General features: G+C 39.9%; 128 protein-coding genes, 2 tRNA genes and 1 pseudogene (2 of these 131 running past the window's edge). 44 read left to right on the forward strand and 87 right to left on the reverse strand.

Going from position 1 to position 115,343, the window contains the following annotated elements; translation table 11 throughout:
* From thiE to H8R91_RS02315, 11 genes are all read left to right on the forward strand, one after another.
* A protein-coding gene (thiE, locus tag H8R91_RS02265; RefSeq protein WP_186934699.1) for a thiamine phosphate synthase crosses the window boundary here: on the forward strand, positions 1-255 show its final stretch. It extends 390 nt beyond the left edge of the window; 255 of the gene's 645 nt are visible here — the last part of the coding sequence; its start codon lies off the left edge, out of view; the stop codon is at positions 253-255.
* 1 nt (position 256) lies between these two features.
* Positions 257-1,048, forward strand: coding sequence for a bifunctional hydroxymethylpyrimidine kinase/phosphomethylpyrimidine kinase (gene thiD / locus H8R91_RS02270; RefSeq protein ID WP_186934700.1), 792 nt, complete (start codon positions 257-259; stop codon positions 1,046-1,048).
* Positions 1,049-1,063: 15 nt separating this feature from the next.
* Positions 1,064-2,368 carry a phosphomethylpyrimidine synthase ThiC gene (thiC, locus tag H8R91_RS02275; protein WP_186934701.1) on the forward strand — a complete coding sequence of 435 codons (1,305 nt, stop codon included), beginning with the start codon at positions 1,064-1,066 and terminating at the stop codon, positions 2,366-2,368.
* A 203-nt stretch (positions 2,369-2,571) separates the two neighbouring features.
* Positions 2,572-3,087, forward strand: coding sequence for a DUF6036 family nucleotidyltransferase (locus H8R91_RS02280; protein ID WP_186934702.1), 516 nt, complete (start codon positions 2,572-2,574; stop codon positions 3,085-3,087).
* The gene (locus H8R91_RS02285; RefSeq protein WP_186934703.1) at positions 3,084-3,602 is read left to right on the forward strand and encodes a hypothetical protein; all 519 of its coding nucleotides are present in this window, start codon (positions 3,084-3,086) and stop codon (positions 3,600-3,602) included. Before H8R91_RS02280 ends, H8R91_RS02285 begins: the two co-directional genes overlap by 4 nt.
* A 173-nt stretch (positions 3,603-3,775) precedes the next feature.
* Positions 3,776-4,060 carry a hypothetical protein gene (locus tag H8R91_RS02290; protein WP_022234161.1) on the forward strand — a complete coding sequence of 95 codons (285 nt, stop codon included), beginning with the start codon at positions 3,776-3,778 and terminating at the stop codon, positions 4,058-4,060.
* A gap of 72 nt (positions 4,061-4,132) precedes the next feature.
* On the forward strand, positions 4,133-4,339 hold the full coding sequence (locus H8R91_RS02295) for a holin (protein WP_022234162.1): 207 nt from the start codon (positions 4,133-4,135) through the stop codon (positions 4,337-4,339).
* Positions 4,340-4,372: 33 nt separating this feature from the next.
* Entirely contained in the window at positions 4,373-4,633 is a 261-nt protein-coding gene (locus tag H8R91_RS02300; RefSeq protein WP_186934704.1) for a hypothetical protein, read from the forward strand.
* Positions 4,634-4,741: 108 nt separating this feature from the next.
* The gene (locus H8R91_RS02305) at positions 4,742-5,677 is read left to right on the forward strand and encodes an AEC family transporter (protein ID WP_186934705.1); all 936 of its coding nucleotides are present in this window, start codon (positions 4,742-4,744) and stop codon (positions 5,675-5,677) included.
* Position 5,678: 1 nt separating this feature from the next.
* Complete coding sequence (locus H8R91_RS02310; RefSeq protein WP_186934706.1) at positions 5,679-6,107, forward strand: nucleoside 2-deoxyribosyltransferase; 429 nt, start codon at positions 5,679-5,681, stop codon at positions 6,105-6,107.
* A gap of 396 nt (positions 6,108-6,503) precedes the next feature.
* A complete protein-coding gene (locus H8R91_RS02315; RefSeq protein WP_022234166.1) occupies positions 6,504-6,674 on the forward strand; it encodes a hypothetical protein in 171 nt (56 codons plus the stop codon).
* A 222-nt stretch (positions 6,675-6,896) separates the two neighbouring features.
* On the opposite strand, the gene H8R91_RS02320 is transcribed toward H8R91_RS02315, so the two are convergent.
* From H8R91_RS02320 to H8R91_RS02380, 14 genes are all read right to left on the reverse strand, one after another.
* Positions 6,897-7,034, reverse strand: coding sequence for a hypothetical protein (locus H8R91_RS02320; RefSeq protein WP_186934707.1), 138 nt, complete (start codon positions 7,032-7,034; stop codon positions 6,897-6,899).
* 254 nt (positions 7,035-7,288) lie between these two features.
* On the reverse strand, positions 7,289-7,858 hold the full coding sequence (locus H8R91_RS02325) for a DUF6935 domain-containing protein (RefSeq protein ID WP_186934708.1): 570 nt from the start codon (positions 7,856-7,858) through the stop codon (positions 7,289-7,291).
* 61 nt (positions 7,859-7,919) lie between these two features.
* Positions 7,920-9,215: a zinc ribbon domain-containing protein gene (locus H8R91_RS02330; protein WP_186934709.1), complete on the reverse strand. Its 1,296-nt coding sequence runs from the start codon at positions 9,213-9,215 to the stop codon at positions 7,920-7,922.
* 15 nt (positions 9,216-9,230) lie between these two features.
* A complete protein-coding gene (locus H8R91_RS02335) occupies positions 9,231-9,761 on the reverse strand; it encodes a DUF3592 domain-containing protein (protein ID WP_186934710.1) in 531 nt (176 codons plus the stop codon).
* A 63-nt stretch (positions 9,762-9,824) separates the two neighbouring features.
* Positions 9,825-10,481: a hypothetical protein gene (locus H8R91_RS02340; protein WP_186934711.1), complete on the reverse strand. Its 657-nt coding sequence runs from the start codon at positions 10,479-10,481 to the stop codon at positions 9,825-9,827.
* Positions 10,482-10,508: 27 nt separating this feature from the next.
* Entirely contained in the window at positions 10,509-11,156 is a 648-nt protein-coding gene (locus H8R91_RS02345; RefSeq protein WP_186934712.1) for a TM2 domain-containing protein, read from the reverse strand.
* A 47-nt stretch (positions 11,157-11,203) separates the two neighbouring features.
* On the reverse strand, positions 11,204-11,641 hold the full coding sequence (locus tag H8R91_RS02350; protein ID WP_186934713.1) for a hypothetical protein: 438 nt from the start codon (positions 11,639-11,641) through the stop codon (positions 11,204-11,206).
* A gap of 46 nt (positions 11,642-11,687) precedes the next feature.
* On the reverse strand, positions 11,688-12,776 hold the full coding sequence (locus H8R91_RS02355) for a DUF4428 domain-containing protein (protein WP_186934714.1): 1,089 nt from the start codon (positions 12,774-12,776) through the stop codon (positions 11,688-11,690).
* A gap of 292 nt (positions 12,777-13,068) precedes the next feature.
* Positions 13,069-13,968: a hypothetical protein gene (locus tag H8R91_RS02360; RefSeq protein WP_186934715.1), complete on the reverse strand. Its 900-nt coding sequence runs from the start codon at positions 13,966-13,968 to the stop codon at positions 13,069-13,071.
* Positions 13,969-14,079: 111 nt separating this feature from the next.
* Positions 14,080-14,535, reverse strand: coding sequence for a hypothetical protein (locus H8R91_RS02365; RefSeq protein WP_186934716.1), 456 nt, complete (start codon positions 14,533-14,535; stop codon positions 14,080-14,082).
* Positions 14,536-14,608: 73 nt separating this feature from the next.
* Positions 14,609-14,791 carry an ABC-three component system middle component 7 gene (locus H8R91_RS12385; protein ID WP_366477006.1) on the reverse strand — a complete coding sequence of 61 codons (183 nt, stop codon included), beginning with the start codon at positions 14,789-14,791 and terminating at the stop codon, positions 14,609-14,611.
* 80 nt (positions 14,792-14,871) lie between these two features.
* Complete coding sequence (locus tag H8R91_RS02370; protein ID WP_186934717.1) at positions 14,872-15,315, reverse strand: DUF5640 domain-containing protein; 444 nt, start codon at positions 15,313-15,315, stop codon at positions 14,872-14,874.
* A gap of 56 nt (positions 15,316-15,371) precedes the next feature.
* On the reverse strand, positions 15,372-15,623 hold the full coding sequence (locus tag H8R91_RS02375) for a hypothetical protein (RefSeq protein ID WP_186934718.1): 252 nt from the start codon (positions 15,621-15,623) through the stop codon (positions 15,372-15,374).
* 129 nt (positions 15,624-15,752) lie between these two features.
* Positions 15,753-18,110 (reverse strand): bacterial Ig-like domain-containing protein, encoded by a 2,358-nt coding sequence (locus H8R91_RS02380; protein ID WP_186934719.1) that lies wholly within the window; start codon positions 18,108-18,110, stop codon positions 15,753-15,755.
* A 192-nt stretch (positions 18,111-18,302) separates the two neighbouring features.
* On the opposite strand from H8R91_RS02380, the gene H8R91_RS02385 reads away from it, so the two are divergent.
* Positions 18,303-18,545, forward strand: coding sequence for a hypothetical protein (locus tag H8R91_RS02385; protein WP_186934720.1), 243 nt, complete (start codon positions 18,303-18,305; stop codon positions 18,543-18,545).
* A 1-nt stretch (position 18,546) separates the two neighbouring features.
* Here the strand turns inward: H8R91_RS02385 and H8R91_RS02390 are convergent, their stop codons facing one another.
* From H8R91_RS02390 to H8R91_RS02415, 6 genes are all read right to left on the reverse strand, one after another.
* On the reverse strand, positions 18,547-18,933 hold the full coding sequence (locus H8R91_RS02390) for a response regulator transcription factor (protein ID WP_186934721.1): 387 nt from the start codon (positions 18,931-18,933) through the stop codon (positions 18,547-18,549).
* Between the two features lie 179 nt (positions 18,934-19,112).
* A complete protein-coding gene (locus H8R91_RS02395; protein ID WP_186934722.1) occupies positions 19,113-19,742 on the reverse strand; it encodes a response regulator transcription factor in 630 nt (209 codons plus the stop codon).
* Entirely contained in the window at positions 19,739-20,989 is a 1,251-nt protein-coding gene (locus tag H8R91_RS02400) for a sensor histidine kinase (RefSeq protein ID WP_186934723.1), read from the reverse strand. The genes H8R91_RS02395 and H8R91_RS02400 overlap by 4 nt, the downstream gene beginning before the upstream one ends.
* The gene (locus H8R91_RS02405) at positions 20,986-22,647 is read right to left on the reverse strand and encodes a hypothetical protein (RefSeq protein ID WP_186934724.1); all 1,662 of its coding nucleotides are present in this window, start codon (positions 22,645-22,647) and stop codon (positions 20,986-20,988) included. The genes H8R91_RS02400 and H8R91_RS02405 overlap by 4 nt, the downstream gene beginning before the upstream one ends.
* 59 nt (positions 22,648-22,706) lie before the next feature.
* Positions 22,707-23,309, reverse strand: coding sequence for a hypothetical protein (locus H8R91_RS02410; RefSeq protein ID WP_186934725.1), 603 nt, complete (start codon positions 23,307-23,309; stop codon positions 22,707-22,709).
* Positions 23,310-23,534: 225 nt separating this feature from the next.
* A tRNA-Ser gene (locus tag H8R91_RS02415) sits at positions 23,535-23,626 on the reverse strand.
* Positions 23,627-23,760: 134 nt separating this feature from the next.
* Here H8R91_RS02415 and H8R91_RS02420 point away from each other — a divergent pair.
* Positions 23,761-24,204 (forward strand): cell wall hydrolase, encoded by a 444-nt coding sequence (locus H8R91_RS02420; RefSeq protein WP_186934726.1) that lies wholly within the window; start codon positions 23,761-23,763, stop codon positions 24,202-24,204.
* 12 nt (positions 24,205-24,216) lie between these two features.
* On the forward strand, positions 24,217-24,921 hold the full coding sequence (locus H8R91_RS02425; protein ID WP_186934727.1) for a hypothetical protein: 705 nt from the start codon (positions 24,217-24,219) through the stop codon (positions 24,919-24,921).
* Between the two features lie 537 nt (positions 24,922-25,458).
* On the opposite strand, the gene H8R91_RS02430 is transcribed toward H8R91_RS02425, so the two are convergent.
* The gene (locus tag H8R91_RS02430; RefSeq protein WP_022234222.1) at positions 25,459-25,953 is read right to left on the reverse strand and encodes a hypothetical protein; all 495 of its coding nucleotides are present in this window, start codon (positions 25,951-25,953) and stop codon (positions 25,459-25,461) included.
* 60 nt (positions 25,954-26,013) lie between these two features.
* Positions 26,014-26,625, reverse strand: a complete 612-nt coding sequence (locus H8R91_RS02435; protein WP_186934728.1) for a phosphoribosylanthranilate isomerase — start codon at positions 26,623-26,625, stop codon at positions 26,014-26,016.
* A gap of 207 nt (positions 26,626-26,832) precedes the next feature.
* Between H8R91_RS02435 and rpsF the strand changes: the two genes are divergently transcribed.
* The 3 genes from rpsF to rpsR are packed head-to-tail and all read left to right on the forward strand — an operon-like array spanning position 26,833 to position 27,980.
* On the forward strand, positions 26,833-27,129 hold the full coding sequence (gene rpsF / locus H8R91_RS02440) for a 30S ribosomal protein S6 (protein WP_022234224.1): 297 nt from the start codon (positions 26,833-26,835) through the stop codon (positions 27,127-27,129).
* A gap of 54 nt (positions 27,130-27,183) precedes the next feature.
* The gene (locus H8R91_RS02445) at positions 27,184-27,696 is read left to right on the forward strand and encodes a single-stranded DNA-binding protein (protein WP_186934729.1); all 513 of its coding nucleotides are present in this window, start codon (positions 27,184-27,186) and stop codon (positions 27,694-27,696) included.
* Positions 27,697-27,740: 44 nt separating this feature from the next.
* Complete coding sequence (gene rpsR, locus H8R91_RS02450) at positions 27,741-27,980, forward strand: 30S ribosomal protein S18 (protein WP_117704872.1); 240 nt, start codon at positions 27,741-27,743, stop codon at positions 27,978-27,980.
* A gap of 456 nt (positions 27,981-28,436) precedes the next feature.
* On the opposite strand, the gene H8R91_RS02455 is transcribed toward rpsR, so the two are convergent.
* Entirely contained in the window at positions 28,437-31,808 is a 3,372-nt protein-coding gene (locus H8R91_RS02455) for a C1 family peptidase (RefSeq protein ID WP_186934730.1), read from the reverse strand.
* A gap of 135 nt (positions 31,809-31,943) precedes the next feature.
* On the opposite strand from H8R91_RS02455, the gene H8R91_RS02460 reads away from it, so the two are divergent.
* Positions 31,944-32,189, forward strand: a complete 246-nt coding sequence (locus H8R91_RS02460; RefSeq protein WP_186934731.1) for a hypothetical protein — start codon at positions 31,944-31,946, stop codon at positions 32,187-32,189.
* 208 nt (positions 32,190-32,397) lie between these two features.
* On the opposite strand, the gene H8R91_RS02465 is transcribed toward H8R91_RS02460, so the two are convergent.
* A tRNA-Leu gene (locus H8R91_RS02465) sits at positions 32,398-32,482 on the reverse strand.
* A 296-nt stretch (positions 32,483-32,778) separates the two neighbouring features.
* Here H8R91_RS02465 and H8R91_RS02470 point away from each other — a divergent pair.
* The 11 genes from H8R91_RS02470 to aguB all read left to right on the forward strand — a co-directional run bounded on the left by H8R91_RS02470 (position 32,779) and on the right by aguB (position 47,362).
* On the forward strand, positions 32,779-33,081 hold the full coding sequence (locus H8R91_RS02470; protein ID WP_186934732.1) for a metal-sensing transcriptional repressor: 303 nt from the start codon (positions 32,779-32,781) through the stop codon (positions 33,079-33,081).
* 9 nt (positions 33,082-33,090) lie between these two features.
* Positions 33,091-35,592, forward strand: coding sequence for a heavy metal translocating P-type ATPase (locus tag H8R91_RS02475; protein WP_186934733.1), 2,502 nt, complete (start codon positions 33,091-33,093; stop codon positions 35,590-35,592).
* A 128-nt stretch (positions 35,593-35,720) separates the two neighbouring features.
* The gene (locus H8R91_RS02480) at positions 35,721-37,475 is read left to right on the forward strand and encodes a 1-deoxy-D-xylulose-5-phosphate synthase (protein WP_186934734.1); all 1,755 of its coding nucleotides are present in this window, start codon (positions 35,721-35,723) and stop codon (positions 37,473-37,475) included.
* A gap of 82 nt (positions 37,476-37,557) precedes the next feature.
* Positions 37,558-38,316: a HesA/MoeB/ThiF family protein gene (locus H8R91_RS02485; protein ID WP_186934735.1), complete on the forward strand. Its 759-nt coding sequence runs from the start codon at positions 37,558-37,560 to the stop codon at positions 38,314-38,316.
* Between the two features lie 19 nt (positions 38,317-38,335).
* Positions 38,336-40,117, forward strand: a complete 1,782-nt coding sequence (locus tag H8R91_RS02490) for a bifunctional homocysteine S-methyltransferase/methylenetetrahydrofolate reductase (RefSeq protein ID WP_186934736.1) — start codon at positions 38,336-38,338, stop codon at positions 40,115-40,117.
* A 452-nt stretch (positions 40,118-40,569) separates the two neighbouring features.
* Entirely contained in the window at positions 40,570-42,018 is a 1,449-nt protein-coding gene (locus tag H8R91_RS02495; RefSeq protein ID WP_022234284.1) for an aminotransferase class I/II-fold pyridoxal phosphate-dependent enzyme, read from the forward strand.
* Positions 42,019-42,076: 58 nt separating this feature from the next.
* The gene (gene speE, locus H8R91_RS02500; protein ID WP_186934737.1) at positions 42,077-42,931 is read left to right on the forward strand and encodes a polyamine aminopropyltransferase; all 855 of its coding nucleotides are present in this window, start codon (positions 42,077-42,079) and stop codon (positions 42,929-42,931) included.
* Positions 42,932-42,955: 24 nt separating this feature from the next.
* The gene (locus H8R91_RS02505; protein ID WP_022234282.1) at positions 42,956-44,215 is read left to right on the forward strand and encodes a saccharopine dehydrogenase family protein; all 1,260 of its coding nucleotides are present in this window, start codon (positions 42,956-42,958) and stop codon (positions 44,213-44,215) included.
* A gap of 4 nt (positions 44,216-44,219) precedes the next feature.
* Entirely contained in the window at positions 44,220-45,347 is a 1,128-nt protein-coding gene (nspC, locus tag H8R91_RS02510) for a carboxynorspermidine decarboxylase (RefSeq protein ID WP_186934738.1), read from the forward strand.
* Positions 45,348-46,487 (forward strand): agmatine deiminase, encoded by a 1,140-nt coding sequence (aguA, locus tag H8R91_RS02515; RefSeq protein ID WP_186934739.1) that lies wholly within the window; start codon positions 45,348-45,350, stop codon positions 46,485-46,487. It abuts the gene before it with no gap.
* The gene (gene aguB, locus H8R91_RS02520) at positions 46,484-47,362 is read left to right on the forward strand and encodes an N-carbamoylputrescine amidase (RefSeq protein WP_186934740.1); all 879 of its coding nucleotides are present in this window, start codon (positions 46,484-46,486) and stop codon (positions 47,360-47,362) included. Before aguA ends, aguB begins: the two co-directional genes overlap by 4 nt.
* 144 nt (positions 47,363-47,506) lie before the next feature.
* On the opposite strand, the gene H8R91_RS02525 is transcribed toward aguB, so the two are convergent.
* From H8R91_RS02525 to H8R91_RS02590, 14 genes and pseudogenes are all read right to left on the reverse strand, one after another.
* Positions 47,507-48,580, reverse strand: a complete 1,074-nt coding sequence (locus H8R91_RS02525) for an ABC transporter substrate-binding protein (protein ID WP_186934741.1) — start codon at positions 48,578-48,580, stop codon at positions 47,507-47,509.
* A gap of 21 nt (positions 48,581-48,601) precedes the next feature.
* The gene (locus tag H8R91_RS02530) at positions 48,602-49,396 is read right to left on the reverse strand and encodes an ABC transporter permease (protein WP_022234277.1); all 795 of its coding nucleotides are present in this window, start codon (positions 49,394-49,396) and stop codon (positions 48,602-48,604) included.
* Entirely contained in the window at positions 49,396-50,187 is a 792-nt protein-coding gene (locus H8R91_RS02535; RefSeq protein ID WP_186934742.1) for an ABC transporter permease, read from the reverse strand. The genes H8R91_RS02530 and H8R91_RS02535 overlap by 1 nt, the downstream gene beginning before the upstream one ends.
* 374 nt (positions 50,188-50,561) lie before the next feature.
* Positions 50,562-51,605 (reverse strand): annotated as a pseudogene (locus H8R91_RS02540) (ABC transporter ATP-binding protein); the annotation flags it as partial.
* A 594-nt stretch (positions 51,606-52,199) separates the two neighbouring features.
* A complete protein-coding gene (locus tag H8R91_RS02545) occupies positions 52,200-52,430 on the reverse strand; it encodes a hypothetical protein (RefSeq protein WP_186934744.1) in 231 nt (76 codons plus the stop codon).
* On the reverse strand, positions 52,427-53,386 hold the full coding sequence (locus tag H8R91_RS02550) for a replication initiation factor domain-containing protein (protein ID WP_186934745.1): 960 nt from the start codon (positions 53,384-53,386) through the stop codon (positions 52,427-52,429). Before H8R91_RS02550 ends, H8R91_RS02545 begins: the two co-directional genes overlap by 4 nt.
* Positions 53,387-53,443: 57 nt before the next feature.
* Positions 53,444-54,148 (reverse strand): ATPase, encoded by a 705-nt coding sequence (locus tag H8R91_RS02555; protein ID WP_186934746.1) that lies wholly within the window; start codon positions 54,146-54,148, stop codon positions 53,444-53,446.
* Positions 54,149-54,213: 65 nt separating this feature from the next.
* Positions 54,214-54,459 carry a hypothetical protein gene (locus H8R91_RS02560; RefSeq protein WP_186934747.1) on the reverse strand — a complete coding sequence of 82 codons (246 nt, stop codon included), beginning with the start codon at positions 54,457-54,459 and terminating at the stop codon, positions 54,214-54,216.
* A gap of 5 nt (positions 54,460-54,464) precedes the next feature.
* Positions 54,465-54,920 carry a hypothetical protein gene (locus H8R91_RS02565; protein ID WP_186934748.1) on the reverse strand — a complete coding sequence of 152 codons (456 nt, stop codon included), beginning with the start codon at positions 54,918-54,920 and terminating at the stop codon, positions 54,465-54,467.
* 62 nt (positions 54,921-54,982) lie between these two features.
* Positions 54,983-55,627: a hypothetical protein gene (locus H8R91_RS02570; RefSeq protein ID WP_186934749.1), complete on the reverse strand. Its 645-nt coding sequence runs from the start codon at positions 55,625-55,627 to the stop codon at positions 54,983-54,985.
* Positions 55,628-55,683: 56 nt separating this feature from the next.
* Positions 55,684-55,833: a hypothetical protein gene (locus H8R91_RS02575; protein ID WP_186934750.1), complete on the reverse strand. Its 150-nt coding sequence runs from the start codon at positions 55,831-55,833 to the stop codon at positions 55,684-55,686.
* Between the two features lie 136 nt (positions 55,834-55,969).
* The gene (locus H8R91_RS02580) at positions 55,970-56,143 is read right to left on the reverse strand and encodes a hypothetical protein (RefSeq protein ID WP_186934751.1); all 174 of its coding nucleotides are present in this window, start codon (positions 56,141-56,143) and stop codon (positions 55,970-55,972) included.
* 14 nt (positions 56,144-56,157) lie between these two features.
* Entirely contained in the window at positions 56,158-56,400 is a 243-nt protein-coding gene (locus H8R91_RS02585) for a hypothetical protein (RefSeq protein WP_186934752.1), read from the reverse strand.
* 160 nt (positions 56,401-56,560) lie between these two features.
* Positions 56,561-56,842, reverse strand: coding sequence for a hypothetical protein (locus tag H8R91_RS02590; RefSeq protein WP_186934753.1), 282 nt, complete (start codon positions 56,840-56,842; stop codon positions 56,561-56,563).
* A 140-nt stretch (positions 56,843-56,982) separates the two neighbouring features.
* Here H8R91_RS02590 and H8R91_RS02595 point away from each other — a divergent pair, with 140 nt between their 5' ends.
* Both H8R91_RS02595 and H8R91_RS02600 read left to right on the forward strand, forming a co-directional pair.
* A complete protein-coding gene (locus H8R91_RS02595; RefSeq protein ID WP_186934754.1) occupies positions 56,983-57,249 on the forward strand; it encodes a helix-turn-helix domain-containing protein in 267 nt (88 codons plus the stop codon).
* A gap of 9 nt (positions 57,250-57,258) precedes the next feature.
* On the forward strand, positions 57,259-57,738 hold the full coding sequence (locus H8R91_RS02600) for a DUF2726 domain-containing protein (protein ID WP_186934755.1): 480 nt from the start codon (positions 57,259-57,261) through the stop codon (positions 57,736-57,738).
* Positions 57,739-58,302: 564 nt separating this feature from the next.
* Here the strand turns inward: H8R91_RS02600 and H8R91_RS02605 are convergent.
* From H8R91_RS02605 to H8R91_RS02650, 10 genes are all read right to left on the reverse strand, one after another.
* Positions 58,303-58,533: a hypothetical protein gene (locus tag H8R91_RS02605; protein ID WP_186934744.1), complete on the reverse strand. Its 231-nt coding sequence runs from the start codon at positions 58,531-58,533 to the stop codon at positions 58,303-58,305.
* Positions 58,530-59,489 carry a replication initiation factor domain-containing protein gene (locus tag H8R91_RS02610; protein WP_186934745.1) on the reverse strand — a complete coding sequence of 320 codons (960 nt, stop codon included), beginning with the start codon at positions 59,487-59,489 and terminating at the stop codon, positions 58,530-58,532. Before H8R91_RS02610 ends, H8R91_RS02605 begins: the two co-directional genes overlap by 4 nt.
* 57 nt (positions 59,490-59,546) lie before the next feature.
* Positions 59,547-60,251: an ATPase gene (locus H8R91_RS02615; protein WP_186934746.1), complete on the reverse strand. Its 705-nt coding sequence runs from the start codon at positions 60,249-60,251 to the stop codon at positions 59,547-59,549.
* A 65-nt stretch (positions 60,252-60,316) separates the two neighbouring features.
* Positions 60,317-60,562 (reverse strand): hypothetical protein, encoded by a 246-nt coding sequence (locus tag H8R91_RS02620; protein WP_186934747.1) that lies wholly within the window; start codon positions 60,560-60,562, stop codon positions 60,317-60,319.
* Positions 60,563-60,567: 5 nt separating this feature from the next.
* Positions 60,568-61,023, reverse strand: a complete 456-nt coding sequence (locus H8R91_RS02625; protein ID WP_186934748.1) for a hypothetical protein — start codon at positions 61,021-61,023, stop codon at positions 60,568-60,570.
* Positions 61,024-61,085: 62 nt separating this feature from the next.
* Positions 61,086-61,730: a hypothetical protein gene (locus H8R91_RS02630; RefSeq protein WP_186934749.1), complete on the reverse strand. Its 645-nt coding sequence runs from the start codon at positions 61,728-61,730 to the stop codon at positions 61,086-61,088.
* A gap of 56 nt (positions 61,731-61,786) precedes the next feature.
* Positions 61,787-61,936 carry a hypothetical protein gene (locus H8R91_RS02635; RefSeq protein ID WP_186934750.1) on the reverse strand — a complete coding sequence of 50 codons (150 nt, stop codon included), beginning with the start codon at positions 61,934-61,936 and terminating at the stop codon, positions 61,787-61,789.
* 136 nt (positions 61,937-62,072) lie between these two features.
* Positions 62,073-62,246 carry a hypothetical protein gene (locus tag H8R91_RS02640; RefSeq protein ID WP_186934751.1) on the reverse strand — a complete coding sequence of 58 codons (174 nt, stop codon included), beginning with the start codon at positions 62,244-62,246 and terminating at the stop codon, positions 62,073-62,075.
* Between the two features lie 14 nt (positions 62,247-62,260).
* Positions 62,261-62,503: a hypothetical protein gene (locus H8R91_RS02645; RefSeq protein ID WP_186934752.1), complete on the reverse strand. Its 243-nt coding sequence runs from the start codon at positions 62,501-62,503 to the stop codon at positions 62,261-62,263.
* Positions 62,504-62,663: 160 nt separating this feature from the next.
* Positions 62,664-62,945, reverse strand: coding sequence for a hypothetical protein (locus H8R91_RS02650; RefSeq protein WP_186934753.1), 282 nt, complete (start codon positions 62,943-62,945; stop codon positions 62,664-62,666).
* Between the two features lie 140 nt (positions 62,946-63,085).
* On the opposite strand from H8R91_RS02650, the gene H8R91_RS02655 reads away from it, so the two are divergent.
* The 3 genes from H8R91_RS02655 to H8R91_RS02665 all read left to right on the forward strand — a co-directional run bounded on the left by H8R91_RS02655 (position 63,086) and on the right by H8R91_RS02665 (position 65,370).
* Entirely contained in the window at positions 63,086-63,352 is a 267-nt protein-coding gene (locus tag H8R91_RS02655) for a helix-turn-helix domain-containing protein (RefSeq protein ID WP_186934754.1), read from the forward strand.
* Positions 63,353-63,361: 9 nt separating this feature from the next.
* The gene (locus tag H8R91_RS02660; protein WP_186934755.1) at positions 63,362-63,841 is read left to right on the forward strand and encodes a DUF2726 domain-containing protein; all 480 of its coding nucleotides are present in this window, start codon (positions 63,362-63,364) and stop codon (positions 63,839-63,841) included.
* A 530-nt stretch (positions 63,842-64,371) separates the two neighbouring features.
* The gene (locus H8R91_RS02665) at positions 64,372-65,370 is read left to right on the forward strand and encodes a tyrosine recombinase XerC (protein ID WP_186934756.1); all 999 of its coding nucleotides are present in this window, start codon (positions 64,372-64,374) and stop codon (positions 65,368-65,370) included.
* A gap of 136 nt (positions 65,371-65,506) precedes the next feature.
* On the opposite strand, the gene H8R91_RS02670 is transcribed toward H8R91_RS02665, so the two are convergent.
* From H8R91_RS02670 to H8R91_RS02680, 3 genes are read right to left on the reverse strand one after another with little or no spacing between them, the layout of a single operon-like run.
* Positions 65,507-66,205, reverse strand: coding sequence for a DUF6873 family GME fold protein (locus H8R91_RS02670; RefSeq protein WP_186934757.1), 699 nt, complete (start codon positions 66,203-66,205; stop codon positions 65,507-65,509).
* A complete protein-coding gene (radA, locus tag H8R91_RS02675) occupies positions 66,202-67,566 on the reverse strand; it encodes a DNA repair protein RadA (protein ID WP_186934758.1) in 1,365 nt (454 codons plus the stop codon). Before radA ends, H8R91_RS02670 begins: the two co-directional genes overlap by 4 nt.
* A 12-nt stretch (positions 67,567-67,578) precedes the next feature.
* Positions 67,579-68,283 carry an N-acetylmuramoyl-L-alanine amidase gene (locus tag H8R91_RS02680; RefSeq protein ID WP_186934759.1) on the reverse strand — a complete coding sequence of 235 codons (705 nt, stop codon included), beginning with the start codon at positions 68,281-68,283 and terminating at the stop codon, positions 67,579-67,581.
* Between the two features lie 192 nt (positions 68,284-68,475).
* On the opposite strand from H8R91_RS02680, the gene H8R91_RS02685 reads away from it, so the two are divergent.
* Positions 68,476-68,721, forward strand: coding sequence for a FeoA family protein (locus tag H8R91_RS02685; RefSeq protein WP_186934760.1), 246 nt, complete (start codon positions 68,476-68,478; stop codon positions 68,719-68,721).
* A gap of 27 nt (positions 68,722-68,748) precedes the next feature.
* Positions 68,749-70,659: a ferrous iron transporter B gene (feoB, locus tag H8R91_RS02690; protein ID WP_186934761.1), complete on the forward strand. Its 1,911-nt coding sequence runs from the start codon at positions 68,749-68,751 to the stop codon at positions 70,657-70,659.
* Positions 70,660-70,827: 168 nt separating this feature from the next.
* Here the strand turns inward: feoB and H8R91_RS02695 are convergent, their stop codons facing one another.
* Positions 70,828-72,039, reverse strand: coding sequence for an iron-containing alcohol dehydrogenase (locus H8R91_RS02695; RefSeq protein WP_186934762.1), 1,212 nt, complete (start codon positions 72,037-72,039; stop codon positions 70,828-70,830).
* A 168-nt stretch (positions 72,040-72,207) separates the two neighbouring features.
* Positions 72,208-73,116: a LysR family transcriptional regulator gene (locus H8R91_RS02700; RefSeq protein WP_186934763.1), complete on the reverse strand. Its 909-nt coding sequence runs from the start codon at positions 73,114-73,116 to the stop codon at positions 72,208-72,210.
* A 546-nt stretch (positions 73,117-73,662) separates the two neighbouring features.
* Between H8R91_RS02700 and fabF the strand changes: the two genes are divergently transcribed.
* From fabF to H8R91_RS02715, 3 genes are read left to right on the forward strand one after another with little or no spacing between them, the layout of a single operon-like run.
* The gene (fabF, locus tag H8R91_RS02705) at positions 73,663-74,889 is read left to right on the forward strand and encodes a beta-ketoacyl-ACP synthase II (protein WP_186934764.1); all 1,227 of its coding nucleotides are present in this window, start codon (positions 73,663-73,665) and stop codon (positions 74,887-74,889) included.
* 26 nt (positions 74,890-74,915) lie between these two features.
* Complete coding sequence (locus tag H8R91_RS02710; protein WP_186934765.1) at positions 74,916-76,577, forward strand: class I adenylate-forming enzyme family protein; 1,662 nt, start codon at positions 74,916-74,918, stop codon at positions 76,575-76,577.
* 11 nt (positions 76,578-76,588) lie between these two features.
* Entirely contained in the window at positions 76,589-77,002 is a 414-nt protein-coding gene (locus H8R91_RS02715; protein WP_186934766.1) for an acyl-CoA thioesterase, read from the forward strand.
* A 188-nt stretch (positions 77,003-77,190) separates the two neighbouring features.
* Here H8R91_RS02715 and H8R91_RS02720 read toward each other — a convergent pair whose 3' ends face one another.
* Entirely contained in the window at positions 77,191-77,595 is a 405-nt protein-coding gene (locus H8R91_RS02720) for a CBS domain-containing protein (RefSeq protein ID WP_186934767.1), read from the reverse strand.
* 14 nt (positions 77,596-77,609) lie between these two features.
* Positions 77,610-78,047, reverse strand: a complete 438-nt coding sequence (locus H8R91_RS02725) for a hypothetical protein (protein WP_186934768.1) — start codon at positions 78,045-78,047, stop codon at positions 77,610-77,612.
* 211 nt (positions 78,048-78,258) lie between these two features.
* On the opposite strand from H8R91_RS02725, the gene H8R91_RS02730 reads away from it, so the two are divergent.
* The 3 genes from H8R91_RS02730 (at position 78,259) to H8R91_RS02740 (ending at position 81,174) form a co-directional block, all read left to right on the forward strand.
* The gene (locus H8R91_RS02730) at positions 78,259-79,404 is read left to right on the forward strand and encodes a lysylphosphatidylglycerol synthase transmembrane domain-containing protein (protein WP_186934769.1); all 1,146 of its coding nucleotides are present in this window, start codon (positions 78,259-78,261) and stop codon (positions 79,402-79,404) included.
* Positions 79,405-79,590: 186 nt separating this feature from the next.
* The gene (gene ilvA / locus H8R91_RS02735; protein ID WP_186934770.1) at positions 79,591-80,784 is read left to right on the forward strand and encodes a threonine ammonia-lyase; all 1,194 of its coding nucleotides are present in this window, start codon (positions 79,591-79,593) and stop codon (positions 80,782-80,784) included.
* Positions 80,785-80,802: 18 nt separating this feature from the next.
* Positions 80,803-81,174, forward strand: a complete 372-nt coding sequence (locus tag H8R91_RS02740) for a RidA family protein (protein WP_207722717.1) — start codon at positions 80,803-80,805, stop codon at positions 81,172-81,174.
* Positions 81,175-81,245: 71 nt separating this feature from the next.
* Here H8R91_RS02740 and H8R91_RS02745 read toward each other — a convergent pair whose 3' ends face one another.
* Genes H8R91_RS02745 through H8R91_RS02755 form a run of 3 tightly spaced genes read right to left on the reverse strand, consistent with a single transcriptional unit; the run spans position 81,246 to position 82,718 of the window.
* Positions 81,246-81,602 carry an NUDIX domain-containing protein gene (locus H8R91_RS02745; RefSeq protein ID WP_366477122.1) on the reverse strand — a complete coding sequence of 119 codons (357 nt, stop codon included), beginning with the start codon at positions 81,600-81,602 and terminating at the stop codon, positions 81,246-81,248.
* Positions 81,603-82,358, reverse strand: a complete 756-nt coding sequence (locus tag H8R91_RS02750; protein ID WP_022234257.1) for an exodeoxyribonuclease III — start codon at positions 82,356-82,358, stop codon at positions 81,603-81,605.
* 9 nt (positions 82,359-82,367) lie between these two features.
* Positions 82,368-82,718: an arsenate reductase family protein gene (locus H8R91_RS02755; RefSeq protein ID WP_022234256.1), complete on the reverse strand. Its 351-nt coding sequence runs from the start codon at positions 82,716-82,718 to the stop codon at positions 82,368-82,370.
* Between the two features lie 112 nt (positions 82,719-82,830).
* On the opposite strand from H8R91_RS02755, the gene recQ reads away from it, so the two are divergent.
* The gene (recQ, locus tag H8R91_RS02760; RefSeq protein WP_186934771.1) at positions 82,831-84,642 is read left to right on the forward strand and encodes a DNA helicase RecQ; all 1,812 of its coding nucleotides are present in this window, start codon (positions 82,831-82,833) and stop codon (positions 84,640-84,642) included.
* A 53-nt stretch (positions 84,643-84,695) separates the two neighbouring features.
* On the opposite strand, the gene H8R91_RS02765 is transcribed toward recQ, so the two are convergent.
* Together H8R91_RS02765 and gdhA are read right to left on the reverse strand one after the other, a co-directional pair.
* Positions 84,696-84,968 (reverse strand): hypothetical protein, encoded by a 273-nt coding sequence (locus H8R91_RS02765; protein WP_186934772.1) that lies wholly within the window; start codon positions 84,966-84,968, stop codon positions 84,696-84,698.
* A 145-nt stretch (positions 84,969-85,113) separates the two neighbouring features.
* A complete protein-coding gene (gene gdhA, locus H8R91_RS02770; protein WP_186934773.1) occupies positions 85,114-86,445 on the reverse strand; it encodes an NADP-specific glutamate dehydrogenase in 1,332 nt (443 codons plus the stop codon).
* Between the two features lie 344 nt (positions 86,446-86,789).
* Between gdhA and H8R91_RS02775 the strand changes: the two genes are divergently transcribed.
* Positions 86,790-86,999, forward strand: a complete 210-nt coding sequence (locus H8R91_RS02775; protein ID WP_022234942.1) for a helix-turn-helix domain-containing protein — start codon at positions 86,790-86,792, stop codon at positions 86,997-86,999.
* Positions 87,000-87,604: 605 nt separating this feature from the next.
* Here H8R91_RS02775 and H8R91_RS02780 read toward each other — a convergent pair.
* The 27 genes from H8R91_RS02780 to mutS form a co-directional block, all read right to left on the reverse strand.
* On the reverse strand, positions 87,605-88,195 hold the full coding sequence (locus H8R91_RS02780) for a hypothetical protein (protein ID WP_186934774.1): 591 nt from the start codon (positions 88,193-88,195) through the stop codon (positions 87,605-87,607).
* Positions 88,196-88,277: 82 nt separating this feature from the next.
* Entirely contained in the window at positions 88,278-89,576 is a 1,299-nt protein-coding gene (lysA, locus tag H8R91_RS02785) for a diaminopimelate decarboxylase (protein ID WP_186934775.1), read from the reverse strand.
* A gap of 36 nt (positions 89,577-89,612) precedes the next feature.
* Entirely contained in the window at positions 89,613-90,203 is a 591-nt protein-coding gene (gene yihA / locus H8R91_RS02790) for a ribosome biogenesis GTP-binding protein YihA/YsxC (RefSeq protein ID WP_186934776.1), read from the reverse strand.
* An 11-nt stretch (positions 90,204-90,214) separates the two neighbouring features.
* The gene (gene lon / locus H8R91_RS02795; RefSeq protein WP_186934777.1) at positions 90,215-92,617 is read right to left on the reverse strand and encodes an endopeptidase La; all 2,403 of its coding nucleotides are present in this window, start codon (positions 92,615-92,617) and stop codon (positions 90,215-90,217) included.
* A gap of 97 nt (positions 92,618-92,714) precedes the next feature.
* Positions 92,715-94,043 carry an ATP-dependent Clp protease ATP-binding subunit ClpX gene (clpX, locus tag H8R91_RS02800; protein ID WP_186934778.1) on the reverse strand — a complete coding sequence of 443 codons (1,329 nt, stop codon included), beginning with the start codon at positions 94,041-94,043 and terminating at the stop codon, positions 92,715-92,717.
* Positions 94,044-94,058: 15 nt separating this feature from the next.
* Positions 94,059-94,640, reverse strand: a complete 582-nt coding sequence (gene clpP, locus H8R91_RS02805; RefSeq protein ID WP_022234936.1) for an ATP-dependent Clp endopeptidase proteolytic subunit ClpP — start codon at positions 94,638-94,640, stop codon at positions 94,059-94,061.
* A gap of 60 nt (positions 94,641-94,700) precedes the next feature.
* Positions 94,701-95,978, reverse strand: a complete 1,278-nt coding sequence (tig, locus tag H8R91_RS02810; protein WP_186934779.1) for a trigger factor — start codon at positions 95,976-95,978, stop codon at positions 94,701-94,703.
* A gap of 107 nt (positions 95,979-96,085) precedes the next feature.
* The gene (locus tag H8R91_RS02815) at positions 96,086-96,775 is read right to left on the reverse strand and encodes a metallophosphoesterase (RefSeq protein ID WP_186934780.1); all 690 of its coding nucleotides are present in this window, start codon (positions 96,773-96,775) and stop codon (positions 96,086-96,088) included.
* The gene (gene thrC / locus H8R91_RS02820) at positions 96,775-98,283 is read right to left on the reverse strand and encodes a threonine synthase (protein WP_186934781.1); all 1,509 of its coding nucleotides are present in this window, start codon (positions 98,281-98,283) and stop codon (positions 96,775-96,777) included. Before thrC ends, H8R91_RS02815 begins: the two co-directional genes overlap by 1 nt.
* A 55-nt stretch (positions 98,284-98,338) precedes the next feature.
* A complete protein-coding gene (locus H8R91_RS02825) occupies positions 98,339-99,256 on the reverse strand; it encodes a dipeptidase (protein ID WP_186934782.1) in 918 nt (305 codons plus the stop codon).
* Positions 99,243-99,632 (reverse strand): YraN family protein, encoded by a 390-nt coding sequence (locus tag H8R91_RS02830; protein ID WP_022234931.1) that lies wholly within the window; start codon positions 99,630-99,632, stop codon positions 99,243-99,245. Before H8R91_RS02830 ends, H8R91_RS02825 begins: the two co-directional genes overlap by 14 nt.
* 2 nt (positions 99,633-99,634) lie before the next feature.
* Positions 99,635-100,234 (reverse strand): ribonuclease HII, encoded by a 600-nt coding sequence (gene rnhB / locus H8R91_RS02835; protein ID WP_186934783.1) that lies wholly within the window; start codon positions 100,232-100,234, stop codon positions 99,635-99,637.
* An 11-nt stretch (positions 100,235-100,245) separates the two neighbouring features.
* Positions 100,246-101,115, reverse strand: coding sequence for a ribosome biogenesis GTPase YlqF (ylqF, locus tag H8R91_RS02840; RefSeq protein ID WP_186934784.1), 870 nt, complete (start codon positions 101,113-101,115; stop codon positions 100,246-100,248).
* Between the two features lie 33 nt (positions 101,116-101,148).
* Positions 101,149-101,724 (reverse strand): signal peptidase I, encoded by a 576-nt coding sequence (lepB, locus tag H8R91_RS02845; RefSeq protein ID WP_186934785.1) that lies wholly within the window; start codon positions 101,722-101,724, stop codon positions 101,149-101,151.
* Positions 101,725-101,801: 77 nt separating this feature from the next.
* The gene (gene lepB, locus H8R91_RS02850; protein WP_186934786.1) at positions 101,802-102,503 is read right to left on the reverse strand and encodes a signal peptidase I; all 702 of its coding nucleotides are present in this window, start codon (positions 102,501-102,503) and stop codon (positions 101,802-101,804) included.
* A 69-nt stretch (positions 102,504-102,572) separates the two neighbouring features.
* A complete protein-coding gene (rplS, locus tag H8R91_RS02855; protein WP_022234926.1) occupies positions 102,573-102,920 on the reverse strand; it encodes a 50S ribosomal protein L19 in 348 nt (115 codons plus the stop codon).
* Between the two features lie 176 nt (positions 102,921-103,096).
* Entirely contained in the window at positions 103,097-104,014 is a 918-nt protein-coding gene (locus H8R91_RS02860) for an RluA family pseudouridine synthase (protein ID WP_186934787.1), read from the reverse strand.
* A complete protein-coding gene (lspA, locus tag H8R91_RS02865; RefSeq protein WP_186934788.1) occupies positions 104,001-104,477 on the reverse strand; it encodes a signal peptidase II in 477 nt (158 codons plus the stop codon). Before lspA ends, H8R91_RS02860 begins: the two co-directional genes overlap by 14 nt.
* 69 nt (positions 104,478-104,546) lie before the next feature.
* Positions 104,547-107,312 carry an isoleucine--tRNA ligase gene (gene ileS / locus H8R91_RS02870; protein WP_186934789.1) on the reverse strand — a complete coding sequence of 922 codons (2,766 nt, stop codon included), beginning with the start codon at positions 107,310-107,312 and terminating at the stop codon, positions 104,547-104,549.
* A 56-nt stretch (positions 107,313-107,368) separates the two neighbouring features.
* On the reverse strand, positions 107,369-108,088 hold the full coding sequence (locus tag H8R91_RS02875; RefSeq protein WP_186934790.1) for a DivIVA domain-containing protein: 720 nt from the start codon (positions 108,086-108,088) through the stop codon (positions 107,369-107,371).
* 11 nt (positions 108,089-108,099) lie between these two features.
* Positions 108,100-108,849, reverse strand: coding sequence for a YlmH family RNA-binding protein (locus tag H8R91_RS02880; RefSeq protein WP_186934791.1), 750 nt, complete (start codon positions 108,847-108,849; stop codon positions 108,100-108,102).
* Positions 108,836-109,303, reverse strand: a complete 468-nt coding sequence (locus H8R91_RS02885; protein WP_022234920.1) for a cell division protein SepF — start codon at positions 109,301-109,303, stop codon at positions 108,836-108,838. Before H8R91_RS02885 ends, H8R91_RS02880 begins: the two co-directional genes overlap by 14 nt.
* A 20-nt stretch (positions 109,304-109,323) precedes the next feature.
* Positions 109,324-110,040 (reverse strand): YggS family pyridoxal phosphate-dependent enzyme, encoded by a 717-nt coding sequence (locus tag H8R91_RS02890; protein WP_186934792.1) that lies wholly within the window; start codon positions 110,038-110,040, stop codon positions 109,324-109,326.
* Positions 110,018-111,301: a biotin/lipoyl attachment domain-containing protein gene (locus H8R91_RS02895; RefSeq protein WP_186934793.1), complete on the reverse strand. Its 1,284-nt coding sequence runs from the start codon at positions 111,299-111,301 to the stop codon at positions 110,018-110,020. The genes H8R91_RS02890 and H8R91_RS02895 overlap by 23 nt, the downstream gene beginning before the upstream one ends.
* Positions 111,302-111,304: 3 nt before the next feature.
* Positions 111,305-112,246: a tRNA (adenosine(37)-N6)-dimethylallyltransferase MiaA gene (gene miaA, locus H8R91_RS02900; protein ID WP_186934794.1), complete on the reverse strand. Its 942-nt coding sequence runs from the start codon at positions 112,244-112,246 to the stop codon at positions 111,305-111,307.
* Between the two features lie 4 nt (positions 112,247-112,250).
* Positions 112,251-114,362: a DNA mismatch repair endonuclease MutL gene (gene mutL, locus H8R91_RS02905; protein WP_186934795.1), complete on the reverse strand. Its 2,112-nt coding sequence runs from the start codon at positions 114,360-114,362 to the stop codon at positions 112,251-112,253.
* A 31-nt stretch (positions 114,363-114,393) separates the two neighbouring features.
* On the reverse strand, positions 114,394-115,343 hold the 3' portion of the coding sequence (gene mutS / locus H8R91_RS02910; RefSeq protein WP_186934796.1) for a DNA mismatch repair protein MutS. It continues 1,633 nt past the right edge of the window; 950 of the gene's 2,583 nt are visible here — the last part of the coding sequence; the start codon falls outside the window, past its right edge — the gene reads right to left on this strand; its stop codon occupies positions 114,394-114,396.

A 115,343-nucleotide genomic window follows, 5' to 3' on the forward strand; every position in this document is an offset into this window, starting at 1 on the left:
AGCGGTGCGGTGTTCGGCACACTTACAAAGGCAGACGCAAAATACCTCGGTACAGAAAATCTTAAGAAAATATGCGGCGCTGTCGGTATTCCTGTTGTGGCAATCGGCGGTGTAAGCGCAGATAATATACCGCAGCTTGAAAATTGTGGTATAAGCGGCGTTGCCGTGGTGAGTGCGATTTTTGGCGCTGACAATATCTGTTCCGCCGCACAAAAATTAAGAAAACTTGCAGACAGCGTAATTTACGGAGGTTAGTTTGAAAACTGTATTGACAATAGCCGGCAGCGACTGCTCGGGAGGAGCGGGAATACAGGCTGATATAAAAACAATAACAATGCACTATTGCTATGCAATGAGCGTCATTACCGCCCTTACGGCGCAAAACACAACGGGAGTGTACGGTATTGAGCAGACGAGCGATGAGTTTATAGCAAATCAGCTTGACTGTGTGTTTACCGATATTTTTCCCGACGCAGTAAAAATAGGTATGGTTTACGGCAACAATTCCGCAAAAGTAATTGCCGACAAGCTCAGTTTTTACAAAGCAAAAAATATTGTGACCGACCCTGTAATGGTATCTACCAGCGGCAGCAGGCTCATAAGCGAGCAGGGACTTGAAAATCTGAAAAAATACCTTTTGCCGATTTCCGCACTTGCCACTCCGAATGTACCCGAGGCTGAAATATTGAGCGGAATTAATATCAAAAATTTACAGGATATGCAAAATGCCGCTAAAATAATTTCCGATAAATACGGCTGTGCCGTACTCTGTAAGGGCGGTCATTTAGAGGATTGCAGTGATGATTTGCTTTACTTTGACGGCGAGTTTTATACTTACCCCTCGGTAAGAATTGACAATCCCAATACTCACGGCACCGGATGTACGCTTTCAAGCGCAATAGCGAGCAATCTTGCGAAAGGCTTTGAAATTCCTCAAGCCGTTGAGAACGCAAAGGCGTATGTAACAAGAGCAATCGGCGTAAAACTTGACCTCGGCAAAGGCAGAGGACCGCTGATGCATAACTATATTTTACAAAATTTTAAATGAAAAGGCAGATGAAATATGAGAGAATATTCAACACAGATGGAGGCTGCAAGAAAGGGAATTGTAACAAAGGAACTTGAAATCGTAGCTAAAAAAGAAAGAATGACAGTAGAAGAACTTATGCCGCTCGTAGCAGAGGGCAAGGTGGCAATTTGCGCAAATAAAAACCATAAGTGCATTGACCCCGAGGGCGTAGGCTCAATGCTAAAAACAAAAATAAATGTAAACCTCGGTATTTCAAGAGATTGCAAAGATTATGATATTGAAATGGAAAAGGTTATGCAGGCTGTAAATATGGGTGCTCACGCAATTATGGACCTTTCGTCGCACGGCAACACAATTCCTTTCCGCAGAAAGCTCACAAGCGAATGTCCGGCAATGATTGGTACTGTACCTGTTTACGATTCCGTTATTCATTATCAGCGTGACCTCGATACACTTACAGCACAAGATTTTATTGATGTTGTAAGACTTCACGCACAGGACGGTGTGGACTTTGTAACACTCCACTGCGGTATTACGAGAAAGACTATTGAGCAGATTAAAAAGCATAAGAGAAAGATGAACATAGTTTCCCGTGGCGGTTCACTTGTGTTTGCCTGGATGTGTATGACAGGCAACGAAAACCCGTTTTATGAGTATTACGATGAAATCCTCGACATTTGTCGTGAGTACGATGTAACAATTTCTCTCGGTGACGCTTGCCGTCCGGGCTGCCTTGCAGACGCTTCTGATGTTTGTCAGATTGAGGAGCTTGTGCGCCTTGGCGAGCTTACAAAAAGAGCATGGTCAAAAGATGTTCAGGTAATGGTAGAGGGTCCGGGTCATATGCCGATGGACCAGATAGAGGCTAATATGAAGATTCAGCAGACAATCTGCTGCGGCGCTCCGTTCTATGTATTAGGTCCGTTGGTGACAGATATTGCCCCGGGTTATGACCATATTACTTCCGCAATCGGCGGTGCTATTGCCGCTGCTTCGGGTGCCGCATTCCTTTGTTATGTAACTCCTGCCGAGCATTTGGCTTTACCGAATGTTGACGATGTAAAGCAGGGAATTATTGCCTCTAAAATTGCGGCTCACGCAGCCGATATTGCAAAAGGTGTGCGTGGTGCAAGAGAAATTGACGACAAAATGGCAGACGCAAGAAGAAAGCTTGATTGGGAGGCTCAATGGGATTGTGCCATTGACCCCGAAACCGCAAGAAAAATCCGTGATGACCGCAAACCCGAGCACGAAGATACTTGCTCAATGTGCGGTAAATTCTGCGCAGTAAGAAGTATGAACAAGGCTCTCAACGGCGAGCATATCGACATTCTTTAATTAACAAGTTACATTTTTATACCTGTATTTCAAAATTGCACCTTGCTTTGAACCGCCCCCAAATCGTTAGATTTTTAGTCTAACTTTTTGGGGCGACTCACGGCAGGGTGCTTTTTTGTTGACAAATATGATAAAATAATCTATAATATAAATTAAATAATACTATTATTCAAAATACAATATATACGGTATGCAGTGATAATATGGAAATGAATAAAGCTGAAATTATAAAAAGGCTGATGAGTGTTGATAATGATATGTCTTTGCTTGATACTACGGCAGATACTTATTCTTGTATAATCGTAGGTGGAAGTGCACTTGTTTTGCTTGAAAAAATATATCGTTCAACTCATGATATAGATTCAATAAATGCAAGTGATGAAATAAAACAACTTTTAGAAATTTATAATATAAATATGAATGTAAGCGCATACAGAATAAATTTTCCTGATGATTATTTAAACCGAATTATACCGATAGATATTCCGACTAAAAAAGTTAAATTTTATACTGTATCGCTTGAAGATTTGGTGGTTTCAAAATTATGTTCAATGCGTGATAAGGATGTTGAAGATATAGAAAACGAATTGGTTTATAAATCTTTGGATTGGAATTTATTGGATAAGTTAATTGATGATGTCTGTTACGGTATGCTGTCTGATTTTGACAGAAATGCATTGGTTATAAATTATAATCATTATAAGGAGAGATTTAAGTGAGAGAGTTGACTTTTAAGGGTTACTTGCTTTTTCAGCTTAAAGAATTGTCGGGATGTAATACAACCTCACTCTATATATTTTCAAATCTTGCTTCTTCTAATGCAAGATTGCAAGATGCGCTTACTATGTACCTTGTTCTTTATACAAAAGAAGATTTAAAAAAAAGACTTATAAAAAAATATTCTTATTTAAAAACAGCTTGCAATCAACTTTCCGGTCTTGAAGAAAATAATATAAATGATTTTTTAAATTCGGAAAGATTAAGCCATTATCGTACGATATACCAAAATTATATTTACGAAAAAGATAAAAAAGTTTTGGAAAATAAATTAAAACAAATGATGTATCAGAAAATATGTTTTACAAGAAAATCTAAAAATATGAGCAACTACCGTATTTATAAGGAATTAAACCTTAATCCGGGTAATGCAAATGCTTTTCTGAAGTACGGTGATGTTTCAAAAGTAAGTCTTGATACAGCAAGAAAAATTCTTGCTTTTGTTAATAAATATTAGATTATGCACCTTGCTCGGTGAACCGACCTCCAAATCGTTAGATTTTTAGTCTAACTTTTTGGGGCGACTCACGGCAGGGTGCTTTTTTGTGCCTTTTTAATTCTTTTTTAATAAAATTAGCCTAATTACTGCAATTTTTAAAAGTATTTTACGCATAGTTAAGGGGGTGTGATATGAGTACAGAAATTGTGACTGCACTGATTGTTGCGGGCGGAAGTATTATTTGTCAATTGCTGATAAATGCGTCAAACCGTAAGCGACAGGAAAGCGAAAACGAAAAGACCAAATCATTGATTGTGTATCGGTTAGATCAGCTTGAACATAAGCAGGATAAATATAATCATCTGCAAGAGCGTGTTTTCAAACTTGAGCGAATGTCAGCCGTTACGGACGAAGAAATAAGAGTTGTAAATCATAGAATTGCTGACCTTGAGCATATAAATAGTGAAAAGAAATAAGCTAATATCGCTTTTATGGGCAGAAATTTATATTGAACTTTTAAATTAAAATGTATTACAGGGGGTGAAATTATGAAAAACGGTTTTAAAATATGGGCAAAAGCTGCGGGTATCCGTGCGGCAAAAACCGTGGCTCAAACAGCGATTTCGGTTATCGGCGTGTCTGCGGTGCTAAGTGATGTGAATTGGGTAGCGGTTGCTTCCGCAAGCGTGCTTTCGGGTATTCTTTCGTTGCTTACAAGTATTGCGGGATTGCCCGAAATATCCGATAATAAATAAGTACATTTTTAAGGCATCGGAATATTATGTAATATGAAGATGTGTTTTACTAAAAACTGCCTTAAAAGAGCATTGCGTACATTCCTACAGACGGCACTCGGATATATTCTCGCTAATCTTGCGTTGTTTCTGACGGGAACGGATTTTGCAAATGCAGAAATGTGGAAAAGCGCAGTCTGCGGACTTTTGGTTTCTTCGGTTTCGGCAGGACTTTCAGCGGTTATGAACCTTGAAAAAAAGGAAGAACGGGCAGAGTGTGACGATAAATGCTCAAAAGATGAAGAAAACAAATGAATACAATTTTACAAAAAATTAATAATAATATTGTCAGCCGCAGGTCAGCTCGACCTGCGGTTATTGTTTTATGCTGAAATTTGTATTATAATATAAAGGAAATATCGTATGGAAATACTTTCATCTACGCTTAATCACATAGCCGTGCTTTTTTCTTTTATTCTTATCGGCTTTGTTCTTAAAAAGAAAAATATTTTATCTGACGGCAGCGGCAGGACTTTGTCACGCCTTGAAAACGGAATATTTATGCCTGCGGTCGTAATCAATACATTTTGGAATAATTGTACGGTGGAAAATATAAGCCGAAAATGGATTTTCCTTGTTTACAGCACTGCGCTTTTGATTGCTGCGGTTGTGCTTGCTTTTATTATCTCAAAATTTCTTACCAAAGACGAGTATTTGCGTAAAGTGTACAGATATTCGCTTTCGGTGTCAAATTTCGGATTTGTCGGAACTGCGCTTGTTCAGGGCATATACGGCGCTGACAGCATTGAACTTTTCGATTATTTAATATTTACTCTGCCGCTGAATATGTTTACTTACTCAATCGGAATTGCGTGGCTTGTGCCGTCTGACAAGGGCGGGTTTTCTTTGAAGTCATTGCTGAATCCGATATTTGTGTCGCTGTTTATCGGCGCAATTCTCGGACTTTTGCAAATACCGAGGGTGCGGCTTGTAAGTACAATTCTTACAGATTGTGCCGCCTGTATGGCACCTGTTGCAATGATTTTGACTGGGTTTGTAATAGCTGGATATGAAATAAAAAGCCTGCTCAAGGTAAAGCAGACTTATATTGTGGCGGTGCTTAGGCTTATAGTTTTTCCGACAATTTTTGTGACTGTGTTAAGGCTTTTTAATACGGAAAATGAAATAGTTTTTGCCGCACTCTGTGCAAATGCAATGCCGTTAGGACTTAACACCGTTATAATTTCATCGGCATACGGAGAAAGTCCGCAAACAGGCGCAAGCCTTGCTCTTGTGTCGCAGGCAATGGCGGCGATTACCATACCGATAATGTTTTTAATATTTTTTAGGAGATTTTAATATGAAGATTTACCTTGCATCGCCGTTTTTTAACGATAACGAAATTGCAAATATTCACCGTGCGGCTGAAATTCTTAAAGCAAAAGGTCACGAAGTTTTTGTACCTATGGAGCACGATGTTGAGAACAGAGAAAGCCTTACCAATGCAGAATGGGCAGAGGAAATTTTTAAAATTGACAAAGGCGGAATTGACGATTGCGATGCGGTTGTGTTGCTTTACGGCGGAATGTACTCCGACAGCGGAACTGCGTGGGAGTGCGGATATGCCTATGCGTCAGGCAAAAAAGTAATAGTGTGTTGCTATAATATTGAGCAGACCAATCTTATGATAGTAAACGGCTGTCACGCATTTTTAAACGGAATAGACGAACTCTCATACTATGATTTTGATAAAATGCCCGTTGTCCGCGATGCAGGCGAACAGAAGTAAATACATTTGTTTAGTACGGATACTTAAATTATAGTCCGGCATATTTTTTAAGCTAAGTAATTATAAAGTTTATTACTATAAAATTAACAGACAAATGATAGAAACCAAAATCTAAAAAATGGGATATTAAAAAAATATAAACAGTTACGGCTTAAATATAAAATCTGTAAGTGATGATTTTGACGGTTTAACAGTTATTCTTGAAAATAATGAACTGGAATTTTTTTCAATCAGATGGGCGGATGTGGAAAGTTATTGCCGTTCAACGGAAGAAATGCGTTTTAAATTTATTGCAGGTGAATGGCAACAAGTCTGAAAAGAATTTCCAAATCATTCTTTTTTTAAGTTATTGATTCACCATATATAAAATGGATTAAAGAACAAGCAGGTGGTTTTATGGACGATGATAAATTAATTCATTTTATGATTGTTTCTGCTGATTATGTTCTTGATACAGTTTCAAAATATGAACCGGATGAGTATTATTTAAGTAAACTGACTTGTTCGGATAGTACAAAAATCTCTCTATGGCATAATTTACTGTGTAACTTTATTGATTTTAGCTGATATTGTTTGATACCGAAATTCACTCAAAAAGCAAAGGCTGAGTGATTGAAAAACATAGCAAATAAGCTGATTTTTCAGTGTTTATCACAAAAAATAAGCACCCGATTGCTCGAGTGCTTTTGTGAAGACAGGACAATAGAGATGTTTTTGCGTTTTCACTGTCTTGATTTGAACACTCGTCACAATCATTCTACATCACTCCGTTTCTGTTTTCAAGGCTGCTTACAGAACCATTTCAATTTCCGTGCTGCCGATAAAGACCACCTTGATTTTCTCTTTTGATTCCACCACTACGCATTCAATAATCTGTCGGACGAGCGTATCGTCATATTCCATCGGGTGATTGTTGCATACCCGCAAGACCCGGATGCGCTCGTCCGATTTATTATCTGGATTATTATAACAACCGCGGGATCAGGCATAAATTGAATGGCCTGATACCTGCCCAACACAGATCTCAAGCCATTCTTGCTGCTCAATATTCAATTTGCACAAGGTTTTCAAAAAGCTCTGTCAGGCTTTTTGGTGCCGCTTCGGTTCCCGTGGGCGAGTAAAAGCACTCGCTCTGCTGCAAAAACAGAGTCCTTAAAGCCGCGGAGCCAATTTTTAATATTTTATGCCCAAGGATCTGCCGTTTTTGGGGTACGTACGCCGGTCAGCAGGTACTGCTCCCATAAGAACCATTTTCCGTCGCTTCCGCGTTGACGAAGTTTTATCGGACGCGGGTCATCTGCACCGCCGCACGGTATAAAGAGCTTCATATATCCTTGCTCCTCCGCCGAAACATGATTGCTTTCGACGACTATTGTATATGGCTCGGAAGGAGTGTAGTTATTCTCGGGTGTCGAACCCGCAAAATAAGTAAACGGAAGATAGGTTTTTCCGTCACGGAAACGGTCGTTCAAAAAGGAAATTTCCATTCTGTTCAGCGGACGCGGACCTCTGAGCCAATTAAGCATTTCTGTTCCGATGTTTTTGTCGGCAGCGTATGCACACAGTGCCAGCACGGTGAGAGCGGCGGCTTGGAACGGAGTATCAAGGCTTGCCTCGGGGAGCGCCTGCATTTCGGCAAGGCTTTCGGGCAATGCGGAAAATGTAAATGTTTCCCTTTTGTTACCCGCAGATTGTACGGCAGAAACAACTGCCTGTTGTGCTGTGTTTTTTAATTTATCAAAAATTCCCATTGTATCCTCCAATCTGTTTTCCTTCATTACCTTAATTGGCATTGAAGGATTTTAACAAGATTCAGTTTTTTATTTTCCACTTTATGCTATCTTCGTGAAGGGTATAACCGCAATAAGAACAGCATCCGTTTTCATCGGGCAGGAAGTTTGCTCCGCAGCTCGGACATTCTTTTTCAGTAAAGAAATCACCGTCAGTCTTTCTTTTTTTCGGATTTCTTGCTCTTTGCAGGGTCAATTTCTTTTTAATTTTTTTTGTAAACGGCTTTTGATTTTCGGGAAGGAATGTTTTGGTTCCGTAAATTTCAGCCGTAACCTTTGTTATCTCGTCTGTATTTGCAACCTTTAAAAGCTTGATTGTATCAACGCTGAAATCAAGCATATCCTTGTCGCTTTCATTTTTCAAGGAGTATTCGTTTAAGCAGGCTCTGAGGTAATTCTCTGAGTATCCTACGATTTTCTTCGCAAGGTTGTCTTGCTTAACTTTTCCGTAGATAATAGGCGAAACAATCACTCCCAAAGCAAGAATCGCTGCACCGACGCCGGCCGCAAGGGAAATCTCGGTGTCCTCGATTAAATATAAGCACAGAAAGACACACAAGAAAAGTATGGAGCCGGACACGATAAGCTGTAAAAATCTTTTCAGGTTTGTACTGATAGATTCATAAATCTCGAACGACTCGGTCTGCCAATCGTAAAACTCGTTTTTAATAACGGCGCCGCAGTATTCGCAGGTCACCTGCTGACTGTCAAGCTTGACACTTGCACCGCAGGACGGGCAGGTTATTCTTAACATATCGTTATAATAGCTTTTCTTTTTTTCTTTTTGATCGGCAAGGCGAACATGTCTTGACTGGAGTATTCTGAGATATGAATTTTTACGGTATATCTCATGCTGAACCGTGTCGTCTTTGGTTGACTCGAAACGCTCCAGTGTGCTGCACTTTAAAACCGATTCACGCCATTCTCTGCCGTCATCGCTCCATGTTTCAAAGTCATTTTTAGGGATGGGAACAACATCCGTAACGTAAATTTTTCGGCAAAGCTTATTTTTGTTAAGTCTGTTGATTTGGCTGACGATTTTTTTTCGGAATGCCATATCCATTCTTGCCGGAAGAAGGTCTTTATCCGCTTTTCCTAGCGGTATCAGAATTCTTTCAAAGGCATTTCTTATATCTTTTCGGATTTTTGAATTCCGAAGGGGAGCGTCCTTTTTTGCAAGCAATCTTTCAAGCTTGGCCTTTTTTAAATTCTGCGGACGGTATGCCGAAAAATCTATAACAAGAATTTTTTCGCCGATATAGTATGTACATAATATGGCAAAGGAAGCCGCAATTAACAGTGATATTGATAAATCCATAAAAATACCTCTGATTTATTGCTTGCTGGTTATTTCGTTTTCACTTTTCTTTCTCCGTTTGTCTTTTGCAACGTCGCATATCATTATAACAACCAAAAATATACCGCCGGGAATTGCCGCACAATAGAGAAGAAAATCGACGGGACTTCCCTCGGGAGAAATCTTGTACTCGCCTTTTGAGGTTTTATAAATCTCGACATCTATTGTGTCGCCTTTTCTCAATTTATCATAGGCATATTTTTTTGAGTAGTCGCTTGACCAGACACGCTCTTCACATTTTCCCTTATAGGTTTTTCCGTCAATAACATATGAAACCTTAAATTTATATGTTGTATACTTTACATCACCGGAATCGTCCTTACTGTTGCTGGTTGAGAAGTCGATAATAACGGCAGGAATTTTCTGTATATCGGTTGAGTTTTTATAATCTCTGCTTTCAATTTTGCTCGAAACAACTCCGTAAATGCCCGCAACTATCAAGCTGACGCCGACGACTATAATAAATATAGTCATTTTAATATCTTTTTTTTCTTTTAATTTACTCATAACAAGATCTCCTTTTGCAAGCAGGACTGTACCTGAAAATGCTCAGGTACAGTCCCCGAATTTTTAAGCCATAACTATCTTAAGGCTGTCAAGAAGCTCTTTGATAAACGGGTCGTCAGCTTTGATATTCTTATTATTGATTTCAAGCTTGACAAGAAGTCCCTTTGTATCCGATGCACCTCTGTTTGCATATGTAACAAAGAAGTCCTTCTCATAGTATTCTGTTGTGACATGAACAGTCGAATAGGTGTTTTCACCGTATTGAGCATCTTTGCCGATTTCAGATTCTCCGTTTTTATAGGTCTGAAGGTTGCAAAGCTTTATCGTGTTTTCAACAGCCTCTTCCTGACTGCGAACCATGTTTCGGGCTGTAGCGGTAAGAGTCGCAATAGATGAGTATGAGCCATCCTTATAGATATACAGAGTAACATCGCCATAGAGCGGATCATTTGAATCTTTACTAAAAGAATCAACCTCATAGTTGTAGCCGGACGGAAGCTTGAGAGTGATAAACTCTGCGTTGATATCTGCAGGTCCGTTGCCTTTGTCGCCCTTCTTCATTTCTGCCGCCGTTGTTACTTCGGCTGATGTGTCTTCCGTCTTATCAACTGCGGCAGTATTTCCTGTTGTGTTTTCCTTACCGTCGCCGTCAGCCTTTCCGCAAGCAAAAAGACTGAGTGAAACAGCAAAAATCATGAGTAATGCCAGAATTTTTTTCATGTTAATCGACCCTCTCTTTTTTTATTTTTATTTTTTTTGAATGGGATTGCCGTCTTTATCGGTGAATTTGCCGAGAATGATCTTTATCAGGTCAACAAGAACACCGATGCCGAAAATGCCGAAGGTGAGAATATAAAGAATACCCGATCCTACTTTACCCACATAGAAACGGTGTGCACCGATTCCGCCGAGGAAAAAGCAGAGAAGAAGGGCTACAAGCCAATTTTTTTCGGTCTGTCCGCTGACGTTGGCACCAACGGGCGCTACATAATCTTCAACCTGCTCGCCGTTGAGTATCTTTTTAACCTTTTCGGTCACTTCGTCAAGATACTCGCCTCTTTCAATAGGAAGATTAGCTACACCTTTTACGCCTTTTTGCATTACGCTGTTTTTGTCAACGCGCATACCGTTGACGGTCGTTTTGTTCTCCTGAATGTTTGCCATGACCTTGATTTTATTGTCGTCCTTAACAAAAACCCAAATCGTAACATCGAGGTTCGGTTCTTTCTCAAAAGAAATGCGCTTTCCGGGGATTCCCTCTTTGATTTTGAAGGGCATTTTAAAAGCCGAAGCGCGTGCGCTGAGCTTTTCGTATACCTCTTCAACGGTGGTTGAATAAGAGAGTTCAAACTCTCTCGGGGCTGTTGCCGTTGCAATTGATTTAATGTCTGCCATGGTTTTTCCTCCAATATATTATTCCGTGCTTTAGTTAACACGGTATGTTATGATTTTCGGCACTTTTCTGTCAAAGTGCGTAATTCATTTACCAAATCCTCGTTATATATTTCCGCATTGATTTCTGTGCCGTCGTTCATCTTAAAATAAAGAAAGTATCCGCCGCCGTCGAGAACAAAGACTTTAATTCGCGGAGGTTTATACTTCTGAGCCTGTAAAATAAGGCCCTGCTCTTTCACAACGTCAAGTATTGCCGCGGCATCCTGTGCGCTTACTTTTTTATTCTCAAATTCTACCCTTGGATTTTCATAGTCGTAGGAATAGTTTGCATCAAAAAGCCATTCCTCATTTTCTTTTTTGAGAGAATAAGCATAAGAATCCGTGTAGCTCATTGACGAACAGGAAAAACTGATTACACTCACATCTGCCACAGTGTATTTTTTCTTTGCTCCGCAGCCGAAAAGACCTATAGGTAATAACAACATAAGCAAAAATAAGCTCACTTTTTTAATGCAGTCTGCTCGCTTCAAATTACAAGCGTGCTCCGCATTCTGGGCAGAATTTCGGCATAGGCTGACCGTTTGCCGGAGTCCATCCGCAGCTCGGGCAGCGTGAAGGCATTGCTGCAGGCTTTGCACAGCCGCAGCCTTGACAGAATTTGCCTTCGTTACGTGTGCCGCAGGATGAGCAAATCCAGGAAGCGTCAACTGTTTGCGGTGTAACGGGTGCAGCATTATTATAGGCGTTGTTTTGAACCTGAGCGGATGCTGCTGCGGTGTAGGCGGCATTTTGGACCGTGTTGCCTGCAAATCCGCCCATATTCTGCTGCGGCTGACCGTAGCTCTGATTCATTTGGCTGTAGCCTTGGTTTACGGAAGCTCCGCCCTGCTTTATCTGCCGGCAAAGCTGCATAACCTGAACGGCTGTTTCATAAGCGTTCATAAGCTCCATCTGATTGCCCGATGAAATGCCCGATGTTACATCAAAACCTATCGGGTTCGTTATATATAGGTCGGTAACACGGAAGCAAACTCTTATGTTGGATACCTCACGGATTTCGTTAGGCGAGGAACATGAGCTTGAATTACGCACAAACGGCTGAGCGGCAAGCGGAATATTGAGCATGGATGTATTCATCATATTGTTCATTCGGTTCATGTTTCCGCCGAAGCCGCCCTGATTGTTAAGCTGTCTGTTGTCGAAATCATCCCGGTTGTCAGGGATACCGTCGTTATCCGAATCGTCAAGTGTTCTGTATTCCGGCTCGATCCAGAAATCCTGAAGCTGAGAAAACTCAAACACCTGAGGGTTGCCGCTCCTGAAATCTCTGTTATCAATAGCAAAGATAAACCAGCGGTGATTAAAATCCGCTTGAAGCGTACTGTTTCTTCCGCCCGCCGCTGCGGTGCAGTTAAACTGCTGATACTTCTGCTTGTTCTGCTCTCTCTGTTCAAGGTGCGCTTTAACATCCTGAACGGTTCTCTGCTTCCAGCCGCTTGTGAATGAGCCTAGCTTTTGCTTGCACTCTGAGCAAAGCTGTCCGTCCGAAAGCTTTTTCTGAGTGAGCAGATTGACTTTATCACCGCATATGTCACAGAACTTTTTGTCAAATAATCCCATAAAAGATTCCTCCTTTTTAATGCACTTTAATTATTCTTTTTCGCCTTAATGCCCTTTAAGAAAGCCTATTTAATGCCCTTCATATCGGAAATATCATTGTCATATAATTTCTCCAGTCTGAAGTCAACAATATAAGCTTCATCTGAGCAAGGAACAACAAGGTAATATAAATGCTGTGTTTTTGAATTGCCGTAGTATGTGCTGACCTTAAAAACGCCCTTGAAGCGGGCAATCTCACACGCTTTGGTAAGTCACATTATAAAAATTCCTTCAAGTAATTAATTTTTGCCATTTATCCGTTCCCGAGAACTTCCCATGTGTCATTCAACGCATCGTAAAAATAAATAAGGTTGTCACACACTCCGTAATAGCGCTCTCTGACGAATTGGTCGTCTCTGTTTGTGCCAAGCGCAAAAATCCAGCACGGGCGACCGTAAATTTCCTGGATTTGCCCTGTATATTGCACACTCATACCGATATTTATGTAGTACTGCACCTCTTGAGACTCCAAAAGAATTTCTCTGGCTATTGTAACATTTCTATCCTCGGCTTCACTGTCGTCGCCGTAATCACTGTATATGGAAAAATCATAAAAATTCTCAGCGACAAGATGTCCGTCCATCCCGGAGAGCATCGGAAACACCGAAAAAGAGCTGTTTCCCTTTTCAAAAAGCAGCGATACGTTTGAGTGTATTTCGCTTTCATTGCAGCGCAGTAAAAAATAATCAATTCCGTAGCCGCTGTATTTATAAATTGCATCGTCAGTCTTTACGGAGTATTCGCCGTTATCGGTTATTTCCGCCTGATAAACAGAAGCAATGTATTCAGTATCGGCAATAACTACCGCATACAGCTCCGCACCGCCAACGTTTACAAGGGGAGAGCCGCAGAGGAAATCATATTTATCCGCATACTGACTGTTATCTAAAAAACTGTAAACCTCCTGCTCATTCGCCTCATAGCCGACATAACCGATATAGGCAATACCAACCGATTCGTTGTTATCGAGAATGGTTTTTTGAAGCCTCGAAAGATCGGTGTCATTTTGCACGGTCGTCAAGTGGGAGACATCGGTTGTTTTGTTTTCGGTCAAATCAGGATCATCGGAGGGTTTCGCCTCACAGCCCGAAAACGCGGCAATCACAGCCAGAACTATAAGTAAGGTTAAAATATATTTATTTAGCTTCATCATATCATCCGCCTCATATTTATCTTTGCCGCCGACAAGGCTTGACACAAAGTGGTATTTTAGAGTTTCTTTAAAGACATCGAGTTTCTTCTTTTCCTCGGCAAGGTTCTTACGTTATACTTGGATGTCTTTATTTCTGTCAAACAGAGCAACCAACAGGGCAATGGATTTTTCCATATCCTGTCTCGGGATACCTCTCAGTGGTCGGCGTTCATCTGTATTATCCTTGCCATAGATTCTGAAGAAACTGCTCAATGCTATTCTGAAAGATAAGCCATCGAAGTCCATATGATACTGCACTTTCAACCAATTTACAAACTCATCTTTCATCCGGTATGGACCCATCAAATCATGGTTTTCTTTGCAAAGAAACGCATTATCGGCATCCTCTGTAGCACGGGCAAAACAGTACTTTTGACCACAGAACTGAAATGCGAAGAATATAGTATGGTGTCTAATGTGTTTTACGCCGTCACTTTTCAGATAGGTGTCGCCTCCAAAGACAAAATCTATTGCCAGCATGGCAGAGGATTTTCCGATAGAATTTGCGCCATCCTCTTTGCCAAGCACGACATTCAACCCCTTTTTGAATCGAATCGGAGGACAAATTCACCCTGCTTCATAAACACTGGGGAGAACATCTCTAAAAGCATATAAACGCCTCACCTTTATTATTAATATCTGCTGCCCGCAGAGCATATAGGCAATCCATGACGGATAAAAAATCTGTCGCATCATTGAGTTCCGGTTTCAGTCTATCATATAACTCAAACAAATGAATAGGACCATCCTTGATTTCACTCAGCACTTTGGGTATTAACGCCACGGTGCTGTTTTATATGAGTATAGTTTATTTGGTAATTGCATCGAACACCTCGCAACTCTGAATAAAATAGGAAACAACGATCATTTTTCTGTTCTGTTCAGCGTGAATTTCTCACCCTGTGTCGCCGTACCCTTGCCTGCGGTCAGCTCAAGCCCCGTATCGGTATACGCCACCTCGTACTCGCAGTCGGTCAGTGCCTCGGCTTCGAAGTCGATAGAGAGCGTCCTGCCGGACAGCGCGAAGCGGAATCTATACGGTGCGCCGGAGAGCCGTAGCTCCCCGCTGCCGTCCTCACGGAAGGTATAGACGCAGCTCCTGTCGGATATTGCAAAGCTGCCGTAGATGCTCTCGTTATGAGTGCTGCCCTCGGTATGGCCGCAGCCCCGGCACAGCAGCACGATGCCCACTATGAGCAGCACCGCCGCAAGGCCGCAGGCGGTAAGAAAGAGTGTCCTTCTCCTCTTTTGCTTTTTGATCGCCGCACGGCGCAGCTTACGCCTGCGGAGTATTTCCGCCTCGGTCATTGGTCTTGTCTGCGGCGGTATTCTGTTATCCTGCATTGCTTAACCTAACTTTACTTTTACTTCGATATTCTGACTTCATCCAGGAAGTCAAACAGCATCGGCAGACCGGTGCCGATGGGCGTTTCGTCCTCCCACAGACACATCTCGCCGGTCAGCGTGACGCCGGGCTTGGTCATACGGAAAAGGAAAAATCTGTCCGTGGCGGCACGCTTCCAATGGAGCAGGGATACCTCTCCGTCGCCGTTCGGCCGGGGATACAAGGTCAAAGTGTGAGTGTCGCTTGCCGCCTTCCGGTCAAACTCCTGCATATTCGACTCGAAGTAATATCTTGAACGCCCGTCCTCATGGAAAATGAACAGCAGCTCACTGCCGGCGGTGGCGGAATGATCCGTCACCGCCTATTGTATTTAGGTTATTTCGATTTCGGAAGCGTTGGCTTATTCAGCCTCGGATTCCTTTCTTTTTTTGCTGCTTACGCCCAGCACGGTCAGAACGCCGCCGCTGACGAACAGAGCAGCCAGCCAACCGATGAGGTTGCTGCTGTCACCGGTCTGAGGAGACTTGGTGGAGTCGTCCTTTCCGGGCTTATCGGTGTTATTATCACCGCTGCCTGTATTGCCGGTGTTACCGCTGTCGGGGAGCTTGTCGATAACCGTGTTCTCGCTGCGCTTGGCGCCGCAAACGGTGCATTCCTCGTGCTTGATGCCGGTGGCTTCCTTGGTAGCGGCCTTGTCGATCATCCACTGGAAGCTGTGTGCTGCTGTGTCGGCCTTGTCGCCGCACTCGCACTCATGCCAGTGATTGGTGTCGTCATACTTCCAATCCGTGCCGTAGCTGTGGGTATGACTGCTGCCTGTTGCGGGGATCGTTGCGGTTTCAAGCACCTTCTTGCAGACGGTGCATTCCTTATGCTTAGCGCCTTCTGCGGTTTCGGTAGCTGCCGTGTCAACGATCCACTCGCTGGCGCTGTGAGCCGCTACATCGGCCTTGTCGCCGCACTCGCACTCATGCCAGTGATTGGTGTCGTCATACTTCCAATCTGTGCCATAGCTGTGGGTATGTGTTGCGGGGATCGTTGCGGTTTCAAGCACCTTCTTGCAGACGGTGCATTCCTTATGCTCAGTGCCTTCTGCGGTTTCGGTAGCTGCCGTGTCAATGATCCACTCGCTGGCGCTGTGAGCCGCTACATCGACCTTGTCGCCGCACTCGCACTCATGCCAGTGATTGGTGTCGTCATACTTCCAATCTGTGCCATAGCTGTGGGTATGGCTAGGAGGCGCATCCTTATAGGTGGCCTCAAGTTTCACAGCACTTGCGGGCATGGTGAAGGTGGTGGTAGCCTTGGTGTCGTCTGCCAGGGTGACACTGCCCTCCAGCACGACCCACTTGTTAAAGATCTTGTCGGTCTCCGGTGCGTCCGCCGTAACGGTGACCTCAACGCCCTCCATGGCGCGGGTGATAGGTGTGCCTGCGGCAACGGTTGCCGTGCCGCAGGTGACGGTAACGGCGTAATCCTGCAGGGCGGGGATCTCGGTGTTCTCGCTGCGTTTATAGCTGCAGACGGTACACTCCTCATGCTTCAGGCCGGTCTGGGTCGTGGTGGCCGCCTGGTCTACCTTCCACACGAAGGTGTGGGACGCCAGATCCTTTGTGCTGCCGCTCGGATCCGGGCAGGCGCTGTCGGTGCACTGATGCCAATGGCTCTTTGCGTCCGCATACCACGGACCGCCGTAGGTATGGGTATGGGGACCTACATACGGCTTCACGGTGATGGCCTGGTAGGTCTTGATATTACTGCCGCCGCTGCCATCGTTATACTGGATCGTTACAGATGCCCGTCCCAGAGCAAGCTTGTCACCATAGAAGATCACGTACTTGTCTCTGGAGAGGTCAGCCGTGGTGCCGTCGGTATAATGCGCGGTGACCACCATGCCCGTCGGGTCAAAATCCTCGCCGACCATGTACTCGGTCTTGGCAGGCGGTGTTGTGATCTCGATGCTCTCCACCGTCTTGACGACCTCCAGCACCTCAAGCTCGTAGAATACCCGCATATCGCCGCCAGATTGAGTTGATGGATTCTCAAAGACGCTTGCCTCTTTCCCGTTTACGGTCACATTATCCTTTGTAAGCCCGGTGCAGGTATACTCCGGTTTTGCGTTAACAAAGATTTCTACCGCATACTGCGTATTTGCCTGAATCGTGGCGTCAGATGCCAGATCATCCCAGCCGCCGCTTGCATTGCGCTGCTTAATGGTAACCTTATGGATATCAACGCGCATCTGATCTGTTGAAGCCTCGATGTCGCCCGCCTTTGCATTCAGCGCATATCCGTCGATCTCGATCGGCAGCTCCGTGATCTCCTTTGTTACCGCTATTTTGTAAAAGTTATGTACGGTAACTGACTTCGTCTTGCCTGCAAACACTTCCTGCTCCGTGCTTTCAGCTATGGTGCCGGGTTGATGGGACGCATTCTCCCAATCATATCCGTCTATCGTAGCATGACTGATTTGCTTTACGACATACTTTCCTTCCTCGACTGGCACATCCACTGTGCCCGCTGTTTCGCCCGACTTAATGGTAATGTCCGCATTTTTATAGTGGCCATAATTAGCGTATTTGCGGAGAATCTCAAAGCTAAATGTCTTGCCTCCTGCATCGACCCCATCATACAGTCCGCTTAGATCCACGGTAATCTTCAGCGTACCCGTTTCACCCTCCGCTGCAAGCGCCGTTGCGGGCGCCATGCACAGCACCATACAGAGCACCAGTACAATGCTGAGCCATTGCTTTTTCATGATTCCTTCCTCCTTAAAAAGTATATAGACTCTCGGAATCTCCAGCCCATTGAAAACACTGGTTTTGGAGGTTCCTTTTTTATCGAAATCACCCACTTTTTTTGCAAAAAGAGCTTTACAAACGGCTCGAAAAACGAGGCGCTTCGCGCCCTTGTTTACAGAAATGACTTTTGCGAACAGGGGGCGACTTCGATGTTACCGATTTATCCTGGCGGCCATGTGGCCTACCAGAATTTTGTGGTTGAGCAGTTGCGCAACCACTATGCCAACCCGGCAGAATTGCCGGATAGGCTATTGGACATTGCCGAGCGCTTTTGGGAGAAGAACCTGACGGGCATTGACACGCTCATGCAGGAGTGCTACTCCCGGTTTGGAACAAAACCAAGACCTCCGTCTTGTATACTGCGCTCAGTGCTGTTGTCCATCACCTTGTGATTTAAACGCTGTCGATTACCGAAGCAAAGTAGTTTTCGGACACCGAGCCAAAGAGAAAAGCGTCTATCAGACCCTCACGCTTTGCCTGCCGTACCTTTTCGGTCAACTCTCCGTCTGTATCGTCATCCACAAAGAGAATGACACGGCAGTTTTCCGTGTTCCGTTTTACCTTGTCACGGATTGCCATTCGTTCTTTGAACATCCATGGCGAATACGCCTTGACCTCCATTAAAAGCACATCCGGTCGATGCGTTTTGCACCACTCGGCGGTTGCGTCCGGCGACTCGGAAATCACAACTTGGCAATCGTCCAATTTTTGCATTAGCATTCGCTCCATGGTGTGCGCATGGATACCGCTCTGAATATCCAGAACGATTTTTTTCATCATTCATCACCACCTTCTAAAAGCACAACCCTAATCTTACAGTATCTATTGTACTGATTTTTTGGCGCTTGTCACTGGCACTTGTGCCAGTAACAGAAGAAAAATCTCGATTTTTTCAAAAAATTTTTGCCTTTTGGGCACGAAAAACCCCTTGACCATACAGCCAAGGGGTTCACTTTCTCTTATTCGTCTTTTAAGGTGGTTACCATGAGCTTGTTTTCAATGGCGGTTGCGACCAGCGCTTCTCTGCTTTCAAAGCCGCCCTTTTCCACCATATCGTCCAGGTTCCAGCGAACGCCGTTTTTGGAAATGCCCAGCTTATCGGCAATCTCCTGATAGGTAAAGCCCTTTATATAAAGGCGTAGGATGTCTAACTGCCGGGGCGAGAAGGCATCGGACATCGTCCCCTCCATTTCAATGGCCGGAGCGATATCGGGAAATACCTTTTCCCCTGCCAGGGTGCGCTTTACCACGCTCATCAGTTCCTCTGTGCCGTGGTCCTTATACCACAGGCTGTCGGCTGCACCCATTTTGGCTCTTTGCAAAACTTCGGGATCGACAAGCGAGGTAGCCACAACGATTTTGATTTGCGGAAAAGCCTTTTTGATGCGCTCTGCGGCGGCAAGACCGGAGTGCTTATGCTGCGTCTGCACATCCATAAGGACGAGCTTTACGGTGGCTTCGCAGTGCTTTTCCGCTTCAAAGGCGTCACGGAAAACGCCGACAAGATGAAACTCGCCGTCTGCCGCAAGACGATCGACAAAGTGCTTTTGGATGTATAAATCATCCTCTACAAGTATGGTGTTTATCATAGGCTGATCTCCTTTGTGGGAATCGTAATCAGAAGAGCAAAGCGTGGATTGTGCGAAATATGCATTTCACCGCCGGAGCTTTCAATACTGTGGCGAAGCGTTGACAGGCCGCTGCCTTCCTTTATCGGCTCTGTGGGTATTTTGCCGTTGTTGGTTATGGTAACATCATAGCGTTCGCCGCGCTGGGCAATGCGGATATATACCTCATTCCCGTCTGCGTGCTTGATGCAGTTGGTCACGCACTCCTTGGCGGCAGCAACGGTCAGCTCCTCGGCTGCGGTATCACGGGGCAGGTAGCCGTCGATTTTTACAGCCACGCCAAGCTGCCGTGCGGTTCTGTTTACCTCGTCCATTGTGCTGACAGAGGTGACACGGTTGCTTGCCAGCATACCGATGGCATTTTGCAGCGCCTCAAGCTTTCGCTCGGTATTCTCACCGCTGTCTATGATGTCACGGATGGTCAGGAGGCTTCGGCCGATGGTATCGTGAATATAGACCTTCAGGTCAAGGCTTTCCTTTTCCTTGACATCGTCCTCCATGCGGGCGTACATTTTCCTGAGTTCTCGGTTGACTTCCGCCAGTTCTTTATTTATTTCCTCTTGCTTTTGATAGCCGTTATACAGCTCGGTTACATTATGCGCCGTTATCTGCTGCCAGTGGTCATCGCCGTCCACGGTGATATTCTGTGTGCGGAATTGCCAGACTGTCTTGTCGGGCAGGATGTAGCAATCATCCTTGACGGTTACGGATCTGTCCGGCACGCTCAAGGCATTTTCCATATCGCTTTTGATTTGCAGCTCGTGGCCGCAAAGGGCAAAGGAGAGCCGGCGCATACGGTTGTTGCACAGGATGATCCTGCCGTTCGGGTCGGCAAAGCAGATGCCCATAGGCAGCTTATCCGTTGCTTCCTTAATTGAGAACGGCGAGAGCTCGTTCTTTTTACGACGGTATTCCCGCGGCAGAGCAATGGCAAAGTGAACTGCCGCAAGGAAAATGGCAGCGGCAAATATCAGCCACGGTGCGCCCAGCAGAAATGCGTCCCCGATATTATCGGAATCTGCCTGGGAAACGGAGAACAGCAGCGGGATCATCACCGCCATAACCGCCAGGCTCAGCAGGCTGCGCACCGGCTTGTTGCTGCGGAGAAGCTGATACAGAAACAGCCCGATTTCAAGGACAATTTCCACAAGCATAACAAACGGCAACATGGTCTGCCAGAATTCAGAAAGGGAAGAAAATGCACTCATTTCCTGTCACCTTCTTTCGCTTCAAATACAAGGTGCTGGTATTCCTCGTCATCCTCTTTTTCACAGCGGATACCCTCTCCGCTTACCAAAGCGGAAAGATCGGCTTTGCAGCACACATTCAGTGACAAGCGCAAGCCGTCTGCCTTTATGAGGCTTACCTGTATGCCTGTTAAATTCAAAATGTCGGCTTCAATAACCGATTCATAAAAATCAAATACAGCGGTCGCCGTTTTGCCGGAGAGCATGGAAAGAGACTCGTCCACATAGAGCGAGCTGCGGACGCCCAACAGCTTCAGCGTTTGTAGGGACTCATTGAAGGCACGGTGGAGTTCCGTTGCCGCTATTTTAATATCTCGGTCGGTAAGGAGCGTCAGATGCTTGCGGCGTTTAATATAGCTGCACAGCACGGCAATCTCGGCAAGGAGCGTTTTGGCCCTGTCGGGATCGGTGCTTGAGATTCGGCGATATTCCTTAGTGAGCTCCGCAATGCGGTCGATCTGCGTCTGCGTAGCGGAACGCAGGAGATCATACAGGCGGTTTTGCTCCTCCACCTTGCGGCGCTTGGTCTCACGCTTGTATTCATAACGGAGTATTTCGTTCCTGTCGGCCAGCTCGTCTGCAAGAAGCTCGGAGTTCTCCTTGATGTCACGCAGAGCCGACACATCCTCTGTCCATACGGCATAGCCGCCGTCAATGGGCATGGCGTGAACGGTCAAGCCGCCCATCGTGACCGGGCTTTGCTGGGCTTTTTTCATCGTTTCCTTTGAGATAGGTGCAGTGTTTACAGCTGCATACCGAACGGTAAAGTCCTTGTCGGTGATCTCTGCCGATGTGCCAACAGAGGAGGCAAACAAGTCCACATAACGGCTGTTTGAATGGATATATCCGCAGGCGATGCAAAACTCAAAGGTCAGAATATACATCACACTTTGGAATGCGGCAATATCGCCGAACAAGTGGAGCAGCCAATCCGCACCCGCATAGTAAAGTGCGCTGTAAACAATCGCCAGCAGCATAGGAACAATGGGCAGGAAGTGGAGCCTTCCTTTTTGCACACGGCATTTGAAAAACATAATTACGAGTGCGGCAAAGGCACACAGCACCTGCCAGCCCACACTAATGAAGTAGCCTACCGAGTAGCCGTTGTTTTTGTCTGTCCACACGGCGGCGTCCTTCGGAAAGGTAAATACGAATTGGTGCAGGTCATTTGTGAGCACGAGCAGAAGCAATGTGCCGGAGATGATCCACAGAACCGACATTCCCTTGGGGAATTTGTATTCGTCCGGCTTTCCCAATGACATGGCAATCAGCAGTGCCAGCATAGGCACAAACAGCATGGGCAGATAGAACAGATACCACAGGTAACGGACGGCGTCCGGCTGCCAGAATATAAAATACTTTGCCGAACGGACTACCATCCAGATGATGAGCAGCACTGCGGTGACCGTCATAAACCTGCACACCTGCTTTTGCACGATCCGCTGACGGACGGAGAGCCCCCAGGCAGCGAACAGACCGATATAGATAAAGCTGCGCAGATAGGAAAACAGCATCGGGTAGAAGCTGCCTCTGCCTACAATTCGGAAGCAATATGCCAGTATCACGGCAAGTACAGCGATGCCGCTTATTATGATAGTGTTCTTTTTCTGTTCGGTCATAAACAGACCCCATTTCGCCTTCATTCGTTTTTGTTTTACCTTTGGTATACCTTTTTAAATTAGATTATAGCATAAACCTGTCTATTTCTCAACTGCTTCTTACGAGGCTTTGCACAAAAGCCACACTTTTTGCCCCACAGCAGAGAAAAAAGGGCGGTCTTTGACCTGCACAAGTCGAACCGATTCCATCTTATACTCCGCCTTGATAGAGTTATTTGTCTTTCCTTTCTGTTGTAGTTATTCTGCAGTTCCTTGACATATTCATAGTTCGGCGAGTAATCTCCCCGGAACACCGAGTCGCCGTCTGCGTTCTGTTTCCAGGTACAGAACATAAAGCCGTTCTTTTCGCTGTAGGTTGCCGCCAACACAGTATCTCCGAAAGCGGCAAGCTGTCTGTAATCGGAGACATCGGCAGCTTGCATCTGCGGTGCGTGTTCGCAGAGTCCGACATATTTCCGCACCGTAGAGATCTCATCCTGAATATCTGCAATTTTACTGCGGTATTCATCCGAGATGTTTTGGTCGGCGTTGCTTAGAAATTGACCGTTGTATTTTATCCGGCAGAGGGGGATGCCGCCCGAGGACACTTTCATCCATTCGTTGCCGTCCATCTTGGTGTCGTACCGAGCTTTGAGGCGTTTGACTAATTTTTTCTGTAGCATATTTGATTTCTCCTTTTCAGGGTAATAAAAAAGGCAGATAGATTTTTGCTTTCTATCTGTCTGTGTATCTGATATTTACTTTTCGGGAGTTCAAGTCTATCCGCAAAGGGAAAACGGCGATTTTACATCTGCGTTTCGGTACAGAGAAAAATCGCCGTTTGGGTAGCAAAAAAGCCCGATATAATCGGGCTTTTCGCAAGAGACATCTTTTTGGTCTCAATATTATGGCGGAGATGGAGAGATTTGAACTCTCGCGTCGGAGTTACCGACCTACTGGTGTTCGAAGCCAGACCCTTCAGCCACTTGGGTACATCTCCATATTAAATTATCGTACTCAACTATTATAACGGCTCAATTAAAAATTGTCAATACCTGTAACTAAATTATTATTTTATCATAAAATGAAATGAATAAGCAATACCGAATTATTTTTCGTAAGGCGGGTGATTTTATGGCTCTTGACACAAGAGAATTGTTTGCTCGGTTGTTAAAATGCGAAAGCGGAGGAGAGGGGATTGAAGGTATGCGTGCGGTTGCCTCTGTGATTATCAACAGGTCAACTGTTCCTTACGGGGAATTTGCACGGATAAGCAACGGTGGAGATGTGCGGGCAATCATTACACAGCCAAATCAGTTTACCTGCTTAAAGACTTCCGTAGGGGGTCAGTACAATGCGCAAAATGTGTATAATATTGTACCTGAAGATATACACTACGAAATTGCAGATTGGGCACTTGCAGGCAATACCGACAGCTCGGTCGGCAATTCTTTATTCTATTTTAATCCTTATTCCTCAACCTGTCCAAACTATTTTCCTACCAATATCGGCGTGATTTACAATCGTATCGGTAAACATTGTTTTTATTCTCCGACACAGGCTTACAAAAACACATAGGAGTGATTTGTTTTGGTAAATTACATCAACAATAAAAAGGCGCAGCAGCTCAACCCAAATACTCTGTATAATCTCGACACCAATCCCTCAGCCTGCAATAATTATAATTGTATAAACAACCAGATTCCAAATACCATACAGCAATACGGTTACGAAATTCCATCCATACTTGACCTGGCTACATTGGTTAGCCCCACAAGTCCGAATTATCAAAGTTTCAGTCCTGAGCAACAGGCACTGAATAGAAGAAATCCTGCGTCGGGGCAGTCGATAAATCAACTTACACAGACAATCCCTGCCGAAAGTCAAAATAACGAAGTTGCAAATGATTTGGCGGTTCGTGAAATTCAGAACATAGATTCAACCCAGCCGTACAATCCCGAAACATTGCCGACCCCCGCAATGATAAACGAACAGAATATGCAAAATATGCAAAACAATCAGACTGCAATGTCGACGGCAAGCCTTTTGACCGACATAAAAAATCCGTATGAGGTAACAGCCGAAAGTGTGCAATATCTAAACGGTTTTATACGCACTCAAATCGGAAGAAGAGTATCCATTGATTTTCTTGTGGGTTCAAATACAATTGTTACAAAATCAGGATATTTGCTCGGCGTTGCGGCAAACTATATTCTTATAAACGAGCTTGACACAAACGACCTTACAACCTGCGATTTCTATAATATAAAATTTATCAGATTTTATTTTAATTAAAATAAGATGCTTTTTCAAAAGTTGGGGTGAATATGGTTTAGCCGACTTTCGGTCGGACAACAAAGTTAAGAGAAAGAAAAATTTTCTGCCCGAAGTTAAAAGTTTGGTCAACCTTTTCAAAGGTTGTGGGTGTGGGCAACGCCCGCAAATAGTTTTCTTTTATACAATGTCTGACAGCCAAATGGCTTGCCGTTTGCGGCTTGAATACAATGGCGAGAGCTTTTTAATTGCGTAAGTAGGAATAAGTCAGAAAGATTATTTTATAAGTTTGTTGCCTGTAAACTACTTATACATTATAATAAAATGCCTACCATTCCGCTTTTCTTTTGCGTGAAAAGAAAAGCTCCAAAAGAAAGCACGCTTAAGGGGAAAGGGATTTCGAGTCCCTTTCCCCTTAAGTATCCTCTTTCCTTAGACGACCAAGGTCAGTGACCTTGGAACCTCTAACTTATATTTTTCTAATAAAATTTGTACTTGGCAAAATAAGTTATTTAATTATTTCCTTTTTAAACTTACACTTGCCTTAGAACCTACTTTTTATTGCACTATGTAGTCCTTGAAAATCTTTTCAAAGCGTTTAAAGAAAACATTTTTGTTGCTTTTTATCATAAAACCGAATAACAGTGAAACAGCAATTATATCGAATACGGGCAAAAACCATATAAACGGCAGTTCTGTATAGATTTCGGGATAGCTTAGGAAAAGGACAAGGCAGGTTGAAACCGTAACCAATACAAGAAAACCGATCCAAAATATTATATCTTTTTTGTTTGTGTAAGATTTAACGCATACATCAAGCTGAGTTCCACGCTCTTCGGCTGTAATTTCATTTATCGGATTAAAAGGCTTGTATTTGTCGGCAGGGTGAGGACAGAGTTTTGCGGATTTACCGTTTACAGAGCCGTAAAGTGTTGTATCGCTTGCGGTGTTTCTGTTTAGGTTTGAAAGCGGCATATCTTTTAGGGTGTGATTGCCGAGAATATTAAAAAATTCTGCCTGCGATATGTTCATTTTATAATTGTGTTCTTTCATTTCAGTCACCTGTTTGTAATTATATTTAAGTGGATTTGAATAATGTTTGATTATTTGTGATTATTTAGAATTTCTCGCATTTTCAATAAATGCTCTGACAAGCTCAAAATCCTTGCCCGATTTGTCGGCAAGCTCAACGCCTGAGCTGACATCTACCGCAAAGGGGCGCACCTGAGCAACGGCTTTAGCTACATTGTCGGCAGTAAGTCCGCCTGCAAGGAAAAGCATTTTTTTGTTTTTCGGGAGTTTTTCAAGCATAGACCAGTCAAAACTCTTGCCGCTGCCGGGTACTGCCGAATCAAATAAAATTCCTTTTACATTGTCAAGATTTTCAATATCGCCAATGCTTTCAATTCCGCTCACATTAATTGCCCGAATAACGGGGGTTTTGCACTCGCTCAAAAGCTTTTCGCTGATTTTGCCATGAATTTGCACATAGTCAAAGCCGAGGGTGTGTATCTGTTCAAGCTGTTCTTCGGTTGGTGATACTGTAACGGCAACGCTCTTTATATTTTTGTCAAGCAAGGCGAGCAATTCCTGTGCCGTTTGGACAGAAATATTCCTGTGACTTTTCTCAAAGAACATTACAAACCCTGCAAAATCGGGGGAGAGTGTATTAATACATTTTATATCGGTCGGATTTTTAAGTCCGCAAATTTTTACTTTTGTCATACTTGCCTCCTGTACTTTAATAATATGTTACCATAAGGAGGTAAAATGTCAATAGTCAAAGAAAAATTGCGGATATTTTCCGAATTTTTTGATTTCAAATATTGACAAAAGCAAAAATAATGGTATAATAATTTTGTTATGCAATATAAAGAGTATAACATCCTTGCGGCGAAAGCCGCCATAATGTCCAGAAGGAGGTGCAATATAATGGCAGTAACAGCTAATTACGAGACAGTAATGGTAGTTTCTCTTAAGAACGGCGAAGAGAACGTTCAGAAAGTAGTAGAGAAATTCAAGGCTCTCATCGAAAACAATGCCACTTTAAAGAATGTTGACGAATGGGGCAAGAGAAAGCTTGCTTACCTTATCAACAAGGAGAGCGAAGGCTACTATGTTCTCTTTGATTTTGAAAGCACAGCAGAGTTCCCTGCAGAGCTCGACCGTATCTACAAGATTACAGACGGTGTAATGCGTTCAATCATCATCAAAAAAGAAGAAGAATAATTTACGAATGAACCTTTGTAGGGGTTATTCCTCGAACACGAAAGGAACTTAAAAATGCTTAACAGAGTGGTTTTAATGGGCAGATTAACTGCCGATCCGGAACTTAAGACAACCCCTAACGGTGTCAGCGTAACATCTTTCAGTATTGCGGTTGACCGTTCATATGTAAAGAGCGGCGAAGAACGCAAGGCGGATTTTTTCAATATTGTTTGCTGGCGTCAGACTGCTGAATTTGTTTGCAGATATTTCAGCAAGGGTTCTATGATTGCTGTTGACGGACAGCTCCAGAGTCGTTCGTTCCAGGCAAAAGACGGTTCTAACCGTTATGTAGTAGAGATTGTTGCAGACAATGTTAGCTTCACAGGCGAACGCCGTGACAGTAATGCTAACGGATACAATAATCAGTCTTACGGCAACAATCAATCATATGGCGCACAGTCTTATGGCTCTAACCAGTCTTACGGCTCGGCTCCATACCAGCAGGCACAGGCTCCTGCTGAGTCATATCAGAGCGGTTCAAATTCAGATTTTCAGGATATGCCGCTTGATGATGATTTACCATTTTAAATTTAACTGAATTATAATATAATTCATTGAAAGGAGTTCTCACAATGGCTGACAGACCAATTAACCGTGGTAGAAAAGCTCGCAAGAAGGTTTGCGGTTTCTGCGTTGATAAGGTTGAACACATTGATTATAAGGACATCGCTCGTCTTCGTCGTTATATGTCAGAGAGAGGTAAGATCCTTCCTCGCCGTGTAACAGGTACTTGTGCAAGACATCAGCGTGAAATTACAGTTGCAATTAAGCGTGCAAGACACCTTGCTTTGCTCCCATACACAGCTGACTAATCTATAATCAGTATTTTAAGCACCGTTTTTATACGGTGCTTTTTATTTTGCTTTTGTAAGTACAGTTTTTAAAAATCTAAAAACTCATACATAAATCAAAGAATATTTGTTTGTTTTGGTCAAACTTTAAAAAAACCTCGAAAATTAATAAACAAACTTTACTCGCAAATTATGTGCAATTTGCCTTTTTGGCTTACGATTCCTACAAATACAGCAAATAACACTTGATTTTATGGCGATTTTCGGTATAATATTAAAGTAGTAACTATATATAGTTACTGTAACATTGTTGAAATGTGCCTGTTACGAACGGGCTTCATTTTCATAAAACACACAATACAGAACAGACCGTTTGCCAGCGGTCTGTTTTGTGTTTTACGGAAATTTATTGTATTACTTAATTGTAAAAAAATGCACCTGTAAATCATGCGGCTTACAGGTGCATATATTTTTTAATTAACCTACGCTGTAAATTTCAAGAGTATCAATATATCCTGAAAGGTAACGCTGAATTTCGGTTACATTATTAATTGTAATTGATGTGATGTAGTGGGTAACAGCTGAATTTTTGTACTGAAAATCGTTAAATTCAGCATTGCCTGCTGAATAGTTTTGCAAAAGAGTAACATCGTTTACATCAATCTTATTGTCAAGATTGATGTCCCCTGCAACAAGGTCGTTTATATATGTATAAGTCTGTTCTGTATCAGCGGGTTGATTATTAAGGTCTATAAACTTAATTCCGTTTTCTTTTGCGTATTTTTCGGCTATGGTAGAGGAATAACCGTTGATTACATAATATGGGTTCAATATATTTGAATTTCCTTTGTTTGATAAAATATAATCGAAATATCCAAACGCTTCATCACCTATGTATTCAACATTTTTTCCGATTAATACTTTATTGAAAGAACAACCGATGAATGCATAATCGTCTATGTATTTTACACTGTCGGGAACTTTTATCTCTGTCAGTCTTGCGCATCCACAGAATGCATCTTTGCCGATTTTGGTTACATTGTTACCGAGCTTTACATTTTCAAGATTATTCATATAGTTAGCAAAACTGTCGGGGATTTCTGTAATTCCGTTTCCGATCACAAGATTTTCAAGAGTGTAAATCGGTTTTATATTTGTATTATCGAGAGTTGTAAGGCTATCGGGTAAAATAAGGGTTTTAACATTGCTTGTATCTGTTGTTACAAATATAGATGAGGATAAATTTTTCACCTGTCGTCCAAGATAGGTGGAAGGGATTTCAAGAGTTTCTGACACTGTATAATTAATTGAAATAAGAATCAATGACTTGTCACTTAGGTCAACCGTATAATTGTAATCATTGTTACTGTCTTTATAATCGATGTTCACAAGTACAAAATCGTCATCGTTGAGAGTGCTTTTATCAATGTAATAATAATCACCTGATTTTTCTACGCTGACCGTATCTGAACTGCAGCTTGTTACGCTATGCAGTAATGACGAAACTCGTACATAATTGTCCCGCATTTCGATAAAAATATCACTGTTTGCCGGAGCAGGAATAAAGTAGAGGTTACTCATCTTTGAGTTTGCCTCATCAAATACAGACAATGATTTTGTTGCATAAACTTTGTTGCTTTTTTGAGTGCAGTAACCGTAAATTGATTGTACGGAAAAAGCAAATTCACTTGCGTATTTGCCGTATATTGTATTGCCCTCAACATTGCAGTATGAAACGCTTGAGTACCACGCTTCACCGCATATTGCTCCCGATGATTGAGTATCGGAAAAGTAGTTGTAATTTACAGTGCTGTTTTTTACAGTGCAGTTTAAAATAGCGGCATATTTAGCGTAAGCACTGAGCACACCGCTAACATTTGCAGGTGCGACATTTGCGTTTTCTATTGTTAAATCATATATTTTTGCCCCTTGCAAAGAACCGAAGAATCCGCTGATATTGTTCAATTCATTTTTTGTTGAACCGATTTTAATGTTTTTGATTGTATGGTTATTTCCGTAAAATACAGAACTGAAATAACCGTCGCTGTTGCATAGCGGTGGTACTTCTTTATCATAATCGGCGAAATCAAGGTCGGTATTTAGATTTATTTTTTCCGGAATATAGCCGTAATTATTGCAAATTTCAATAAGCGTAAAGTAATCGTCAATACTGCTTATTTCATAAGGAGCGTCAACGGCTTTTTCTTCATAGTATTTTAAAAGGATAACAGAATTGTTCATATCTTGAACAGAGCAAGATGAATTGCTTAAAAGGGATTTTGACGCTTCAATCTGATTATTCAGAAGATTTGCGTATTTCTCGGAGGAGATTTTGCTTTTATCTATGTTTTCGGCATCTGAAACGGCCTTTTTTAGATTTTCTGTAACTTCACTGTTATCTAAATCGGAAGTAAAAGCTTTTATAGAGGCATATGCCCTTGAAATATCAGGCTGATTATATGCATCACTCCATTGGTTATGGCTAAGTATATAGGAATTATTTTCTTTGCAATTCTGATTTGTAATTAAAGAACTCGAAAAAGACATATAGCTTGAATCGTTGTTTGACTCAATTACAACCGAAAATTTTTCACCCGATGTAAGGTAAACTTCATCTTTTACATCTATGTAATGTACGCCGTTATTCTCAATTTTCCCGCTGAAAGCAGTGAGAAGTCTGCCGTCTTTTGGGTTATCAAAATCAGCATTAAGTGCATAAACAGAGGCGGTATAATCATAAGCACCCAAGGTTTTGAAACTGATTTGTTTTAACTGTTCGTCGGATTGGGCGGTAAATACATTTGCTGCACCTTCATAATTGTAACCGTACCCTTGAGTGACAAAGCAGTTCTGATATTCGTTGTCATAAGCATTGTTGTCTTGCATTATATATTGAGAAAAAGCAAGATTGGTTGTATCGTAAGAAATCCAAATATAACCATCATTGCCGTAATGCTCGCCCCAACTGTTTTTGCACAGCCATGCACCGTCATTTGAAGGCTTGACTTTACCGGTAAAATTATCTTTGCTGTAATTATCGTCCCAGCCGACAACGACTATTAAATGCGAATCTCCGATTCCGATGCAGGTATTATCGCTGTAATAGTTAGCGTAGTCGGAAGAATAGCAGTCGGTAATGCTTGGATAGTAAACGGTAACGGCACCGTTTGACACAATCTTTGATTTTAAAGTATCTTTGTTATTGCTTATTTCACTGTAGTCTTTGAGTCTGTAGTCTGAATAATATCTAAGGGTTTCTGAAAAGCCTTTCTTCACTTCATTGTAAGGGCAAAGACTTTGCGGATATGTACCAAACCCCGAGTTAAGCGAGATGGCAAGAGTATCGGAAGTGCCTCCGTTACTGCCTTTTGACGAATCGTTTATGTAATCGCCGTAAAAAGGAGATGACTTGTCAACTATGCCTGAATGTATGTACCAGGTTTGTCCTGCCTCTGATAAGTCAATAGTGTCTTGCGGATTTTCTCCGAGCTTGCTTTTTAGGTCATTTTGCGAGAGAATACTCGATTCCATTGATGCTACAGATGCAAATGCCCAGCAATATCCCTCGGAACCCTGATTTTTAACCTTAGATACTCTGCCGTAATCTCGCAAGTCATATTTTTGCGGATGTTTTTTGCTTATATTTTCAGTATCGTTATTAAGTTTTTCAACAGGAATTTCGTTGTTGTTTTCGTCATATAAAACGGTTCTGCCTTCCTCAATCTTTTCGTAAATAGCTTTAACGGATTCGTTATCTTCAACAGTGGCGGCAGAAAACGCAGTAGAACCGCAGCCGAGAATGAGCAATGAAGAAAGCATTAATGATATACATTTGAATGATTTTTTCATATTCTCCTCCTTTATGATTACTTTTGATATTATAGCATTTAATTTATATTATTGCAATATTTACATATAAAATATATTATGCCGTTTAAATTTATGGTATATTTATAAAATATAAGCTCTGTAAATTCAAAAGCGTTGTTTAATAAAAACGACAATATCAGCGACAGTTTTGCTAAAGGGCTCGGAAAGTATTTTGACGCAAAAAATATAAATGCTGATTTTTACGATAATGTTGACTTTAACGAACTGTTTTTAGATTATTCGTTTGACAATGATATTGATGCCGAATGTTTGGTAAGTTTTAATACAAATTGTTCCGAAATCAGCATTGTTTTTAAATTTGGAAATTACCGAGATGAATCAGAAGAAATAGCGGAGTAAAATATACAAATACGGTATTTATTTTATCATATTTTGTATTTTATCTTTTTAAGTGTTTTTTACACTAACAGTCAGTTAAAGTTTTTGCTTTGACTGACTGTTTTGTTATTAATTGCAAAACTATACATAATTAAAGACAAGATGTTCATTTGCTGAATATAAGAACAAAGGGTATCAATACTGTTTTGTATTGATACCCTTTGTTGTTTGGTGCGGGTGACAGGACTTGAACCTGCACACCGGTAAGCACAAGAACCTAAATCTTGCGTGTCTGCCAATTCCACCACACCCGCATAGGTGCTCTTAATTTTTACACGGCATAGCAAACCGAGGCGGAGCTAATCGCTTAATCCGCAATGAGATTATTATAACAGATTTATTTTTAAAAATCAAGAGAATTTTAAATTTCATTTTGTACGAATTTCGTACGAAAAAGTATGTGACAGGTTTTAAGGTGAATATAATGCTTTTGGTTATAAGTATATCTATAAAATTTTTGGAATTAATATCTTAGTATTGACAATATACTATACGGGGGTATATAATAAATATACCCTTATGGGGTATGAAAGTATAAAGGACTGATTTTATGGCATGTGAAAATTGTCACAGTAATAAAACAAAGCAAAGAAGCGAGAAAGAGTACAAGGCTCTCATCAATCGTCTTAACCGCATAGAGGGGCAGATAAGGGGTATTAAAGGTATGCTTGAGAAAAATGCCTATTGCACCGATATTATGGTTCAGGTTTCTGCCGTTAATGCGGCGCTCAATTCATTTAATAAAGAGCTGCTTGCAAATCATATCAAAACCTGTGTGGCGGAGGATATTCGCAACGGTAAAGACGAAACAATTGACGACCTTGTCGCAACCTTGCAAAAGCTTATGAGGTAGGTGCTTTTGATGAAAAAATTTAATGTTACGGGAATGAGTTGTGCTGCTTGCAGTTCCCGTGTTGAAAAAGCGGTTTTAAAGGTTGAGGGCGTACAGTCCTGCTCGGTAAGCCTGCTTACAAATTCTATGGGAGTAGAGGGCAGTGCAAGTGACGAGAGCATAATCGCAGCCGTTGAAAAGGCGGGTTACGGTGCGAGTGTGGCAGGCGCAGAGAAAAAACAGTCTGCCGAAACCGATCAATTGAAAGATAAAGACACGCCTATACTTATGCACAGACTGATTGCCTCTGTCGGCTTTCTTGTCGTGCTGATGTATATTTCAATGGGGCATATGATGTGGGGTTGGCCGTTGCCTGCGTTTTTTGCGGACAATCATATCGCAATGGGACTTGCGCAGCTTTTGCTCTGCGTTATAATAATGGTTATAAACCAGAAATTTTTTATAAGCGGATTTAAAGGTCTGATTCACCGTTCACCGAATATGGACACGCTTGTTGCCCTCGGCTCGGGTGCATCGTTTGTGTACAGTGTATATGCTCTTTTTGCTATGACCGATGCACAGGTAAAAGGCAATGCTGAACTTGTTATGAGTTATATGCACGAGTTCTATTTTGAATCGGCGGCAATGATTCTTACGCTGATTACGGTGGGCAAAATGCTTGAGGCTCACTCAAAAGGTAAGACGACAAATGCGCTCAAGGCGCTTTTAAATCTTGCACCTAAGAAGGCTACATTGCTTATTGACGGCAAAGAAACCGAAGTAACTGTTGATAAAGTGAAAAAAGGCGATGTATTCGTTGTTCGTCCGGGTGAGAGTATTCCCGTTGACGCTGAAATCACAGACGGCAGTACAGCTGTTGACGAGTCGGCTCTTACAGGCGAGAGTATTCCTGTTGATAAAGTTGTCGGTGACACTGTTTCGGCAGGTACTATCAATAAAGCAGGCTTTATTAAATGCAGTGCAACGGCTGTAGGAGAAGACACTGCGCTTTCTCAAATTATTAAAATGGTAAGCGACGCTGCGGCTACAAAAGCTCCCGTAGCTAAAATTGCCGATAAGGTTTCGGGTGTATTCGTTCCTGCAGTAATCGTGATAGCCCTTATTACCATTGCGGTTTGGCTTTTGTGCGGTCAGACTGTAGGTTATGCGCTTGCAAGAGGTATATCGGTTCTTGTAATCAGTTGCCCGTGCGCACTCGGACTTGCCACACCTGTTGCTATTATGGTCGGCAACGGAATGGGCGCAAGAAAAGGTATTCTCTTTAAAACCGCAGCATCTCTTGAAGAGGCAGGAAAAATTCAGATTGCGGTTTTTGACAAAACAGGAACTATTACAAAAGGCGAGCCAAAGGTTACAGATGTTATTCCGTTTGGAATTTCTGAAAATGAACTTTTGCAGTATGCTTATTCCATTGAAACAAAGAGTGAACATCCGCTTGCAAAAGCGATAATCGTAAAAGCGGAGGAACTTTCTTTAAATCCGTATGAAGTTACAGATTTTAAGGCTGAATCGGGTAACGGATTGTCTGCCGAATACAACGGTAAAAGGATTATCGGCGGCAGTAAGAAATATATTTCTTCAATTATCGGTATTTCAAACGATATATTAAGCAAAGCCGACAAACTTTCCGAAGAGGGCAAAACACCGCTGTTCTTTATGCTCGATAACAAGCTTTTGGGAATAATAGCCGTTGCCGATGTAATAAAAGAGGAAAGTCCGAAAGCTATTAAACAATTACAAAATATGGGCATTAAGGTTGTAATGCTCACTGGCGACAATGAGAGAACAGCTAAGGCTGTAGGAAAACTTGCAGGTGTTGACGAAGTTATTGCAGGCGTTATGCCTGACGGTAAAGAAAAAGTTGTTGCCGAACTCAAAAAGCAGGGCAAGGTTCTTATGGTCGGCGACGGTATAAATGACGCACCTGCGCTTACAAGAGCGGATATAGGTATGGCAATTGGTTCGGGTACGGACATTGCAATTGATGCCGCCGATGTTGTTCTAATGAAAAGCAAGCTGACAGATGTGCCTGTCGCTGTAAGACTTAGCCGCAAAACATTAAGAAATATCCACGAAAATCTTTTCTGGGCATTTATCTATAATGTTATCGGTATTCCGCTTGCGGCAGGCGTTTGGATTCCGCTGCTCGGCTGGCAGCTTAATCCGATGTTCGGTGCAGCGGCAATGAGCCTGTCGAGTTTTTGTGTTGTAACCAATGCTTTAAGGCTGAATTTCTTTGACATTACAAATCCAAAGAAAGACAGAAAAATAAAATATAAATCAAAAAAGGATGATAATGCTATGACAAAGACAATGAAAATTGACGGTATGATGTGTTCACACTGCGAGGGCAGAGTAAAACAAAGTCTTGAGGGACTTGCACAGGTAAGTCAGGCAGAAGTAAGCCACGAAAAAGGCACAGCTGTTGTAACACTTACCGCAGAAGTTTCAAACGATGTACTCAAGAAAACTGTCGAAGACCAGGGATACAATGTAATTTCAATTTCATAATTTTATTTGCAGATGTCGATTTAAACGGCATCTGCAAATTTTTTGCAAAAAATTTTTAAAAAAACTATTGACTTAAAGTCAGCTTTAACAGTTATAATATCTTTATAAAATTTGCAGGAGATGTTATTATGTATATTGAAAAAATTAATTCACCTCAAGATGTAAAAGCACTCAATACGGAAGAAATGAAACAGCTTGCACAGGAAATGCGTACAGTCCTCATAAAAAAGTTAAGTATCCACGGCGGACACTTCGGGCCTAACCTCGGTATGGCAGAGGCTATTATAGCATTGCATTATGTGTTTAATTCACCTGTTGACAAGTTTGTCTTTGATGTATCGCATCAGAGTTACTGCCACAAAATTCTTACAGGCAGAAAAGACGCATTCATTTTTGAAGATAAGTATGACGATGTTTCAGGCTATGCAAATCCTGACGAAAGCGAGCACGATTTTTTTAATATCGGTCACACCTCAACATCTGTCAGCCTTGCGTCTGGTCTTGCAAAGGCAAGAGATTTAAACGGCGGCAAGGAAAATGTAATTGCCGTAATCGGCGACGGTTCGTTAAGCGGCGGTGAGGCTCTTGAGGGTCTTGACTATGCAGGCGAGTTTGACGGCAACTTTATTATTGTTGTAAATGATAACGATATGTCTATCGCCGAAAATCACGGCGGACTTTATAAAAATCTCAAACTTTTAAGAGATACGGACGGTAAAGCCGAATGTAACCTCTTTAAGGCAATGGGACTTGACTATGTATTTGTCAAGAACGGCAACGATATTGAACAGCTTATTTCAGCTTTTGAAAGCGTAAAAGATATTGACCACCCTGTAGTCGTTCATATTTGCACACAAAAGGGTAAGGGTTATGCTCCTGCCGAAAAGGACAAAGAGAATTGGCACTGGTGTATGCCGTTTGACATTGAAACAGGCAGATCTAAATTTGAATTTGACGGCGAAAGCTATGATGATATTACGGTAAATTATCTTCTTGATAAGATGAAGAACGATAAGAGTGTTGCCGTTATTACTTCGGGCACACCTACCGTTGCAGGCTTTACAAAGGATAAGCGTGATATTGCCGGCAAGCAGTTTATAGATGTAGGCATTGCCGAGGAGCACGCAGTAGCCCTTGCTTCGGGTATGGCAAAGAACGGTGCTAAGCCTGTTTACGGTGTTTACAGCTCATTTATTCAGAGAACATACGACCAGATTTCTCAGGATTTATGTATCAATTCAAACCCTGTTACAATCATTGTATTTGCCGCATCGGTATTCGGTATGAACGATGTAACACACCTCGGCATTTACGATATTGCAATGCTTTCAAATATTCCTAACCTTGTATATCTTGCACCTACTTGCAAGGAAGAATATCTTGCTATGGTTGAATGGAGTATGTCACAGAGAAAGTACCCTGTTGCAATCAGAGTACCGGGCAACGGAGTTGTTTCAAATCTGAATTACAAACCGATTGACTTTGACAACCTTAACAAATACAGCGTCACAAAAGAAGGCGGCAAGGTTGCAATTCTCGGACTCGGCACATTCTATCAGCTCGGTGAAAGTGTTGCCGATGAAATTAAAAAGCAGTACGGTATTGACGCTACCGTTGTAAATCCTGTTTACATTACAGGTACGGACGAAGACTTGCTTGCAGAACTTGCAAAAACTCACGATGTTGTAATTACACTTGAGGACGGTATTCTTAACGGCGGTTTCGGAGAAAAAATTGCAAGATTTTACGGTAAATCGGATGTCAAAGTATTTAACTACGGCTTAAAGAAAGAGTTTCTCGACAGATATGACTATAATGAAGTTCTTGCCGAAAATCATCTCACCAAAGAGCAGATTTGCGAGGATATTAAAGATTTTATCTGATTTAAGTTGACAATTACAATCAAATAGTATTAAAATATTAGGGCAGAGTTTTTCTGCCCTGATTTTTATTTTAGGAGTTTTTATGAATTTAACCTACGAACAAAACAAACGCTATTCAAGACAGCTTGTAATGAAAGAGATAGGAGAGAGCGGACAGAAAAAGTTGCTTTCTTCAAGCGTACTTGTAATCGGTGCGGGCGGTCTTGGCTCACCTGCGCTTATGTATCTTGCAAGCGCAGGAGTAGGCACAATTGGCATTGCAGACGCCGACGAAGTTGATGTGTCTAATCTGCAAAGACAGGTTATACATAACTGTGCCGATATAGGCAAAGCAAAAGTTGAATCGGCTAAGGAAAAAATAAATAAGTTGAATCCCGATGTTAATGTCAAAACCTACAAAACATATGTGAACAGTGAAAATATAGCCGAGCTTATCTCTGATTATGATTTTGTGCTTGATTGCACCGATAATTTCGGCAGTAAGTTTTTGATTAACGATTACTGTGTAAAGGCGGAAAAGCCGTTTTGTCATGCAGGCGTTGTCGGTTTTGAAGGTCAGCTTATGACATATATTCCGCACAAATCCCCGTGCTACCGATGTGTTTTTGAAGATGAACCGAAAGCGGGCGATGTACCTCTTCCAAAGGAGGTAGGAGTTATAAGTGCGGCTTGCGGAGTAACAGGCAGTTTGCAGGCAATGGAGGCAATAAAGTTTTTACTCTCAAAGGGTGAACTTTTATGCGGTTATATGCTTATTTACAATGCTTTAAATGCGTCTTTTCGCAAAATAAAACTCCCGAAACAAAACCCGAATTGCAAGGCTTGCGCAAAGCAGGCATAATAAAAATATAGGAGAAATTATGAATATCAGAGAATACCTTAAAAAGAGCAAGCTGATTGCAGACGGCTCTTTCGGCACATACTATTCCCAAAAATATAAAACGGTCGATATTCCCGAATATGCAAATATTACCGCTTCGCAGAGAATATCGGAAATTCATACCGAGTATATAAACAGCGGTGCAAAACTTATCAGAACCAACACTTTTGCGAGCAATACATACTCTCTTGACTGCTCAATCGAACAGGTTAAGGAAAATATAAAAGCGGCTTACAAAATTGCAAAAGAAGCGGTTGAGCAGAGCGGAAAAGAAATATTTATCGCAGGCAATATCGGTCCTGTTCCCGCAGTTTTTCAGCCTGATTTTGAGGCTGTGGAAGAAGAATACTATCAGATTGCGAAAACTTTTATAGATGAGGGCGCAGATATTTTATGTTTTGAAACCTTTACACAGTCCGAACATATTATGCCTGCAATAAAGAGAATTAAAGAGGAATGTAATCCGTTTATAATTGTGCAGTTCTGCGTGAATCAGTACGGTTACAGTGAGGCGGGCGAAAGTGCGGAAAGGCTTGTTAGTGAAACTGCATTTTCAAAATGCGTTGACGCCGTAGGTCTTAACTGCGGTGTAGGCCCTGCCCATATGCAGCAGATATTGTCAAGAATTAATCTTAACAACAATTGTTTTGCCACGGCTATGCCAAATGCCGGTTATCCTTTACTTGTGCGCAACCGTGTAAAATATGCTGATAATCCGATATATTTTGCGTCTAAGGTAAATGATATGGCTTTGCTCGGAGTGGATATTATAGGCGGTTGCTGTGGTACAACACCTGATTACATAAGAGAAGTTGCAAAAACCGTTGACCTTACACCTACCGTAAAATCGGATGAAACTTCCGCAAACAACGAAAACGAAAAGCCTGTTATAAAAAAGAGCTTTTTCAGAAATGCCGACGGTACAATTAAAGATAAAAAACTTATTGCGGTAGAACTTGCTCCGCCTTTCGGCGCAGATGACAAAAAACTGCTTGAGGCAGCACATATGCTCAAAGGTCTTGGAGTAGATGTACTTACATTTCCCGATTCTCCTTCGGGCAGAACAAGAATCGACTCTGTGCTTATGGCGCAGAAAGTCAAGAATGTAACGGGTTTTGAGGTTATGCCACACATCTGTTGCCGTGACAAAAACGCCATTGCCGTGCGCTCAACTTTTCTTGGCGCAAGTATAAACGGCATTAATAATTTTCTTATCGTAACAGGTGACCCTATCCCCGTTATGGCTAGACAAGTAGTAAAGTCTGTGTTTAATTTCGACTCCGTGGGTCTTATGCGCATTGCCGATGAAATGAACAGCGAGGCATTAAAAGACAGTCCGCTCACTTATGGCGGCGCTATAAATCAGAGCAGACGAAGAATAGAATCGGAAATTAAGCGTGTGCAAAAGAAAATGGAGGCAGGCGCAGAATTTTTCCTTACTCAACCTGTATTTACAGCAGAAGATGCCGAGCGTTTGCGCAGAATAAAAGAAGAAACGGGTGCAAGAATTTTGTGCGGAATTATGCCGTTGGTCAGCCGAAAAAATGCTCTGTTTATGAAAAACGAAATTTCGGGAGTTAATGTTACGGATGAAGTTATTGAGCGTTATCCCGAAAACGCCGGCCGTGAAGACGGCGAAAATGTAGGTGTTGAACTTGCAAAAGAAATGATTGCGGCTACAAGAGATTTTGCGGACGGTTATTATTTTTCTTTCCCGTTTAACAGAACATATTTGCTTAAGAGAATTATACAGGAAGTCTAAGATAAAATTTATGTAAAACCCTATAAATTTCTTGACAAAATATTAGTTTTGGTTTATTATAAATTTGTTGTAAGAGTATATCTTACTTAATTTAGCGTGAAAAAGATTTCTGTTTTCATGCAAATATATGACCACTTGCATATGTAAGTTAAGCCCATACGGACAGGCGGGTCAGCTGCCGAGCGTGGTGCAAGCCACATTATTGATTGAGTTAAAAGCTCAAATTTTATAAGTCGATTACTTATCATCAGTGCAACAGCACATCACTTGTGAAACGGTCAATAAGAGCAGAACGGTATATTTGCTACATTAGCTCTGAAAACGGAATTCTTCTATTAACTGTCGGCATAAGCTACAGAAAATAAATCATATATCCGTTAATCAAACAGGTGGTGCATTGTGCCGCCTGTTTTTTGTTGCATTATTTTTGATAAGCCGAAAGGGTAATGTAAATGGATATAAACACACAAAAGAAAGCCCCCTTGTATGAGGCTCTGCAAAAATTTCGCAAACAAAGGGTAGTGCCCTTTGATGTGCCGGGACATAAAAGAGGAAGAGGAAATCACGAACTCGTTGAACTTCTCGGCGAAAAATGCGTAGGTCTTGATGTAAATTCAATGAAGCCGCTTGATAATCTCTGTCACCCTGTATCGGTAATTTTGGAGGCGGAACAGCTTGCGGCGGATGCATTCGGCGCAGGTCATGCATTTTTTATGGTCGGAGGTACAACTTCCGCAGTGCAGAGTATGATTTGGTCTGTATGCAAAGCAGGCGATAAAATTATTTTGCCGAGAAATGTGCACAAAAGTGTTATTAATGCTCTTGTGCTCTGCGGTGCGGTGCCTGCATATGTAAATCCCGATGTTGACAAAAAAATCGGAATAGCGCTCGGTATGGAACTTTCTCAAGTTGAAAACGCAATCAAAGAAAATCCCGATGCCGTTGCTATTCTTGTAAATAATCCGACCTACTACGGTATTGCGTCCGATTTAAAAGCAATCGTAAAACTTGCGCATGCTCACGGTATGAAAGTGCTTGCAGACGAGGCTCACGGCACACATTTCTATTTCGGTGAGGATTTGCCTGTATCGGCCATGGCGGCAGGTGCAGATATTGCGGCGGTGTCTATGCATAAATCCGGCGGAAGTCTTACGCAAAGCTCATTGCTGCTTACAAACAAAAATGTACGCTGGGAGTATGTGGCTCAAATTATAAATCTTACTCAAACCACAAGTGCAAGCTATCTGCTTATGTCAAGTCTTGATATTTCAAGAAGAAACCTTGCCTTGAGAGGAAAAGAGTCGTTCGGTAAAGTTATGAAAATGGCTGAATATGCCCGAAATGAGATAAACGAAATCGGCGGTTACTACGCTTACGGCAGAGAGCTTAACAATGGCAGCAGCGTGTTTGATTACGATGTAACCAAACTTTCAGTTTACACAAGAGATATAGGGCTTGCCGGAATTGAAGTTTACGACTTACTGCGTGACGAATACGATATTCAGATAGAATTCGGCGATATAGGCAACATACTTGCCTATATTTCGATCGGCGACAGAATACAGGACATTGAAAGACTTGTAGGTGCGCTTGCCGATATTAAAAGGCTTTATTCAAAGGACAATGCAAAAATGCTTAGTATGGAGTACATTCCGCCTATTGTATCGGCAACACCGAGAGATGCGTTTTATGCAGACAAAGAAATGCTGCCGATTGAACAGACGGCAGGAAGAATTTGCAGTGAATTTGTTATGTGCTATCCGCCCGGAATACCGATTCTTTCCCCGGGCGAAATGATTACAGATGAAATTATAGAGTATATTAATTATGCAAAAGCAAAAGGCTGCTCAATGCAGGGTACGGAAGACCCGTATATTGAAAAACTTAATGTATTGAAATAAAGTTTTTTAAGGTTACTAATAATGCGTTTTGTAAAAAACAAACCAAAGGAGTGTTTATATGGAATTTTGGTTTTCTGAAAGACATACCGATAATGTTGAGCTTTCTATAAGAGTTGAAAAACAGCTATTCAGCGGTCAGAGTGATTTTCAGCGAATTGATGTTTTTGATTCTGTGGAGTTTGGCAGATTTCTTACTTCAGACGGTAATGTGATTTTCAGTGAGAAAGACGAGTTCACCTACGACGAGATGATTGTTCATGTGCCTATGGCGGTTCATCCGAATGTAAAAAAGGTGCTTGTAATCGGCGGCGGCGACGGCGGTGTTGCCAGAGAGCTTTCACATTATGAAGAGATTGAAGTTATAGATGTTGTTGAGCCTGACGAGATGTTTGTTGAGGTGTGCAAGGAATATTTTCCCGACAACTCAAAGGGCCTTGACGATAAAAGAGTAAATATATATTATCAGGACGGTTTAAGGTTTTTAAGAACAAGTCATAACGAATATGATTTAATTATAAATGACGCTACAGACCCGTTCGGACACACCGAGGGACTTTTTACTAAAGAGTTTTACGGCAGCTGCTACAAGGCACTTAAGGATGACGGAATTATGGTATATCAGCACGGCAGTCCGTTCTATGATGAGGACGAGGGTGCTTGTAAGGCTATGCACAAGAGAGTGTACAACTCATTTCCGATAAGCCGTGTGTATCAGGCGCATATTCCTACCTGTGCCGCAGGTTATTGGCTGTTTGGCTTTGCATCTAAAAAGTATCATCCGCTCAAAGACCTTGACGCTAAAAGATGGAACAAGCGTGGCATAAAAACTTGGTATTATACGACTAATCTTCATCGAGGTGCATTTATGCTGCCGAAATATGTTGAAGATTTACTTGCAGAAGAAGAAAAATAATTTTATATATTGGAGGAAAACAGAATGAGCAGACTTTTAATTATCGGTTGTGGCGGTGTTGCAGGTGTTGCAATTCACAAGTGTTGTCAGAACAGCGATGTTTTTACAGAAATTTGCATTGCAAGCAGGACAAAATCAAAGTGTGACGCTATAAAAGCAAAACTTGAAAACACAACAAAAACGGTTATTACAACCGCACAGGTAAATGCCGACAGTAAGGATGAACTTGTGGCTCTTATTAATTCATACAAGCCCGATGCGGTATTAAACCTCGCACTTCCGTATCAGGATTTAACAATTATGGACGCCTGCCTTGAAACCAAAACAGACTACATTGATACGGCAAACTATGAACCGGAGGACACAACAGACCCCGAATGGAAAGCCGTTTATGAAAAACGCTGCAAAGACCTTGGCTTTACCGCTTACTTTGATTATTCGTGGCAGTGGGCATATAAAGAAAAGTTTGAAAAAGCAGGTATCACAGCACTTTTGGGTACAGGCTTTGACCCGGGTGTTACAAGCGTATTTACAGCATATGCGCTCAAGCATTATTTTGATGAAATCCATTATATAGATATTCTCGATTGCAACGGCGGCGATCACGGCTATCCGTTTGCAACAAACTTTAACCCTGAAATCAATCTTCGTGAGGTATCCGCAAACGGCTCGTATTGGGAAGACGGCAAGTGGATTGAAACCAAACCTATGGAGATTAAGAGAGTGTATAACTTTGACGGTGTGGGCGAAAAGGATATGTACCTGCTTCACCACGAGGAAATCGAGTCACTCGCAAAGAATATCCCGAATGTAAAGCGTATTCGCTTCTTTATGACATTCGGACAGAGCTACCTTACACATATGCAGTGCCTTGAGAATGTCGGTATGCTTTCTACTGAGCCTGTTATGTATGAGGGCAGAGAAATTGTACCGATTCAGTTCTTAAAGGCTCTTTTGCCTGACCCTGCATCTCTCGGTCCACGCACTAAGGGCAAGACAAATATCGGCTGTATCTTTACAGGCGTTAAGGACGGCAAAGAAAAGACAATTTACATCTACAATATGTGCGACCATCAGGAGTGCTATAAAGAGGTCGGCTCGCAAGCTGTATCGTACACAACAGGTGTGCCGGCTATGATCGGTGCGTCACTTGTTCTTAGCGGTCAGTGGAAAAAGCCTGGTGTTTATAATGTTGAGGAGTTTGACCCCGATCCGTATATGGAGGCACTTAATAAATTCGGTCTTCCTTGGGTTGTTGACGAAAATCCCGTAACAGTTGAGTAAGCCGATGAAATTTACAGAATTAAAAACACCTTGCTATGTTATAGATGAGCAAAAGCTGATAAAAAACCTTGAAATATTAAAAAGCGTTCAAGACAGAACAGGCTGTAAAATCCTGCTTGCTCAAAAGGCTTTTTCGGCATTTTGCGTGTATCCGCTTATGAGCAAATACCTGTCGGGAACAACCGCAAGCGGGCTTTATGAGGCTAAACTCGGTCACGAATGTTTCGGAAAAGAAACGCACATTTTCGCACCTGCTTTTAAGGAGAATGATTTTGAAGAGATTTTAAAAATCTGCGGTCATATTGTTTTTAACTCATTTTCTCAACTTGAAAAATACAGGAATAAATGGCAAAATGCAGATGTAAGCGTAGGCATACGACTTAACCCCGAATTTTCCACACAAGAGGGACACGAAATCTATGACCCGTGCGCTTACGGTTCAAGACTTGGGGTTACAAAGGCAAATTTCAGAGAAGATTTGCTTGACGGAGTTGAGGGCTTTCACTTTCACACATTGTGCGAGCAAAATTCAGATGATTTGGTGTCTACTTTTAAGGCAGTTGAAGAAAAGTTCGGCAAGTATTTTTATAACGCAAAATGGCTTAACTTTGGCGGCGGACATCATATTACACGAGATGATTACGATACAAAGGCGCTTGTTGACCTTATAAAGTATGTTCAAAATAAATACGATGTTGAAGTTTATCTTGAACCCGGTGAGGCAGCGGCACTGAATGCAGGCTATCTTATTACAGAGGTTATGGACATTGTTCACAACGGACTTGATATTCTGATTCTTGATGCATCTGCCGCCTGTCATATGCCTGATGTTCTTGAAATGCCGTACAGGCCACCGCTCAAAAACAGCGGTAAGCCTAATGAAAAAGCGTTTACTTATCGTTTGTCATCTTGTACCTGCCTTGCAGGCGATGTAATCGGCGATTACAGCTTTGACAGTGAAGTTAAAATCGGTGACAGACTGATTTTTGAGGATATGGCGATTTACTCAATGGTAAAGAACAATACCTTTAACGGTATGCCGCTGCCGTCAATTGTGCTTATGCATAATGAAGATAACTGCGAGGTTATAAAAGAATTTTCGTACAACGATTTTAAAGAGAGGCTTTCATAAATGAGCTTTGAGTATATAAAAAACAAATTTCCGACTGACGATGGCTTTTGTATGCCTGCTGAATTTTCAAAACATTCCGCCACCGTTATGATTTGGCCCGAAAGACCCGGAAGTTGGTGCTATGAGGCAAAATTTGCCGAAAAGGTTTTTGCGGAAATTATAGGAAAAATTGCGGAGTTTGAAAAGGTATTTGTGCTTGCAAGCGACAAAAAATTTGCTCATGCAAAGGCTTGCCTTGTATGTGTTAAAAATGCGGAAGTTTTGAATATAAATTCCGATGATGCATGGGCAAGGGATACCGCCCCGACTTTTGTTGTAAACAATAACGGCGAAATTCGTGCCATCGACTGGCAATTCAACGCATGGGGCGGCGAATATGACGGTCTGTATGCAAATTGGGAGAATGACGATAAAATTCCATATGAACTTTGCAAAACGCTTGGCGTTCCGTTGTATGACGCACATCCGTTTGTGCTTGAGGGCGGCTCAATTCATACTGACGGAGAGGGCACGCTCATTACAACAGAAGAATGTCTGTTAAGCAAAGGCAGAAATCCGCAGCTGACAAAAGCCGAGATTGAAGAAAAGCTAAATAAATACCTCGGTATAAATAAAACAATCTGGCTGCCAAAGGGTATTTATAATGACGAAACCAACGGTCATATAGATAACATATGCGCATTCGTCGCTCCCGCAGAGGTTGTACTTGCGTGGTGTGATGATGAAAACGACCCGCAATATGCAATATCAAAAGCGTGCCTTGATATTCTTGAAAATTCAACCGACAATAAAGGAAGGAAGATTAAGGTTCATAAACTTCCTGTTCCGAAAATTCCCGTGACAGTTACCGAAAATGATATAAAAGGATATATATTCGAGGATGGAGAGGACACAAGAGAAGTAGGAGAAAGGCTTGCGGCATCGTATGTTAATTTTTATTTTTGCAACGGCGCTGTGATTTTGCCTCAATTCGGCGGTGAAAATGCCGAAAGCGACAGAGTTGCCGCAGAAATTCTTGAAAGAGTTTGCAAGGACAGAAAAATTATTCCAATTTATGCAAGAGATATTATTGTCGGCGGAGGCAATATTCACTGCATTACACAACAAATTCCGTTTGCCGATAAGGGAGGTAAAATATGAGAAAAGTTAAGGTATCGGCGGTTCAGATGAAATGTACAACCGATGTTTGGGAGAATATAGCAAATGCCGAAAAATTTGTGCGAAAGGCAAAAGAAGACGGCGCAAATATTGTTTTACTCCCCGAACTGTTTGAAAGACAGTATTTTTGTCAGGAAAGACGATATGACTACTACAATTTTGCTAAGCCTACCCTTGAAAACGACGCTGTAAAACATTTTGTAAAACTTGCGAAAGAACTTGAGATTGTTATTCCTGTCAGCTTTTACGAGCGTGACGGAAACCGCCTTTTTAACAGTGCTGCGGTAATTGATGCGGACGGCGAAATTCTGGGTTTATACCGTAAGACTCACATTCCCGACGACCATTATTATCAGGAAAAATTTTACTTTATTCCGGGTGATACGGGGTTCAAAACTTTTAAAACTAAGTTCGGTACAATCGGTGTAGGCATTTGCTGGGATCAATGGTTCCCTGAAACCGCAAGAGCCCTCGCATTAAATGGCGCCGAATTGATTTTCTATCCGACTGCTATCGGTTCAGAACCTATACTTGAGTGCGACAGTATGCCGCATTGGAGAAGATGTATGCAGGGACATTCTGCGGCAAATGTAATTCCCATAATTGCGGCAAACCGCATAGGTAGGGAAGATGTAACCCCTTGTGACGAAAACGGCAATCAGACCTCCTCACTCGTTTTTTACGGCTCATCTTTCATTACAAACGAAACGGGAGAGATTATTAAATCTGCGTCAAGAGATGAAGAAACCGTGCTTATAGCAGAGTTTGACCTTGATGAGATTTTTCAAAACAGACTCGGCTGGGGAATATTCCGTGACAGACGCCCGGATTGCTATAAGGTAATAACCGAAAAGTGATTAGGAGAAAAATATGTGCTTGATATGCGACAGAATATTAAAAAGTAAAATGCTGATTTAATTTCTGATACATAACAAAATCATAAAAACATAAAAACAGAGCAGACTGTAATTTTAAGTCTGCTCTGTTTGCTTTGATTTTGATTATTTATCCGCCTGAATTTTTACGAACTGTTCCTGCATATAGCTGTAAACATCGTCGGGTACATTTGTAAATACATAACATTTGTCGAGATATTCGTCACTCGGAAAGATAAGTTCGTTATTCTTTATATCCTCGTCAAGATACTCGTCATATGCTTTCTGATTAGGTGTTGCGTAGTAGAGATATTCAAAGTTAGCTGCCGCAATTTCAGGTGACTGCATAAAGTTAATGAATTTTTCGGCATTCTTTTTGTTTTTACTGCAAGTAGGAATACACATTGCGTCATAGAAAAGGTTAGAGCCGTTTTCGGGCATTGCATAGTCCAAATCTTCGTTATTTTCCATCATCATAACGATATCGCCTGCGTAGTACGGTGCAATTGTCGACTGACTGTTTTCCATTTCTGTGAAAACCTGATCCATTACATATTTCTTAAGCAAAGGCTTTTGTTCGGAAAGCTTTGCCGCCGCCTTGTCAACATCTTCTTTTGTGCATTCGGCAGGATTAATACCGCAAAGCTGCATTGCAATGGCCATTGCGTCACGGCTGTTGTTAAACATAAGAATGTCGCCGCTTAACGATTTATCCCAAAGTGCTTCCCATGAAGTTGGCTTTGTTGCCACTTTTGTTTTGTCATAAACCATTGAAGTAACGCCCCAGGTGTAGCAAACAGTGTATTTACCCTCAGGGTCGCAGGAAAGATTTTTAAAGCGTTCCATAAGGTTATCTTTGTTAGGAATGTTGCTGTAATCAAGTTCCTGCAGCATATTTTCGCTTATGAGCTTGCTTATCATATAATCTGACGGAATAATAACATCATAACTTACATTGCTGTTTTTAAGCATATTGTAAAGCTCTTCGTTGGTTTCGTAAGTGGTGTAGTTTACCTTGATGTTGTACTCTTTTTCAAATTCGTCAATTACATCAAGCGTACCGTCCTCGCCGTTTGCAATGTAGTCACCCCAGTTATATACATTAACTTCACCGTCATAGCTTTTGCCGCAGCCTGCCATTGCACTGCAAGCCGCTGTACCGATGAGTAAAGAAAGAACAACACAGCCAAATTTTTTCATTTTCAATCTCCCTTATTCAGTTTATTTTTTCACCTTTTCCTCGTGTTTGTCACGAATATTTATAAGTATCATAACGATAAGTACCGCTAAAAACAAAAGTGCGGAAAGCGCATTGATTTTTGGTGATATTCTTCTATGTGTCATTGAGTAAATTTCAATAGAAAGATTTTGGAACTTTGCTCCTCTTGTAAAGTAAGTGATTATAAAATCGTCAAGAGAGTAAGTAAAGCTCATTAAAAGTCCGGAGAAAATACCCGGCATCAGCTCGTGAATTACCACCTTGTAAAAAGCCTGCCATTGATTACAGCCGAGGTCGAGCGCCGCATCATAAATACTTTGGTCCATCTTGTGTATTCTCGGCATAACATTAAGCACTACAAAAGGAACGCAAAAACATATATGAGCAATAAGCACGGTAACAAAACCCATTTCAAAGTTAAATAAAACACCTAAAAATGTAAATAAAAGCATAAGCGATACACCCATTACAATGTCAGGGCTGATAATCGGAATGTTAGACGCACTCTGTATAAGCAGTCTTTTTTTACCTTTGAAATTGCTTATTCCTATAGCTGCGGCAGTGCCGAGTACGGTTGCGAAAATTGATGCGAGTACGGCAATTATAAGCGAATTGCCGAGAGCGTTTATAATTTTATCATCTCTGAAAAGTTCTTCATACCATTTGAACGAAAAGCCTTTCCATACAGTAGTTTTACCCTCGTTGAACGAAAATATAATGAGTACAAAAATCGGAAGATATAAAAACAACATCACAAGCGTTGTATATATCTTTGAGGCAATATGCTTGTTTTTCATTATGCAATCGCCTCCTCATCTCCAAAGAAATTCATAAGCACAAGGAACACAAGGATAAATACCATCAGTATCAGCGAAATCGCCGAACCCGTACTTTGGTCTGTCCAGAACACCTTGTCTATTATGTCACCGATCATAATGTCATTTGTGCCGCCCAGGTATTGAGCTACAAGGAAAGTGCTTGCCGAAGGAACAAACACAAGAGTAATGCCCGAAATTACACCCGGAATACTCAGTGGCAATACTACCTTGCTGAATACATGAAATCCGTTTGAACCGAGGTCTTGAGCCGCCTCAATAAGACCATTGTCAATTTTACTCATAACAGTGTAAATCGGAAGAATCATAAACGGAAGATACTCATAAACCATACCGAGCACAACCGCACCCGAATTTCCGAGGTATGTACCGTGTATTCCGAAGAATGATAAAATTGTATCGAGCGGACCGTTTGACTGTAAAATCGTAACCCATGCGTATATTCTAAGCAAAAAGTTCATCCACATTGGAATCATCAAAAGCATATTTACAAAATTCTGCGTTGACGGTTTCATTTTTGTAAGCATATAAGCAAGCGGATAAGCAATAAGCAAACAGATTGCGGTTGATATTAATGCAATCCAAAGCGACCTTAAAAATACTTCTTTATAAAAGAAAGCCTTTTCAAAAGCCTCCAACGAAAATCCGCCGTTCTTGCCTGTAAAAGCTGTAATACCGACCATTATCATCGGTATCATTGTAAATACCGCCATCCAAATTATATAGGGAATAGAGGGCTTGCGTGATTTCATCTTTAGCCCTCCTTATCGGATAAAACTTCAAATTTCGCTTTATCAAAATCAAACGAGAGCGGTACATAAGTGGCAACCTGTTCGTCAGTGTCGCTTAGCATAAGCCATTTTCGTGTGTCCGACTCAAGGATAATCTCATTATGTTCACCCTTATAAATAACAGATTCAATATATAAATCCGTAAGGTCACCGTTGCCGTCACCCGCAAGTGAAAGTGCGTCCGGCGGAAGAATGATTTTTAACTTTGTGCCTTCCTTAAAATAATGATTTGGCACTTCAATGGTTTCGTCTTCAAACTCAAAGCTGAATGTATTTTCGTCTTCGTTTGCGGAAGAAACCGTTACTTCGATTTCATTATTATAGAACGGCAGGAGTTTATTCATAATCTGAATATTAAACGGAATTACCTGCATACCAATCTGACTGCCGATTTCTGCGGAAGAAGTGGAATGTATAAGGATTTCGCACTTGCCGCACATTACGCTCATTTCGTAGTGAACGCCCTTAAATGTCGATTTTACTACAGTGCCTGCAAGCTGACCTTTTTCGGGAGTTGTAATTTCAATATCCTCGGGACGGATTACAACATCGACAGGTGTGTTTTCGCCAAAGCCCTTATCTACGCACTCAAACTGCTTGCCGAGAATTTCTACACGGCAGTCGCCGAGCATTATGCCGTTAAGAATATTTGCCTCGCCGATAAAATCCGCAACAAATGCATTTACGGGTTCGTTGTAAATATCTTCAGGTGAGCCAACCTGCTCAACAACACCGTTGTTCATTACAATAACGGTATCGCTCATTGTAAGAGCCTCTTCTTGATCGTGTGTTACATATATAAAAGTTTTTTGAGAGTTTTGCTGAATTTCTTTTAATTCAATCTGCATACTCTTTCTTAGCTTAAGGTCAAGCGCACCGAGCGGTTCGTCAAGCAAAATAACTTCCGGGTCACACACCAAAGCCCTTGCAATGGCAACACGCTGCTGCTGACCGCCCGAAAGTTTTGTGATAGCTCGCTTTTCATATCCTTTAAGGTCAACAACCGCAAGCATTTTTGAAACACGCTCTTTAATTTCGTTTTTCGGTAGTTTTTTCAGTTTTAAACCGAAAGCGACATTGTCAAACACATTAAGATGTGGGAAAAGCGAATATTTTTGAAAGACCGTATTAACATTTCTTTTGTTTGGCGGTGTGCCGTTGATTCTTTTACCGTCAAAGAGAACATCTCCGCTTTCAGGTTCGACAAAACCGCCGATAATTCTTAGGGTAGTGGTTTTTCCGCAGCCGCTCGGCCCGAGAATAGTAATAAATTCCTTGTCTTTAAAGTCAAGATTTATATGGTTTAATATTACCTCTCCGTCAAATCGGACGAATATATCCCTTAAAGATATAATGGTATTTTTTTCTGACTGCTCCATTAACGCACCCCTGTTCATAAAAAAATCTAATATGCTGTATTTATTGCATAACTAAAGGACGGAGAGTGACAATTGGCAAAAGCTTTGACCAAGCGAACACTGTCCGCCCCTACAATTTACTGTAGCAATATTGTAAAGACAAAAGCATACCAGTAAATTATAGTCTTTTTTGCAGTAAAAGTCAATTATTATATTTTCGCAAATACCGCTTTTATTGTGTGTGTTAAAATGATGTGAACCAATAAAAAAAGAGAAGCAGAAAATACGGATATAGTTTGTCAAGTGTAAGAAGAAGGCAATTCGCAAATATTCGGAACTGACGGTACCGGGAGAAAAAGTACAGATGGTCACATCTATTTACAACGCAGAAGATATGTAAAATGCAATTGAGAAAACGCTTTGCTTTTTATATGTCATATGATATAATAATGTGTAAGTAAAGTGGGTAGAAGACCTGCAATCTGTAATCAAATTACAGGTTTTCTACCCTTGTATAAAAATATAGTTAATTATACAAAAGGCATATTTTGTATAATTCGAGGAATACTGCACAAAGAAACTTAAACGCTGCGTTAATAGATTTCAGCATAATAACTACTTCAAACCGCTTTGGTCGTGATTAGAAAGAATTTTTGATAAGTCATCCATTATCTTATTAGTCACATCGAGGCGGTTTTTTGCTAATATAAATTCAAGTAAATCTATAGTATCGTATTCATATATACGAAAGAAATCTTTGTACTGCAAGTAATCATTTTCTGCACGCTGTTGCTCATAAAATATGTATTCCCACATCGCAATAATTTTATATTCCTGTTCAGTCATAGAACCACCAGCGAATCAAAATTACCAATTACATCAAGCTTAGCTTTATCAAGCAAACTCTGATGTCTTACATTAAGTTTAACACGGCTGCGGCGGTTAAGAAGTTCAAGAAATTCATCAAAACCAAAAAGCGCTATATAAGCAACAAGAGCACTTGGTAATTGTCTTTCTACAAAGCGCTGTAAATTAGATGTAGTATAATCATCAGCTTGCTTAGTTAATTTAACAGCTGATACATCATCAAGAAACTTGAGCCAATAAGGCTTAATAACAGCACGACTAATATTACTGTCAGATTCATTATTCTCTACAATAGTAAGATAATTGACTATAACACCACGAAAAAGCGAATTAATAGAATTTTCAATGCACAAACCTGCAAAAACTTCCGCCCGCTCTCGTCTAAGCTGAATTTCAAATCTAACCCAATGTGCGCAATCTGCTTTTTGTTCTGCTTTCTTATCATAAATACGGAACATTATTTCAGATTGTTTAGAACCGCAATAAATAGTAAATGTACGCTTATCTATAGATTTAGAATGTATACGCTCAATAGGAAAAGCACGAAAACGAGAACGGTAATTACCTGCTACTATGTCAGATTCAATCTGATACAAATCTAAACAGCCTGTAAAATCATCATAACTAACATCTATACGAGTAATATTAATTTCATCCTTATTATCTAAACAATAACGAATTAAATCAATAAAATTACCGCCGTTATCCTCAAACATTCTACAGCCAGAGCCCGACATCTCAAGACATACACCCATATTATCTTGACCGTCAAAATGAATATGAATACCTCCGCAATAAAGTTGTTGACGGTAACCGTGAAATCCTTTACTATTAAGCCAATTTTCTTCATTTAAATTCAAAAGTTGTATTAAAGAATAAGGACTATCAATCTTGCTTGAAAAAGCAAAATAATCGAAAAAAACATTATTAGTCATAATAACACCCCATAAAAAGAATTAAACAAAATATCAGTGTCACCGCAGGGAAAACGCTCAGCGTTTTCCCTTTGCGTTTGACACAACGATATTTGTTGTATTAATTACTTGTTGCTTAGGAGCAAAGCCAACACGACTTAAACGCTCAATAAGCAAGTAACTGTTGTATAAATCTCTTAAACTATCAGTTTGTACAAAAGACTGATAGTCTTTTTTGCGGAGTTTTCTCCGCTTGTCCCTGCTGGGATTGTCTGCATACTCTATGTAAGCATCTGCATCATAATATTTTAGCCTTGTATATCGGCTAAAGAGAGTTTGACAAACCACGACAATGAAACATTGTTCCCTAAGTGGTTTAGCAACACGAGTAAAAACTTGAGAAGTTGCTAAAATACAAACACGCTGCTTACGCTGCTGCGTAACTTGGCTTAAAAGCGTTTCAGGAAAATCTTTACTATTCGCACAACTAAACTCATTTTGAATTTCATCGATTGCAAAAATAACACCGTCAGTACCGTTTTTCAAAGACGAATCCAAAAGGTCATTAAGACTATTAAGCGGTGCGGTTTCGTACTTATAGCCAAAATTTGTATATATCTTAGCTTTTGGATAACGCTTACGGTATCGTTCAAGGTCATATACAAGACCTATCGTCTTCCCTGCTCCCTGTCTACCTGTATAAACTCGCAAGCCGTAGAGCTTGAAATAGTCCTTATTAAAGTTCTTTAAGTCTTTAAGTTTATACCGGAGCAGCTGAGGCAATGAAAAAATAAACCGCCTGAAAATGCAAACAAAAATTCCAATTATTAAATATATCCACATTAAAATCACCCACACAAAGGAATAAGACGATAAACAAAAAGAACAATACCGGCACTAATCTTAATACCAAACCAACAAGATACACAACCGGCAAAAAGAAGAAGAACATCCGCACCAACAAGCCAATTACCATATACGCACACAGTAGCAAGAGTATTAACAAAATCCAAAGGAATAGAAAAAAAAGACAAACCGCCAATAAGACCAGATATAAGACTAACAGCAAAATCAATTAAAACTTGAAAAATCATTTAATCTAATCATCCTTTCGAGAACTTGCAAACAAAGAACCTAATGATAAACCTTCTTGACCAATAAACCTTAAAAATTGATTAATATTATATAAAACAAGAAGAAAAATAATAAACCCCCTAATAGCAGGGCGAAAAGTATTGACAGCTTTCAAAAGAAAACTACTGTCAAAAACAGTACCAGTAAAAGTAATAGAACCTACTTGAATAGTACCTTGTTGATTACCTATTTCAGCTTCAGTACCAAAAACTTCAGAAATATCAAAAGAATTAACACCAAAAGCATTTTTAAAATTGTTTACAAGATTATCAATGCTATTATTAATGTGTTCAGTATCAGGAATGAAAATAAATTTAATGCCATTTAAAATATTTTCAGGCAAAGAAACAACAGTACTAAAAATGTTCTGAATGATAGATAAAACAGTATTAAAGGAATTTTCAAAAAAATTCCATACCATTTGAGGAATATCTTTAATGAAATTCCAAATAAGTTGAGGTAAACTACTTACATTTTGCCAAATTAAACTCGGAATTTGTGTAATACTTTCGGCACAAGACTGCAACCAACTAACAATGCTATTAAGGATATTCCACAGATTGTCAAAATAAGTGAATCCGCCACCACTTTCTCCCCCACTTGCTCCTGTACTGGGTTGAGTAGCCGTTCCAGAAGAGTTAGGGGTCTTTGAAAAAAAACAGAACCGTCAGCAGAATTGATTATGTCAACAGTAGAATAAATTACATCAGAAAAAGAAGTAGAAAAATTATTTAAAACACGATTAGAGCCTTCGACAACATCAGTATTTACAAAAGAATTAAGAGATTTATCATATTCATAATTAAGAATATCATTACAATGCATACCAAGACCAGAAGTATCATTCCAAAATTTGTTATCATCAAAAAACTTAACATTAAGGAAATAACGAGGAATGTCATCAGAGCCACCGATTGAACAAGATACAAAATAATATTTACTTTTTACTGAATATTTTTTAAAAGTAGAGTCACTTTCAAGACAACTCTTAACATAATCAGCTTGAAAAACATCAACAGATGAATATTTATCATCAAGTGCAAACGCAGATACGCAAGAAGAAACAACAACACATAAAACCGCAAGAGCAACTACAATATATTTTTTAAACTTAATAAAAATCACCACCTTAAAAAAATAGCCCCCCGTGGTAGTGCCACGAGGGGAACGGCTCACACAGAGAATTAAAGGAACTTATAAATAATTCTCGGAATAAGAGAGATACCCACAAACACAGCCATAATACCGATACCCACAGGTACAAGAGTACTAAGACCGGAGTCGATAGCAGTCTGAATAGGTTTAATTAATTCAGCTGTAATAGCAAAATCCAATACGCTACACCTCCTTTAAAAAATATCATAGAATGTCAGAGCTTTGTACAATAGATAACATACAAACACACCAACGGCAACAGCAAGCACAAAAAGTAAAATACTGTTCGTCAGTTGCGATTGACTAAGTAATTCATCAAGTGTCGCTATTTTCTGAATCGCCTGCGTTGTCGGTTGCGTCGATAATTCCATATTTTTTGCACCTCAATTTTTCGATGTACTCTTTAAAATAGTTAACACAACTTTTAACAAAGTCAATAAATCCGAAAATAGCAAACGCAACAATCAGCAAAGAAAAAACATACTGCATTTTTTTACACCTCATTAAAGTAAGTTAATGCCGATAAGTGAACCATATTGATTGAAGTCAAGTTCAGCTTCGGACGGAACAGGAACATTAACAAGCACATCAGGACGAACAGAAACTTCAAGAGCTTGTTCACCCTCGGAATCTTTCTGATCAAGAGGAAAAGGAATTATACAAGACATCTTACCAAAGCTGACTAACTCACCTGTTTTCTTGTCGGTGAAACTTCCTGATCGCTTACCTATAATTTTTACTTTCATTTTTACCTCCTTGATTGAATTTTTTTGAATAGATTTATTAGGGGCACTCGGAAAGACTTGACATTAAGTAACTTAAAAATCGTAGTGTTACATACTCCGTTATGCATACCGGGAGAATTGCTCTAATTTGTGTCTTTTTTATGTTGCCTAAACCGAGTGATTAACATATTTCTTTGACTAAATCGAATTTGAATAAATCGTCATAATCAACGATATAAGAAACATCAGAATTGCGTTCAGATAATCTTACTTTACCAATACAAACAGATAAGTAAAACTCATAACTACCGCACTCAAGTTTAAAAAAACTACCGCTTTTAAAAAAATAGAAATCGTTAAATTTTTTATTTTTAAGTAAATGAAAATAAGACCGACAAAGTTTTACCATCTTTGATTTATTTACATTAAGTCTAAATAGTTTAAGTTCTTTCTGTTCAAGCATTTTTAATGTCCCCTATTATTTAGTGTAGTCAATATATGAACTATCTAATATTATTATAGTTCACATATCAACTAAATACAATAGTTAATATGTGAACTATGGTAAAATCTACTAAAGTAACAAAAAAGAGGTTTTAAAATATGAATTATGCACAAAACATTAAAAGTCTTAGAGAAGATAACGATTTATACCAAAAAGATATAGCAAAGATATTAGGAACTACACAAAGTTATTACGCTCAATACGAAAATGGCAAAAGACCATTGCCAATAGAACATCTAATAACATTATGTAAATTCTATAATGTTTCAGCTGATTACATACTCGGACTTACAAAAAATCCAAAACCAAACTGGTCAATAAAAAACAACATAAATATAAATTATGGAAATGTACAAATGAAATAAGGTGAAATAATGAACAACACATATAACCCATTACCACAATATAAACAAATGCAATACATAAATACAAACGGTTTCTATCCGTACAAGGAACGAAAATTATTAACTAATAACGAATACAGATTTTACTATAATTTAGTTCAGTTAGCAGATAAGTATAATTTATCTGTTCAAGTAAAAATGCGATTAGCTGATATAATTGAAGTAGATAAAGGCAAAATAACAAATCAAGAGTATATGAGTTACTTCGGTAAAATTAAATCAAAGCATATAGATTTTGTATTAACACATAAATACACTATGCAAATGATAGCAGCTATAGAGCTTGACGATAAGAGCCACCAAAAACAAAACCGTATAGAAAGAGATGCTTTTGTAAATAACGCACTTACAGCCGCAGGGATTGACTTTATAAGAAGTTATAATTTTAATATTAATTCATTAGAGCCGATAATAGTATATATTTTGAGGAAGAAAAACATCATAAGATAATTAATTGTAAGTTGTACCCCCCTGTTAGCGGAGGGGGGTTAAGTCGGACTAAAAATCCGACTTTTTCTTTTTGGAAAGTTTCTGCATTTTTAAATTAATGTAAAAAATAAGAACGATAGCGCATTATAACATAGTGCAGAAAAAGAATGAGAACCGCAAGGCGAATGTTGACAAGGGCGAGCTCTTGCTTTTGTGCAGCGCTCAGACTTATTATATAAACAAAATGCGTACCACGCTTAAACTCTTACAGCTCGCATAAAAGGTTGACAAAGGGCTTTGCCCTTTACCCAGCAGGAGGCAAGCCCCCTGCACCCACGGTCGCAAGCTCCCTTATCCGAGCAGAAAGTTTCAGAAAATTCTAAATTTAAATTCCCGAATAAAAATTTGCAATTTATAAAAATCTGTATTATTATAAGTAAAGAATAAATTATACAAATTCTTAGCAATCAATGTTTTGTATAATTGAGGGAAGATTAACTATACTCGCAAGGCATATTTTGTATAATTCGAGGAATACTGCACAAAGAAACTTAAACGCTGCGTTAATAGATTTCAGCATAATAACTACTTCAAACCGCTTTGGTCGTGATTAGAAAGAATTTTTGATAAGTCATCCATTATCTTATTAGTCACATCGAGGCGGTTTTTTGCTAATATAAATTCAAGTAAATCTATAGTATCGTATTCATATATACGAAAGAAATCTTTGTACTGCAAGTAATCATTTTCTGCACGCTGTTGCTCATAAAATATGTATTCCCACATCGCAATAATTTTATATTCCTGTTCAGTCATAGAACCACCAGCGAATCAAAATTACCAATTACATCAAGCTTAGCTTTATCAAGCAAACTCTGATGTCTTACATTAAGTTTAACACGGCTGCGGCGGTTAAGAAGTTCAAGAAATTCATCAAAACCAAAAAGCGCTATATAAGCAACAAGAGCACTTGGTAATTGTCTTTCTACAAAGCGCTGTAAATTAGATGTAGTATAATCATCAGCTTGCTTAGTTAATTTAACAGCTGATACATCATCAAGAAACTTGAGCCAATAAGGCTTAATAACAGCACGACTAATATTACTGTCAGATTCATTATTCTCTACAATAGTAAGATAATTGACTATAACACCACGAAAAAGCGAATTAATAGAATTTTCAATGCACAAACCTGCAAAAACTTCCGCCCGCTCTCGTCTAAGCTGAATTTCAAATCTAACCCAATGTGCGCAATCTGCTTTTTGTTCTGCTTTCTTATCATAAATACGGAACATTATTTCAGATTGTTTAGAACCGCAATAAATAGTAAATGTACGCTTATCTATAGATTTAGAATGTATACGCTCAATAGGAAAAGCACGAAAACGAGAACGGTAATTACCTGCTACTATGTCAGATTCAATCTGATACAAATCTAAACAGCCTGTAAAATCATCATAACTAACATCTATACGAGTAATATTAATTTCATCCTTATTATCTAAACAATAACGAATTAAATCAATAAAATTACCGCCGTTATCCTCAAACATTCTACAGCCAGAGCCCGACATCTCAAGACATACACCCATATTATCTTGACCGTCAAAATGAATATGAATACCTCCGCAATAAAGTTGTTGACGGTAACCGTGAAATCCTTTACTATTAAGCCAATTTTCTTCATTTAAATTCAAAAGTTGTATTAAAGAATAAGGACTATCAATCTTGCTTGAAAAAGCAAAATAATCGAAAAAAACATTATTAGTCATAATAACACCCCATAAAAAGAATTAAACAAAATATCAGTGTCACCGCAGGGAAAACGCTCAGCGTTTTCCCTTTGCGTTTGACACAACGATATTTGTTGTATTAATTACTTGTTGCTTAGGAGCAAAGCCAACACGACTTAAACGCTCAATAAGCAAGTAACTGTTGTATAAATCTCTTAAACTATCAGTTTGTACAAAAGACTGATAGTCTTTTTTGCGGAGTTTTCTCCGCTTGTCCCTGCTGGGATTGTCTGCATACTCTATGTAAGCATCTGCATCATAATATTTTAGCCTTGTATATCGGCTAAAGAGAGTTTGACAAACCACGACAATGAAACATTGTTCCCTAAGTGGTTTAGCAACACGAGTAAAAACTTGAGAAGTTGCTAAAATACAAACACGCTGCTTACGCTGCTGCGTAACTTGGCTTAAAAGCGTTTCAGGAAAATCTTTACTATTCGCACAACTAAACTCATTTTGAATTTCATCGATTGCAAAAATAACACCGTCAGTACCGTTTTTCAAAGACGAATCCAAAAGGTCATTAAGACTATTAAGCGGTGCGGTTTCGTACTTATAGCCAAAATTTGTATATATCTTAGCTTTTGGATAACGCTTACGGTATCGTTCAAGGTCATATACAAGACCTATCGTCTTCCCTGCTCCCTGTCTACCTGTATAAACTCGCAAGCCGTAGAGCTTGAAATAGTCCTTATTAAAGTTCTTTAAGTCTTTAAGTTTATACCGGAGCAGCTGAGGCAATGAAAAAATAAACCGCCTGAAAATGCAAACAAAAATTCCAATTATTAAATATATCCACATTAAAATCACCCACACAAAGGAATAAGACGATAAACAAAAAGAACAATACCGGCACTAATCTTAATACCAAACCAACAAGATACACAACCGGCAAAAAGAAGAAGAACATCCGCACCAACAAGCCAATTACCATATACGCACACAGTAGCAAGAGTATTAACAAAATCCAAAGGAATAGAAAAAAAAGACAAACCGCCAATAAGACCAGATATAAGACTAACAGCAAAATCAATTAAAACTTGAAAAATCATTTAATCTAATCATCCTTTCGAGAACTTGCAAACAAAGAACCTAATGATAAACCTTCTTGACCAATAAACCTTAAAAATTGATTAATATTATATAAAACAAGAAGAAAAATAATAAACCCCCTAATAGCAGGGCGAAAAGTATTGACAGCTTTCAAAAGAAAACTACTGTCAAAAACAGTACCAGTAAAAGTAATAGAACCTACTTGAATAGTACCTTGTTGATTACCTATTTCAGCTTCAGTACCAAAAACTTCAGAAATATCAAAAGAATTAACACCAAAAGCATTTTTAAAATTGTTTACAAGATTATCAATGCTATTATTAATGTGTTCAGTATCAGGAATGAAAATAAATTTAATGCCATTTAAAATATTTTCAGGCAAAGAAACAACAGTACTAAAAATGTTCTGAATGATAGATAAAACAGTATTAAAGGAATTTTCAAAAAAATTCCATACCATTTGAGGAATATCTTTAATGAAATTCCAAATAAGTTGAGGTAAACTACTTACATTTTGCCAAATTAAACTCGGAATTTGTGTAATACTTTCGGCACAAGACTGCAACCAACTAACAATGCTATTAAGGATATTCCACAGATTGTCAAAATAAGTGAATCCGCCACCACTTTCTCCCCCACTTGCTCCTGTACTGGGTTGAGTAGCCGTTCCAGAAGAGTTAGGGGTCTTTGAAAAAAAACAGAACCGTCAGCAGAATTGATTATGTCAACAGTAGAATAAATTACATCAGAAAAAGAAGTAGAAAAATTATTTAAAACACGATTAGAGCCTTCGACAACATCAGTATTTACAAAAGAATTAAGAGATTTATCATATTCATAATTAAGAATATCATTACAATGCATACCAAGACCAGAAGTATCATTCCAAAATTTGTTATCATCAAAAAACTTAACATTAAGGAAATAACGAGGAATGTCATCAGAGCCACCGATTGAACAAGATACAAAATAATATTTACTTTTTACTGAATATTTTTTAAAAGTAGAGTCACTTTCAAGACAACTCTTAACATAATCAGCTTGAAAAACATCAACAGATGAATATTTATCATCAAGTGCAAACGCAGATACGCAAGAAGAAACAACAACACATAAAACCGCAAGAGCAACTACAATATATTTTTTAAACTTAATAAAAATCACCACCTTAAAAAAATAGCCCCCCGTGGTAGTGCCACGAGGGGAACGGCTCACACAGAGAATTAAAGGAACTTATAAATAATTCTCGGAATAAGAGAGATACCCACAAACACAGCCATAATACCGATACCCACAGGTACAAGAGTACTAAGACCGGAGTCGATAGCAGTCTGAATAGGTTTAATTAATTCAGCTGTAATAGCAAAATCCAATACGCTACACCTCCTTTAAAAAATATCATAGAATGTCAGAGCTTTGTACAATAGATAACATACAAACACACCAACGGCAACAGCAAGCACAAAAAGTAAAATACTGTTCGTCAGTTGCGATTGACTAAGTAATTCATCAAGTGTCGCTATTTTCTGAATCGCCTGCGTTGTCGGTTGCGTCGATAATTCCATATTTTTTGCACCTCAATTTTTCGATGTACTCTTTAAAATAGTTAACACAACTTTTAACAAAGTCAATAAATCCGAAAATAGCAAACGCAACAATCAGCAAAGAAAAAACATACTGCATTTTTTTACACCTCATTAAAGTAAGTTAATGCCGATAAGTGAACCATATTGATTGAAGTCAAGTTCAGCTTCGGACGGAACAGGAACATTAACAAGCACATCAGGACGAACAGAAACTTCAAGAGCTTGTTCACCCTCGGAATCTTTCTGATCAAGAGGAAAAGGAATTATACAAGACATCTTACCAAAGCTGACTAACTCACCTGTTTTCTTGTCGGTGAAACTTCCTGATCGCTTACCTATAATTTTTACTTTCATTTTTACCTCCTTGATTGAATTTTTTTGAATAGATTTATTAGGGGCACTCGGAAAGACTTGACATTAAGTAACTTAAAAATCGTAGTGTTACATACTCCGTTATGCATACCGGGAGAATTGCTCTAATTTGTGTCTTTTTTATGTTGCCTAAACCGAGTGATTAACATATTTCTTTGACTAAATCGAATTTGAATAAATCGTCATAATCAACGATATAAGAAACATCAGAATTGCGTTCAGATAATCTTACTTTACCAATACAAACAGATAAGTAAAACTCATAACTACCGCACTCAAGTTTAAAAAAACTACCGCTTTTAAAAAAATAGAAATCGTTAAATTTTTTATTTTTAAGTAAATGAAAATAAGACCGACAAAGTTTTACCATCTTTGATTTATTTACATTAAGTCTAAATAGTTTAAGTTCTTTCTGTTCAAGCATTTTTAATGTCCCCTATTATTTAGTGTAGTCAATATATGAACTATCTAATATTATTATAGTTCACATATCAACTAAATACAATAGTTAATATGTGAACTATGGTAAAATCTACTAAAGTAACAAAAAAGAGGTTTTAAAATATGAATTATGCACAAAACATTAAAAGTCTTAGAGAAGATAACGATTTATACCAAAAAGATATAGCAAAGATATTAGGAACTACACAAAGTTATTACGCTCAATACGAAAATGGCAAAAGACCATTGCCAATAGAACATCTAATAACATTATGTAAATTCTATAATGTTTCAGCTGATTACATACTCGGACTTACAAAAAATCCAAAACCAAACTGGTCAATAAAAAACAACATAAATATAAATTATGGAAATGTACAAATGAAATAAGGTGAAATAATGAACAACACATATAACCCATTACCACAATATAAACAAATGCAATACATAAATACAAACGGTTTCTATCCGTACAAGGAACGAAAATTATTAACTAATAACGAATACAGATTTTACTATAATTTAGTTCAGTTAGCAGATAAGTATAATTTATCTGTTCAAGTAAAAATGCGATTAGCTGATATAATTGAAGTAGATAAAGGCAAAATAACAAATCAAGAGTATATGAGTTACTTCGGTAAAATTAAATCAAAGCATATAGATTTTGTATTAACACATAAATACACTATGCAAATGATAGCAGCTATAGAGCTTGACGATAAGAGCCACCAAAAACAAAACCGTATAGAAAGAGATGCTTTTGTAAATAACGCACTTACAGCCGCAGGGATTGACTTTATAAGAAGTTATAATTTTAATATTAATTCATTAGAGCCGATAATAGTATATATTTTGAGGAAGAAAAACATCATAAGATAATTAATTGTAAGTTGTACCCCCCTGTTAGCGGAGGGGCGTTAAGTCGGACTAAAAATCCGACTTTTTCTTTTTGGAAAGTTTCTGCATTTTTAAATTAATGTAAAAAATAAGAACGATAGCGCATTATAACATAGTGCAGAAAAAGAATGAGAACCGCAAGGCGAATGTTGACAAGGGCGAGCTCTTGCTTTTGTGCAGCGCTCAGACTTATTATATAAACAAAATGCGTACCACGCTTAAACTCTTACAGCTCGCATAAAAGGTTGACAAAGGGCTTTGCCCTTTACCCAGCAGGAGGCAAGCCCCCTGCACCCACGGTCGCAAGCTCCCTTATCCGAGCAGAAAGTTTCAGAAAATTCTAAATTTAAATTCCCGAATAAAAATTTGCAATTTATAAAAATCTGTATTATTATAAGTAAAGAATAAATTATACAAATTCTTAGCAATCAATGTTTTGTATAATTGAGGGAAGATTAACTATACTCGCAAGGCATATTTTGTATAATTGAGGGGAAAGGTGAAGCATTTAAATGAGTATTTCTTTCATAGATGAAGCGCCGCAGATAATCAAGGATTACTTGTTTTATATGCAGACGGTCAAAGGAAAATCACAGAAAACCGTTGATGAGTACTACATAGATTTGCGTACATTTTTCAGATTTATAAAATTACAGCGTGGACTTGTTCCGAATGATTCTGAATTTGAGAACATTTCGATTTCTAATGTTGACCTTGAACTTGTGAAAACCGTCACATTGAACGACGCATATGAATTTATGAATTATATTCAGCGTGAGCGCAAAAATCAAAATGTTACCCGTGCCCGTAAATGTTCAAGCCTTAAGGGGTATTTTAACTATCTCGCAACAAAAAAATGTGTGCTCGACAGCAATCCTGTTGAGCAGCTTGAAGTTCCCAAAAAGAAAAAATCTTTGCCAAAGTATCTTACGCTTGAGCAAAGTCTTGAATTGCTGAATGCAGTCGACGGTGATTATAAGGAGCGTGATTACTGTATTCTCACGCTGTTTTTAAATTGCGGCTTGCGTGTGTCTGAAATGGCGTCTTTGAATTACACGGACATTCATCAGGATGACACTATGCGTGTTGTCGGCAAGGGCAACAAAGAACGAATTATTTACCTTAATTCCGCCTGCGTTTCCGCAATCGAAAATTATATGCGGGTGCGGCCCGTTGACGGCGTTAAGGACAAATATGCGCTGTTTATCAGCCGAAATCACCGCAGAATGAGCGTAAAAACCATACAGGCTATGGTGTATAAATATCTTGAAAAAATCGGTCTGAATGCACAGGGCTACTCCTGTCATAAGCTAAGGCACACTGCGGCAACGCTGATGTATCAGTACGGCGGAGTTGACATACGAGTGCTAAAAGATGTGCTCGGTCACGAAAACCTCGGCACAACCGAGATTTACACCCACTTAAGTTCCGAGCAGATGAAAAATGCCGCCGAGAAAAATCCTTTGTCTAAGGTAAAGCAAAAATCCAATAAAAAATCCGATGAAAAATAATAAAAATTTATTACGAGTTATAATGTTGACCTAAATTTTAAAATTATTTAATCTAAACCATAATTTACCCCAACTTTTGATAAAGGCACTAATAAAAAAACAGCCCCGACTTTGATTTTTTCAAAGCCGGGGCTTGTCATATCTTTACTGCGCCGCCTACATCTGTAAGCGGTTTATTTTCTGCTAAATTAATTATTTTCACATTATGAATTATACAAAATCTTTCGATTTTTCGGAAGTTCGGGTGAGTTTTTATATCACCAAAAAACGCTACAGTACCGTCATCAATCATTGTACACGCACCGCCGATAAATCCGTAATCGTATCCGTCAAGTCTTATGCTTCCGCTGTCGATTTTCAGAACATCAATTCCGTTTTTGGTAAGCGCATTATAGATTGTGCTGTCGGCGGTTATGGCGCTGTTTTTACCGATAACCGCAGTTGAACAGCGTGTGTAACCTTGTTTTACATCGACTATCTCAATGCCGTTTTCCTTGCAGTAATTTTTGACTGAAACATCTATAGCCTCTTCCCTGCCGTATAATTTTCCGCTGATATACAGGCAATTAAGTGCCACGCAATGCGGATATTTACCGTCAATATTGTTCTTGCAAAGAATTATATTATAATCTTTGTTTTCACGAAGTCTTTTTAAATTATTACATTCTTTAAGCAGAAAAATATCGTTGTTGATTTTTAGCATTTGCATATCAATGTGCCGCTGTTCAGGTGTATTAAATTGTAAAATTTTATCCGACGGTATAATATCGTACCCAAAATTTTCAATTGCTTTGCAAAGTTTCGGGTACTTGTCGGACATTACAAAGGCGCTCATATGCTGACTGCCTCAAAGGCCTGTCTTATATTTTTAACTCCGATAAGCTCTGCACCGTCACATTTTACGGCTTTCAGATTGTGATACGGAAGAATGATTTTTGTAAATCCAAGCCTTACAGCCTCGTTTACTCTTAATTGAGCTTGAGAAACCGCCCTGATTTCGCCGGCAAGACCGATTTCGCCGAACACTACAACATTCTCGTCAATCGGAACATCTTTCAGACTGCTGATAAGCGCCATTGCGACCGCAAGGTCAATGGCAGGTTCGTCAATTCTAAGACCGCCGACAATGTTTATATAAGCGTCATTGTTTGAAAAATAATATCCCGCTCTTTTTTCAAGCACGGCAAGCAAAAGCGAAAGTCGGTTGTAGTCAAAGCCCGTTGCCATTCTTCGAGCGTTGCCGTAGCCGCTTTGCGTTGCAAGTCCCTGAACTTCCGCAAGAATAGGACGAGAACCCTCAATTGTACAGGTTACGCAAGTACCCGATACGCCTTTCGGTCTGCCCGACAGCAACATTACAGACGGATTGGGCACTTCCACAAGTCCCGTGTCGGTCATTTCAAACACGCCGATTTCGTTTGTAGAACCGTATCTGTTTTTGACTGCTCTTAAAATTCTGCATGACATCTGCTTGTCACCTTCAAAGTGCAGTACGGTATCAACGATGTGCTCAAGCACTTTCGGACCCGCAATTGAACCCTCTTTGTTTACATGACCTACCACAAACATTGGAATATCAAGCGACTTTGCCGTGCGCATAAGGCAGTTTGTCGATTCTCGGACCTGCGTTACACTGCCCGGTGAGGAGCTTAATTCTGTAAGATTCATTGTCTGAATTGAGTCGATCATTACTATATCGGGCTTTTCAGCACGGATTTGTTCGCACACTACTTCTACATCGGTTTCGGTCATTACAAAAAGATTCGGAGAATTTACACCGAGTCGGTTTGCCCTTAACTTAAGCTGTCTTTGCGATTCTTCGCCCGATACATAAAGCACTTTCATTGAGTTGCCGAGATATTGACATATTTGCAGTAACACGGTTGATTTGCCGATACCCGGGTCACCTCCGAGCAAAATAAGACTGCCCTTTACAATGCCGCCGCCAAGCACACGGTTAAGTTCGCTGCAGCCCGTATCGTAGCGGTGCTCGTTTTCAGTGGTGATTTCCGTAATTGAATAAGGATAAGAAAGCGCAGAAGCTACCTTTCTTTTTACGGCAGGCGCAGCTTTCACGCTTTCTTTGATTTCTTCTTCCATTGTGTTCCATTCGCCGCAGGTCGGACATTTTCCGTACCATTTCGGTGATTCGTAGCCGCACTGCGAGCATATATATACACTTTTAATTTTTGCCATATTAAACTTCCTTTAATAAACATTCATCAGTCCGACAGCTATCGCATAAGCCATTTTTTGTTGATAGGTATCGTCCTGCAATTTTGCACATTCGCTTTCGTTAGAGATAAATCCGCATTCACAAATTACGGCGGGCACAGTCGCATTTTTTAAAAGATAAATGCTTTTATCCGCTTTCTTACATTCCCTTTCATTGTCGGGCTGGAGCATAGTTTTTACAGATTGTCTGATACTCTCTGCAAGATCGGCGCTCTGCGGATTGTTAGGTGAATAAAAAACTTGCGTTCCGCTGTATTTGCTTTCGGTAAACTTATTCTGATGAATACTGATTACCACATTTTCGGGATTTGAATTAAATACAGAAAGACGGTTTTTCATATCGGAAACTTTGCGCTGTCGCACATTTTCGCCTTGCGTATATACGGATTTGTCCTCTGTTCTGATTTGCTCTGTTTTATAGCCGAACAGAGTAAGCATATCCGCAAGTTTTACGGATATTTGCAGATTAAGGTCTTTTTCCACCACATTGTTATCATTTACAGCGCCGCCGTCCTCACCGCCGTGACCTGCGTCGATTATTACAGTATGCGTGTTTTCGCTGACATTACTTTCACTCGTCAGTACATTAAGGCGAAAATAAGCCATTGTAATCAGGAAAACAAAAGCAATTATAAGAATAAAACATATTGTAAAATACAAGATTTTCTTAAATTTCATAAAGCCGAACACCCCGTTTTATTTTTATGTGCGGAGTGCATTGCTTATAACAATTATAACATAGGCAATGTAAATTTTAAAGGCTAAACTAAAATTGTAACTATATAGTTTTGTCTGAATACTCTGTTAGTAATCAAAATGTAAGTACGGCGCACACCTATATGCGATGTACAGAAAATTCAGGTGAAGTTAATGGAAAAAACAACTCTTGACAAAATTCCGCTGAATTGCGAGGTTTATATAGACAGTGTCGAGTGCGGCAACGGCATAAAAAACAGAATTTTTGATATGGGCATAACAGAGGGTGAGAAAATTGTGCCGATAATGAAAAGTCCGTTTGGCGACCCGACAGCGTATTTGTCAAAAGGAACGGTAATTGCGCTTAGAGAAAGCGATTGCAGTAAAATTACGGTACGCCTAAATCGGGATTACGCATAAATAATTAAAAAGTTGGGAGGTTTTTATTTGCTGACAAGAAACAGCCGTAAAACAGAGGCAAACGGAAAAATGTGCAACAATACAGACTACAATGTGGTACTTGCCGGCAATCCTAATGTCGGAAAAAGCACGATTTTCAATGCGCTTACAGGTATGAAACAGCACACGGGCAATTGGACGGGCAAAACCGTTGAGTATGCCAAAGGGTGCACAAAAATCAAAGACAAAAGTTTTTCCGTCGTCGATTTACCCGGCACATATTCTATGATTTCTTTTTCACCCGAAGAAGAAGTTTCACGGCAGTTTCTTGTCAGAGATGACATTGACTGCACGGTTATTGTAATTGATTCAAGCGTGCTTGAACGGAATCTTTCGTTTACCCTACAGGTTCTTTCGGTAACGAAAAAAGCGGTGCTGTGCCTCAATCTTAGCGACGAATGTTGTAAAAACGGTTTTGTTATTGACGAAGATGAGCTGTCGCTGAATCTCGGCATACCTGTTATAAGCACCAATGCTACAAAGAAAAGCGATATTGAAAAAATCCGAGAGAAAATTTACGATGTCTGCACCGAAAAAACAAAATGCTTTCGTGTTACAAGGCTGTATGACGGAATAGATATTTTTAATAAGGAAAAGCACAAAGAAAACACTGAATTTCTTGCCGCTCGGTCAAAGGAAATATGCAGTCGCTGTATAAAAAAATGCGGTGAAAACATAAGCGAAAAAACCAAAAAGCTTGATAAAATACTTACTTCTAAAATTACGGGAATACCTATTATGATACTTTTGCTCGGTTTGCTTTTCTGGATAACTGCGGTCGGCGCAAATTATCCGAGCCGCCTTTTGAGCGAACTGTTTGAATATATAAAAGTAGGTTTGGTATATGTATTTGATTTTTTTAATGCACCGGATTTTATAAAAGGCTTTTTTATAAACGGAATATACACGACACTCAGTTGGGTGGTTGCGGTAATGCTGCCGCCAATGGCGATATTTTTCCCACTGTTTGCGCTGATAGAGGACTTTGGCTATTTACCGAGGATAGCATTTAATCTTGACAAATTCTTTTCAAAATGCGGTGCGCACGGCAAGCAAGGTCTGACTATGGCAATGGGAATCGGCTGTAATGCCTGCGGAGTTACGGGCTGTCGCATAATAGAATCACCTAAAGAAAGACTGATTGCGACAGTTACAAATAATTTTATGCCCTGCAACGGAAGATTTCCGATGCTTATTGCGCTGATTACAATATTCTTTTCGGGCAGTGCCTGCGTATTTGCAAGTTCAATAAGCATAGCGTTAATCCTTGTTTTACTGATACTTTTTGCGGTTATGATGACAATGTTTGTGTCTAAAATATTGTCTGTAACGCTGTTAAGCGGCGAGCGTTCGGCTTTTGCGCTTGAACTTCCGCCGTACCGCAAGCCGAGAATTCTAAAAACTATAGTCAGTTCGTTTTTAGACCGTACCTTATTTGTACTTGGCAGAGCGGTTATAGTAGCAATTCCGGCAGGAGCGCTGATATGGCTGCTTGCAAATATCTATATTGTAGACAGCTCACTGCTTTCGTATTGTACGGATTTTTTTGACCCGTTCGGCAGAGCCATAGGTCTTGACGGTGTAATTATAATGGCTTTTGTACTCGGCTTTCCCGCTAATGAAACCGTCATACCGATAATAATTATGTCGTACCTTTCCACGGGTACGCTGACTGATTTTGCAAGTTATGAGGAACTTTTTGCATTGCTTACGCAAAACGGCTGGACGCTTACAACGGCAATCTGTACAATAGTAATGTGCATCTTCCACTTCCCATGCTCCACAACCTGCCTTACAATCAAAAAAGAAACTGGTAGTATGGGCTGGACGATGTTTTCGATAGTTATGCCGACAATGATTGGCATAGCGCTTTGCTATCTGATTTCTCATATTATGTAAATCAACTTAATTTAAAAAATCCAAACAGAAAGCCTGCCCTTACATTATGCAAGGGCAGGCTTTGAGGTTATCAAATGAAAACAATATTATAATTAGAATTCATAGATTAAGTATAAAGAAAAGGAGATTATAATGAAAAAACTTATTGTTTAATTATTCGGAAATTAATCAGAAATCAATTTCGAGGTCATAGTAGCAAGCCTTAAGGAGTTTTTCCATTTCTTCCTGACTTGGCTGACGAGGGTTAGAGCCTGTGCAAGCGTCTGCGATAGCATTCTTAGCTGTTTCGGGGAGCTTATCCATAAACTCTTTTTCGTCGATAATGCTTACATCAGCCTTAACGCCGCCCGGACCGTAGTTTTTAATAGCCTGCGGAATGTCGAGCTGATCGTTCATTGAGCGAAGTTCTGCGATAAGTGCGTCAACGAGTTCTTCTGTTGTTTCGCCCTTAAGGTCGATGAATTTAGCAATCTGTGCATAACGCTCGGCTGCTGTAGCATCTTTGGAATTATATTTAATTACCTTTGGAAGGTACATAGCATTTGCACAGCCGTGAATAATGTGACCGCCCGAGAATGCAGCACCTGTCTTATGAGCCATTGAGTGAACAATACCGAGAAGAGCGTTTGAGAATGCCATACCTGCAAGGCACTGTGCATTGTGCATAGCATCACGAGCGTCCATATCGCCTTCATATGACTTTTTAAGGTCGTTGTGAATCATCTTAATTGCGTGAAGTGCAAGAGCATCTGTATAATCACAGTTAAGAGTAGATACATATGCCTCAATTGCGTGTGTCATAGCATCCATACCTGTATGAGCTGTAAGTTTTTTAGGCATTGTTTCAGCAAGTGACGGGTCAACAATAGCTACATCAGGAGTAATGTTGAAGTCGGCAAGCGGATACTTGATACCCTTGTCGTAGTCGGTAATTACAGAGAAAGCCGTAACCTCTGTAGCTGTACCGGAAGTTGACGGAATAGCACAGAATTTTGCTTTCTGTCTTAATTTAGGGAAGCTGAACGGTGTGATAAGATCCTCAAAAGTGATTTCAGGATACTCATAGAATGCCCACATAGCCTTTGCCGCATCAATCGGTGAGCCGCCGCCCATTGCTACAATCCAGTCAGGCTCAAACTCTCTCATAACGGCTGCGCCCTTCATAACTGTGTCAACAGATGGGTCAGGCTCAACACCCTCAAAGAGTTTAACTTCCATTCCTGCTTCTTTTAAATAATCAACAGCCTTGTCAAGGAAACCGTTACGCTTCATTGAGCCGCCGCCTACTACTAAAATTGCTTTTTTGCCTTCGAGTGTTTTTAAACTTGAAAGAGCATCTTTTCCGTGATAAAGATCTCTTGGTAATGTAAATCTGTACATTATTATGACCCCCTAATAGGAAATATTAGTCACTTTTTTATTGACTAAGGATATTATAACACCTTTTATTTCCAAAGTAAAGGGTTTTTAAGTAAAATTTATGTGAAAATATAGAAAAGTTTTTATTACATCACAAATATTATTATATATAATCACAAAACAGTCACATTATAACCCGTAAATGTTATCAACATCGTTTGCATACTCTTTTACGAGCTCAAGAAAATGCTTTGCAACGGGATTGGTAGCGGATTTACTCCACGCCATAACATAAGAAATGCTTGTGTCAGCATCGCTTAGCGGTATGCTTGAACAGCTTTTGTCCGATGAAAAATTAAGCAGTGAACTCGGAACAATAGAAATTCCCATACCAGCCGCCACTGCCATATACATACTTTTTACATCGTCAAATGTATTTGTGATTTTGGGTGAAATATGAAAAGTGCGGTATAAATCCATAACCTCCATATACAGTATGGGAGAAACATTTTCAGAAAGAAGTACAAGTTTTTCGTTTGCAAGGTCAGCCATAGAAATATTTTTCTGCTTTGCCGCAGTATTTGTTTTGTCCGCAATTACATAAAGCTGTTCGCTGTGGGTTACTATAGACTCGACAGATGAGCTTTCGGGGAGCATATCCCTCGGCATAAAGCAAAAGTCATAATCGCCGCCGAGTACATTGCCGTTTTCCGAACCGTCAAGTTCTTTTACATCAACCGTAATATCGGGATAACGCTTGCGAAATTCTTTTATGCATTTTGTCGGAAACGAAAAAGAAGTTTGGTCGCACGCAACCGTAATTCTTCCCTTTCCTCCGTCATGCATCTGCTTTATTATAGATGTGGCTTTGTTCAAGGTTTCTACAATTTCTATTGCGTACGGCAACAAAGTCTTGCCCTCGTTTGTAAGGAGAACATCACGGTGCGAGCGTATAAAAAGCTGTACCCCAAATTCTTTTTCAAGGTCTATTATATATCGGCTTACTGTTGACTGCGAAACATAATTACGCCTTGCCGCCTCCGAAAAATTCAGAGTGCGTGCCACAGAGATAAAGCACTTTAACTGATTTATGTCCATAAATAAAGTTTCCTTTCTATGATATAAGATAAATAGCAATTGAATTATAAAAAGTCAATAATGTTTTTTAAAAAACAAAATATTAATAAAAACTAACTATAAATAAAAAGTCAGAAGATTCCAAAGGTCGCTGACCTTTGGTCGTGTGGGAAAAAAGGATACTTAAGGGAAAAGGGCCTCGAAAGCCCTGTTCTCTTAAGCGTGCTTTCTTTTGGAGCTTTTCTTTTCACGCAAAAGAAAAGCGGAATCCGCAGAAATTATATATTACAGTAATAATTGTTTTAGACAATAATGCAGGAATAAATCCGGAAGTGAAAAGCATTTTAACCGGTTTATCCCACATAAATTAACTTTCCTTTCGCTAATTGTATCTTGTTATGCAGGAAGTGAATAAATAAGTCAAAATTGATAAATAATTACATTAAAACTTTAGTTGACCAATTCTTTCCTTTCTGCTATAATTTGAGTATAGCATAATAGTATGCAAAAATCAAATAATAATCAAATACTATAAAACTATAAATAATTATGCGGCAAGGAGCAGTTATGAAAAAAATAGTTATTACAGGTATGGGCGCAGTTACACCTATCGGCATTGGTGTAGATACTTACTGGAAAAATATCACAGCAGGCGTGTCCGGTATAGACACAATCAAAAGTTTTGACGCATCTGAACTTGCGGTTCAGATTGCGGGCGAAGTAAAGAATTTTAACCCGTCGGATTATATGCCGAAAGACTTAATCAGAAAAACGGATCCGTTTATGCAGTATGCATATATTGCTGCAGAGGAGGCTTTAAAGCAGAGCAACCTTGAAATTGAACCTGAACGCACAGGTATTGTAATGGGTACAGCTATGAACGGCATTGCTACAATTGCGTTCACTCAAGACGCACTTTCGGGCGCTGCACATAAAAAGGTAGGCCCGAGATTTATTCCTAAAATTCTCGGCAACATTGCCGCTGCAAATATCGCAATCGACCACAATATTCAAGGTCCGAGCCTTACCGTAAGCACAGCTTGTTCATCGGGCGGCGATGCAATCAACACAGCTTGTATGTGTATGCAGACAGGCAAAGCCGATGTAATGCTCGCTGTCGGTGCGGAGTCAGTTCTCTGCCCGCTCGTAATTTATTCGCTTGCAAACGCAAAGGCACTTTCACGCAGAAACGACTCCCCCGCTACCGCAAGCAGACCTTTTGATGTTACCCGTGATGGTTTTGTAATCGGAGAGGGCGGCGGTGCGCTTGTTCTCGAAACCGAGGAGCACGCACTTGCAAGAGGCGCAAAGATTTACGGCGAAGTTCTTGGCTGCGGCAACACAGATGATGCTTACCATGTAACAGCTCCGCATCCGGAAGGAAGAGGCGCTATTGCTTGTATGAAACAGGCTATTGCACAGGCAAATATCGACGCATCACAGATAGGTTATGTAAACGCTCACGGCACAGCTACAAATAAGGGCGATACTGTAGAAACCGCATCAATCAAAAGTGTGTTCGGTGACAAACTTCCGTATGTAAGTTCAACTAAGGGCGCTACAGGTCATATGATGGGCGCAGGCGGCATTACAGAAGTTATTACCTGTGTAAAGGCTATTGAAACAGGAGTAATTCCGCCGACAATCAACTTAAATGAAGTTGACCCCGAGTGCAGCGGAATAGACTTTGTCGCTAACACAGCAAAGAAAGCCGAAATAGATTATGCTATGTCGAACGCATTTGGCTTCGGCGGACAGAATTCAAGCATTATTGTAGGCAGATACAAGGGATAATCCCTAACGATATAAAGGAGAAATTTATGCAGTTTACTTATGATACAGATATGTTTGTAAAAACATTTGAAAGCGAATTTACATGGCTTAACGGCTTTATGAGAAATGTTCGCCGTTTTGGCAATAGAACAGCTGTTATTGACCCTGCCCATAACATAAAGTGGACATATACAGAATTAAACACAGCTGCAAATAAGTTTGCAAATGCCATGAAAGCAGACGGTGTTAAAAAGGGCGATGTTGTATTTATGCAGCTTTTTAACTCTACACAATTTTTGCTTGGATATATAGCACCGCAAAAACTCGGCGCTATCGGTAATCCCGCAAACTTTAATCTTTCTCCGGGCGAAACGGCGGAAATCATCGGTCACAACAAACCTACTGTATATATGTATGACACAGAAATCCTTGATACCGTTGTAAAGGCTCTTGAAATCACTTCTCATACTCCAAAGATAATTATCGCCGTAAACAACTCCGGTAAAGAAATCGAGCTTCCGCAGGGACATATTCTTTTTGAGGACTATATAAAAAATGCCTCCGAAGAAAATCCGCCTGTTGATTTTGAGCCGCATATATATGATGAGGTTGTTCGTTTGCAGACTTCGGGCACAACAGGCACACCAAAGGGTGTTCCGCTCAACAATGTAAACGAAGTGCTTTCGGCACACGATGTAATTATGCATTTCCCGCTCAACCCTACCGACATTACAATGAATATGACGCCGTGGTTCCACCGTGGCGGTTTACATTCGGGCGGTCCTACCCCTACTTTGTATGTAGGCGGATGTATTGTAATTATGCGTAATTTTAACCCTAAGACCTGCCTTGAATATGTAGAGAGCAATAAGATTACTTTTATAACAGGTGTACCGTCAATTCTCACTCTGCTTGCAAGCCGACAGGAAAAGCACCCTAAGAATATTTCTTCTTTAAAGGGTATAATAACTATGGGCAGTCCGCTTGAAAAAGAGGCTTGTATTCGTTTTCAGAATGTGCTTACACCTAATATTTTTAACGGCTACGGCACAACAGAAACATTTTGGAATACATTTTTACGCCCGTACGATTTACCTGAAATGTCAGGTTCTGCAGGTCGTTCATGTACCGATGATGAGGTAAGAATCGTAAATGTTTACGATGAGGGAAAAGCAAATCCCGATGATACTGTTCCTTGTGACGGCAAGACAGAGGGCGAAATAATTATTAAGTGCCCCGGTAAGACAACCTATTGCTATGTAGGCAACGAAAAAGCCTCAAAGGATAAATTTGCCGACGGCTGGATGTACACAGGCGATGTAGGCACTTGGGACGAAAATCAATTTATCACAATTTCGGGCAGAAAAGATGATATGATTATCAGCAAGGGCGAAAATATCTACCCTGCAAGAATCGAAGAGGCTATCAATAAGCACCCTAAAGTTTCGGAATGTATAGTAACGGGTGTGCCTGACAGTGTTCGTGGCGAAAGCGTTGCAGCCTATGTTATTCCCGAGGACGAAAGCCTTACTGCCAAGGAGCTTTTTGAATTTTGCGCAAATTCCCCTGATATTTCAAAGTATCAGGCTCCGAGATATTACCGCTTTGTGACAGAATTGCCACATACGGCGACAGGTAAAAAGCAACACTTCAAAATAAGACAGCAGGCTAAAGAAGATTTGAAAAACGGTTTGCTTATTAAAAAATAAAGGGTGATTTTTTGCAGATAAAACCATATTCAAGAAGAATCAATTACTATGAAACCGATATGATGAGCATAGTCCATCATTCAAATTATATCAGGTTCTTTGAGGAAGCACGATGTGACTTTATGGAGCAAATCGGCTGCGATGTAAGAGCACTTGAGGATAAAGGTGTTTCTATTGCCGTTGTTGACGCATACGCAAAGTACATTATTCCTCTGAAATTTGACGATAAGGTTTACATCATAACAAAACTTACTAAGATGTCGGCAGCAAAAATGGAATTTGAATACGAAATCAGATTTGCCGATTCTGATATTCTCGCAACAACAGGCAGAACCACGCATTGCTGTGTAAACCGCTCAAACAAACCTATGCCTATTAAAAAAGCTGACGCAAACTTGTATGAAACATTGCAAAATTTAATATAAGTTCTTTATTAAAGGTTTGTTGAATTGTTGCTTAGCGTAATACTTTGTCAAGTAATTATAAAAATTTGCCAAAACACAATTCATTAAAGTACCAACATAAAACAGAACCGATAAAATAAGCAACCCTCTGTAAGCAAAAACTTACAGAGGGTTTGTTGTTCAGTATGGATTTTAAGTTGGATTTGACTTTATAATTTACTTTTGTCAACAAAGTGGCTGATTAAATCTTTACGGGTTACAATGCCTATGAATACTCCCAAATCATCTGTGACAGGGATAAAGTTCTGATTCAAGGCTCTCTCGTAAAGCTCTTTCATATCAACGCTTATTTTTACAGACGGGTTGAAGTCGGTGCGGATAAGGTCACGCACAAAATACTTTTCCTGCGATTTCATACCCTGCGTTTGCTTTTCGACTATGTACCATAAAAAGTCGCCCTCACTGACTGTGCCGACATACTTGCCGTATTCGTCAATAACAGGTACTGCGGTGTAGCTGTGCGCTTTCATTTTTTCAAGTGCCTGTCTTATGGTGCTGTCTTCATAAATATAAGCCACTGTTTCTTTTGGTTTTAATAGCATTACAATGTTCATTTTATTTCACCGAATTAACTTTCAGATTTGGCGGTCATATATATTTTGCCTATTGCAAATATAATTGCAAACAACAAAAGCGGCGGGTCTTGCTCAAGCAAGCCTGTAAGAATAAAAATTATACTCGGAAAAATTGCCGTCATCATATGCAGTGTGTGGTTTCTGCTGCGATAAAACATTATACAACTTACAATGTGCAGTAAAATTAAAAATACCGTTGAAACAATCCAAAAGTTGCGCATTGTTTCCGACAAAAATCCTTTACCCTGTATTCCAAATCCGCATACCATACAGAAGATTACCGCAAAACCGCCGATTTGTTCAAATGCTTTTAATCCTCTGTTTACCGTGTCTTTCGGCGGCTTGTACTTTTTGTCAATACATCTGAAAATCATCCGGATTATAAATAAAGCCGCAATAACGGGTATTCCGTAAAAATTAAAAAATTGCATTAAATCATCCTAAATATATTGTTTGTTTTTATTAATTCTATCACAGTTTTTGATAATTCTCAAGTGCTTTATTCTACAAATTATCGCAAAATATATATTTTTTACAACAAAAGTGCATAAGTGACAGAATTGTAAATTGATTTTTCAGAAAAAAGATTGTATTATATTAAAGTACACATTTTTGTGAATAGAAAATTTTGGAGGAGATTTCTTGAACACCGAGAAAAAGCGAAAACGCTTTAGAATAAGCGGAAAGCTTATTTTTAATATAATAGTTCTTGGCATTACCTTTTATCTTATAGTCTTTTTCTGCGTTTCCGAAAACGGAATGATTGACTTGCTTTCTTCACCCGACGGTTTTATATGGGGATGGATAATTGCAGGCATAGTCGCATTTGATATGAATATAGTTATAGACAGTATTGTAACGCAGATACTTATTAGAATACAATATCCCGATTTCAGATTTATTGACGCTCTCAAAGTTGCGCTGGTCGGTGTTTTTTTCGGTGCTGTCACTCCGTCCAACACAGGCGGACAACCTATGCAGTTGTATCTTCTTTCAAAAATGAAAGTCGGAGTCGGGTTTGGCTCGGCGTGTATGACGCAAAAATTTGTTTATTATCAGATTGTTACGGGAGTATTCAGCGTACTCGCCATTATAATAAAGTTTGATTATTTTAAAGCGGCTTTTACCAATATATGGTCTACCCTGTTTATCGTACTCGGCTTTTTGACCCAAACAGTTGTTACCGTTTTGTTTTTGGTTGTATCGTTCAGTCCGAAAATTACAGGTAAAATTATTAAGTTTATAGATAAAATTTTACATAAATTCAAATTTATCAAAAATCCGGATAAAAAAGTGAAATCGCTTAAAGAGCAGGTTGAGCTTTTCCATACAGGCAACAAACTGCTTTATGAAAATAAAAAGCGTATGATGTTGCTTTATACTCTCGTTGCACTGCAAGTAATTGCTATCCTCTCTGTTCCGTATTTTGTATATCTTTCTTTTGATATGCACAGCATTGCCGTTGAGCACGGTCAGGTTCCGCTTAATTTTCTTGATACAATTTGTATTCAGTCGTTTGTACTCTTTACTTCAAACCTTGTGCCTCTGCCGGGCGCATCCGGTGGCGCAGAGCTTGCGTTTACAATGTACTTTGGCCCGTTCTTTGTTGTGGGACTTGCAAACAAAATTAAGCCTGCAATCCTGTTGTGGAGATTTATTACATATTACGGCGCAATATTAATTTCCGCTCCGTTCTCTTACCTTACAAAGGGCAAAAGAATTGATGACGCCATTAAGGAAAATGAACTTTCCGACGAAAACGAACTTGAAGAAATAAAAACAGAATAAGCATAATTTTACTGTTCGGCACATTAAAAAGCAATGATAATGTGCCGAACTTTCTTTTATGTAAATCAAATAAATAATTACGGCAGAAATATGCAATATTTTTTGAAGAATATTGCAAAAAAACTTGTTTTTGGTTCAATTCTGATTTATAATTATAAAGTAATAAGAGTGAAAGAGGAGATTTATATGGTTACACTTGATAAAATCTATCACGCATCTTATGTACTTAAAGATGTAGTTATCCCTACCCCGCTTGTTAAGGCAACCGCTATCAGCGATGATTGCGAAGTTTACCTTAAGCCTGAAAATTTGCAGATTACAGGTTCGTTTAAGGTAAGAGGCTCGGGATATAAGATTTCTCAGCTCACAGAAGAAGAAAAGAAGCGTGGTGTTATTGCTTGCTCGGCAGGTAATCACGCTCAAGGTGTTGCGCTTGCCGCAACAAAATACGGTATTAAATCACTTATCTGCTTGCCTGACGGCGCTCCGATCTCTAAGGTTGAGGCTACAAAGGGTTACGGCGCAGAGGTTTGTATGGTACCGGGTGTGTATGATGATGCCTACAATAAGGCTTGTGAGCTTCGTGACGAACATAACTATACTTTTATTCATCCGTTTGACGATGAAAATGTAATTGCAGGTCAGGGTACAATCGGTATTGAAATTCTTGAAGAATTGCCTGACGCAGACGCTGTTGTTTGTGCTATCGGCGGCGGTGGACTTATCTCGGGTGTTGCTTGCGCAATCAAGAGCCTTAACCCTAACATCAAGGTTTACGGTGTTCAGGCAGAGGGTGCTCCGTCAATGTACGAGTCAATCAAACAAGGTAAGCCTGTTCATCTTGACAAGGTATCAACTGTTGCTGACGGTATTCAGGTTAAAGAACCGGGTGAGCACACATTTAAGTATGTTCAGAAGTATGTCGATGACATTGTAACCGTAACCGATGATGAAATTTCATCTGCTATTTTAAAACTTATTGAATCACAGAAGATGATTGCCGAGGGCGCAGGCGCTGCACCTCTCGCAGCTGTAATGTTCAACAAACTTCCTGTAAAGGGCAAAAAAGTTGTTTGCGTAATTTCGGGCGGCAACATTGATGTTACTATCCTTTCAAGAGTAATTAAGCGTGGTCTTTTAAGATCGGGCAGATCACAGACACTTTGCATTGAACTTCAGGATAAACCGGGTCAGCTCAAGCAGGTAGCCGATATTATCGCTGACAAGGGCGGAAATGTTATTTCTATCCACCACGAGCGTGCAAGCGAGGGTACTGATATTAACGGCTGTTACCTAAGAATTGTACTTGAAACAAGAAACTTTGACCATGTAAAAGAAATTACAGACGCACTTATTAACGCAGGCTTTAAGCTTGTATAATATATGGAGGAATTTATTATGAAAAAAATCTATACAAAAAATGCTCCCGATGCTATCGGCCCATATTCACAGGCAGTTGTAGTAAACGGTCTTGTATTTACATCAGGTCAGATTGCAATTAACCCTGCAAGCGGAAATGTTGAGGCTGCAACAATTGAGGCACAGACAGAACAGGTTTGCACAAACCTTAAGAATGTTCTCGAGGCTACCGGCAGTTCACTTGAAAAGGCTGTAAAGACAGTTTGTTTCTTAAAGGATATGAACGATTTTGCCGCATTCAACGCCGTATATGGCAAGTATTTCACAGAAAAGCCTGCCCGTTCCTGCGTAGCTGTAAAACAGCTCCCTAAGGATGTACTCGTTGAAGTTGAAGTAATCGCCGAAGTTTAATTCTGTATAAAATCTGTTGATTTTTTCAAAACAAAAACCTGCACTTTAATTATAGAGTGCAGGTTTTTTGCTTAGCAAACTGCTTTAGATAAATGATCATAGGCCGCAGACAGTATTCTTTTTGAGCTTTCATATTCAAAAGTATTGTAAGCCTCATCAAACGCTAACAGCTTAACGGCTGATAATTCAGACTTTTGAAATTTTACATTCTGATTTTTATATTCAGCAAGAAAATAAACTATTACACCGACTTCTTCAAATATTTCTCGTAAGGCGGTTTGTTCTTCTGTTTCATCTGCTTCCATATGCCCTTTTGGAAATCCATGAAAGGCTTGAAGCTGCTGCACAATTAAAAATTTATATTCGTTGTTTTCTTTTGTAAATACAACAGCTCCGCAAGATTTTTCGCATTTAATAGGCTGATTAATTTATTCAATCACAAGTTCAACAGGGCAATGGTCGCTGCCGAAAACTTCTGTGTGAATATCGGCGCTGACAAGTCTTGAATCAAGGGCTTTTGATGTGAGAAAATAGTCAATACGCCAGCCTGCATTCTTTTCTCTCGCTTTAAATCTGTATGACCACCATGAGTATATTCCCTCTCTGTCGGGATAAAAATAGCGGAAAGTATCGGTAAATCCGCTGTCTAAAAGCGCAGTCATTTTACCTCTTTCCTCATCTGTAAAGCCTGCATTTTTGCGATTTGTCTTAGGATTTTTAAGGTCAATTTCATTATGCGCAACATTGAGGTCGCCGCATACGATTACGGGTTTTGTTTTTTCAAGATTTTTCAGATATTCTCTGAAAGCGTCCTCCCAAACCATTCTGTAATCAAGTCTTAATAACTCGTTTTTGGAATTTGGCGTATAGCAGGTCACAAAGTAATAGTCCTCAAATTCGGCGGTTATCACTCTGCCCTCTTTATCGTGTTCTTCAATTCCAAGTCCGTAGGTTACGCTTATCGGCTCTTCTTTTGTGAAAAGCGCAGTGCCCGAGTATCCCTTTTTTTCGGCGTAGTTCCAATACATATGATAGCCGTCAAGCTGCAAGTCGATCTGTCCTGCCTGCAATTTTGTTTCCTGCAAGCAAAATACATCTGCATTTACTTCATTAAAAAAGTCAAGAAAGCCCTTTGTTACGCAGGCTCTTAAACCGTTTACATTCCAAGATATAAATTTCTTCATAATTGCTCCTTATCCTATTATTTCTTCCCATTCTGCCTCTTTAAATCCTGTAAGTACCTTATCACCGTTAATGAGAATGGGGCGTTTTACTAACATTCCGTCGGTTGCAAGCAGTTGATATTTTTCTTCAAGCGACATTTGCGGCAGCTTGTCCTTTAAATTCATTGACTTATAAAGCATACCGCTTGTGTTGAAAAACTTTTTAATGTCAAGTCCGCTCATTTCGTGCCATTGCTTTAATTCCTCGGCTGTCGGATTATTTTCAACAATGTGTCTGTCCTCGTAATCGGCACCTTTGCTGTCTAAGAAATTCTTAGCCTTTTTGCAGGTCGAACATTTCGGATATTCTAAAAATAACATAATATCACTCCAAATAAAAAATACAACTATAGTATAAAATATTTTCGGCTAATAATCAACATTTTCGGCTCTTTGCTTGAAAATAATTTTGATTTTATATATAATATTTATTATGGATAAGTTTGAACTTCTAAAACAATACTTCGGCCACGATTCGTTTCGTGACGGTCAGGAAAATATAATAGATAATATTTCAAGCGGCAGAGATGCGCTTTGTATTATGCCTACGGGCGGCGGAAAGTCGATTTGCTATCAGATTCCGGCACTTATGTCGGACGGAATTGCAATTGTGATTTCTCCGCTTATTTCGTTGATGAAAGACCAGGTTACTTCGCTTAATCAAAACGGAATCAGAGCGGCATACATTAACAGCACGCTTACTTCCACCCAACAGTCGAAAGCAATTTATAACGCTATGCGAGGCGAATACAAACTGATTTATGTTGCGCCCGAAAGGCTTGAAGCGCCCGCTTTTCTTAATCTTTGCAACAGTATAAAAATTTCTCTGATTGCGGTTGATGAAGCGCACTGCGTGTCACAATGGGGTCACGACTTTCGCACAAGCTATTTGAAAATATCCGATTTTATTTCTAAACTTGATGACAGACCGGTCGTTTCTGCATTTACGGCAACGGCTACCGACGCTGTAAAAAGGGATATTCTAAATCTGCTCGGCCTTAAAAATCCTTTTGAAATAACAACGGGTTTTGACAGAAAAAATTTGTTCTTCGCCGTAAAGCGTCCGCAAAACAAGCAAAAAGAATTACTTGCCATTGTGAGCGAACACAAAAATCAGAGCGGAATAATTTACTGTGCTACCCGTAAAAATGTAGAAAAAGTCAGCGATTTTCTCAATGAAAACGGCTATGATGCGCTTATTTATCACGCAGGATTGAGCAATAAAATACGAAGCAAAAATCAGGACGATTTCATTAATGACAGATGCAATCTGATTGTTGCAACCAATGCTTTCGGAATGGGAATTGATAAGCCCGATGTGCGCTTTGTGGTGCATTATAATATGCCGAAAAATCTTGAAAACTACTATCAGGAGGCAGGCAGAGCAGGTCGTGACGGCGAAAACTCCGATTGTGTTTTGTTGTACAGCCCCGGTGATGTTCATACACAAAAATTTTTTATTGAAAATAATGACGAGAATGCCGAACTTACCGAAGAACAGCGTGAAAAAATCAAGAAAAATGATTACTATAAACTTAATGAAATGGTAGGTTACTGTACATCTACCACCTGCCTTAGAAATTATATTCTAAACTACTTCGGTGAGTATCACACAAACGAGTGCAAAAACTGCTCGGCTTGCCTTAAAGAATACAAGCTTGCTGATGTAACGGTAGATTCGCAGAAGATTCTTTCTTGCATTATACGAACAGGGCAGCGGTTCGGCACTTCTACAATATCCGCCGTGCTTGCAGGCTCAAAAAGCGAGAATATTTACAAATACAGGTTAAATAATCAGTCTACATATGGCATAATGAGTGACAAGCGCAGTACGGTTATAAACGAGCTTATAACAAGGCTTATTGACGAAGAGTATATAACTCAAACCGAGGACAAATACCCTGTTTTAAAGGTAACGCAAAAATCATATCCGATTTTGAAAGGGCAAAAAAGCCTTACAATGCGCCTCGCCGTTAAAGAGGAGCTGCACAGAGAAATTCAGCATACAGAGGTCGATAAGGTGTTGTTTGACAAACTTAAGGAGCGCAGAAAATATCTTGCGGATAAAGCCAGCGTTCCTCCGTATGTTATATTCACCGAAGCATCTTTGCGTGATATGTGCGTAAAACTTCCGACAAACGAAAATGATTTCTTAAGAATATCCGGTGTCGTTATTAAAAAGCATGAAAAATACGCAAAAGAATTTATCCAGATTATTAAGGAATATAAGGAAGAAAAGTTTTAAAATACGGCATACCATTTCTATAATTTAACATTGAAATGGTATGCCGTTTCTGATTACAAATCCTGCAAATCTGCGCTTGGAATATCGCTTTCAAGATTATCTCTTGCTAAGTCGTTGTCTATATAAGAATAAAAATTTGAAATAGGTCTTTCGCTGTGCGGTTTACTGTGATACACTTTTTGTGACGGCGGCTGTGTGCCTGCAATTATCGGATTGGCTTTTTCGTTGCTAAGTTTAGCTCCGCCCTGCAATTCGGGTACAATCTCTGCTCTGTTTTTATTTTTATCGTAAATGTTATCTGCCCTGTGCATTCCTTTTTTAGCCATAAAAATCACCTCAAAAGTATTTTGCACAGTAAAAACAGAATTATTAGCATATGAAATAAAGAGCCTTACAATAAAAGCAAAATAAACATATAAAAAATCCTGCCTGAAAAATCAGACAGGATTTTGAATTTATTAAAGGATTTAATTAGCAAACACCCTGAGCAATCATTGAATCTGCAACCTTCTCAAAGCCTGCGATGTTAGCACCTACTACATAGTTGCCCTCATAGCCGTACTTCTTAGCAGCATTGTCAATGTTGTGGAAAATATTAACCATAATGTTCTTGAGCTTAGCGTCAACTTCCTCAAATGTCCATGAAAGGCGCTGTGAGTTCTGTGACATCTCAAGAGCAGAAGTAGCAACACCGCCTGCGTTAGCTGCCTTACCCGGAGCGAAGAGTAAACCTGCCTCCTGGATGAGCTTTGTAGCCTCAAGAGTTGTAGGCATATTAGCGCCCTCTGCTACTGCATAGCAACCGTTAGCGATAAGTCTCTTAGCATCGTCAGCGTTAAGCTCGTTCTGTGTAGCACATGGAAGAGCAACATCACACTTAACTGACCAATCGAATTTACCCTCATGGTACTCTGCATTTGGACGGTAGTTCTTGTACTCTGAAAGTCTGCCTCTCTTAACTTCCTTGATTTCCTTAACAGCGTCAAGGTCGATACCCTCTGCATCGTAAACCCAACCTGTTGAATCAGAAAGTGTAACTACCTTAGCACCAAGCTCTGTAGCCTTCTGTGTAGCGTAAATAGCAACATTACCTGCACCTGAAATACAAACTGTAGCACCGTTGATGTCTTTACCGTTGCACTTGAGCATTTCCTCTGTGAGGTAAAGAAGACCATAACCTGTAGCCTCTGTTCTTGCTAAAGAACCGCCCCAGTTGAGGCCCTTACCTGTAAGAACACCCTCATATACATTTCTGATTCTCTTATACTGACCGAACATATAGCCAATCTCACGAGCGCCTGTACCGATGTCGCCTGCAGGAACGTCTGTGTCAGCACCGATGTGCTTGCAAAGCTCTGTCATAAAGCTCTGGCAGAAAGCCATAACTTCGTTGTCGCTCTTGCCCTTAGGGTCAAAGTCAGAGCCACCCTTACCGCCGCCGATAGGAAGACCTGTTAATGAGTTCTTGAAAATCTGCTCAAAACCGAGGAACTTAATTACGCCAAGGTTTACAGACGGATGTAATCTTAAACCGCCCTTGTAAGGTCCGATAGCGCTGTTGAACTGTACACGGAAACCACGGTTTACCTGTACCTTGCCGTTATCGTCAACCCAAGGAACTCTAAACATAATAACACGCTCAGGCTCTGTGATTCTTTCGAGAATTGCGTTCTCCTGATACTTAGGATTAGCCTCAAATACAGGCTCAAGTGATGTTAAAACTTCTGTAGCTGCCTGAATAAACTCAGGTTCATTTGGATTTTTTGCTTTAAGCTTTTCGAGCTGTTCACTTACATACGACATTGTATGTTCCTCCTTATTAATTCAAAACAATTTATCATTACCACAATTAAATATTGTTTGTGGCTTTCGACATACTTATAATACTACTTTTTTAACCGTTTTGCAAGTTTTTTAAATAAAGTTTATAAACTTGTTAATATTTAGCTATTATTTTATCGAAAATAAAAATATTTTACCTAAGTTATGAAAGTTGCTTGTGCTCGAGTTGCTTTGAAATAAGTTTTTAACACCGACTTACCGTTTTGTATAGTTCATCGGTTGAATTTTTAACATTTGCTTTAGTTGCAAACGCACATAAACAATGATATAATACAAATAGTAATATTTTGAAATGCGGTGATTTTATGGACTACACTAAACGATTAAGGGAATTAAGAATCGCAAACGGATATACTCAAGCGGAGATTGCTTTTCTGCTACATACAAGGCAGGAACAGTACAGCAAATATGAAAGCGGAAAGCGTGAGTTGCCTATAAAGCATTTGATTTCACTTTGTATGATTTACAGAGTGTCAAGTGATTACATTCTCGGTCTTGATAAATTCAATAAATAACGGTTATGTAAATTTTATAGATTAAGAATTAACTCATTGTTCGGATTTTAAAATGATAATTTTATTTTAAAATTTCAAGGAATAACCTATCCCCTTTTAAGGCAAAAAATTACCGCCGACTATTTTCGACGGTGTAAACTTTGGTTTTTAAATTGTATGTCTTGCAAAAAACAGAATTCATTTTCTGTTTATAATGGCTATTTCACGTTATGCCAAACTATGAAAAAGCTTGTCCTAAATTTTTAAATTATTTAACTTAAGTTGTGTGCTAAACCATAAATTTGCCTCATTGCGGTCTGCGGCTTTTAAGTCAGCAGTTGCTTTCATTACTGCAATATTTTTTTCTGTATATTTTGATTTTCCACTTTGACGGCAAAACCATTTCATAGGCTTTGTTATCATTGATTTTGTGTAGTATATAGTCAGTTTATTCTAACTGCGGTTTATTAAAAATCCGCTGTACAGCAACTTTTCTATTTGTTTTCTACCAAACAATCAATATATTTGCGTTTATGTATGGTTTATTTGGTAATATTGTGGGGCGCACAGAAGTTTGTCTTTCAATAGAGAATATGAAATTTCAACTGTGACAAATTAATTTATTTTTAAAATTCAGAAGTATGATTAACGATATATGAGAGAGTTTGACCGTCGATGCCACTTTTATATTGCCTCCAATAAACTGCTCTTGTTTGGTATGCAATTTTGGCTTCAGCATATTGATTTTTACATATTTCAATTATTCTCTCGCTGTCGGTAGTGTTTTGACCTTCACTTTTTATTAATCCTAAATATTTATCCACATCTAAAAAGCATATTTTAAAATTACTGTATTCTCTGCCTATTTTACTGTATAGTGTTTTGCGGTAATTACCGTTACATACAGGGCATACATTCTCATAAAAAGCGCTGTTTTTATATCTTGTTACGCTTTCGTTATCATTATCAGAACTTTTCGTAATACAACCAATTATTTCTTTTATTTCATCAAAGGCATTTTCCTTACTTTGTCCTACCTGCAGACACTTCCATTTATTATTTTTTTCAGCAAATAAAATCCAAACTCTACTTATTTCTTCTGGTTGCTTTGTACTTATATTTTCTTTTTTAGAAAAGTTAATTTCACTCAAAAAATAATCTTTTATAGCATCATAACTTTTTATATTGTCTTGGTTATATATTTCTTTTAAACACATATTATTTACTCTTTCTTTTTATCAAAAATATTTACAGTAAAAGGTCACTTCCGATTTCTCAAAAGTGACCTTTAATTTTTTATCAAATATCGTTTCTTACGATATCTTCGTAGCTTTCTCTCTTAACAATAACTCTTGACTTGCCGTTGTTTACCATAACAATAGCAGGACGAGGGATTCTGTTGTAGTTAGATGCCATTGAGTAGTTATATGCACCTGTTGAAAGAACAGCAAGTGTATCGCCTACTGTAACAGGAGCTACCTGTGTGTGTTCCTGTACAAGGTCCCCGCTTTCGCAGCACTTACCTGCAACGGTAACGGTCTGTGTAGCCTCTTTGTCTGCGTGGCTTGCGTTTACTACTGTGTAATCAGACTGATAAAGCGCATATCTGATGTTGTCGGTCATACCGCCGTCGACAGATACATAGGTTCTTATGTTAGGAATCTCCTTGATACCGCCAACTGTGTAAAGTGTGATTCCTGCCTCACCAACAATAGAACGACCCGGCTCAATGAAAATATAAGGAACAGGCACATTGTGCTCGGCAGCCTTTGCCTTTACAGCAACAGAAACCTTTTCCATATAATTCTCATAAGGAACAGGCTCGTCACTGTTTACATACATAATACCAAAACCACCGCCAAGGTTTAAGTTGCTGATTGTAACACCAAGCTCGTCTTTGATTTTACCGATGAAGTCCATCATAATTTCTGCAGCTGTAACGAATGGGTCAATATCAAAAATCTGTGAACCGATGTGGCAGTGAAGTTCTGCAAGGTTTACATTTTCATATTCAAGTGCCTTTTTAACAGCCTCAAAAGCCTCGCCTGTTTCAAGTGCAAAGCCGAACTTTGAGTCAATCTGACCTGTTCTGATAAAGTTATGTGTGTGAGCGTCAACGCCCGGCTTGATTCTGAATGAAATCTTTGCCTTTTTAACGAGTTTGCCTGCAATTTCATTTAAAAGCTCAAGCTCGTAAAGGTTGTCGACTACAAATGTGCCGACGCCTGCGTTAAGTGCAAATTCAATTTCAGCGGCAGTTTTATTGTTGCCGTGAAAATGGGTTTTCTCCATAGGAAAACCTGCCTGCTGTGCTGTATAAATCTCGCCGCCCGATACTACATCAAGTCCGAGATGCTCTTCATTTGCAATTCTGCAAAGCTCCTTACAGCTAAGCGCCTTGCTGGCATAAAGCGGCATACCGTTGCCGTTGTAGAACTTTTTGAAAGACTCAACATATGAACGGCAGGTTGTTCTGATTGTGTTTTCGTCAAGTACATAAAGCGGAGTGCCGTACTCCTTTGCAAGCTCAACTGTGTCGCAACCGCCGATTGTAAGATGTCCTTTTTCGTTAATGTTTAAGCAATCATTTACAAACATTCTCTCATACCTCCTGATATTTACTTGCGCAGCCTTTTATTCGGTCTGCAAAATATGTGACTCTATAAGAGCCTTTATTTCCTCTTTGCCATATCCGTCCTGTGCCGAAAACTCTATCATAGGTAAATCTTCGATTGTGCTGAAAATATCCTGATAGTATTCAAGCTGTAGTTTCTGGTTTGTTTTGTTCAGCTTGTCACGCTTTGTAAGCACTACAGCAAATGGGTAATTACTTTTGTAAAGAAAGTCCACCATCTCAAGGTCGTCATCTGTAGGAGGATGGCGCATATCGAGAATTTGGATAATCAATTTTATATTTCTTTCCTGTGCAAAATATCCCTCTACAAGTTCAGCCCAGCGTTTCTTTTCGTTTTTTGAAACCTTTGCGTAGCCGTAACCGGGCAGGTCAACCATACGAAATTCTCTTAATTTATAGAAGTTTATGGTCGCTGTTTTACCCGGTTGAGCACTGACTCTTGCGAGTGCTTTTCTCTGCACAAGTTTATTTATAAGAGATGACTTTCCGACATTTGAATGTCCTGAAAAAACAATTTCGGGCATATCAGATTTTGGCAGCTGTTCTTTTGTGCCGGCGGCAAATTCAAATTGTACTTCGTTAAAATTCATTTACCTCACCCCTACTGTCTGATGTTTTCCGATTTGGTAGTTACCGTATTATCGGCAACTGCGTTCCATTGCTTTTCTGAAATTACAGGTACATCGACTATTGCAATCGGGACTACCTGCGAGAAACTTGTAACAGGAATAAAACTTACTTTTTCCTTTACAACAGGGTCTATTTCCTCAAGGTCTGCTTCATTTTCCTTTGGAATGATAACGGTTTTAATGCCCGATTTATATGCAGCCATACTCTTTTCTTTTAAGCCGCCTATCGGCATTACATTGCCTCGTAGGGTAATTTCACCTGTCATTGCAACATCACGCTTTACGGGCTTTCCTGTTAAAGCTGAATAAATGGCGGTTGCCATTGTAATACCAGCCGAAGGACCGTCCTTTGGTACAGCACCCTCGGGAGCGTGAATGTGAATATCTTTATTTTTATAGAACTGCGGATTAATTCCGAGTGAATTTGCGTGACTTCTTATGCAAGTAACGGCAGCCTTTGCCGACTCCTGCATAACATCGCCGAGAGAACCCGTAAGCTCAAGTTTGCCCGTGCCCTCCATAACCGCAACTTCAATCGGTAAAAGTTCACCGCCGACGCTTGTCCAAGCAAGTCCGTTTACAGTGCCGATTTCGTCCTTTGACGGCAATTTATCTGTTGTAAATTTTTTATGTCCGAGCATTTCAAGAATTTCTTTGTCTGTAATTTTAAAAGTTTCCTGTTCGTCTTCAAGTTTTTTAACTGCGCATTTACGGAGCACATTTCCGATTAATCTTTCAAGAGTACGAACACCCGCCTCTCTTGTATAAAAATCAATTAGGAAATACAGCGCCGATTGAGTAAATTTAACCTCTTTAGCGGTAAATCCGCACTTTTCAAGCTGCTTTGGAACAAGGTGCTTTTTAGCGATATTAAATTTTTCTTCTCTTGTATAGCTGTCAAGCTCAATGATTTCCATTCTGTCACGCAACGGTGCGGGAATTTGTGATACATCATTGGCTGTTGTAATGAACATTACATTAGACAAATCAAAAGGAATATCAATATAATGGTCAACAAACTTGTTGTTCTGTTCCGAATCGAGGACTTCAAGCAAAGCGGATGTAGGGTCACCTTTGTAATCGCTGGCAAGTTTGTCGATTTCGTCAAGAATAAGAACAGGATTGTTTGAACCTGCATTCTGAATGGCAGTCATAATTCTGCCCGGAATAGAGCCGATGTAAGTTCTTCTGTGACCTCTGATTTCTGCCTCGTCACGCACGCCGCCGAGGGCAATTCTTTGGCTCTTTCTGCCGATAGCCTTTGCAATTGACTGTGCAATCGAGGTTTTGCCGACACCCGGAGGGCCTGCAAAACAGATAATCTGACCATCCTGCGAACCTCTCAATTTTGTAACGGCAAGCTGCTCAATGATTCTTTCCTTGATTTTAGCAAGTCCGAAGTGAGATTTATCAAGTTCTTTTCTTAACTTGGTAACGGAAATTTTATCCTTGGTAGCTGTGTTCCACGGAAGGTCAAGCACTGTGTCAAGATAAGTCCTGATTACAGAAGCCTCCTGACTTCCGTAAGGCATACGCATAAGTTTTTTGCACTCTTTGATGAGGATATTTTCAGTTTCTTCGGAAAGTTCCAAAGCATAAATTCTTTCGGCGTAAGCCTCTGCCTCTGCGGACGGATTATCGTCCTCGCCGAGTTCTTCTTCAATAATCTTTTTCTGCTCTCTTAGAAAATAATCACGCTGATTTTCTTCAATTCTGTCTCTTGCTTTTTGAACAATATCTTTTTCGATTGAAAGAATATAAGTTTCATTTATAAGAATGTCAAGCAACATATCCAGTCGCTCGGTTTGGTCAAGTTCTTCAAGAATGGTCTGCTTTGCCTGATAATCAAGCACAATGTTGTCAGCTATGTAGTCTGCAAGCTCACCGCAAGACTTACAAGAGGCAACTTTAAATATAATATCATTCGGAACTCGAGGAGCTACCTTGACATAGTTTTCAAATTCCAATCTGACAGCACGCATCAAACCGAGTTGTTCGGAGGTGTGCTTAAACTTTTTATCCGGATACGGCTCAACTTCGGCCATAAGACAATTTTTATCGAATACAGGAGTTACAATTCCGGCTCTGAATTTGCCTTCAATAACAACTCTTGTTGAGTTGTCGGGCTGTTTGATTACCTGAACTATTTTTGCAACTACGCCTGTTGAGTAGCATTTTGTAATATCAGGGTCGTTTTCGGCAGCGTCTTTCTGTGTAACAAGAAAAATAAGCTGATCGTTTTTCATAGCGGCATTTATAGCACTGATGCTCTTCTTTCTTCCCACATCAAAATGAATGAGCGCTTTCGGAAAAACAACAAGTCCTCTGAGCGGCAGAACGGGCAAAAGTATTAAATTATCGTTTCTATCGTCCATTTTCTATCCTCCCATCACAATTTATTTCACAATTAAATCTAATCAAAAAAAGCTGTATTGTTTTTTCGGCAATACAGCTTTAATTATTTACAATACTTTAAGAAGCTGTGCTTCGTTTTTGACGCTTCTTTGCATCTTGTTTTAAGTTGATTGAAACAGCCGCCTTGTCTTCATTTCTGAGAAGTTCGGGTTCGCTGCCCTCGGTTACAACCTTTTCTGTGATTGTTACCCTTTCAATAGTCGGATCGGACGGAATTTCAAACATAAGGTTTGTGAGTATTCCCTCCATAATTCCTCTTAGTCCTCTTGCACCTGTTCTCTGTTCCTGCGCTTTTTTGGCAACTGCCTTTAAAGCCTCATCTTCAAATACAAGTTCAACATTGTCAAGCTCAAAGAGTTTTTTATACTGCTGAACAATTGAATTTTTAGGAACTGTAAGGATTTGCACAAGAGCGTCGGTATCAAGACCGCTTAGAGCCGTAATAACGGGAAGTCTGCCGATAAGCTCCGGAATTATGCCGTACTTAACAAGATCGTGTGCAGTAACATCTTTCATCCAATAGGTTTCGTCAAGCTCTTTTTTATCCTGAATAAATGACTCGAAGCCGATTACAGAAGAGCCTTTGCGCTTTGTAACAATCTTTTCAAGACCGTCAAAAGCACCGCCGCAGATAAACAGAATATTCTTTGTGTTTATCTGTAAAAATTCCTGCTGCGGATGTTTTCTGCCGCCCTGCGGAGGCACATTGGAAACAGTACCCTCAATAATTTTGAGCAATGCCTGCTGAACACCCTCACCGCTTACATCACGGGTGATAGACGGATTTTCCGATTTACGGGCAATTTTGTCTATTTCATCAATGTAAATAATGCCTCGCTCTGCTTTTTCAATGTCGAAATCAGCAGCCTGAATAAGCTTTAATAAGATGTTCTCTACATCTTCGCCGACATAGCCAGCCTCCGTAAGTGTGGTGGCATCTGCAATGGCAAACGGAACATCAAGTGCTTTTGCAAGAGTTTGAGCAAGCAAAGTTTTACCTACGCCTGTCGGGCCGAGCAAAAGAACATTACTTTTTGAAAAATCAACATCGGTTTCGTTTGAAAACACTCTCTTGTAGTGGTTATAAACAGCAACACTGAGCGTAACTTTTGCGGCATCCTGACCGATTACATATTCATCAAGAATTTCCTTGATTTCCTTAGGCTTAAGGAGCTTTGGAATAGAAACGGTATCATCTTTTTTAGCAAGCTCTGCGTCAACCGCTGTGTTCTCGAGTTCTTCTGTCTGCTCAAGAATATTCATACATAAATCAACGCACTGGTCGCAAATATACACGCCGTTGCCTGCAATCAGACGGCCAACCAATTCCTGTGGCTTTCCGCAAAAAGAGCAGTATATTTCTTTTTCGTTGTTTTTGTTTGCCATTAAGATTTCCTCACCTTATCTTTTTTCAATAACCTTATCGATAAGACCGTATTCAAGAGCCTGCTGAGCAGTCATAAAGTTATCTCTGTTAGTATCTCTTGCGATTACATCAATCGGCTGTCCTGTATTATCAGCAAGAATCTGATTAAGACGCTGTTTCATATCAAGAATGTGTCTTGTATGAATTTCCATATCTGTAGCCTGACCTTGTGCACCGCCTGACGGTTGGTGAATCATAATGTCACTGTTTGGAAGAGCAAGACGCTTGCCCTTTGCGCCGGCTGCAAGGAGGAATGCACCCATACTTGCTGCCATACCCATACAAATAGTGGAAACATCACATTTGATGTAATTCATTGTATCAAATATTGCAAATCCATCTGTAACACTGCCGCCGGGGCTATTGATATAAAGGCAAATATCCTTTGTAGGATCCTGGCTCTCAAGGTAGAGTAGCTGTGCTACTACTACACTTGCACTTGCACTGTTCACTTCTTCTGTGAGCATAACGATTCTGTCATTAAGAAGTCTTGAATAGATGTCGTATGAGCGTTCGCCACGGCTTGTCTGTTCAAGGACATATGGTACTAATGCCATTTGATCAAAACCTTTCATTATAGTAAATAGTAATTAACAAAAACAGGTTAATTATTCAAATTATTTAATAACTACACTGTCCTTTACCATATTAAGAGCCTTTTCAGCCTTAACATCAAGTGTAAGTGTTTCGGCAGGAACTGCACCCTTAACTGTTTCAACATCTACCTTGTAAGCTTCTGCCATCTTGTTGTAAGCCTCGTCAAGGTCAGCGTCTGTTACTTCAATATTCTCTTTCTTAGCGATTGTTTCAAGAGCAAGTCTTAACTGAACTCTCTTCTTAGCCTCGTCGGCATACATCTTCTTTAAGCCGTCAAGGTCAATACCCATATACTGGAGGTATGTGTTCATATCAATACCCTGTGAACGAATTCTCATCTCGAAATCTCTAACCATTTCGTTTACCTGGTTGTCATACATAGCCTGTGGGATTTCGCCCTCAAGAAGTTCGATAAGTTTTTCGGCAATCTGATTGTCCTTATCCTTTTCAGCTTCATCCTCAAGACGGGCAGCGATTGTTTCTTTAAGCTCATCTCTGTATTCTGCTACAGTTTCTTTCTCTGAAACATCCTTTACAAACTCATCGTCAACTTCAGGGAGTTCCTTAGCCTTAATCTCGTGAAGCTTAATCTTGAACTCTGCGTCCTTACCTGCGAGCTCTTCAGCCTGATACTCTTCAGGGAACTTAACATTGATAGAGAACTCTTCATCAGTGCTGTGACCGATAATCTGCTCCTCAAAGCCCGGGATAAAGTTACCTGAACCGATTGTAAGGTTGTAGTTTTCAGCTTTACCGCCATCAAATGCAACGCCGTCAACAAAGCCTTCAAAATCGATAACTGCGATGTCGCCGTTAGCAACAGGTCTGTCCTCAACTGTTACCATTCTTGAGTTACGGTCACGAACCTTCTCGATTTCTTCGTCAATAAGCTCATCTGTAACTTCTGTTGACTTCTTTGTTACTTCAAAGCCAAGGTAGTTGTTGATTTCCATATCAGGCTCAACAACGATGTTTGCCTTGAAAGTAAAGCCGTTCTCAACCTCTGTAACTTCGATAGATTCAACAGCAACAATCTTTACGCCTGCCTCTTCTGCTGCGTTGTAAAGAGCCTCAGGATAGCAATCCTGCATAGCGTCATCATAGAATACTTCTTTGCCGTACATTTTCTCAATAATGTGGCGTGGAGCTTTGCCCTTTCTAAAACCGGGAATGTTAATTTTCTTAACTTCCTTCTTGTAAACTGTGTTAAGTGCTTTTTCAAAAGTTTCTCCGTCAACTGTAACAACTAACTCGTATGAATTAGCCTGCTCAAGTTTTTTGCTTTCTTTTAATGCCATTTTTTGAAATCCTCCAAATTTGATTTTTTATACAAATATAATCAGTATCAGTTCATTATAACACAAAAATTCAGTTTTGCCAATACTCAAAAGCAAATTTATGCTTATTATCGTACCAAAATCGGCATAAATGCGAGTCGGTCGCAAGAGATCAGCTTAAAATTTATACCTTTATAATCACCCTCAACGGCATAACGCATATTTGATTTGCCGTGAATGTGTCCGTAATAGCATCTTTTTATATTGTGTTTTAATAATACATTCATAATCTCGCTGCATTCGGTGCTGCAGTAGACAGGCGGATAGTGCAGAAAAACCACAGGCTCAAGCCCTGTTTTTTCCGCCTCTGAAATTGACATTTCAAGTCTGCCTACTTCACGGTTAAGTACCTTTACATCAGCGTCAGATTCATTTTCGAGAAACCATCCTCTTGTACCGCAAATTGCTTTATTGTCGCAAACATAAGTGTTGTTAAAAAGGATATTTATCGAATTAAGTTTGTTATTGTCGAGGAACTTTTCAATTTTACTTTTGGTTCCCCACCAATAATCGTGATTGCCCTTGAGAAAAATTTTCTTGCCGGGCAAATCATCAATATATTTAAAATCGGTATATGTTTGTTCAAGCTTCATTGCCCAGGAAATATCACCCGCAATCATAACCGTATCATCGTCGGTAACAAGTGTATTCCAATTTTTTGTAAGCCTTTCGACATAGTTGTCCCAGCCCGCAAAAATATCCATCGGCTTATCTTCGCCGAGTGACAAATGAAGGTCAGCTATCGCAAATAAACTCATTATTTGATGTTAAGTGCATCAAGAACATACTGAGGCATTGAATTTACCTCTGTAACATCTGAAAAACGAGCCTTTTTGTCCTTAAGTGCTGCAAGAGGTGCAGGCACAGGAGCATTTGAAACCTCGAATAGCTTTTCAACCATATCAAATTCATTCTCAGGGAGGTTTGTGCCATCAGAAACAGCCTCAAGAACAGCCTTAGAGAACTTGTATGGGCTTGCTGTCGATGCGATAACAGACGGAGTTGTGTCGCCTGTCTGCTCAACATACTGCTCATATACATTAACGGCAACCGCTGTGTGAGTATCGCAGAGGTAGTTATCTGTGTCGAACAGAGCCTTGATTGTAGCTTTTGTCTGCTCATCGTTGCAGAAACCGCCGAAGAATTTAGATGTGATTTCAGCCTTGATTTCGTCGGAAACCTCGTACTTGCCTACAGTCTTGAGAGCAGTCATAAGCTCTTTTGTAGTATCGGCATTGTTGCCCGAAAGCTTGTAAAGAAGTCTTTCAAGGTTGCTTGATACGAGAATGTCCATTGAAGGTGAAATTGTTGTATAGAAATGTCTGTTTTTGTCATAAACACCTGTCTTAATGAAGTCAGAAAGAACATTGTTTGAGTTTGACGCACAGATGAACTTGTTGATTGGAAGTCCCATAATGCTTGCGTAGTATGATGCAAGAATATTGCCGAAGTTACCTGTCGGAACTACAACATTAATCTTGTCGCCCATAGCGATTTTGCCTGCATTTACGAGGTCGCAGTAAGCAGAAATATAGTAAACAATCTGTGGAAGAAGTCTGCCCCAGTTAATTGAGTTTGCAGAGCTGAAAAGCATATTGTTAGCCTCGAGCTTTGCGGAAATTTCAGGAGTAGTAAAGATTTTCTTAACGCCTGTCTGTGCGTCGTCAAAGTTACCTTTAATAGCGCAAACTGTAACATTGTTGCCTTCCTGAGTGTTCATCTGGTGCTTCTGCATTGGACTTACACCGTCAACAGGATAGAAAACGATAATTTTTGTATGGTCAACATCTTTAAAGCCTTCAAGAGCAGCCTTACCTGTGTCGCCCGATGTGGCAACAAGAATTACTGCATCTTTGCCGTCGTATGTCTTTTTAAGTGATTTTGTAAGAAAATGAGGAAGAATCTGGAGTGCCATATCCTTAAAAGCACAAGTCGGACCGTGCCAAAGTTCAAGAATATTAAGTTCCCTGCCGTTGAGCTTTGCGTAAGCCAAGGGAGCAGGATTGTCACTGCCGAACTTCTCTTTTGTGTAGGCATTTTCAACACAATCGTTGATTTCTTCTTCTGTAAAATCAGAAAGAAAATCAGCGAAAACTTTTTTTGCTCTGCCCTTGTAATCAAGCTTTAAAAGCTCATTAAATGTTTCTGCGGAATATTTAGGAAATTCCTGTGGCACAAAAAGTCCGCCATCCTTAGAAATACCCTGGGCAATTGCCTGAGCGGCCGATACAACTTCGGCTGCATTTTGAGTACTGTTATACAACATATAAATCTTCCTTTCAGAGTTGCTTTACACAAAGTACATTTTACTACATAATTTATCAAATGTCAAAGTTTTCAAAGAAATTAACTGCATTTTCATAAAAAATTTTATCAATTATGGCTTCTTGATAGTTTTTTTGCAGAAAAAGATTATAAATTTCATATAGATTTCTGTTATTTCTGATGTTATACGGCAAGATTCCGCCGTCAAAATCACTTCCGAGGCATACATAATCTTCTCCGCCGAGCGACAAAAAATGCTCTGCGTGCTTTAGAATATCATCAATGCAGGCTTTTTCGGGTTCGTTATTGAGAAACGCATTATGAAAATTAAGTCCTATAATTCCGCCGTTTTTAAATATGATTTCTGCCTGTTCGTCTGTAAGATTTCTTTTGTGCGCAGTAACCGCTCTTGCGTTTGAATGGGTGGCTATAAACGGTTTTTCTGCGATTTCGCACACATCATAAAAAAGTTTATCGCTTGCGTGTGATACATCAATGACAATACCTTGATTTTCAAGTTCACATACCGCTTTTTTGCCAAACTCCGTTATGCCTGTCGGTTGCTCTGCCATTGCGCCGTCGCCGATACAGTTTGTATCGTTCCAAGTAAGGGTTGCTGTTTTTATGTTGCTGTCGGCAAGGTATTTTATATATGAAATATCATTGTCGATTATTTTGCAGTTTTCAAGTGTAAACATTGCAAGTTTGTTTTTTGTTGAATTATTAATTTTTTTATAAGAATCAACAAGATTTATATTGTTGATTTTACATTCTTTCGGAAGTGTAATTTTGGCTTTTTCAAACAGTGCTCTGCCCTGTTTTACGCTTAAATCATCGGGAATCCATACCGCAAAGCACTGCAAATATTTTTCAAAATCCACATCTGTCTGAACTTCATAGTCGGAACAGGAAAAGCCGTGGCTCATAGTCACGGCTTTGTAAAGTGTATCACAATGTAAATCAAATACTTTCATAAGAAGCTCCTTCAAAAGCATTTTCAATATAGTTGATGTCAATTACTTTGCCGCTTTCAGGCTCGGTAAATACTTCGCTGACATCAAAGCGGAAATAAGCGTCAAGCTGTTTTTCGGCAATATACATTGCGGCGGTTTTTCTTATTCTTGAGATTTTCCTGCGGTCAACAGCCTCGTACGGACGGGCAATAAAATTAGCCGCCCTTGTTTTTACTTCCGTAAATATAATATATTCGCCTTTTTGAGCAATTATATCAATCTCACCGCATTTTTGTCTGTAATTGCGTTCAAGAATTTTATAACCGTTTTTCTTTAGGTAACGCTCGGTAAATTTTTCGCCGATGTCGCCCTTTTGTTTTGTTGTAAATAACTTCATAATTATTTATACAGCTTTTTAAGAAAGCTTTTGCGGTGGTACGGGCACGGGCCGTATTTAAGAATAGCCTCTCTGTGTACCTTGGTTCCGTATCCTTTGTGTTTATCAAAACCGTACATGGGATATTCTTCGGCATACTTATATAAAAGTCTGTCCCTTGACACTTTTGCAAGGATAGATGCACAAGCAATCGACATAGATTTTGCGTCACCTTTTACAATGCACTCGGCGTCAATGTCAATCGGCGGAATTTTATTTCCGTCAATCATTGCGTAGTCTGCCTTTATGTCAAGACCGTCAATTGCTCTGCGCATCGCAAGCATTGTTGCATTCAGTATATTGATTTCTTCGATTTCGTCAACCGTAGCGTAAGCTATTGAGTATGACAGCGCCTGTTCTCTTATAACATTAAACAAGGACTCACGCTTTTTCTCGCTTAATTTTTTTGAGTCGTTTACACCGTCAATAATCACGCCCTCGGGCAATATAACGGCGGCGGCGCAGACGGGACCTGCGAGAGGGCCTCTGCCTGCCTCATCAACTCCGCAAACCGATTTATAACCTTTTGCAAGCGCCTCTTTTTCAAATTCAAGCCAATCCATTGTTTCACCTTTTATCTTTCGGGCATTTCAAGAGTGATTCTGCCGAGTTTTCCGCTTCTGAATTCATCAAGCAGCATAATTGCGGCTCTCTCTGTATTTATTTCTCCTCCTGAAATGAGCATACCTCTTTTTTTGCCGATTACATTAAGCAATTCGTATGAATCGATTGCGTCAAGGTCAATATCTTCAAGTTTAAATCTTGCAATAAAATCAGCGGGTTTCAAGCTGCGCAAAAAGTCAAGAAGTCGTACGGCGAGAAGCTCCGTATCGAGAATTTGGTCTTTTACAGCACCTGTAAAAGCAAGTCTTTCGCCGACAATCTTATCGTCAAATTTAGGCCAAAGCACACCCGGAGTATCGAGCATTTCTATATTTTTAGCGATTGAATACCACTGATTGCCTCTCGTAACACCCGGTCTGTCCTCTACTTTTGCTCTGTTTTGTTTTGCTACTCTGTTAATGAATGAAGATTTACCGACATTCGGGATACCAACAATCATAATTCTAAGCATCGGGTTTACCATACCCTTTGCCTTAAGTCTTTCTCTGCGCTCGGAAAGCACATTGTTTACAGCAGGAGCAAATTTATTAAGTCCCTTACCGCTTTTGCAGTCAACCGCAATCGCTGTAATTCCCTGTGATGCATAGTAATCTATCCATCTGCTTGTTGCGGTCTGATTAGCCATATCACATTTATTCAAAAGCACAACCTTTGGTTTGTTCTGAATAAGTTTTTGTAAATCCGGATTTTTACTGCTTAAGGGTATTCTTGCGTCAAGAATTTCTGCCACTGCGTCTACAAGTTTTAAACTTGCCTGAATCTGTCTTTTGGTTTTGGTCATATGACCCGGGAACCACTGTATATTTTGCATTTCGCTCATTTTATTTTATCAATCCTTATAGTTGTTTATAAATCAGTAAAGATATTTGAAATGGTCAAACGGATAAATCACAAATTGTGCCTTGCCGAGTATCATCGTTTTTGGAATAAGCTGAATACTGCCGCTTCTGCTGTCGAGTGATACGGAACGGTTATCACCCATTACGAACACATAGCCTTCGGGTATGGTGTCGGGAATATTCCAACCGACAGTCGGTCTTATTGTATCGGAGGCAACATATTCTTCGTCAAGTACAATTCCGTCAACTATAACTTTATTATTGTCATAGTCAATTTTTATTGTCTGTCCTTCGGTTGCGATAACTCGTTTTATAATGATTTTTCCGATTTGCTGGTCTGCGTCAACAGCCACAATATCTCCCACCTGCGGTGAGTAAAGAAAGTTTGTAAGTATTGCCCTGTCGCCGTCAAAAAGCGTGTCTTTCATAGATTCGCCGTCTATTGTGACATCTTTTATAAAAAATGTAAATACAACGCTTATAATTGCAAAAAGGAAAATAACCGTTTTGAAAATATCAAATATACAGTTAGGTAATTTTTCTTTGTTTATCTGTATTTTTGTTTTCGAGGTTTTGTTTTCAGATTTCATATATCCTCCAAAAAAATAAAAGCTTATTTCAATTATAAAACAGAAATAAGCTTTTATCAATAGGTCAAATAAAATTTTTAGTAAAGATATTTAAAGTCTGAAAACGGATAAACTACAAATTGAGCTTTTCCTATAACATTGTCTACGCTGATAAGACCGATTCTTGAGTCACGGCTGTCCATAGAAACTCCTCTGTTGTCGCCCATTACAAAAATCATACCGTCCGGAATAACCTCGGGGATTTCGTAATCTGCCTCAACATTACAGAATGTTGACACATCAAGATACGGTTCGTCAATTACAACACCGTCAACAAGGATTCTGTCATTTTCATAATCAAGTTTAAGAGTCTGACCTGCGGTAGCAATAACACGCTTTACAATCGGTTCGGCGTACTCCTTACCGTGAGAAATTACTATGATGTCATTCGGCTTTGGAGTGTAATTAAAGTTGGTTACAATCAATTTATCACCGTTTTGCAGGGTTTCTACCATTGATGTACCTTTTACATCAACCAACCTGAAAAAGAAGTTAAGACAGAAAATAACTATTACAAGCGCAAATACAATTGATTTTACCCAATCGTAAAAGTTTGATGCGCCGCCGTCTGCCTTTGCCGCAACAAATTTGTTGCTCTTCTGCTTGTCTTTTTCGGGATTGCTGAAAGCAATGTAATCTCCGTTGTCCTCGACCTCGATATTCTGATTCTGTGTTTCGGCTGTTGTGTTTTCTACAACATTGTTTTCTGTTTCGTTAGTATTTGTTTTATTTTCGCTCAATTTATCCACCTGCTAACAATAAGTAAAGTAAAAAAGGGACTGTAAAAGTCCCTTTCCTTACATTTGAAATTACTTACGGATCTGCTCTTTAACCTTAGCAGCCTTACCAACTCTGTCACGGAGATAGTAGAGCTTGCTTCTGCGAACTTTACCATAACGAATTACCTGCACGTCCTTAACGTTCGGTGAATGGAGCGGGAACACTCTCTCAACACCTACGCCGTAAGCAACGCGTCTTACAGTAAATGTTTCAGCAACGCCACTGCCCTTTTTAGCAATAACTGTGCCCTCAAACATCTGAATTCTTTCTCTTTCGCCCTCACGGATGTTTACAGAAACCTTAACTGTGTCACCGACATTAAACTTTGGTGTGGTTTCCTTAACTGAACCGGCAGCAATAGCTTTTAATGCGTCCATTATAATTCCTCCTGTTTTTTCTGACATTCGTACCTTTTTAGTGCAGAGGAATGTCTGCTTCAAAATAACGGTTTTACCGCCATCTGAACCTCGTCATAGGTATGACGGTTTCAAATGCTTATATATATTACCACAAAAGAAAATAAATTGCAAGACTTTTTTCCGTTTATCGCAAATTATTTTGTTATTTTATCGAGCTTTTCAAGATAATTTCTGAAATATTCGGGCAGCTGCGATGTAAATTCAAGGTATTCGCCGCTCCTTGGATGAACAAAGCCGATTTTTCTTGCGTGCAGGCACTGACCTGTAAAATCAACTTTTTCGTTTTTAACCCCGTAAACCAAATCTCCCGATACAGGGTGACCGATGTACGCCATATGCACTCTTATCTGATGTGTTCGTCCCGTTTCAAGAATACATTTTATATGAGTGTAGCCTTTGTATCTTGCAATCACACGGTAATGTGTGACAGCGTGTTTGCTGTTTTTTTCGGTAACGCACATTTTTTTACGGTCATACTGACTTCTTCCTATCGGAGCATTCACCGTGCCCTCATCGTCTTTTAAATTGCCGTAAACAATTGCCTCATATTCCCTTGTAAAAGAATGTTCCTTAATCTGCTCGGCGAGCGAAAAATGTGCAAAATCATTTTTCGCAACTATCAGAAGTCCGCTTGTATCTTTATCTATTCTGTGGACAATTCCGGGACGCATAACACCGTTTATGCCTGATAACGAATCTCCGCAATGATAAAGCAATGCGTTTACAAGTGTGCCGTCATAATTGCCTGCCGCCGGATGAACGACCATTCCTTTCGGCTTGTTTACAACAAGCAAATCGTTATCCTCGTAAATAATTTCCAAAGGAATGTTCTCGGGTTTTGCCTCATAAGGTACGGGATCGGGAATTTCGAGAGTAATTCTGTCGCCGCCTTTGAGCTTATAGTTTTTACCGACAGAATTTTCATTTACAAAAACTTTGCCCTGCTCAATAAGTTTGGCAGCCGCAGTTCTTGTGAGTGACGGTTCATTGTCGGCAATGTATTTGTCTATTCTTATGTTGCCGTTTTCGGCAACAAATTCAAGTTTTGTCATTTTTCAATTCCTTTTTACCGACTTCTGAAAAAAAGAGTACATAAACCATAAGCAAGACCGTACCGACCGTTATGCAGTAATCCGCAAAATTGCATACGGGCGGAAAGAATGAAAGACTGATGTAGTCAATAACATAGCCGTAAAAAATTCTGTCTATAAGATTGCCTATTCCGCCGCCGACAACAAGCGCAACAGAGGCATAAAAAAGTTTGCTCTTTGGTTTCTTTTTAAACATATAAATTAAGATTGCGGCAATAAGTGCAGTTGTAAGCACTACAAAAATCCATCTGTTGCCTGCAAAACTGCCGAAAGCCACACCGTTGTTTTCCACATAGGTAAAAGAAAGCAGATTGTCAATAACAGACACACTTCCTATTTCTTTGAGATTTGTGCTGACAAAGAACTTTATAATTTGGTCTGCTATTGCCAAAACTATTCCGACCGCAACGGCTATATAAGGCATAAAATTCCCCCATAAAGCTAAATCGGTGCAGCAATACTGTTACACCGATTTAGTATTAAATTTAATTGATTATTTTAAAATGTTGCAGCAACGCTTGCAAAGATGCGGATGTTCGCTGTCTGTACCTACAGTTTCGCTGATAATCCAACAACGCTCGCACTTTTCACCTATTGCTTTATCAACGGCAATCTCAAGCTCGCCGTTATTTTCTGCGATTTCTACGGCAGATACGATGAATGCAGCCGCAAGTTCGGGTTCTGCTTTCTTAAGGAATTCAAGCTTTTCGCCGCTTGCCTTAAGAGTAACCTTAGCCTCAAGTGAGCTCTTGATAGTTTTATCTTTAATAAGACCTTCAAGTGACTTCTTTACATCGTCACGAAGCTGATGTATTTCGTCCCAGAATGACATAAAGTCGGCATCAGTTTCGATTTCAACCTGATTTGGCATCTCATTGAAAATAACATTTTCGGCATTCTCATTTGATGAATGAGGCATATATTTCCAAATTTCATCAGATGTATATGCAAGAATCGGGCTGATCATTCTTGTCATAGCGTTAAGAATGATATAGATTGCAGTCTGTGCAGCCTTTCTTGACTTGCTGTCGCTTTTTTCTGTATATAATCTGTCCTTGAGTACATCAAGATAGAAGTTAGACATATCAATTACGCAGAAGTTTCTGATTGAATGATATACCTGGTGGAATTCGTAGTTATCATAAGCCTGCTTAACCTTTGCAATAAGCTCGTTAAGTTTTACGATTGCCCACTTATCCATAGGCATAAGCTCATTTACAGGAACAGAATCTGTATCAGGGTTAAAGTCATAAACATTACCGAGAATATAACGGGCAGTGTTTCTGATTTTTCTGTATGACTCTGAAATCTGCTTTAAAATTTCGTTAGAAATATGAACATCTGACTGATAGTCGGTTGATGAAACCCAAAGTCTTAATACATCAGCACCGTATTTTTCGGTAACATCCTGTGGACTGATACCGTTGCCGAGTGACTTACTCATCTTTCTCTTCTCTTCGTCAAGAATCATACCGTGAGTAAGAACTGCCTTATACGGAGCTACACCCTCAGTTGCAACAGATGTAAGGAGTGATGATTGGAACCAACCTCTGTACTGGTCGTTACCCTCAAGATAAAGGTCGGCAGGGAACTTAAGGTTATCACGCTTGCTTATAACGGCAGCGTGTGATGAACCGCTGTCAAACCAAACATCCATAATATCCTTTTCTTTTTCAAACTCTGTGCAGCCGCACTTTTTACACTTTGTGCCCTCAGGTAAAATTTCTGCAGCTGTATGGCTGTACCATGCGTTTGAGCCCTCTTTTTCAAACAAATCGGCAACAGCTGACATTGCTTCATTGTCGATATGAGCCTCGCCGCATTCTTTACAGAAGAAAATCGGAATAGGTACGCCCCATTTTCTCTGACGGGAAATACACCAGTCTTTTCTTTCCTTAACCATATTTGTAATTCTGTCATGACCCCAAGCAGGAATCCACTTAACGCTGTCGATTGCCTCGCAAGCTTTATCCTTGAAGTCCTCAACAGAACAGAACCACTGGTCAGTAGCTCTGAAAAGGATAGGAGTTTTACATCTCCAACAGTGCGGATACTGGTGAATAATCTTCTTTAATGCAAAGAGGTAACCGTTTTCATCAAGATAAACGGCAATCTTTTTGTTTGCCTCATCAGTTGTAAGACCCGCAAACTGACCTGCCTCTTCGGTAAGTACGCCGTTTGAGTCAACAGGGCAGATAGTAGGAATTTCAGGATAATTCTGGCAAACATTAAAGTCGTCAACACCGTGACCGGGAGCTGTGTGAACGCAGCCTGTACCGCTTTCAAGTGTTACATGATCACCGACAATAACAAGTGACTCTCTGTCAAGGAATGGGTGTGCTGTCTTGATATACTCAAGGTCGCTGCCCTTAACTGTGGCAACTACTTCGTAATCTGTAATTTCGGCAGCCTCAAAAGCTGATTTATAAAGCTCTGTAGCCATAACGAGGTATTCGTCACCTGTTTTGATGATTGAATACTCATATCTCGGGCCAACGCAGATAGCTACATTTGCAGGCAATGTCCAAGTTGTTGTTGTCCAAATTACGAACTTAACTTTTGACGGGTCAAGACCGAGATTTGAGAACACACCCTTGTCATCTGTTACTGTAAATTTTACATAAATTGAATGGCACGGATCTTCCGCATACTCAATTTCAGCCTCGGCAAGAGCTGTTTTACATTCAGGACACCAATAAACAGGCTTTAATCCCTTGTAAATATAACCCTTTGTAGCCATTTTTGCAAACACTCTGATCTGCTCTGCCTCAAATTCGTGCTTAAGTGTGATATAAGGGTTGTCCCACTCACCGATTACACCGAGTCTTTTGAACTGTGTACGCTGATCGTTAATGTATCCTGTAACAAATTCTTCGCACATTTTACGGAGCTCAACGATAGAAATTTCCGCAGAGTTACCGATACCTGCTTTTTTTCTTGCTTTAAGCTCTGTCGGAAGACCGTGAGTATCCCAACCCGGAACATAAGGAGCTTTAAAGCCAGCCATATTTTTATAGCGAACGATAAAGTCCTTTAAGATTTTGTTTAATGCGTGGCCAAGGTGAATATCGCCGTTTGCATATGGAGGACCGTCGTGGAGTACAAATAACGGTTTGCCCTCGTTTACCTCCATAAGCTTTTCATATACCTTATTATCTTCCCATGCCTTAAGAGTTACAGGCTCGCTCTTAGGAAGACCAGCTCTCATAGGAAAGTCGGTTTTTGGAAGATTAAGTGTAGAATTATAATCCTGAGACATTGGTTACACTCTCCATAATTTAAATTTCGATTTCCGATTAATTTCCGATTATAAAATTATTCGGCAGAAACATCATAGTTGTCGCCAAACTTTAAGTGACCGAACTTTGGTGCTTTTTTTTCTGTATTTTTTTCGTTTGCAGCAGCGTTTGTCGAAGAAAGAATTTCGTCTACAGTTTTGTCAGAAACGGCAGCGGTTTCGGCATCAGCCTTTTTTTCTTCAACTGCAGCCGGCTTGGCAGGCTGTACTGTTTCCTGTGGCTTTTCCTCTATAACAGGTGCTGTCGGATACTTTTCGTTGAGTTCCTGCTTAGCTGCCTCTAATTCGGCAGTTGTAGGAAGGTCGTTAATCATCTGAATGTGCTTTTTGTAAAGCTCAATAAGCTCACCCTTAAGTTTTACAGCGTCTGACTGAAGAAGAAGGTAGTTTTCCTTCTCTGTTGCAGTCATTCTGTTTGTATCAACCAAAAGCTGCTGTGCCTTTGTTTCAGCCTCTCTTACAATCTTAGATGCCTTTTCTTTAGCCTCTCTGATACAAGCGTCAGATACTTTCTGTGATGCGAGAAGAGCGTTTCTGACTGTTTCTTCATCTGCACGATACTGTTCTACTCTTGTTGCGAGAACATCAATTTTATGTACAAGGTTAGTTTTCTCTTTCTTTAACTGTTCAAAAGCTACAATGACTTCATCAATAAATGCATCAACATCTTCTGCCATATAGCCCTGGCGGCCGGCTTTTCTGAAACTAACATTCTTAATTTCATCAATAGTAATCATTTAAAGCACTCCTATCTGAAATGTATTACTGAAATTTTATGGCGCCCTTTTTTGGTTACACCCAAAATTTTATCTAACTTAAATTTCCCTTTACCCCGTATTGTAAAGGTATCTCCCTCTTTAACCGTACAGCTTACATTTTGAGTTACCGCAAAGTTAAGAGTTGTTTCTCCCGATAAAATCAGTTTTGCCGTTTTATCCCTCGAAAGTCCGCTTACTGCGGCGACAATGTTGTCGTATCGGAGAGATGAAACCGTAAGACTCATTTCCTCTGTGCCTCTTCCTTGCGGAAGAGAATTAAGATTTGGTTGGACAATTTTTACTCCTGCTCCGCCTACTTTAAAAATCTGCGATTCAATGTAATCTTTAAGCTCGCTTTTTACAAATACAACGGTTCTTCCGTTATCTACCAGAATATCTCCTACCGTGTCACGCTCAATGCCGAGTGACATAAGCGTGCCGAGAAAATCTCTGTGTGTAAGTTTATCGCAAGGTCGGTATTTGAATTCTATTGCAGAAACAGGAAAGGCTAACCGCTCGGGTTCATCGTAAAACACCCCGAGCACCTTTCTTTCACTGCTCTCACTGCCGCCGAAGAATACATAATTTTCAAAGTATATACTCTGCAATACCTTTTGTGCAAGTGCCTGCTGACTCTCGGTTAAAAACTGTGAGAAAACAGGTTTTTGACGGGTAAAGCAAAGCGAAGTCATATCCTCGATTTTGGAGCAGAAAAGCTCATCGTTATCAGAAGTAAACACCGCTGTTTTCTAATTCGTCAAGTAAATCGTCGCCGGTAAGGTCTACATTATTAGGAATGATAATGTATGTATTTGAAGCAACCTTCTTAATCTTACCGTCGTTTGCATAAGCAACACCGCTTAAGAAGTCAAGAATTCTTCTTGCCATATCCTTGTTGGTGTCCTCAAGGTTAAGCACAACTGTGTGTGATTTGATAAGGTCGTCAGCGATTGTGCGTGTTTCCTCGCCAAATCTTTCAGGCTTATAAATACCGACCTGAATCTTAGCCTTAGCGTTAATATTAACAACTTTATTTTTTGAAGTAGGAGCTGCTGCTCTCTCTCTTACAGGCTGCTGTTCCTCAACCTCTTCTTCCTCGTTTTCGTCGGCATAACCGTACTCGTCATACTCCTGCTGATACTCGTCATCCGGAGCATCCCACATACGCTTGAATTTATCCACAAAACCTGCCATTATATTATTTCCTCCTTGAATTATTTACTGTAATCTCTGGCACCGAAAAGTGACGAACCTACTCTTACCATAGTCGCACCTTCGAGTATTGCCTCATAATAATCAGCAGACATACCCATTGACAGTATAGTCATACTTATATTATCTAATTTTTTTGACGATATGTCAATAAAGATATTACGCATATTATCAAAATATTTTGAAATTTTATGTGTATTATCACAAATTGGCGGTATAGACATAAGTCCTTTGACCGAAATTCCCTCCAAATCAGCTATCTGACACAACAATTCATCAAGCTGTTCGGGAACAACACCCGATTTATTTTCTTCTCTGCCTATATTTACTTCAACAAGAACGTCTGTTTTTTTGCCGATTTTTAAAGACTGTTTGGAAATTTCCGACGCAAGCTTTAAAGAATCAACAGACTGTATCAAATCTACTTTGTCAACAATCTGACGCACCTTGTTTGTCTGTAAATGACCTATAAACTGCAAGGATGCGTGTGCAAGGTCATACTTTTCGTATTTTGAAAGCAATTCCTGAACCTTGTTTTCACCGATGTGGTCAAGTCCCAAAGAGATTGCGTAATTGATTACATCGGCGTCAACTGTTTTTGTTGCCGCAAGAAAAGTAATGTCTTCTCTTTTTCTGCCCGATTTTTCAGCTGCCTCGGCAATTCTTTCGTTAATAAGTTTGTAGTTGTATTCTACATCACTTAATGACCTTTCCGTCATACAAATCGTCCCCTTCCGTTATAATCTGATCATACAGCGAAATGGTTTCGCCGCTGAACAATGTACCGTCTGTAGGTGACGAATCGCATAAAACGTAATCGTTACCCGCATAAACGATAGAAATTTCTTTAAATTGCACTTCACTGCCGTAAAGAACATAAACACCCTGAACCTTTTTGCTTTCCTTATGTTCATTGCCTTTATCGTCGTATGTGGTCTTTTCTACATAGTCATCGTGAATTGCTTTCTTGCTGACACGAAGTCCTGAGTAGCTTCCCATACCGATTTCCACAGGCTCCTGACGGATTTCGGAAAGTGTAGTGTCCATATATGTACACTGTAAAATCACAAGTGCTTTATCTGAGTTATTGTACTGAACAATTTTATAAATCGAGGCAGGTACCGTATTTGATGATGCGTCGGAAAAATCCACCGTAACATCGTCGCCCCACAATGTAAGGTCTGTTGCCTCGTCAGCGGTAATTTCGCAGGCAATGTACCAGTTAAGACTGCTGATAACCTTGCCGATTGTATTGTCAGGCACACTTGATTTTTTCATATTTTTAAGATTGTCAAGTGTGAGATTACCGATTTTAGAATAATCAAAGCAGTTTTCATAGCCGTCGCAGTTAGCAACAAAATAACCCGCTTTCGGAGCTTTAATGTCCGCAATGCTGTCACCCGATGATTTTTTGAGTTCATTTATTTGTGACTGCAAAGATGCAATTTCGGGTTTAAAACTTGAGGTCTTTCCTGTAAATGACTGGTAGTGATTTACAGAATTGATTATTGAATTGATATTTGAATCAAGTTTGCCGATGTTTGCATTATTTATGTTATACAAAAATGTTTCGATATTTGTTGTGATGTCATTGTTTACGGTTTCAATTCCCTCTGTATTTGAGCGCCTTGTCTGCTCAAGTTTTGTAAGCGCCTTCATACTGTCTTCGAGAGATGCGGCTTTTGTGCGGGCAACTGCGTCTTCTTCCGAAGAAAAAACGCTTGCTACACTGCCGCCCTTTTTAACCTCGTCGCCGTCGTCTACATTGTAAGAAACAACTCCGCCCGAAGTGTTTTTGACGTAGGTTTCATCACGAATAATGTAACCGTTTGAATAAATTTTGTCTGTTACCGTTACCTGCTCTGCGTTTTCGGTAGGAATTACATTGAAATTAGCACTCAGTAAGAGGTAAACAACATAAATAATTGCAAGTGCGGTAAGACCTGCAACCAAAATTCTTCTGAACAACAGCTTGTCCATATATCACAGTCCTTTGTCAATTATTGTTTCGGCATATTTTAAAATATCTTCAAATCCGTTGAATTTATCAACCAATATCCAATTTATATCTTTATCACGATTAAACCAAGTAAGTTGGCGCTTGGCATATCGTCTTGTTTCTCTTTTTAAAATTTCCGTACATTCGTCAAGCGAGCGTTCACCCGAAAAATACGGAATAAGCTCTTTGTATCCTATCGCCATTTTTGAAGTGGAGCTTAAATCGTTTGAGAGCACCTGCTTTGCTTCGTCGACAAGACCTTTTTCAAGCATTATGTCAACTCTTAGATTGATTCTGTCGTAAAGTTTTTGCCTGTCCTCAAATTTAAGTCCGATTTTTATCGGATTGTACGGTGAGCCTTTCAGTTTTGAATTTCTGTTGTGCTCGCTGATTGTTATGCCGGAGGTTTTATAGAACTCAATCGCTCTTATAATTCGCTTTACATTGCGCTGTTCTTTGAGATTTTCTGCTGATTCACTGTCAAATTCAGCAAGCATATCAAGCAGATAATCAACTCCGTTTTGCTCGTAAAGAGCTAAAAGCTCGTTAGAAATCTCTTCGTTTCTTTCCTGTTTTTCAAAAGAAATACCGTTTAAAAGCGAGTCAACATAAAGTCCCGTTCCGCCTGCTATAATCGGCATTTTCCCCCGTGACACAATATCTTCTATACAAGAAGCTGCGTCACTTACAAAATCGGCAACGGAATAAGTCTTGTCGCTTGGAAGAAAGTCTGTTAACCAATGCGGTATGCCCTGTTTTTCCTGTTCATCGGGCTTAGCGGTAGCTATGTTCATTCCTTTGTATATCTGCATTGAATCGGCGGAAATAATCTCTCCGTTATATTTCTTTGCAAGCTCAACCGCAAGCGCCGTTTTGCCTGATGCCGTAGGGCCTACAACAGAAATAAGTTTGATAGGATAATTCAAAAAATCACAACCTGCCAAATTGTTTTTCAATTTCGTACTTTGTCATAACTATGCAGATCGGTCTGCCATGCGGGCAATACTTTATCTGCGGATTTTTTTCTAAAGTCCAAGCAATATCCATCAGCTCCTGCACTGTACTTTTATTGCCTGCTTTTATTGCGGAACGACACGAAACATTGTGATAGAACCAATCCATTTTTTCGGTGTAAATATCTTTCTTTCCGCTTGCAATGTATCCGCTCATTTCTGTTATGCAGTCGGCAATTTCGGTTGCGGCAAGGTACTGCGGAGCAGAACGCACAAGCAGTGTGCCGTTGCCGAAGTCCTCTACATCAAACGAACACTTTGCAAACATATCAAGATTGCTTACAGCAGCATCATAGTCGATTTTATCAAGCGTAACTGTAATCGGTGTGAGCAGATATTGAACATTTGCTGAACCCGAATCCGCTTTCAACTTTTCGTAAATTATTCTTTCGTGCGCCGCATGTTTGTCGATTATTAAAACTTCGTTATCGTTCTTTTCAACGATTATATATGTATTAAATGCCTCACCCAAAAATCTGAGTTTTGTCTGCTCCTTTGGCAGTTCGGTAAGTGCATCGTTATTATCTGTTTTATTTTCAGAATTTTCTTTTAAAGGCTTAACCTCTTCTTTTGAAACTTCTGTTTCTATAGGAGTTTCCGTGCTTTCGGCAGTTAAATCGTCAACAGTGATTTCTTGTTTCGGTAAACTTTCTTCCTGTTGAGTTGCTTTTAAAATTAACTGCTCGGCTTTTTCAAGTTTTTGCTTGGAAAATTCAGCTTTCTTATTTTCAAGTTCTGAATTTCTTTTAATTGCCTGCTTTGAATAAATATCAAACGGGTTTGACGAATCGGACATTTTTAAGCTGTCAATAGATACAGGCTTTGGTTTTTCGTCTTTTAAATCAAGTTCGTCAAACGGATTGTACGGTTTAGGTTCGGAATTTTTTAATACAGGCTCAATCCGTTCAATCGGTTTTATGGGTTTTTCCGCAGGTGTATTTTCGGCTTTTGCAAAAACTGCCTGCGCATTGTTAAACGGATTTACCTTTTTAATTTCATTAAAAGCGGTGTTTTCTTTAAAATGAATCTGTTTTCTTTCATCGCCTTGCTGTAAGGCTGTTTTTACCGCATGGTAAATTGCATCAAAAACAGGTCTTTCGTTTATAAAACGGACTTCGATTTTTGCAGGATGAACATTGACATCTATAATTTCATACGGTACGGTAAGCTGTAATACAGCTGACGGAAATTTACCGACCATTATCGAACCTTTGTAAGCCTCTTCGAGTGCCGCCATACCTGTTCGTGTTTTTACAAATCTTCCGTTTATAAAGAAGTTCTGCATATTTCGGTTCGGTCTTGAATTAATCGGCTTTGAAATATAACCCTTTACGGTAACGGAATCGAGTGTGTAATCGACGGGAATAAGTCCCTTTGCAAAGTCTTTGCCGAATACGGAATAGATTGCTGACAAAAGTTTGCCGTCGCCGAAAGTGCGCAAAACCTGCTTGCCGTCCCTGATAAAAGTAAAGGCAACTTCGGGGTGCGAAAGTACGATTTTATCCATAAGAGCAGAAACCGCATTGCCCTCCGCAACATCTTTTTTAAGGAACTTTGAGCGTGCGGGAATGTTGTAGAACAAATCTCTGATTACAAAGGTTGTGCCTGTCGGGCAACCCGCTTCCTCAAGCGAGATTTCATCTCCGCCCTCTATCTCATAGCAGCTGCCGATTTCTTCATTCTCGTTCTTGGTAATAACCTGTAACCTCGAAACTGCGCTGATAGATGCAAGCGCCTCTCCTCTGAAACCGAGGGTAGAAATCATATCAAGGTCATTTGCTGTTTTCACCTTACTTGTTGCATGGCGCAGAAAGGCTTTTTTAATGTCATCTCTGTAAATTCCGCATCCGTCGTCGGCAACACGCATAAAGGTTGTACCGCCGTTTTTGATTTCTACGGTTATGTTCTTCGCACCTGCGTCAATGGAATTTTCTACAAGTTCTTTAATAACGGACGACGGTCTTTCAACTACTTCGCCTGCCGCAATAAGTTCCGCTATATGTTTGTCAAGTACATTAATTACACCCATTTTTTTCACCTGCCTTTATGTCTTTATACCATTATATCATACCTTTGAGTTCGTAAAGCAGATTAATAGCTTCTATAGGAGTTAAGGTATTTAAATCAACTTCCGAAAGTCGCTCTACAACGGCATTGTCATTTGATATAAGCGACATCTGCATATCTTCACTTTTCTCTTTAATTACCGTCGGCGCATTTGAGCCTGACTCAAGCTCTTTTAAAATCTCTTTCGCACGATTAATAATTGAGTTTGGAAGACCCGCAAGTTTTGCAACTTCAATACCGAAGCTGTCATCTGCGCCGCCCGGTATAATTCTGCGTAAAAATGTAATATCGTCGCCACGCTTTTTAACGGCAATGCTGTAGTTTTTTACACCGTCAAGCAAATCCTGCATTACCGTAAGTTCGTGATAGTGAGTGGCGAACAATGTTTTTGCACCGAGCTTTTTATGATCGGCACAATATTCAAGCACTGCCCTTGCAATGCTCATACCGTCAAAGGTAGAAGTGCCTCTGCCGATTTCATCAAGTATCAAAAGACTTTTTGATGTGGCAGATTTAACTATATTGGCTACCTCGCTCATCTCAACCATAAAAGTCGATTGACCCGAAGCAAGGTCATCGGAAGCGCCTACTCTTGTAAAAATACTGTCAACCACACCGATTGTTGCGCTTGACGCAGGCACAAAACTGCCCATTTGCGCCATAAGAACAATGAGTGCAACCTGTCGCATATAGGTAGATTTACCTGCCATATTCGGGCCTGTAATTATTGCCACTCTCTCGCCTGCACTGTCAAGGTAAACATCATTCGGAACAAACGGAGTGTCATTAAGCAGTGCCTCAACCACGGGGTGTCGGCTGTCTTTAAGTCTTATAACAGTCGAGAGGTTTACCTCGGGGCGAACATATCTGTTGTCTGCCGCAACATTTGCAAGAGAAACAAGAACATCAAGCACGGCAATTGCCTTTGCGGTTTTCTGTATTC

It is taken from the genome of Ruminococcus intestinalis (assembly GCF_014288065.1).
Taxonomy (GTDB): Bacteria; Bacillota; Clostridia; order Oscillospirales; family Acutalibacteraceae; genus Ruminococcoides; species Ruminococcoides intestinale_A.

Coding starts and splice junctions, on each gene's coding strand:
- aguA (WP_186934739.1), top strand. CDS start 45,348: ATGAGCTTTGAGTATATAAAAAACAAATTTCCGACTGACGATGGCTTT.
- H8R91_RS02585 (WP_186934752.1), bottom strand. CDS start 56,400: ATGAAAGTAAAAATTATAGGTAAGCGATCAGGAAGTTTCACCGACAAG.
- H8R91_RS02330 (WP_186934709.1), bottom strand. CDS start 9,215: ATGGATTTATCAATATCACTGTTAATTGCGGCTTCCTTTGCCATATTA.
- H8R91_RS02355 (WP_186934714.1), bottom strand. CDS start 12,776: ATGGGATTATTTGACAAAAAGTTCTGTGACATATGCGGTGATAAAGTC.
- H8R91_RS02370 (WP_186934717.1), bottom strand. CDS start 15,315: ATGACCGAGGCGGAAATACTCCGCAGGCGTAAGCTGCGCCGTGCGGCG.
- H8R91_RS02395 (WP_186934722.1), bottom strand. CDS start 19,742: ATGATAAACACCATACTTGTAGAGGATGATTTATACATCCAAAAGCAC.
- H8R91_RS02565 (WP_186934748.1), bottom strand. CDS start 54,920: ATGGTATGGAATTTTTTTGAAAATTCCTTTAATACTGTTTTATCTATC.
- H8R91_RS02780 (WP_186934774.1), bottom strand. CDS start 88,195: ATGTGTTTAAAAGAAATATATAACCAAGACAATATAAAAAGTTATGAT.
- H8R91_RS02345 (WP_186934712.1), bottom strand. CDS start 11,156: ATGGCAGACATTAAATCAATTGCAACGGCAACAGCCCCGAGAGAGTTT.
- H8R91_RS02430 (WP_022234222.1), bottom strand. CDS start 25,953: ATGAAAGAACACAATTATAAAATGAACATATCGCAGGCAGAATTTTTT.
- H8R91_RS02825 (WP_186934782.1), bottom strand. CDS start 99,256: ATGAAAGTATTTGATTTACATTGTGATACACTTTACAAAGCCGTGACT.
- H8R91_RS02305 (WP_186934705.1), top strand. CDS start 4,742: ATGGAAATACTTTCATCTACGCTTAATCACATAGCCGTGCTTTTTTCT.
- H8R91_RS02860 (WP_186934787.1), bottom strand. CDS start 104,014: ATGACAAAACTTGAATTTGTTGCCGAAAACGGCAACATAAGAATAGAC.
- H8R91_RS02340 (WP_186934711.1), bottom strand. CDS start 10,481: ATGAAAAAAATTCTGGCATTACTCATGATTTTTGCTGTTTCACTCAGT.
- rplS (WP_022234926.1), bottom strand. CDS start 102,920: ATGGACGCATTAAAAGCTATTGCTGCCGGTTCAGTTAAGGAAACCACA.
- H8R91_RS02660 (WP_186934755.1), top strand. CDS start 63,362: ATGAACAACACATATAACCCATTACCACAATATAAACAAATGCAATAC.
- tig (WP_186934779.1), bottom strand. CDS start 95,978: ATGGCATTAAAAGAAAGCAAAAAACTTGAGCAGGCTAATTCATACGAG.
- clpP (WP_022234936.1), bottom strand. CDS start 94,640: ATGGCATTAGTACCATATGTCCTTGAACAGACAAGCCGTGGCGAACGC.
- H8R91_RS02475 (WP_186934733.1), top strand. CDS start 33,091: ATGAAAAAATTTAATGTTACGGGAATGAGTTGTGCTGCTTGCAGTTCC.
- radA (WP_186934758.1), bottom strand. CDS start 67,566: ATGGCAAAAATTAAAAGTGTATATATATGCTCGCAGTGCGGCTACGAA.
- H8R91_RS02695 (WP_186934762.1), bottom strand. CDS start 72,039: ATGTACAGATTTACATTACCAAGAGATCTTTATCACGGAAAAGATGCT.
- H8R91_RS02605 (WP_186934744.1), bottom strand. CDS start 58,533: ATGACTGAACAGGAATATAAAATTATTGCGATGTGGGAATACATATTT.
- H8R91_RS02580 (WP_186934751.1), bottom strand. CDS start 56,143: ATGCAGTATGTTTTTTCTTTGCTGATTGTTGCGTTTGCTATTTTCGGA.
- H8R91_RS02885 (WP_022234920.1), bottom strand. CDS start 109,303: ATGGCAGGTTTTGTGGATAAATTCAAGCGTATGTGGGATGCTCCGGAT.
- H8R91_RS02595 (WP_186934754.1), top strand. CDS start 56,983: ATGAATTATGCACAAAACATTAAAAGTCTTAGAGAAGATAACGATTTA.
- H8R91_RS02360 (WP_186934715.1), bottom strand. CDS start 13,968: ATGATGAAGCTAAATAAATATATTTTAACCTTACTTATAGTTCTGGCT.
- H8R91_RS02895 (WP_186934793.1), bottom strand. CDS start 111,301: ATGGACAAGCTGTTGTTCAGAAGAATTTTGGTTGCAGGTCTTACCGCA.
- H8R91_RS02545 (WP_186934744.1), bottom strand. CDS start 52,430: ATGACTGAACAGGAATATAAAATTATTGCGATGTGGGAATACATATTT.
- H8R91_RS02315 (WP_022234166.1), top strand. CDS start 6,504: ATGGACGATGATAAATTAATTCATTTTATGATTGTTTCTGCTGATTAT.
- H8R91_RS02765 (WP_186934772.1), bottom strand. CDS start 84,968: ATGGCTAAAAAAGGAATGCACAGGGCAGATAACATTTACGATAAAAAT.
- clpX (WP_186934778.1), bottom strand. CDS start 94,043: ATGGCAAACAAAAACAACGAAAAAGAAATATACTGCTCTTTTTGCGGA.
- H8R91_RS02495 (WP_022234284.1), top strand. CDS start 40,570: ATGGATATAAACACACAAAAGAAAGCCCCCTTGTATGAGGCTCTGCAA.
- H8R91_RS02700 (WP_186934763.1), bottom strand. CDS start 73,116: ATGGACATAAATCAGTTAAAGTGCTTTATCTCTGTGGCACGCACTCTG.
- H8R91_RS02590 (WP_186934753.1), bottom strand. CDS start 56,842: ATGCTTGAACAGAAAGAACTTAAACTATTTAGACTTAATGTAAATAAA.
- H8R91_RS02325 (WP_186934708.1), bottom strand. CDS start 7,858: ATGGGAATTTTTGATAAATTAAAAAACACAGCACAACAGGCAGTTGTT.
- H8R91_RS02710 (WP_186934765.1), top strand. CDS start 74,916: ATGCAGTTTACTTATGATACAGATATGTTTGTAAAAACATTTGAAAGC.
- speE (WP_186934737.1), top strand. CDS start 42,077: ATGGAATTTTGGTTTTCTGAAAGACATACCGATAATGTTGAGCTTTCT.
- H8R91_RS02815 (WP_186934780.1), bottom strand. CDS start 96,775: ATGAGTTTATTTGCGATAGCTGACCTTCATTTGTCACTCGGCGAAGAT.
- H8R91_RS02280 (WP_186934702.1), top strand. CDS start 2,572: ATGGAAATGAATAAAGCTGAAATTATAAAAAGGCTGATGAGTGTTGAT.
- H8R91_RS02685 (WP_186934760.1), top strand. CDS start 68,476: ATGGAAAAAACAACTCTTGACAAAATTCCGCTGAATTGCGAGGTTTAT.
- H8R91_RS02375 (WP_186934718.1), bottom strand. CDS start 15,623: ATGCAGGAGTTTGACCGGAAGGCGGCAAGCGACACTCACACTTTGACC.
- H8R91_RS02625 (WP_186934748.1), bottom strand. CDS start 61,023: ATGGTATGGAATTTTTTTGAAAATTCCTTTAATACTGTTTTATCTATC.
- H8R91_RS02750 (WP_022234257.1), bottom strand. CDS start 82,358: ATGAAGAAATTTATATCTTGGAATGTAAACGGTTTAAGAGCCTGCGTA.
- H8R91_RS02725 (WP_186934768.1), bottom strand. CDS start 78,047: ATGCAATTTTTTAATTTTTACGGAATACCCGTTATTGCGGCTTTATTT.
- rnhB (WP_186934783.1), bottom strand. CDS start 100,234: ATGGATTGGCTTGAATTTGAAAAAGAGGCGCTTGCAAAAGGTTATAAA.
- H8R91_RS02350 (WP_186934713.1), bottom strand. CDS start 11,641: ATGTTGTTATTACCTATAGGTCTTTTCGGCTGCGGAGCAAAGAAAAAA.
- H8R91_RS02620 (WP_186934747.1), bottom strand. CDS start 60,562: ATGATTTTTCAAGTTTTAATTGATTTTGCTGTTAGTCTTATATCTGGT.
- H8R91_RS02435 (WP_186934728.1), bottom strand. CDS start 26,625: ATGACAAAAGTAAAAATTTGCGGACTTAAAAATCCGACCGATATAAAA.
- H8R91_RS02290 (WP_022234161.1), top strand. CDS start 3,776: ATGAGTACAGAAATTGTGACTGCACTGATTGTTGCGGGCGGAAGTATT.
- H8R91_RS02740 (WP_207722717.1), top strand. CDS start 80,803: ATGAAAAAAATCTATACAAAAAATGCTCCCGATGCTATCGGCCCATAT.
- H8R91_RS02295 (WP_022234162.1), top strand. CDS start 4,133: ATGAAAAACGGTTTTAAAATATGGGCAAAAGCTGCGGGTATCCGTGCG.
- H8R91_RS02490 (WP_186934736.1), top strand. CDS start 38,336: ATGAATATCAGAGAATACCTTAAAAAGAGCAAGCTGATTGCAGACGGC.
- H8R91_RS02530 (WP_022234277.1), bottom strand. CDS start 49,396: ATGAAAAACAAGCATATTGCCTCAAAGATATATACAACGCTTGTGATG.
- H8R91_RS02455 (WP_186934730.1), bottom strand. CDS start 31,808: ATGAAAAAATCATTCAAATGTATATCATTAATGCTTTCTTCATTGCTC.
- H8R91_RS02420 (WP_186934726.1), top strand. CDS start 23,761: ATGGCTCTTGACACAAGAGAATTGTTTGCTCGGTTGTTAAAATGCGAA.
- H8R91_RS02535 (WP_186934742.1), bottom strand. CDS start 50,187: ATGAAATCACGCAAGCCCTCTATTCCCTATATAATTTGGATGGCGGTA.
- H8R91_RS02665 (WP_186934756.1), top strand. CDS start 64,372: ATGAGTATTTCTTTCATAGATGAAGCGCCGCAGATAATCAAGGATTAC.
- H8R91_RS02335 (WP_186934710.1), bottom strand. CDS start 9,761: ATGAGTAAATTAAAAGAAAAAAAAGATATTAAAATGACTATATTTATT.
- H8R91_RS02445 (WP_186934729.1), top strand. CDS start 27,184: ATGCTTAACAGAGTGGTTTTAATGGGCAGATTAACTGCCGATCCGGAA.
- H8R91_RS02875 (WP_186934790.1), bottom strand. CDS start 108,088: ATGATTACTATTGATGAAATTAAGAATGTTAGTTTCAGAAAAGCCGGC.
- H8R91_RS02410 (WP_186934725.1), bottom strand. CDS start 23,309: ATGCTACAGAAAAAATTAGTCAAACGCCTCAAAGCTCGGTACGACACC.
- aguB (WP_186934740.1), top strand. CDS start 46,484: ATGAGAAAAGTTAAGGTATCGGCGGTTCAGATGAAATGTACAACCGAT.
- H8R91_RS02405 (WP_186934724.1), bottom strand. CDS start 22,647: ATGACCGAACAGAAAAAGAACACTATCATAATAAGCGGCATCGCTGTA.
- H8R91_RS02775 (WP_022234942.1), top strand. CDS start 86,790: ATGGACTACACTAAACGATTAAGGGAATTAAGAATCGCAAACGGATAT.
- thiC (WP_186934701.1), top strand. CDS start 1,064: ATGAGAGAATATTCAACACAGATGGAGGCTGCAAGAAAGGGAATTGTA.
- H8R91_RS02485 (WP_186934735.1), top strand. CDS start 37,558: ATGAATTTAACCTACGAACAAAACAAACGCTATTCAAGACAGCTTGTA.
- lysA (WP_186934775.1), bottom strand. CDS start 89,576: ATGTTTGTAAATGATTGCTTAAACATTAACGAAAAAGGACATCTTACA.
- H8R91_RS02380 (WP_186934719.1), bottom strand. CDS start 18,110: ATGAAAAAGCAATGGCTCAGCATTGTACTGGTGCTCTGTATGGTGCTG.
- ilvA (WP_186934770.1), top strand. CDS start 79,591: ATGGTTACACTTGATAAAATCTATCACGCATCTTATGTACTTAAAGAT.
- H8R91_RS02390 (WP_186934721.1), bottom strand. CDS start 18,933: ATGATGAAAAAAATCGTTCTGGATATTCAGAGCGGTATCCATGCGCAC.
- yihA (WP_186934776.1), bottom strand. CDS start 90,203: ATGAATTTTAACGAAGTACAATTTGAATTTGCCGCCGGCACAAAAGAA.
- fabF (WP_186934764.1), top strand. CDS start 73,663: ATGAAAAAAATAGTTATTACAGGTATGGGCGCAGTTACACCTATCGGC.
- nspC (WP_186934738.1), top strand. CDS start 44,220: ATGAAATTTACAGAATTAAAAACACCTTGCTATGTTATAGATGAGCAA.
- H8R91_RS02560 (WP_186934747.1), bottom strand. CDS start 54,459: ATGATTTTTCAAGTTTTAATTGATTTTGCTGTTAGTCTTATATCTGGT.
- H8R91_RS02480 (WP_186934734.1), top strand. CDS start 35,721: ATGTATATTGAAAAAATTAATTCACCTCAAGATGTAAAAGCACTCAAT.
- gdhA (WP_186934773.1), bottom strand. CDS start 86,445: ATGTCGTATGTAAGTGAACAGCTCGAAAAGCTTAAAGCAAAAAATCCA.
- H8R91_RS02755 (WP_022234256.1), bottom strand. CDS start 82,718: ATGTTATTTTTAGAATATCCGAAATGTTCGACCTGCAAAAAGGCTAAG.
- H8R91_RS02550 (WP_186934745.1), bottom strand. CDS start 53,386: ATGACTAATAATGTTTTTTTCGATTATTTTGCTTTTTCAAGCAAGATT.
- H8R91_RS02640 (WP_186934751.1), bottom strand. CDS start 62,246: ATGCAGTATGTTTTTTCTTTGCTGATTGTTGCGTTTGCTATTTTCGGA.
- H8R91_RS02670 (WP_186934757.1), bottom strand. CDS start 66,205: ATGAGCGCCTTTGTAATGTCCGACAAGTACCCGAAACTTTGCAAAGCA.
- mutL (WP_186934795.1), bottom strand. CDS start 114,362: ATGGGTGTAATTAATGTACTTGACAAACATATAGCGGAACTTATTGCG.
- ylqF (WP_186934784.1), bottom strand. CDS start 101,115: ATGAGCGAAATGCAAAATATACAGTGGTTCCCGGGTCATATGACCAAA.
- H8R91_RS02470 (WP_186934732.1), top strand. CDS start 32,779: ATGGCATGTGAAAATTGTCACAGTAATAAAACAAAGCAAAGAAGCGAG.
- H8R91_RS02610 (WP_186934745.1), bottom strand. CDS start 59,489: ATGACTAATAATGTTTTTTTCGATTATTTTGCTTTTTCAAGCAAGATT.
- H8R91_RS02680 (WP_186934759.1), bottom strand. CDS start 68,283: ATGAAATTTAAGAAAATCTTGTATTTTACAATATGTTTTATTCTTATA.
- rpsR (WP_117704872.1), top strand. CDS start 27,741: ATGGCTGACAGACCAATTAACCGTGGTAGAAAAGCTCGCAAGAAGGTT.
- thrC (WP_186934781.1), bottom strand. CDS start 98,283: ATGTTGTATAACAGTACTCAAAATGCAGCCGAAGTTGTATCGGCCGCT.
- lon (WP_186934777.1), bottom strand. CDS start 92,617: ATGGACGATAGAAACGATAATTTAATACTTTTGCCCGTTCTGCCGCTC.
- H8R91_RS02600 (WP_186934755.1), top strand. CDS start 57,259: ATGAACAACACATATAACCCATTACCACAATATAAACAAATGCAATAC.
- H8R91_RS02655 (WP_186934754.1), top strand. CDS start 63,086: ATGAATTATGCACAAAACATTAAAAGTCTTAGAGAAGATAACGATTTA.
- H8R91_RS02645 (WP_186934752.1), bottom strand. CDS start 62,503: ATGAAAGTAAAAATTATAGGTAAGCGATCAGGAAGTTTCACCGACAAG.
- H8R91_RS02310 (WP_186934706.1), top strand. CDS start 5,679: ATGAAGATTTACCTTGCATCGCCGTTTTTTAACGATAACGAAATTGCA.
- lspA (WP_186934788.1), bottom strand. CDS start 104,477: ATGCCTTATATAGCCGTTGCGGTCGGAATAGTTTTGGCAATAGCAGAC.
- H8R91_RS02830 (WP_022234931.1), bottom strand. CDS start 99,632: ATGAAGTTATTTACAACAAAACAAAAGGGCGACATCGGCGAAAAATTT.
- H8R91_RS02650 (WP_186934753.1), bottom strand. CDS start 62,945: ATGCTTGAACAGAAAGAACTTAAACTATTTAGACTTAATGTAAATAAA.
- rpsF (WP_022234224.1), top strand. CDS start 26,833: ATGGCAGTAACAGCTAATTACGAGACAGTAATGGTAGTTTCTCTTAAG.
- H8R91_RS02525 (WP_186934741.1), bottom strand. CDS start 48,580: ATGAAAAAATTTGGCTGTGTTGTTCTTTCTTTACTCATCGGTACAGCG.
- ileS (WP_186934789.1), bottom strand. CDS start 107,312: ATGTCTCAGGATTATAATTCTACACTTAATCTTCCAAAAACCGACTTT.
- H8R91_RS02300 (WP_186934704.1), top strand. CDS start 4,373: ATGAAGATGTGTTTTACTAAAAACTGCCTTAAAAGAGCATTGCGTACA.
- H8R91_RS02385 (WP_186934720.1), top strand. CDS start 18,303: ATGTTACCGATTTATCCTGGCGGCCATGTGGCCTACCAGAATTTTGTG.
- H8R91_RS02720 (WP_186934767.1), bottom strand. CDS start 77,595: ATGAACATTGTAATGCTATTAAAACCAAAAGAAACAGTGGCTTATATT.
- recQ (WP_186934771.1), top strand. CDS start 82,831: ATGGATAAGTTTGAACTTCTAAAACAATACTTCGGCCACGATTCGTTT.
- H8R91_RS02505 (WP_022234282.1), top strand. CDS start 42,956: ATGAGCAGACTTTTAATTATCGGTTGTGGCGGTGTTGCAGGTGTTGCA.
- H8R91_RS02890 (WP_186934792.1), bottom strand. CDS start 110,040: ATGACGGAAAGGTCATTAAGTGATGTAGAATACAACTACAAACTTATT.
- lepB (WP_186934785.1), bottom strand. CDS start 101,724: ATGAAATCTGAAAACAAAACCTCGAAAACAAAAATACAGATAAACAAA.
- H8R91_RS02400 (WP_186934723.1), bottom strand. CDS start 20,989: ATGAGTGCATTTTCTTCCCTTTCTGAATTCTGGCAGACCATGTTGCCG.